The organism is Polyangium mundeleinium, assembly GCF_028369105.1.
In the GTDB taxonomy this organism is placed as follows: domain Bacteria; phylum Myxococcota_A; class Polyangia; order Polyangiales; family Polyangiaceae; genus Polyangium; species Polyangium mundeleinium.
This window is the reverse complement of the sequence record NZ_JAQNDO010000001.1, coordinates 10,726,867-10,842,209: the sequence shown is the minus strand read 5'-3', so window position 1 is coordinate 10,842,209 and position 115,343 is coordinate 10,726,867. Positions and strand designations below refer to the sequence as shown.

At 68.7% G+C, this 115,343-nt stretch carries 95 protein-coding genes and 3 pseudogenes (2 of these 98 only partly in view); 47 read left to right on the top strand and 51 right to left on the bottom strand.

Translation table 11 applies throughout. The features are described 5' to 3' along the window. On the bottom strand, window positions 1-630 hold the 5' portion of the coding sequence (locus tag POL67_RS42665; protein WP_271926900.1) for a helix-turn-helix domain-containing protein. The gene continues 753 nt to the left of window position 1, outside the view; only the first 630 of its 1,383 coding nucleotides appear in the window; it begins with the start codon at window positions 628-630; the stop codon falls past the left edge of the window. A gap of 41 nt (window positions 631-671) precedes the next feature. Further along, window positions 672-2,231, bottom strand: a complete 1,560-nt coding sequence (locus tag POL67_RS42660) for a sensor histidine kinase (protein WP_271926899.1) — start codon at window positions 2,229-2,231, stop codon at window positions 672-674. A gap of 296 nt (window positions 2,232-2,527) precedes the next feature. Between POL67_RS42660 and POL67_RS42655 the strand changes: the two genes are divergently transcribed. Next, window positions 2,528-4,018 carry an alkaline phosphatase family protein gene (locus POL67_RS42655; protein WP_271926898.1) on the top strand — a complete coding sequence of 497 codons (1,491 nt, stop codon included), beginning with the start codon at window positions 2,528-2,530 and terminating at the stop codon, window positions 4,016-4,018. Between the two features lie 9 nt (window positions 4,019-4,027). On the opposite strand, the gene POL67_RS42650 is transcribed toward POL67_RS42655, so the two are convergent. Then, window positions 4,028-4,801, bottom strand: coding sequence for a hypothetical protein (locus POL67_RS42650; protein WP_271926897.1), 774 nt, complete (start codon window positions 4,799-4,801; stop codon window positions 4,028-4,030). 495 nt (window positions 4,802-5,296) lie between these two features. Between POL67_RS42650 and POL67_RS42645 the strand changes: the two genes are divergently transcribed. Continuing rightward, window positions 5,297-6,532: an AAA family ATPase gene (locus tag POL67_RS42645; protein WP_271926896.1), complete on the top strand. Its 1,236-nt coding sequence runs from the start codon at window positions 5,297-5,299 to the stop codon at window positions 6,530-6,532. Further along, the gene (locus POL67_RS42640) at window positions 6,529-7,395 is read left to right on the top strand and encodes a DUF4435 domain-containing protein (RefSeq protein ID WP_271926895.1); all 867 of its coding nucleotides are present in this window, start codon (window positions 6,529-6,531) and stop codon (window positions 7,393-7,395) included. The genes POL67_RS42645 and POL67_RS42640 overlap by 4 nt, the downstream gene beginning before the upstream one ends. Here POL67_RS42640 and POL67_RS42635 read toward each other — a convergent pair whose 3' ends face one another. Further along, window positions 7,396-8,718 (bottom strand): hypothetical protein, encoded by a 1,323-nt coding sequence (locus POL67_RS42635; RefSeq protein WP_271926893.1) that lies wholly within the window; start codon window positions 8,716-8,718, stop codon window positions 7,396-7,398. A 147-nt stretch (window positions 8,719-8,865) separates the two neighbouring features. Here POL67_RS42635 and POL67_RS42630 point away from each other — a divergent pair, with 147 nt between their 5' ends. Then, the gene (locus tag POL67_RS42630) at window positions 8,866-11,670 is read left to right on the top strand and encodes a Kelch repeat-containing protein (RefSeq protein WP_271926891.1); all 2,805 of its coding nucleotides are present in this window, start codon (window positions 8,866-8,868) and stop codon (window positions 11,668-11,670) included. Between the two features lie 64 nt (window positions 11,671-11,734). On the opposite strand, the gene POL67_RS42625 is transcribed toward POL67_RS42630, so the two are convergent. The 7 genes from POL67_RS42625 to POL67_RS42595 form a co-directional block, all read right to left on the bottom strand. Beyond that, window positions 11,735-14,962 (bottom strand): DVUA0089 family protein, encoded by a 3,228-nt coding sequence (locus POL67_RS42625; RefSeq protein ID WP_271926889.1) that lies wholly within the window; start codon window positions 14,960-14,962, stop codon window positions 11,735-11,737. Between the two features lie 145 nt (window positions 14,963-15,107). Beyond that, window positions 15,108-15,920: an alpha/beta fold hydrolase gene (locus POL67_RS42620; RefSeq protein ID WP_271926887.1), complete on the bottom strand. Its 813-nt coding sequence runs from the start codon at window positions 15,918-15,920 to the stop codon at window positions 15,108-15,110. A gap of 42 nt (window positions 15,921-15,962) precedes the next feature. After that, a complete protein-coding gene (locus POL67_RS42615; protein ID WP_271926885.1) occupies window positions 15,963-17,456 on the bottom strand; it encodes an ATP-binding protein in 1,494 nt (497 codons plus the stop codon). Then, window positions 17,449-18,132, bottom strand: a complete 684-nt coding sequence (locus POL67_RS42610; protein WP_271926884.1) for a response regulator transcription factor — start codon at window positions 18,130-18,132, stop codon at window positions 17,449-17,451. Before POL67_RS42610 ends, POL67_RS42615 begins: the two co-directional genes overlap by 8 nt. Continuing rightward, window positions 18,129-18,812, bottom strand: a complete 684-nt coding sequence (locus POL67_RS42605) for a hypothetical protein (protein ID WP_271926882.1) — start codon at window positions 18,810-18,812, stop codon at window positions 18,129-18,131. The genes POL67_RS42610 and POL67_RS42605 overlap by 4 nt, the downstream gene beginning before the upstream one ends. Further along, window positions 18,809-19,585, bottom strand: a complete 777-nt coding sequence (locus POL67_RS42600) for a hypothetical protein (RefSeq protein ID WP_271926881.1) — start codon at window positions 19,583-19,585, stop codon at window positions 18,809-18,811. The genes POL67_RS42605 and POL67_RS42600 overlap by 4 nt, the downstream gene beginning before the upstream one ends. Next, window positions 19,582-20,283: a hypothetical protein gene (locus POL67_RS42595; protein WP_271926880.1), complete on the bottom strand. Its 702-nt coding sequence runs from the start codon at window positions 20,281-20,283 to the stop codon at window positions 19,582-19,584. Before POL67_RS42595 ends, POL67_RS42600 begins: the two co-directional genes overlap by 4 nt. Window positions 20,284-20,480: 197 nt before the next feature. On the opposite strand from POL67_RS42595, the gene POL67_RS42590 reads away from it, so the two are divergent. Both POL67_RS42590 and adhP read left to right on the top strand, forming a co-directional pair. Further along, window positions 20,481-21,527, top strand: coding sequence for an NAD-dependent epimerase/dehydratase family protein (locus POL67_RS42590; RefSeq protein WP_271926879.1), 1,047 nt, complete (start codon window positions 20,481-20,483; stop codon window positions 21,525-21,527). A gap of 158 nt (window positions 21,528-21,685) precedes the next feature. Further along, window positions 21,686-22,729, top strand: a complete 1,044-nt coding sequence (gene adhP / locus POL67_RS42585) for an alcohol dehydrogenase AdhP (protein ID WP_271926878.1) — start codon at window positions 21,686-21,688, stop codon at window positions 22,727-22,729. 1 nt (window position 22,730) lies between these two features. Here the strand turns inward: adhP and POL67_RS42580 are convergent, their stop codons facing one another. Beyond that, complete coding sequence (locus POL67_RS42580) at window positions 22,731-23,351, bottom strand: hypothetical protein (protein WP_271926877.1); 621 nt, start codon at window positions 23,349-23,351, stop codon at window positions 22,731-22,733. Window positions 23,352-23,414: 63 nt separating this feature from the next. Between POL67_RS42580 and POL67_RS42575 the strand changes: the two genes are divergently transcribed. From POL67_RS42575 to POL67_RS42560, 4 genes are all read left to right on the top strand, one after another. Beyond that, a complete protein-coding gene (locus tag POL67_RS42575; protein ID WP_271926876.1) occupies window positions 23,415-24,443 on the top strand; it encodes a MopE-related protein in 1,029 nt (342 codons plus the stop codon). A 50-nt stretch (window positions 24,444-24,493) separates the two neighbouring features. Further along, on the top strand, window positions 24,494-25,891 hold the full coding sequence (locus POL67_RS42570; protein WP_271926875.1) for a metallophosphoesterase family protein: 1,398 nt from the start codon (window positions 24,494-24,496) through the stop codon (window positions 25,889-25,891). Between the two features lie 16 nt (window positions 25,892-25,907). Further along, window positions 25,908-26,795 carry a hypothetical protein gene (locus tag POL67_RS42565; protein ID WP_271926873.1) on the top strand — a complete coding sequence of 296 codons (888 nt, stop codon included), beginning with the start codon at window positions 25,908-25,910 and terminating at the stop codon, window positions 26,793-26,795. A gap of 168 nt (window positions 26,796-26,963) precedes the next feature. Next, the gene (locus POL67_RS42560; RefSeq protein ID WP_271926872.1) at window positions 26,964-27,809 is read left to right on the top strand and encodes a proline and serine-rich protein 1 family protein; all 846 of its coding nucleotides are present in this window, start codon (window positions 26,964-26,966) and stop codon (window positions 27,807-27,809) included. Here POL67_RS42560 and POL67_RS42555 read toward each other — a convergent pair whose 3' ends face one another. Genes POL67_RS42555 through POL67_RS42545 form a run of 3 tightly spaced genes read right to left on the bottom strand, consistent with a single transcriptional unit; the run spans window position 27,810 to window position 31,150 of the window. Beyond that, window positions 27,810-28,799 (bottom strand): hypothetical protein, encoded by a 990-nt coding sequence (locus POL67_RS42555; protein WP_271926871.1) that lies wholly within the window; start codon window positions 28,797-28,799, stop codon window positions 27,810-27,812. After that, on the bottom strand, window positions 28,799-30,142 hold the full coding sequence (locus tag POL67_RS42550) for a serine/threonine-protein kinase (protein ID WP_271926869.1): 1,344 nt from the start codon (window positions 30,140-30,142) through the stop codon (window positions 28,799-28,801). Before POL67_RS42550 ends, POL67_RS42555 begins: the two co-directional genes overlap by 1 nt. Further along, window positions 30,143-31,150, bottom strand: coding sequence for a tetratricopeptide repeat protein (locus POL67_RS42545; protein WP_271926868.1), 1,008 nt, complete (start codon window positions 31,148-31,150; stop codon window positions 30,143-30,145). Window positions 31,151-31,214: 64 nt separating this feature from the next. On the opposite strand from POL67_RS42545, the gene POL67_RS42540 reads away from it, so the two are divergent. Then, window positions 31,215-32,042, top strand: a complete 828-nt coding sequence (locus POL67_RS42540) for a hypothetical protein (RefSeq protein WP_271926867.1) — start codon at window positions 31,215-31,217, stop codon at window positions 32,040-32,042. 34 nt (window positions 32,043-32,076) lie between these two features. Further along, window positions 32,077-32,631, top strand: coding sequence for an RNA polymerase sigma factor (locus POL67_RS42535; RefSeq protein WP_271926866.1), 555 nt, complete (start codon window positions 32,077-32,079; stop codon window positions 32,629-32,631). On the opposite strand, the gene POL67_RS42530 is transcribed toward POL67_RS42535, so the two are convergent. The 7 genes from POL67_RS42530 to POL67_RS42500 form a co-directional block, all read right to left on the bottom strand. Beyond that, window positions 32,591-33,187 carry a matrixin family metalloprotease gene (locus POL67_RS42530; protein WP_271926864.1) on the bottom strand — a complete coding sequence of 199 codons (597 nt, stop codon included), beginning with the start codon at window positions 33,185-33,187 and terminating at the stop codon, window positions 32,591-32,593. The genes POL67_RS42535 and POL67_RS42530 overlap by 41 nt on opposite strands. Window positions 33,188-33,401: 214 nt before the next feature. After that, entirely contained in the window at window positions 33,402-34,505 is a 1,104-nt protein-coding gene (locus tag POL67_RS42525) for a hypothetical protein (protein WP_271926862.1), read from the bottom strand. Window positions 34,506-34,637: 132 nt separating this feature from the next. Beyond that, the gene (locus tag POL67_RS42520) at window positions 34,638-35,978 is read right to left on the bottom strand and encodes a LamG domain-containing protein (RefSeq protein ID WP_271926861.1); all 1,341 of its coding nucleotides are present in this window, start codon (window positions 35,976-35,978) and stop codon (window positions 34,638-34,640) included. Beyond that, complete coding sequence (locus POL67_RS42515) at window positions 35,978-36,811, bottom strand: hypothetical protein (RefSeq protein ID WP_271926860.1); 834 nt, start codon at window positions 36,809-36,811, stop codon at window positions 35,978-35,980. The genes POL67_RS42520 and POL67_RS42515 overlap by 1 nt, the downstream gene beginning before the upstream one ends. After that, window positions 36,808-38,301 carry a serine/threonine protein kinase gene (locus tag POL67_RS42510; protein WP_271926859.1) on the bottom strand — a complete coding sequence of 498 codons (1,494 nt, stop codon included), beginning with the start codon at window positions 38,299-38,301 and terminating at the stop codon, window positions 36,808-36,810. Before POL67_RS42510 ends, POL67_RS42515 begins: the two co-directional genes overlap by 4 nt. 48 nt (window positions 38,302-38,349) lie before the next feature. Continuing rightward, entirely contained in the window at window positions 38,350-42,372 is a 4,023-nt protein-coding gene (locus tag POL67_RS42505; protein WP_271926857.1) for a DNA topoisomerase 3, read from the bottom strand. A gap of 84 nt (window positions 42,373-42,456) precedes the next feature. Further along, entirely contained in the window at window positions 42,457-42,843 is a 387-nt protein-coding gene (locus POL67_RS42500; protein WP_271926856.1) for a hypothetical protein, read from the bottom strand. Window positions 42,844-43,346: 503 nt separating this feature from the next. Here POL67_RS42500 and POL67_RS42495 point away from each other — a divergent pair. The 4 genes from POL67_RS42495 (at window position 43,347) to POL67_RS42480 (ending at window position 47,487) form a co-directional block, all read left to right on the top strand. Next, a complete protein-coding gene (locus POL67_RS42495; protein WP_271926854.1) occupies window positions 43,347-44,633 on the top strand; it encodes a styrene monooxygenase/indole monooxygenase family protein in 1,287 nt (428 codons plus the stop codon). A gap of 37 nt (window positions 44,634-44,670) precedes the next feature. Continuing rightward, window positions 44,671-45,387 carry a TVP38/TMEM64 family protein gene (locus POL67_RS42490; protein ID WP_271926852.1) on the top strand — a complete coding sequence of 239 codons (717 nt, stop codon included), beginning with the start codon at window positions 44,671-44,673 and terminating at the stop codon, window positions 45,385-45,387. Next, window positions 45,387-46,361, top strand: coding sequence for a hypothetical protein (locus POL67_RS42485; protein WP_271926851.1), 975 nt, complete (start codon window positions 45,387-45,389; stop codon window positions 46,359-46,361). The genes POL67_RS42490 and POL67_RS42485 overlap by 1 nt, the downstream gene beginning before the upstream one ends. Window positions 46,362-46,524: 163 nt before the next feature. Further along, window positions 46,525-47,487 carry an alpha/beta fold hydrolase gene (locus tag POL67_RS42480; protein WP_271926849.1) on the top strand — a complete coding sequence of 321 codons (963 nt, stop codon included), beginning with the start codon at window positions 46,525-46,527 and terminating at the stop codon, window positions 47,485-47,487. 10 nt (window positions 47,488-47,497) lie between these two features. On the opposite strand, the gene POL67_RS42475 is transcribed toward POL67_RS42480, so the two are convergent. Together POL67_RS42475 and POL67_RS42470 are read right to left on the bottom strand one after the other, a co-directional pair. After that, window positions 47,498-47,929, bottom strand: coding sequence for a VOC family protein (locus POL67_RS42475; RefSeq protein ID WP_271926848.1), 432 nt, complete (start codon window positions 47,927-47,929; stop codon window positions 47,498-47,500). Then, window positions 47,926-49,062 carry an alpha/beta hydrolase family protein gene (locus POL67_RS42470; protein ID WP_271926847.1) on the bottom strand — a complete coding sequence of 379 codons (1,137 nt, stop codon included), beginning with the start codon at window positions 49,060-49,062 and terminating at the stop codon, window positions 47,926-47,928. The genes POL67_RS42475 and POL67_RS42470 overlap by 4 nt, the downstream gene beginning before the upstream one ends. Window positions 49,063-49,249: 187 nt before the next feature. Between POL67_RS42470 and POL67_RS42465 the strand changes: the two genes are divergently transcribed. The 3 genes from POL67_RS42465 (at window position 49,250) to POL67_RS42455 (ending at window position 52,873) form a co-directional block, all read left to right on the top strand. After that, window positions 49,250-50,329 carry an alpha/beta hydrolase family protein gene (locus POL67_RS42465; RefSeq protein WP_271926846.1) on the top strand — a complete coding sequence of 360 codons (1,080 nt, stop codon included), beginning with the start codon at window positions 49,250-49,252 and terminating at the stop codon, window positions 50,327-50,329. Between the two features lie 106 nt (window positions 50,330-50,435). Beyond that, complete coding sequence (locus POL67_RS42460; protein ID WP_271926845.1) at window positions 50,436-51,071, top strand: hypothetical protein; 636 nt, start codon at window positions 50,436-50,438, stop codon at window positions 51,069-51,071. 176 nt (window positions 51,072-51,247) lie between these two features. Beyond that, a complete protein-coding gene (locus tag POL67_RS42455) occupies window positions 51,248-52,873 on the top strand; it encodes an ABC-F family ATP-binding cassette domain-containing protein (protein ID WP_271926844.1) in 1,626 nt (541 codons plus the stop codon). Window positions 52,874-52,876: 3 nt separating this feature from the next. Here the strand turns inward: POL67_RS42455 and POL67_RS42450 are convergent, their stop codons facing one another. From POL67_RS42450 to POL67_RS42425, 6 genes are all read right to left on the bottom strand, one after another. After that, window positions 52,877-53,245, bottom strand: a complete 369-nt coding sequence (locus POL67_RS42450; RefSeq protein WP_271926843.1) for a mannan-binding lectin — start codon at window positions 53,243-53,245, stop codon at window positions 52,877-52,879. Between the two features lie 207 nt (window positions 53,246-53,452). Continuing rightward, the gene (locus POL67_RS42445; protein WP_271926842.1) at window positions 53,453-55,495 is read right to left on the bottom strand and encodes a hypothetical protein; all 2,043 of its coding nucleotides are present in this window, start codon (window positions 55,493-55,495) and stop codon (window positions 53,453-53,455) included. Between the two features lie 154 nt (window positions 55,496-55,649). Continuing rightward, window positions 55,650-56,957 (bottom strand): aspartate aminotransferase family protein, encoded by a 1,308-nt coding sequence (locus tag POL67_RS42440; protein ID WP_271926841.1) that lies wholly within the window; start codon window positions 56,955-56,957, stop codon window positions 55,650-55,652. A 4-nt stretch (window positions 56,958-56,961) separates the two neighbouring features. Continuing rightward, complete coding sequence (locus POL67_RS42435) at window positions 56,962-57,549, bottom strand: Maf family protein (protein WP_271926840.1); 588 nt, start codon at window positions 57,547-57,549, stop codon at window positions 56,962-56,964. Next, a complete protein-coding gene (locus POL67_RS42430; RefSeq protein ID WP_271926838.1) occupies window positions 57,537-58,811 on the bottom strand; it encodes an STAS domain-containing protein in 1,275 nt (424 codons plus the stop codon). Before POL67_RS42430 ends, POL67_RS42435 begins: the two co-directional genes overlap by 13 nt. 123 nt (window positions 58,812-58,934) lie before the next feature. Then, on the bottom strand, window positions 58,935-60,332 hold the full coding sequence (locus POL67_RS42425) for an MATE family efflux transporter (RefSeq protein ID WP_271926836.1): 1,398 nt from the start codon (window positions 60,330-60,332) through the stop codon (window positions 58,935-58,937). A gap of 81 nt (window positions 60,333-60,413) precedes the next feature. On the opposite strand from POL67_RS42425, the gene POL67_RS42420 reads away from it, so the two are divergent. After that, entirely contained in the window at window positions 60,414-61,310 is an 897-nt protein-coding gene (locus tag POL67_RS42420) for an ATP-grasp domain-containing protein (RefSeq protein WP_271926835.1), read from the top strand. 71 nt (window positions 61,311-61,381) lie between these two features. Beyond that, on the top strand, window positions 61,382-62,374 hold the full coding sequence (locus tag POL67_RS42415; protein WP_271926834.1) for a PEGA domain-containing protein: 993 nt from the start codon (window positions 61,382-61,384) through the stop codon (window positions 62,372-62,374). Here POL67_RS42415 and POL67_RS42410 read toward each other — a convergent pair whose 3' ends face one another. Next, window positions 62,375-63,097, bottom strand: coding sequence for an MYXO-CTERM sorting domain-containing protein (locus tag POL67_RS42410; protein ID WP_271926833.1), 723 nt, complete (start codon window positions 63,095-63,097; stop codon window positions 62,375-62,377). 192 nt (window positions 63,098-63,289) lie between these two features. Here POL67_RS42410 and POL67_RS42405 point away from each other — a divergent pair, with 192 nt between their 5' ends. The 8 genes from POL67_RS42405 (at window position 63,290) to POL67_RS42370 (ending at window position 73,073) form a co-directional block, all read left to right on the top strand. Further along, the gene (locus POL67_RS42405) at window positions 63,290-65,017 is read left to right on the top strand and encodes a hypothetical protein (RefSeq protein WP_271926832.1); all 1,728 of its coding nucleotides are present in this window, start codon (window positions 63,290-63,292) and stop codon (window positions 65,015-65,017) included. A 50-nt stretch (window positions 65,018-65,067) separates the two neighbouring features. After that, on the top strand, window positions 65,068-66,366 hold the full coding sequence (locus POL67_RS42400) for a serine/threonine-protein kinase (protein ID WP_271926831.1): 1,299 nt from the start codon (window positions 65,068-65,070) through the stop codon (window positions 66,364-66,366). Between the two features lie 130 nt (window positions 66,367-66,496). Then, window positions 66,497-67,357: an MbnP family copper-binding protein gene (locus tag POL67_RS42395; protein ID WP_271926830.1), complete on the top strand. Its 861-nt coding sequence runs from the start codon at window positions 66,497-66,499 to the stop codon at window positions 67,355-67,357. 6 nt (window positions 67,358-67,363) lie between these two features. Then, window positions 67,364-67,882, top strand: a complete 519-nt coding sequence (locus POL67_RS42390) for a hypothetical protein (protein WP_271926829.1) — start codon at window positions 67,364-67,366, stop codon at window positions 67,880-67,882. Further along, window positions 67,879-69,000 carry a methanobactin export MATE transporter MbnM gene (locus POL67_RS42385; RefSeq protein ID WP_271926827.1) on the top strand — a complete coding sequence of 374 codons (1,122 nt, stop codon included), beginning with the start codon at window positions 67,879-67,881 and terminating at the stop codon, window positions 68,998-69,000. Before POL67_RS42390 ends, POL67_RS42385 begins: the two co-directional genes overlap by 4 nt. 98 nt (window positions 69,001-69,098) lie before the next feature. Beyond that, window positions 69,099-70,751 carry a sensor histidine kinase gene (locus POL67_RS42380; RefSeq protein ID WP_271926825.1) on the top strand — a complete coding sequence of 551 codons (1,653 nt, stop codon included), beginning with the start codon at window positions 69,099-69,101 and terminating at the stop codon, window positions 70,749-70,751. 59 nt (window positions 70,752-70,810) lie between these two features. Further along, the gene (locus tag POL67_RS42375; RefSeq protein WP_271926824.1) at window positions 70,811-72,106 is read left to right on the top strand and encodes a putative sensor domain DACNV-containing protein; all 1,296 of its coding nucleotides are present in this window, start codon (window positions 70,811-70,813) and stop codon (window positions 72,104-72,106) included. Window positions 72,107-72,185: 79 nt separating this feature from the next. Further along, on the top strand, window positions 72,186-73,073 hold the full coding sequence (locus POL67_RS42370; protein WP_271926823.1) for a mechanosensitive ion channel family protein: 888 nt from the start codon (window positions 72,186-72,188) through the stop codon (window positions 73,071-73,073). 6 nt (window positions 73,074-73,079) lie between these two features. Here the strand turns inward: POL67_RS42370 and POL67_RS42365 are convergent, their stop codons facing one another. Further along, window positions 73,080-73,889, bottom strand: a complete 810-nt coding sequence (locus POL67_RS42365; protein WP_271926822.1) for a leucine-rich repeat domain-containing protein — start codon at window positions 73,887-73,889, stop codon at window positions 73,080-73,082. 125 nt (window positions 73,890-74,014) lie between these two features. Between POL67_RS42365 and POL67_RS42360 the strand changes: the two genes are divergently transcribed. From POL67_RS42360 to POL67_RS53960, 6 genes are all read left to right on the top strand, one after another. Next, window positions 74,015-75,280, top strand: a complete 1,266-nt coding sequence (locus POL67_RS42360) for a hypothetical protein (RefSeq protein WP_271926821.1) — start codon at window positions 74,015-74,017, stop codon at window positions 75,278-75,280. 85 nt (window positions 75,281-75,365) lie between these two features. Then, window positions 75,366-75,665 carry a hypothetical protein gene (locus tag POL67_RS42355; protein WP_271931071.1) on the top strand — a complete coding sequence of 100 codons (300 nt, stop codon included), beginning with the start codon at window positions 75,366-75,368 and terminating at the stop codon, window positions 75,663-75,665. Beyond that, complete coding sequence (locus POL67_RS42350) at window positions 75,569-76,696, top strand: serine/threonine-protein kinase (RefSeq protein ID WP_271930996.1); 1,128 nt, start codon at window positions 75,569-75,571, stop codon at window positions 76,694-76,696. Before POL67_RS42355 ends, POL67_RS42350 begins: the two co-directional genes overlap by 97 nt. Beyond that, window positions 76,690-77,673 (top strand): tetratricopeptide repeat protein, encoded by a 984-nt coding sequence (locus POL67_RS42345; protein WP_271926819.1) that lies wholly within the window; start codon window positions 76,690-76,692, stop codon window positions 77,671-77,673. The genes POL67_RS42350 and POL67_RS42345 overlap by 7 nt, the downstream gene beginning before the upstream one ends. After that, window positions 77,673-78,980 carry a hypothetical protein gene (locus POL67_RS42340; protein ID WP_271926817.1) on the top strand — a complete coding sequence of 436 codons (1,308 nt, stop codon included), beginning with the start codon at window positions 77,673-77,675 and terminating at the stop codon, window positions 78,978-78,980. Before POL67_RS42345 ends, POL67_RS42340 begins: the two co-directional genes overlap by 1 nt. Before the next feature lie 48 nt (window positions 78,981-79,028). After that, window positions 79,029-80,642 (top strand): DUF8459 domain-containing protein, encoded by a 1,614-nt coding sequence (locus tag POL67_RS53960; protein ID WP_271926816.1) that lies wholly within the window; start codon window positions 79,029-79,031, stop codon window positions 80,640-80,642. Here POL67_RS53960 and POL67_RS42330 read toward each other — a convergent pair. The 3 genes from POL67_RS42330 to POL67_RS42320 all read right to left on the bottom strand — a co-directional run bounded on the left by POL67_RS42330 (window position 80,620) and on the right by POL67_RS42320 (window position 84,259). Next, on the bottom strand, window positions 80,620-81,987 hold the full coding sequence (locus POL67_RS42330) for an adenylate/guanylate cyclase domain-containing protein (RefSeq protein WP_271926815.1): 1,368 nt from the start codon (window positions 81,985-81,987) through the stop codon (window positions 80,620-80,622). The two genes, POL67_RS53960 and POL67_RS42330, sit on opposite strands and share 23 nt — an antisense overlap. A gap of 12 nt (window positions 81,988-81,999) precedes the next feature. Continuing rightward, window positions 82,000-83,328 (bottom strand): aminotransferase class III-fold pyridoxal phosphate-dependent enzyme, encoded by a 1,329-nt coding sequence (locus POL67_RS42325; protein ID WP_271926814.1) that lies wholly within the window; start codon window positions 83,326-83,328, stop codon window positions 82,000-82,002. 163 nt (window positions 83,329-83,491) lie between these two features. Next, entirely contained in the window at window positions 83,492-84,259 is a 768-nt protein-coding gene (locus POL67_RS42320; protein WP_271926812.1) for a hypothetical protein, read from the bottom strand. Between the two features lie 150 nt (window positions 84,260-84,409). On the opposite strand from POL67_RS42320, the gene POL67_RS42315 reads away from it, so the two are divergent. Further along, the gene (locus tag POL67_RS42315; RefSeq protein ID WP_271926811.1) at window positions 84,410-85,411 is read left to right on the top strand and encodes a hypothetical protein; all 1,002 of its coding nucleotides are present in this window, start codon (window positions 84,410-84,412) and stop codon (window positions 85,409-85,411) included. 64 nt (window positions 85,412-85,475) lie between these two features. Here POL67_RS42315 and POL67_RS54405 read toward each other — a convergent pair. Then, window positions 85,476-85,625: pseudogene (locus POL67_RS54405) on the bottom strand (DUF3011 domain-containing protein); the annotation flags it as partial. Between the two features lie 29 nt (window positions 85,626-85,654). Then, window positions 85,655-86,413 (bottom strand): helix-turn-helix domain-containing protein, encoded by a 759-nt coding sequence (locus POL67_RS42310; RefSeq protein WP_271926810.1) that lies wholly within the window; start codon window positions 86,411-86,413, stop codon window positions 85,655-85,657. A 110-nt stretch (window positions 86,414-86,523) separates the two neighbouring features. Here POL67_RS42310 and POL67_RS42305 point away from each other — a divergent pair, with 110 nt between their 5' ends. Continuing rightward, on the top strand, window positions 86,524-87,279 hold the full coding sequence (locus POL67_RS42305; RefSeq protein WP_271926809.1) for an SDR family oxidoreductase: 756 nt from the start codon (window positions 86,524-86,526) through the stop codon (window positions 87,277-87,279). Between the two features lie 111 nt (window positions 87,280-87,390). On the opposite strand, the gene POL67_RS53955 is transcribed toward POL67_RS42305, so the two are convergent. After that, window positions 87,391-88,287 carry an AraC family transcriptional regulator gene (locus tag POL67_RS53955; RefSeq protein WP_271926808.1) on the bottom strand — a complete coding sequence of 299 codons (897 nt, stop codon included), beginning with the start codon at window positions 88,285-88,287 and terminating at the stop codon, window positions 87,391-87,393. Window positions 88,288-88,396: 109 nt separating this feature from the next. On the opposite strand from POL67_RS53955, the gene POL67_RS42295 reads away from it, so the two are divergent. Continuing rightward, a complete protein-coding gene (locus tag POL67_RS42295; RefSeq protein WP_271926807.1) occupies window positions 88,397-89,134 on the top strand; it encodes an SDR family oxidoreductase in 738 nt (245 codons plus the stop codon). 21 nt (window positions 89,135-89,155) lie between these two features. Here the strand turns inward: POL67_RS42295 and POL67_RS42290 are convergent, their stop codons facing one another. Further along, the gene (locus POL67_RS42290) at window positions 89,156-89,941 is read right to left on the bottom strand and encodes a hypothetical protein (protein ID WP_271926805.1); all 786 of its coding nucleotides are present in this window, start codon (window positions 89,939-89,941) and stop codon (window positions 89,156-89,158) included. A 240-nt stretch (window positions 89,942-90,181) separates the two neighbouring features. On the opposite strand from POL67_RS42290, the gene POL67_RS42285 reads away from it, so the two are divergent. Next, a complete protein-coding gene (locus POL67_RS42285) occupies window positions 90,182-91,447 on the top strand; it encodes an amidohydrolase family protein (RefSeq protein WP_271926804.1) in 1,266 nt (421 codons plus the stop codon). A gap of 21 nt (window positions 91,448-91,468) precedes the next feature. Here POL67_RS42285 and POL67_RS42280 read toward each other — a convergent pair whose 3' ends face one another. Beyond that, window positions 91,469-92,941, bottom strand: coding sequence for a hypothetical protein (locus POL67_RS42280; protein WP_271926802.1), 1,473 nt, complete (start codon window positions 92,939-92,941; stop codon window positions 91,469-91,471). Between the two features lie 500 nt (window positions 92,942-93,441). Here POL67_RS42280 and POL67_RS42275 point away from each other — a divergent pair, with 500 nt between their 5' ends. Then, window positions 93,442-95,556 (top strand): ATP-binding protein, encoded by a 2,115-nt coding sequence (locus POL67_RS42275; protein ID WP_271926801.1) that lies wholly within the window; start codon window positions 93,442-93,444, stop codon window positions 95,554-95,556. 74 nt (window positions 95,557-95,630) lie between these two features. On the opposite strand, the gene POL67_RS42270 is transcribed toward POL67_RS42275, so the two are convergent. The 5 genes from POL67_RS42270 to POL67_RS42250 all read right to left on the bottom strand — a co-directional run bounded on the left by POL67_RS42270 (window position 95,631) and on the right by POL67_RS42250 (window position 102,955). Then, entirely contained in the window at window positions 95,631-96,713 is a 1,083-nt protein-coding gene (locus POL67_RS42270) for an NAD(P)/FAD-dependent oxidoreductase (protein WP_271926800.1), read from the bottom strand. Between the two features lie 13 nt (window positions 96,714-96,726). Next, window positions 96,727-98,574 carry a LodA/GoxA family CTQ-dependent oxidase gene (locus POL67_RS42265; RefSeq protein WP_271926799.1) on the bottom strand — a complete coding sequence of 616 codons (1,848 nt, stop codon included), beginning with the start codon at window positions 98,572-98,574 and terminating at the stop codon, window positions 96,727-96,729. Window positions 98,575-98,802: 228 nt separating this feature from the next. Next, window positions 98,803-100,308 (bottom strand): aldehyde dehydrogenase family protein, encoded by a 1,506-nt coding sequence (locus POL67_RS42260; protein ID WP_271926798.1) that lies wholly within the window; start codon window positions 100,306-100,308, stop codon window positions 98,803-98,805. Window positions 100,309-100,353: 45 nt separating this feature from the next. Further along, window positions 100,354-101,088 (bottom strand): SDR family oxidoreductase, encoded by a 735-nt coding sequence (locus POL67_RS42255; protein ID WP_271926797.1) that lies wholly within the window; start codon window positions 101,086-101,088, stop codon window positions 100,354-100,356. 313 nt (window positions 101,089-101,401) lie between these two features. Further along, window positions 101,402-102,955: a sensor histidine kinase gene (locus tag POL67_RS42250; protein WP_271926796.1), complete on the bottom strand. Its 1,554-nt coding sequence runs from the start codon at window positions 102,953-102,955 to the stop codon at window positions 101,402-101,404. A 136-nt stretch (window positions 102,956-103,091) separates the two neighbouring features. Here POL67_RS42250 and POL67_RS42245 point away from each other — a divergent pair, with 136 nt between their 5' ends. Continuing rightward, window positions 103,092-103,466, top strand: a complete 375-nt coding sequence (locus POL67_RS42245; protein ID WP_271926795.1) for a response regulator transcription factor — start codon at window positions 103,092-103,094, stop codon at window positions 103,464-103,466. A gap of 6 nt (window positions 103,467-103,472) precedes the next feature. Here the strand turns inward: POL67_RS42245 and POL67_RS42240 are convergent, their stop codons facing one another. Both POL67_RS42240 and POL67_RS42235 read right to left on the bottom strand, forming a co-directional pair. Beyond that, window positions 103,473-104,084 carry a response regulator transcription factor gene (locus tag POL67_RS42240; protein ID WP_271926794.1) on the bottom strand — a complete coding sequence of 204 codons (612 nt, stop codon included), beginning with the start codon at window positions 104,082-104,084 and terminating at the stop codon, window positions 103,473-103,475. A 191-nt stretch (window positions 104,085-104,275) separates the two neighbouring features. Beyond that, window positions 104,276-105,079: an alpha/beta fold hydrolase gene (locus POL67_RS42235; RefSeq protein WP_271926793.1), complete on the bottom strand. Its 804-nt coding sequence runs from the start codon at window positions 105,077-105,079 to the stop codon at window positions 104,276-104,278. Window positions 105,080-105,194: 115 nt separating this feature from the next. Here POL67_RS42235 and POL67_RS42230 point away from each other — a divergent pair, with 115 nt between their 5' ends. From POL67_RS42230 to POL67_RS42220, 3 genes are all read left to right on the top strand, one after another. Then, entirely contained in the window at window positions 105,195-106,073 is an 879-nt protein-coding gene (locus tag POL67_RS42230) for a hypothetical protein (protein WP_271926791.1), read from the top strand. A gap of 495 nt (window positions 106,074-106,568) precedes the next feature. Continuing rightward, entirely contained in the window at window positions 106,569-107,516 is a 948-nt protein-coding gene (locus POL67_RS42225; protein ID WP_271926789.1) for a glycerophosphodiester phosphodiesterase, read from the top strand. Between the two features lie 57 nt (window positions 107,517-107,573). After that, window positions 107,574-108,161 (top strand): hypothetical protein, encoded by a 588-nt coding sequence (locus tag POL67_RS42220; protein ID WP_271926788.1) that lies wholly within the window; start codon window positions 107,574-107,576, stop codon window positions 108,159-108,161. 29 nt (window positions 108,162-108,190) lie between these two features. On the opposite strand, the gene POL67_RS42215 is transcribed toward POL67_RS42220, so the two are convergent. Together POL67_RS42215 and POL67_RS42210 are read right to left on the bottom strand one after the other, a co-directional pair. Further along, complete coding sequence (locus POL67_RS42215; RefSeq protein WP_373372435.1) at window positions 108,191-108,484, bottom strand: transposase; 294 nt, start codon at window positions 108,482-108,484, stop codon at window positions 108,191-108,193. A 24-nt stretch (window positions 108,485-108,508) separates the two neighbouring features. Beyond that, a complete protein-coding gene (locus POL67_RS42210; RefSeq protein WP_271926786.1) occupies window positions 108,509-109,939 on the bottom strand; it encodes a WD40 repeat domain-containing protein in 1,431 nt (476 codons plus the stop codon). A gap of 740 nt (window positions 109,940-110,679) precedes the next feature. On the opposite strand from POL67_RS42210, the pseudogene POL67_RS42205 reads away from it, so the two are divergent. The 3 genes and pseudogenes from POL67_RS42205 to POL67_RS42195 form a co-directional block, all read left to right on the top strand. Further along, window positions 110,680-111,787: pseudogene (locus POL67_RS42205) on the top strand (IS1 family transposase). A gap of 314 nt (window positions 111,788-112,101) precedes the next feature. Then, the gene (locus POL67_RS42200; RefSeq protein WP_271926782.1) at window positions 112,102-112,989 is read left to right on the top strand and encodes a hypothetical protein; all 888 of its coding nucleotides are present in this window, start codon (window positions 112,102-112,104) and stop codon (window positions 112,987-112,989) included. A gap of 165 nt (window positions 112,990-113,154) precedes the next feature. Next, window positions 113,155-113,838: pseudogene (locus tag POL67_RS42195) on the top strand (transposase); the annotation flags it as partial. A 456-nt stretch (window positions 113,839-114,294) separates the two neighbouring features. Here POL67_RS42195 and POL67_RS42190 read toward each other — a convergent pair. Both POL67_RS42190 and POL67_RS42185 read right to left on the bottom strand, forming a co-directional pair. Further along, window positions 114,295-114,426, bottom strand: coding sequence for a hypothetical protein (locus POL67_RS42190; protein ID WP_271926780.1), 132 nt, complete (start codon window positions 114,424-114,426; stop codon window positions 114,295-114,297). Window positions 114,427-115,191: 765 nt separating this feature from the next. After that, window positions 115,192-115,343, bottom strand: partial view of a hypothetical protein gene (locus POL67_RS42185; RefSeq protein WP_271931070.1) — the end only. Its footprint extends 457 nt past the window's final position; 152 of the gene's 609 nt are visible here — the last part of the coding sequence; its start codon lies off the right edge, out of view; the stop codon is at window positions 115,192-115,194.

The window sequence follows — 115,343 nt, the reverse complement described above, 5'->3', positions numbered from 1 at the left end:
GCGAGCTCTCCACGGGCGTCTCCCTTCCTCGATGACATTGACGAGGATCGTGGGGCGTGGGACGCGTGTACAAGCTCCCTCTACGCTCCTGTCGACCTGGTCCTCCGACACCCACACGATCGCCACCCCCAGCGATTCCACGATTTTTCGCATCGATCGGATCGGCGACAACCCCAAACCCAGGTAGTCACGCACCATGCGGGCTCGATGATCGCCGGTATGGAGTTTCTGAGGATTGGGTCGATCGGGAATCGTGGGGAGGGTGGGGGGCGCGCGTCCGAGCAGATTCTCGACATCGGCGATGTCGCGTACGACCCGCTGGAACTCCCCGAGCGCCTGGTCGATCTCGGTGGTGAGCACGCTACGGATGTCGAGTGCCCGATCCGCGTGCGCTGCGCTGCGCAGGAGGAGCGTCATCGGCGCGGAGCCGACCTGGCCTTCGAGGAGATCATCGAGCCGAAGGCCGAACGCGCACGCTACCCGATCGAGCTGCGCAGCCGTCAGTCGCGTCCGACCTGCCTCAGCATCGCGAAGAATGTCAAGGTCGATCCGGGTCCATCTCGCCAGGTCATCGATGGAAAGACCGGCGGAACGGAGGGCTTCTCGGAGGATGTCCGTGGTCCGGCTCACCCCGAAATCCTAACACGAACCCCGTCCTCCTCGCAGGGGTTCTACACCCCGAGATTCCGGCCCGCCGCCGCGGCGCGCTCGTCTTCCCGCGCGACCACGCTCTTCGGCTCCGCCGCGCACGGCATCCACACGCGGAACGTCGTCCCTCGGCCGAGCGTGGACACGCACTCGATGCGGCCTTCGTGCGCGGTCACGATACGACGCACCGTGGCGAGGCCGATCCCCGTGCCCGGCGCGCGGACGCCGGGGACGCGGTAGAACGGCTCGAAGATGCGTTCCTTCGCGCCGTCGGGGATGCCGGGGCCCGTGTCCTCGACGGCGAGCTCGATGAAGCCCCCTTCCGCCTCTGCGGCGTGGATCGCGACGCGCCGCTCCTCGCGGCCTGCGATGTACTTGAGCGCGTTGCCGAGCAGGTTGAGCACGACCACGTGCAAGAGCTCGGGCGCGCAGGCGACACGCGTGTCCTCGACGTGGATCGTCACCTCGGCGCGCACCTCCGCGGCGGCGGACGCGAGCTCCTCCGCGACCTGCGCCACGACCTCCCGCACCGAGGCCTTCTGGCTCGTGTCGTCCGGGCGGCTCGACCGCGAGAACGCGAGCAGACCTTCGAGCACGGCGTTCGCCCGCGTCACCGAGCGTTCGAGCGAGGCCGCGATCCGCGCTGTCGCCTCCTTGTCCTCCGCGCGCCGGAGCCGCGGCGGCACGAGCGCGATCGGCGTGAGCAGGTTGCGCAGATCGTGGGCGATGCGGCCGGCGAACGCGTCGAGATCCTCGTTGACCTGCGAGAGCCGCGCGACGGTCTCCGCGAGATCCCGCCGCGCCTCTTCGGCCTCCGCGCGAGCGCGCTCCTCCCGCGCGAAGAGCGCGAGTTGCTCCTCGGCTGCGCGGTAGAGCCGGTGCATCGTGCGCGTCAGCAACACGCCGAGGCCCGCCGCGAGCAGCACCGCGCCACACGCGACGATCACGACGAGCCTCGACGCGCGTGTCGAGGCGCTTCGGGCGCTGTCGCGGGCCACTTCGAGGCGCGAGTCCACGAAGAGCGCGTAGTCGCCGATCGCCACGTCGAGCGCGCCGAGCTTGGGGACCACCTCGGCCCCGACCACGCGCCCCACGTCCTCGTGCGTGCCGCCCGCGCGATACAGCGCGAACGCCCGCGCGAGCGCCTCCTGGTGCGCCTTCTGCGCGGTCGCGACGCGCTCGAGCCGCGCGCGCTCGGCCGGGTCCTCCGCGCGCGCGAGCAGCGCGCCGAGCCGCGCTTCGAACGCTCGCCGCGCGGCATAACTCGCTTCGAGCATCTCGGGATCCCCGGTGAGCAGGTAGGCCCGGCCCTGCGCGGATTTCTCCATCGCGCCGCCGTGCAGCCGCTCCACTTCGAGCAGCTCCGCGCCGTAGATGTCCTCGACGCGGTCCTGGCTCGCGATCACCGATTGCAGGGCGAAGCTCGCCACGCCGCCGATGACGAGCGCGGCGAGGATGGCGACGAGGTACGCGCCGCCGATCGTCTGTTCGAGCTTGCGCCGCGCCATCACGCGCTCGGTCTCGTCGTCCCCCACGGAAGCGTTCGCGGCGGAGAGCATCCGCCGCATCGGATCGAACTTCATGGTCCACCGCCGCGTGGGGCCTGGCGGGGCGTGGTGGACGATCCAAAAAGTCCTGGAAAGAAAGGCAAGCGCGGCGCCTTTGCAGGAGGCCGCGGGAAGAGGCTGGCCGGCAAGAACACGAGTCGCGCGCTGAGCAGGGCCCGTACCACCCGCGGGTGCGCGGCCTCTGCCCACGCCCGCGCGTCCGGGGCGCGCGGAGGGCTCGCGAAAGACGCTTCGCGGGGGCGCTTTCGGCGCACATCGACGGGCGATTCGTCTATCGTGATTTTTGGCTTTTTTTATCGGTGAGGTCGATCATGTCCGGACGAATGGGTGACGATCATGCGGCCGCGCGCAGGCGTGTGCTGCTCGGTCTCGGCGCGGCGCTCTCGGCGGCCGCCGTGGGTTGCGGCGGCGCGGGTGCGACGACGGACGTCGCAGGCGGCGCGGGCGTCGGAGGCGCCGGCGGCGCGGGTGGCGCCGGCGGCGCGGGCGGAATGGGCGGCGCGGGTGGCGCGGGCGGCGGCGATCCGGGCGAAAGTTGCACGGATTCGGGTGGCCTTTCGCCCGAGGAGCTGCTCGCGCCGATCGACACGTTCGTGATCCTGATGATGGAGAATCGCTCGTTCGACCATTACCTCGGGAGCTTGCGCCTGGTCGAAGGCCGCGACGTGATCGGCCTCGACGGCACGGAAAAGAACCCGGCGCCGGACGGATCGTGGGTCCCCGTGTGGAAGCTCGACGATTTCACGCCCGAGGATCCGCCGCACAACTGGGATGCCGCGCATGCGCAGTGGAACAACGGCAAGAACGATGGGTTCGTCGGGGCCCACGCGGGATCGACCCAGGCGGACGTCATGGGATATCACATCCGGGAGCAGCTCCCGATCCTGTATGCGCTGGCCGACGCGCATGCCGTGTGCGAGCGATGGTTTGCCTCGGTCATGGGACCGACGTGGCCAAACCGGTTTTACCTGCACGGCGCGACGAGCAAGGGGCAAAAAGGGAACCTGCCCGTCCTCGGGTATGACAGCATCTTCAAGTACCTCGACGAAGCCAAGGTGAGCCACAAGGTCTATTACCACGACATCGCGTGGTGCTCGGGCGCGTATCTGAAGACGAGCGGGCTCGCCAAGATCGAGAAGTTCTTCGAGGACGCGGCGGCGGGCACTTTGCCGAACGTGGTCTTCCTCGACCCGCAGTTCTTCGGCGCGGGCGCGAATGACGACCACCCGGATCACGACATCCGGCTCGGGCAGGCGCTCCTCGCGAGCGTGTACACGGCGCTCGCCAAGAGCCCGCAATGGGGCCGGTGCATGTTCATCCTGACCTACGACGAGCACGGCGGCTTTTTCGACCACGTATCGCCGCCGACGACGGAGGACGACGAGGCCGACTTCCGGCAGCTCGGCTTCCGCGTGCCCTCCCTCGTGGCCGGCCCGTTCGCGCGGACGGGGTGCACGGTGGGCACGCAATTCGAGCACGTCTCCGTGATTCGCACCTTGTGCCGGAGGTTTGGTTTGCCGACGTGGAACAAGCGTATCGCCGCGGCGAACGATCTCTCGTCGTGCCTTCAGCCGGCGTATTTCGCGGACCCGCGGCCCCCGGTGGCGCTGCCGCCGGTGGACATCTCGATGGCCGATCTGAGGGCGCGCCGCGAGAACACGGAGGCGCATGCGGAGCTGCGGGAGGCGCTCGATCGAGGGCTCATCCCGGAGCACCTCGATCGGCGCGGGGAGGGGATGGAGATTGCGAAGCGGGTGCTCGAGGCGGGGGCGAAGCTCGGGGCGGTGCGAATCCGGGATTGATCGAAGGCGTCAGCCGGGCGCGCCGGAGGTCTCTTCGGCCGCCTGGCTGCGATCGCCGCGCGTGCCGTAGAGGTGCGTCAGCTCGAAGGCGGCGGCGAGGGCGGGTTGTTTCGTCTCGCGGGCCGCCGCGCGCGCGGCTTTGCGGGCGGAGCGGGCGAGCGTGACGATGATCCCGTCGAGCAGATCGAGCTGCTCGGTCGCGGCCACGGTGCTTTGCCCCTCGCGCTCCTTGGCGGTGGCGCGCAAGGTGCTCGCGGCTTTCCCGAGGCGCGCGACGGCATCCGGGCCGCCGCGGTCGTGCACGACGGCCGCGACGCCTTGCTGGTTCAAGGCATCGCGCAGGGTATCGAGCTGAATGGCGAGCTTTTCGGCGTCGTCCTGGGAGGCGCGTGTTTGATCGAGGGCGACCTCGATCGAATGGGCGGTCGCTTCGTCGCCCTTTTCTTCGAGCGTATTGCGGCCGGTATGGAGGATGCTGCGCGCGGTCTCGCGGACGCTTTTCCCGTCCTTCAGCGCAGCGACGAAACCCTTGTTCGTGAGCTTGCGCTGCCCTGCGGCCCCGGCGCGCCCGACGCCGGCCTCGATGAGCGCGCCGCGCGCCTCGGAGAGCCGCGCGCCGTCCGCGACATTGAATCCGTGGTGTTCGAGGGCGGGGGCGTATTTGTGGAGGGCTTCGAGGGTCTTGTTGGCCTGGTTCAGGGTATCGGTGGAGCCGAACTGCCGGCCGATGCGGAGATACTCTTGCCGGGCTTTGGGGGCGATGATGGCTGTGTCGAGCGGCATGGGGTGTCCTTTCCGTGAGAGGAAGGCGAGGCGTGATGTCGCGTGAGGACGGTAACGCATCCGGGCGTCACGGAAAGGACGGATTCGTGCTCTGGGACGCTGGGGAGCGTCTCGAAGTTGACGGAAGGTGTCTCGAAGCGGGACCAAGGCGTCCCGAAGGAGGTTCCGGGCGTCGAGGTAGGGCGAGGGGGGCGTCTCGGAGGAGGTTCGGGGCGTCGAGGCAGAGGCGAGGGGGCGCCTCGAAGGAGCTCCCGGGCGTCGAGGCAGAGGCGAGGGGGCGTCTCGAAGGAGCTCCCGGGCGTCGATGTACGGGGAAGGGGGCGTCTCGAAGGAGCTTCCGGGCGTCGAGGCAGAGGTGGAGGGAGGCGAGGCGAGAACGGGGGCGTGTCAAGGCAGAAGGGACGGGCGGCGAGGCAGGGGGGCGGGGAGGGGCGGCGAGCCGAAAGCGGCGCAAGGTAGCGGTTGGGGGATGATCCGGGTAGGCTGGCGTCCACCATGACGACCACCCCGCGGGTACGGCGGATCAAGGTGACGGGTCTGTTCGGAATCTTCGACCATGAGATTCCGCTCAATATGGATGAGCGGATCACGATCCTGCATGGGCCGAACGGGTATGGGAAGACGAAGATCCTGGGGATGGTGGATGCGCTCCTGGATGGCCCGTTCGATGGTCTGGCATCGGTGCCTTTCGAATCATTTGCGGTTGAGTTCGAAGGGGGCGGGATCCTCGAGGTGAGGCACATCCCTGTATCGGATGACCTCTATGAAGAATTCATGGCCATCGCGGGCCTCGTCGTAACTTACCGGCGATCCTCTGGAACGGAGCCGGAGGTCATGGAATGCGCCAACCTCGTTCCCACGTTTCCGTTGGGCGATATCGATGATTTGAGGGCGAAGGCGTCGCGTCAGGTACAGGAATGGATCGGTGAGAAGTGCGGTGAGGTGGGCACCTTATTGGTCAACACCCAACGCCTCCTTCACGAACATCGGCCCTCCCGGTACGAGCAACAGATCCTCCCAGCGGTTCTCGGGCATTCGCAGGCAATCGTGCAACGTATTCAGGAGAAACTCGCGACATACGCGGCGCATGCCCAGGAACTGGACAGCACGTTCCTCGATCGATTGTTTCAGCCGCAGAACGCGCTGTCCGTCGGTGAGGCGGAGGCCCGCTTGCAGCGTCTCGAAGAGAAACGAGCGCGGCTCATTCGCCTGGGGGTGCTCGAACCCGAGCGCGAAGCGCACAGGAAGCTCCCGCCACTCGATCCGTCGAAGCTCGACGTTCTCACGGTGTACCTCGATCACACGGAGAGCAAGCTCGAGGTGCTCGAAGACCTCACGCGACGGATCGATTTGCTCACGGCGGCCATCAACAGGCGCTTTGCCTACAAGCGTATGAGCATCTCGCGGGAAGACGGCCTCGTGTTCCACTCCTTGGTCGACGGGTCGGTCATCCCCCTGGAGAGCCTGTCTTCGGGCGAGCAGCACGAACTCGTCCTCCTCTCCACGTTGCTCTTTCATGTAGACCCTGGCGTACTCGTCCTCATCGACGAGCCCGAAATTTCTCTCCACCTCGCCTGGCAAAACGAATTCCTCGACGACCTCCTCCAGATCGGCAAGCTCGGGGGGTATGACGTACTCGTCGCCACCCACTCCCCGGCCATCATCAACGATCGCTGGGATTTGACTGTAGAATTGAAGGGGCCGGAACTGCCTGCCAAGGCCGCCGAATGAGCAACGCGATGCGCGATGCGATGGGCGGTGTCTACATCGCCAACAGCATCCGGATGCTGCGTTCTCATCACCGCGGGGCCTTCCTCGTCGTGGAGGGGGAGAGCGACAAGCGGTTCTTCGACTGGTTCATCGACAAGGACACATGCAAGATCGTCGTGGCCTACGGGCGCGACAAGGCGCTCGATGCGCTTCAACGCTTGCAGACGCCACCCCTGGGCGGCGTGCTCTTCATCCTCGACGCCGATTTCGACATCCTCGAAGGCCGAAGCCCTCCTTCCGTGAGCGTGGTTTTCACGGATACGCACGACCTCGAAACCATGCTCCTCGCCTCGCCGGCCTTCGAGAAGCTGCTTTTGCAGGTCGCGAAGGAGGAAAAGGTCGAGAGGTTCCGCGAGCAACATGGCGACCTGCGCGCGTGCCTCCTCCGATGCGGGAAACAGCTTGGTTACCTGCTCTGGCTCTCCCGAAGGGATGGGCTCAACCTACGATTCGAGGAGCTGAAGGTCGGCAGGTTCATCGATGAGAAGACGCTGCTTCTCGATCCGATGGAGATGGTCAAGGTCGTGGCAAATCACTCGAAGCGCCTGGACCTCAAAGGCGAGGCGCTCCTCGCCCGGCTGATGGCCATGCACGACGACGCCCACGATCCTTGGCATGTGTGCTGCGGGCACCACCTGACCGAGATCCTGGCGCTCGCCCTGCGCAAGGCATGGGCGACGAACGACAGAGGCGAGCTCGATGGGTCGATGGTCGAGCGGATGCTGATCCTCGCTTACGACGAGGGGCTTTTCGCTACCACGAAACTCTGCGCTTCTATCCGCACCTGGGAGTCGCTGCATCCCCCGTTCGTGGTGCTCCGCTGATCAAGGCACGATCGTCGCCGCCACATGGATCACATTCGCCACCCCCGGCACAGCCGCCACCTCTGCCTGCGCCCCCTTCACCCGCGCATGTTTCAGCGTCCCGCCCGTCGTATACACGATCTCCGCGTCGGCCCCTGACAAGCCCGCAAGCGCGACTGGCATGGAGGACGGGGTCTGCGGGACCTCGATCGTCGTGACCGCGCCCCACGCCCCGTCCTTTCCGCGCACGAAATAGATCCCGTCGTTCAGCACGCCGCGATACGCCACGACGAAATCCCCCGCGGCCGTCGCAGCCACCGCCGGCGAGAGCCCCGTCGTCGCCGTGCCCACGGTCTCCTCCGCGCTCCATGAATTCTGCGGGGTGACGAGCTTGACCATGCAGATCCGATTGTCGCCTTGCCGCACGTAGAAAATGCGCAGGTCCTGGTCGGCGTCGACGAGCGCGAAGGGGCGCAGCCAATTCGCGACGGTGGAGGTCGGCGCCTGGTTCGAAGGCGTCCACGCGCTCCCTGGGCCGCTCTTCGCGAGGGAATAAAGATGCCCGTCGTCGCCCGCATACACGGCGTACACCCCCGCCGCGCCGTCGCTCGCGAGGGCCGTCGCGCTCGGGCCGAAGGCCTGGAATTGCACCATGCCCGCGGGCAAAGGGCCGAACGGGCCAAAGGCGCCGCCCTCGTTTTGCGCGAAGTAATGCTTGTTGTCCGTGCCGAGGAACGTCATCAGCGTGGCCACGCCGAGCGGCGCAGCCGCCGGCCCATCCTGCGCGAATCCGAAGGTGCCCACCTTTTGCACGGCCCCGAAGCCCGCGGCCTTTGTCCACGTCGCCCAGAAGAGCTCGTTGTTTTCGGCCGCATTCGCGCTCTGGCGCCGCAGGACCGCGACCACGCCCTCCGCGCGGGGCGCGAGCCCGGCCGCGGAAAACTGGAGGTTGATCGAGCCCGTGGCCCAGCCAGCAGCCGGATCGTAATGGCCGGCCCCCGCCCCCGGGCCCGCGAGCACGAGCATCGTACCCGTGGGATTCCCGCCGCCGGCGCCGCCCATTCCGCCGGAGCCGCCCATTCCGCCGGAGCCGCCCATTCCGCCGGAGCCGCCCATACCGCCCGCGCCGCCCATTCCGCCGGACCCGCCGCTGCCGCCGGCACCGCCTGCGCCCATTCCGCCGCTGCCCGCGCCACCCGTGCCGGTGCTGCTGCTCGCGGACGACGAGGAGCTCCCCACGGCCAGCGAGGCGCCTGCCCCGGACGTGAAATCGGGCAGCTCGGAGCCTTGCGCGCAGCCGAAGAGGGGGACGAGCGCCGAGAGCGCGACGAGGCGGGGCAGCATGCGCCAGTTGTCGCTCGAATCCGCGCTGCGTCAAGATTTCGGATTCGAACCCGAGATGCCGGGCCGTCCGGGTCATGAAATGGGAGAAGATTCCGCCGCGGCCGCTTTCCCTTGACGGTCAAGGGGTTGACGCGGATATCGTCGCGCATGCGTACGACTTCTATCTTTCGTCACCTCGCCCCCGTTCTCCTCGTCGTGCCGCTCGCCGCGGCGCTCGGATGTAATGGCGTCGAGGCCCGGCCGAGCCGCGCCAAGGCGCACGGCCTCGGCGAGGCCGCCTCGGCGCTCACGGCGCCACGCTGGGACGTGGCCCCGCCCATGAACGTCGCCCGGAGCGGGCACACGGCGACACGCTTGTCCGATGGCAAGGTCCTGGTGGCCGGCGGAGGGAGCGCGACGACCGAGGTGTACGACCCCGCCACGAATGCATGGACGCTCGTCGCGCCCATGGCGACGGCGCGCTCGCGCCCGACCGCGACCCTGCTGCCGAGCGGGAAGGTGCTCGTGGCCGGCGGCGGCACCAACGCCGTCGAGATCTATGACCCCGTCACGAATACGTGGACGCCCGCCGCGCCGCTCCCCACGCCGCGCGAACATTCGACCGCGACGTTGCTGCCCGATGGCCGGATCCTCGCGGCCGGCGGCGAATCCAAAGGGTGGATCGTGAAGACGAGCGAGATCTACGATCCCGCCACGAATACGTGGACGGCCGCGGCGTCGATGGCGCAGGAGCGCTCCTACCACACGGCGACGCTCCTGCCGGACGGCAAGGTCCTTCTGGTGGGCGGGATGAACGACTTCGGCGACCCCATCGGCAGCGTGGAGCTCTACGATCCGGCCACGGACGCGTGGGCCCCCGCGGGCGCGGTCCAGAATCGCCAGACCCACACCGCGACGCTGCTCGGCAATGGCAAGGTGCTCGTCGCCGGCGGAACGACCAATTACTTCGGGGAGGGCTACATGGCCCCGAACCGCAGCGCGGAGCTCTACGATCCGGCGAGCAACGCCTGGTCGGTCGTGGCGCCGATGGGCGTCGCCCACGACCAGCACACGGCCACGCTGCTCGCCGATGGCCGGGTGCTGGTCGCAGGCGGCGGCGCGACCGTGGAGGTTTACGATCCGGCGACCGGGAAATGGTCGCTCGGCAAGTTCCTCCACACGAACCGGAGCGACCACACCACGACGGCGCTCGCGGACGGGCGTGTGCTCGTGGCCGGCGGCGGCAGCACGAGCGTCGAGGTGCTCACCTTCGCCCCCCAGGGCGAGGCTTGCCTCTTCGCGGGCGAATGCGCGAGCGGCTTTTGCGCCGACGGTGTCTGCTGCAATGCCGCGTGCGATGCGGGCGCGTGTGACGCGTGCGCGGTGAGCGCGGGCGCGTCGGCGAATGGCACGTGCACGCCGCTGAGCGGCGCCGTGTGCGGCAATGCCGACGGGTGCACGGCAAATGGCGTCTGCCAGGCGGGCGCGTGCGACGGGGCGATGCCGGTCGGCTGCCAGTTCGGGTGGACGCCGGCCGGGAGCATGCCCGTGCCTCGGCAAGCGGGCACGTGGGCCGAGCTCGCGGACGGCCGCGTGCTCGTGGCCGGAGGGCACGACAACAACTGGACCGATACCCTCTCCGCGAACCTCTACGATCCGTCGACGAACGCCTGGAGCGACGTCGCGCCGCTCTCGCACACGCGCCGCAACGCTGCGTCGATCCGGGTCTCGACCGGCGAGATCCTCGTCGTGGGCGGGGATGGGCCGTCGACGGCCGAGGTCTTCGATCCGGCGAGCCATACGTGGACGCTCACCGGCTCCATGGTCGCGCACCACGATGCGAGCGCCGCTCTCGTGCGGCTCCCCGACGAGCGTATCCTCGTCGTGGGCGGCGGGACGGAAGTCGCCGAGCTTTACGATCCGGCGACAAAAGCATGGACCGCGACGGGCGCGCTCTCCGTTGCGCGCGGGGGGGCCTCGGCGGTCCTCTTGCAAAACGGGAAGGTGCTGGTGAGCGGCGGCGCGGGTGATCCGGCGACGGCGGAGCTCTACGATCCGGCCACGGGGGCCTTCTCCCCGGCCGGGACGCTGACCTTCGCGCATTCCGGGCACAAGGCGACGCGGCTGCTCGACGGCCGCGTGCTCGTGGTGAGCGGCAACGGCGCCGATCGGTATGACCCCGCCACGAATGCGTGGACGCCGACGCAGGCGTTGCTCATGCCGCCCGCCGATTTCACGGCGACGCTGCTCGGCAATGGTCGGGTGCTGGTCACGGGCGCGCAGAACATCCCGCACGCGCAGGTCTACGATCCGGCGACGAACGACTGGACGGTGACCGGGCCCCTGGACGTCGCGCGCCGTCGTCACACGGCCGCGCTGCTCGGAAACGGCCTGGTGCTCATCGCGGGCGGCACGGAATGGGGAGGCGGCGACCAATGCGATCTCCGCAGCGCCGCGGTGTACAACCCCGCGACGAATGGCTGGTCGACGGTGGCGGCCATGGGCACGACCCGCCGGTTTCCGTCGGCTATGCAGCTCGATGGCAATCGTGTCCTGGTCTTCGGGGGGCTCCTGGGCGGTTGCTCGTCCGGCGACGGCGACCCTGAGGCCCACGGAAGCGCGGAGATTTACGAGGGCGGCGTGACCCCGGAGGGCAGCGGCGGAAGCGGAGGCGCGGGCGGAAGCGGAGGCGCGGGCGGCGCCGGTGGAATGGGCGGCGTAGGTGGTTCCGGCGGCGCGGGTGGAATGGGCGGCGCCGGCGGCAGCGGCGGCGGCGCCGGTGGAATGGGCGGCGCAGGTGGTTCTGGCGGTATGGGTGGTGTGAGCGGCACCGGCGGCGCCGGCGCCGCCGGCGGCGACGAGGTGCCGGGCGGTGGCTGCCGCGCCGCTGCCGGACCCGTGGAGAACAGCGGACGTGGACTCGCGGCCCTCGTGGCCCTGGGCGCCCTCTTCGGGCGCCGCCGCAAGCGCTGAAGCGTGAAGGAGGCCCCGCGATGTTCCGCTTCCGCGGGCCATCGCGGGGTCGCCGCGGGGAGGATTATCGGATGGTGATCGCGAGCTTGTAATCGAACACGGCGATGGGGTTGCCCGGCGTCGCCGAGAACGGCGAGGTTTGCACGAGCAGGTAGTACGTGCCGCCCGCGAGGTTTTTCGCGAAGGCGTGCGGCGGCGTCGCGCCGAGGCCGTCGATCGCCGAGCAATACCCACGACCGCCGTCGTCGTCCGCGCCGAGCTCCAAGCCCGTCGCATCGAAGAGCGTCAGGTAGCTATCGATGGGATCGGCCCCGTTCGCGCACGACTCCGCGGCCGTGCCCTCGATGATCTCGGCCCGGAGCGACTTGCCCGCCGGGACCGTGATCTCGAAGTAATCGTCATCGTCGAAGGCCATGTGCAAGCCCGTGATGACGGAGTCCCAGCCCGTCATCCCGGTCGCGTCGGCTTGCTGGTTGTTCGGCTCGTTCTCGGGGCCGTTATCCGCGAGCACCTTCGCCCGCAGCAGGTACGAGGCGATGGTCCCGTCCTTGTTCGTCTCCTCGACGCCGACGTAATACGTGCCCGCGGCGAGGTTCATCGTGAGCGCCGAGCAGGATCCCTCGCCGCTCACGTTGTCCGTCTCGAGGAGCAGCCCGGCCGCATCGTACAGGTTCAGCGTCGACGTGAAGCCGCAGCCGATGCCCGTGTCGTTCAGCGTCTCGAGCACGAGCGCCGCGTCCGACGCGAGGTCGATGCGGAAGAGGTCGACGTCGCCCGCCGCCGCGATCGAGCCCACCACGTTGGCGCTGCCCGTGAGCAGCAGGAAGAAGTCCGCCTGGGCCGTCGAGTTGTTCGGCTCGACCTCGCCCAACACCTCCAGCGCGCACGTGGCGGAGCAGCCGTCGCCGTCCATCAGGTTGCCGTCGTCGCAGGCCTCCGTGCCGTCGAGGTGGCCGTCGCCGCAGGTCGGGACGCGATCGCAGTTCGCCTCGCAGCCGGCGCCGCCGTCGCACTCCTCGCTGCCCTCGACCACGCCGTTGCCGCAGACGGACTCGACGGCCATTTCGAGCAGATAGCCCGGGATGACCGTGTCGTTCTCGAAGTCCTCGACCTTGACGAAATACGTGCCCGGGGCGAGGCGCCGCGCGCCCGCGTGCGTCTTGCCCGAGATGCGCGAGCAGATGTTGACGCCGCCGTCGTCCGCGTTCGCGAGCTCGGTCGTGCCGTCGGGGCCGTAGAGCGTGATCACGGTGTCGAGCGGCAGCGCGCACGAGCCGGGGCCATTCGCGTCGGACGTCTCCAGGCGGACGTCCGAGTACGCGCTCAGCGTGAAGCTGTGGAAGTCGATGTCGCTCCCCGGGTTGATCGCGCCGCTGACGATCGCGTACGGCGTGAAGGGGCCGTTCGCGGTCGCCGCGTCGTTGTTCGGCTCCGTCTCCGGCGTCGACTCCTTCAAGCACGAAGCGTCGCAGCCGTCGCCGGCCGTCGTGTTGCCGTCGTCGCACGTCTCGGGTGCGTCGATCTTGCCGTCGCCGCAGACCGCGATGCGCTCGCAGATCGCCGAGCAGCCCGCGCCACCGTCGCACTCCTCGGCGCCCTCGACCTTGCCGTTGCCGCAGGTCGCGTCGAGCGTGATGAGCAGGCGGTAGCCGGGGATCTCCGTGTTGTTGAGGTAGTCCTCGACCGAGACGAAATACGTGCCCGCCGGCAGGTGCCGGGCCGCGGCGTCGCCGGGCTTCTTCGAATCGATCTTGCCGCACGCGCCGAGGCCGCCGAGGTCACGCTCGAGCAGGACCGTGGTGCCGTCGGTGGCGTAGAGGCGGAGCAGCGTGTCGACGCCGACGCACGAGCCGGGGCCGTTCACGTCGAACGACTCGACCGTGAGGTCGCTCGTCTGGTCGAGCTTGATCGCGTAGAAGTCGACGTCCGTCGCCGGGATGATCGCGCCCTGGTAGAGCACGGGCGGGGCAAAGCCGTCCAACGCCTGCGCGCTCGTGTTGTTCGGCTCGGTCTCCATGAGGATCGACGTCTCGCAGGTCGCGCTGCACGTGTCGCCGTCCATCGTGTTGCCGTCGTCGCAGGTCTCGGGCGCGTCGACGAAGCCGTCGCCGCAGACCGGGACGCGGTCGCACGTCGCCGCGCAACCCGCGCCGCCGTCGCACTCCTCGGAGCCGCTCACGGTGCCGTCGCCGCAGAGCGCGTCGTACGTCACGACGAGCTTGTAGCCCGGGATCACCTTGTCGTTGCCGGCCTCCTCGACCTTCACGTAGTACGTGCCCGCCGGGACGTGCCGCAGCGCCGCGTTCGTCGTGCCGTCGAGGCGCGAGCACGCGTTCGTGCCGCCGTCGTCGTCCGAGGCGATCACCGTGGTGCCGTCGCTCGCGTAGAGCGTGACGAGCGTGTCGATGTTCAGGCAGCTCGTGGGGCCGTTCGCGTCGTAGGTCTCGACGTGCAGATCGGCCGTGGCGGGCACGGTGATCTGGTACCAATCGGCGTCACTGCCGGGGTTGATCGAGCCGCTGACCAGGACAGGCGCCGAGAACGGGCCGTTCGCCGTGGCGGTGCTGTTGTTCGGCTCGGTCTCCGGGAACGTGTCGACGACGCAGGTCGAGCTGCAGCCGTCGAGGTCCTTCGTGTTGCCGTCGTCGCACGCCTCGGTGCCGGCCAGGATGCCGTCGCCGCAGGTCGTGTTGCACGCGCTCGGCTGACCCGTGCAGGTCCAGCCGTTCTCCACGACGCACGCGCTGCAACCGTCCATGTCGGTCGCGTTGGCGTCGTCGCACGCCTCCGTGCCGACGACGATGCCGTCGCCGCATTCGCTGACGCACGCGCTGGGCGCGCCCGTGCACGTCCAGCCCGCTTCCTGCGCGCACGTGGCGTCGCAGCCGTCGTTGGCCAGGGTGTTGCCGTCGTCGCAGGTCTCGGCGCCGGTCAGGGCGCCGTCGCCGCAGACGTCCATCGAGCCGCCCATGCCGCCTTGGCCGCCCATGCCGCCCATGCCGCCGCCGCCTTGGCCGCCCATGCCGCCCATGCCGCCGCCGCCCATGCCGCCGCCGCCCATGCCGCCGCCGCCTTGGCCGCCTTCGCCGCCGACGCCTCCCTGGCCGCCGACGCCGCCTTCACCACCCATGCCGCCTGGGCCGCCGCCTTGGCCGCCTTGACCTCCGGACCCGCCTTCTCCTTGCGGAATCTGGCTCCGATCGACCGCTGCAATCAGCTCGCAGCCCATGGATCCGAACGATCCCAGGCCGAGCACGAGCGCCATTCCAAAGTGCCGCGTTAGCCTCGTCATGCGCGATTCTTCGCTCCCAACGGTTAGCGATGTCTCGCCCGACGCCTGCGCCGAGACGCATACCCGAGGGCCTCTGCAAGCGAAGAGCCCGGACACCTCAATGAATCAACGGGCCGGCGTCAAGCCTTCATTGGTCCGTCTTCCGTCACGCGAGCGTCGCGAGGAACGAGCGCACGGCGTCGTTGAAGGCCCGAGGCGCATCCATGTTCACGCAGTGGTTCGCGTCCGCGATCACCACGTCGACGCGACACGAGGGATCCCGCCGGGCCCACGCGGGCCCTTGTTTCGCGATCGATCCGGCGCGGCTCAGCGCCCCGCGCACGAGCACGAACGGCTTCGGGATGCGGGCGTCCGGCTCGTCACGCATGCAGCCGAGGACCGCCATCATCACGTCGAGCGTCTCGTGCTTTTCGAGGCGCGACATCGCGTCCTGGCAGTACCCACGCACGCTCTCCAAGGCCGAGATCGATTGCGCGCTATGTCGCAACAAGGCGCCGTACGGATAGAGCCGGAGCATTGCGGGCGTGAGCCACACGCCGAGGCGCTCCATCCAGGAGAGCGCCGCCGTGTTGCACGCGCAGTCCACGAGCACGAGCGCGCGCACGCGATCGGGGTGCCTCCGGACGAGCTCCTGCGCCAGGTTCCCTCCCATGCTCTGCCCCACGTGCACCGCCGGCGGCGCGCCGATCGCGTCGAGCAGCGCCACCATGTCGTCGATCACCGTCTCGACCGTGAAACGTGTCCCCATCGGTCGCGAGAGCCCGTGCCCGCGCACGTCCCAGAGGAGCACACGATGGTGCTCGGCGAGCGCTTCGACGTTGTCACGCCACATCCGGTGATCGAGCCCCGCGCCGTGGGTGAGCACGACGAGCGGACGCGTCGCGTCGCCGACGAGCCAGTAGTGAAGCGGACAGCCTTCTCGTTCGAGAACGCGCGGCTCCTGATCCTCGAACGTCATCCCATGCAAGGTAGAAGCTCCGCGCGGCGGAGAGGAGACACTTTACCGCCGGCAGGGAATCTCCAGCGTGAAGGTGACCCCGTGGCCGGGCCGATTGTCGACGATCACCCGCCCACCGTGCGCCTCCGCCACGCTCTTCACGATCGCGAGCCCGAGGCCCGTGCCGTCGCGATCCGCGTCCGTCGTGAAGAACCTGTCGAAGATACGCGGCAGGATCGCGGGCGGCACGCCGGGGCCGCGATCTTCCACGGAGATGCGGATCACGGCCTCGGGCGGACCACCCTCGACGCGGAGGCGCACCGGCTCGCCCGGCGGCGAGAATCGCACCGCATTGTCGAGCAGGTTCCCGAGCGCGGTCTCGACGTCCGTGGGCCGGCAGAACACGTCACGCACGCTCGCCGAGAATTCGAGGAGCACCGGCTGATCCGGGCCCGACGCGCGCTCCTTCGCGGCGAGCGCGAGCGCCGAGAGGTCACATGCGCGCATCGGCTCGGCCGAGGCCTCGATGCGCGAGAGCTGGAGCAGGCGCGAGACCAGCCGATCGAGCCGCTCGACGTCGAGCTCGATGTTCCGCAAAAAACGCACGCGCGCCTCGGGATCGTCGTGCGCGCCTTCCCCGAGCAGCTCCGCCGCGCCGCGGATCGAGGTGAGCGGCGACTTGAACTCGTGCGCCACGTCCGCCGCGAACTCCGAGATGTAGCGCATGCGCGCGTCGAGCCGCTCTTTCATCGCCGCGAACGATTCGCCGAGCTCGCGGATCTCGCCGCCGCCGCCGATCGGGACGACCACGTCCCGCTCGCCCATCGCGATGCGCTTGGCCGCGCGCGAGAGCCGGCCGAGCGGACGCGAGATGCTCCACGCGAGCACGAGCGTCACGAGGCCCGTGCCGAGGAGCGCGACGAGGAGCACACGCCCGAGGCCCGCGCGGATGCGGTAGAGCTCGAACAGGACAGGCTGCGTCGAGCGCGCGACGTACACGACGCCCGTCACCACGCCGCCCACGCGGATCGGCTCTGCGAGGAAGAGGATCACGCCCGGGTCGCGGTCGCGGATGCGCGTGCGTGTGGCCTTCTTGCCCGCGAGCGCCGAGCGCACCTCGAAGCGCTCCGCGAGCGCCGGCCACGCCTCGCCGTGCGCCGCGCGCACGTCGAGGGCCCGCCGCACGTCCCGCGGGCGCGGCAGCATCAACGGCGGCGGCGGCTCCGGCCCCTCGGGCGGCCCCTCCGCGTGCGAGTCGGCCCTCACCTCGCCGTCCTTGTCCACGAGCCGGATCCGCGTCCGCGTCCGCTGCGCCGCCGTCGCGAGGATCTTCTCGTGCTCCGGATCCCCGAGCGCGCGGCCCGCGCCGAGGTCTTGCTCGACGAAGGATCGTACGAGGACGGCCTGGTTCGACATGTCGCGCTCGAGCGCGTCGAGCAGCTCCCGCTCGTGGATCCGCGCGAATTCGAGCCCGATCGCGGGCACGAAGAGCGCGAGCAGGTTCACCGCGAGCAGCCGCATCCGGATGCGGCCGAGCAGCACGAGCAGCTTACGCACCGGCGACCTTGTATCCGACGCCGTGCACCGTCGCGATCGGGTCCTCGCCGCCGGCCGCGCGGAACTTCGCGCGGATCCTGCGGACGTGTGTGTCGATCGTGCGCTCGGTGATCAGGTTGTCGTAGCGGTAGGCGCGCGTCATGAGCTGGCTGCGCGAGAGGACGATCCCGGGGCGCTCGAGCAGCGCGCCGAGCAGGCCGAGCTCGGTCGCCGTGAGCGTGACGGGCGCGCCGTCGAGCCGCGCTTCGTGGCGCTCCACGTCGACCTCGATCCGGCCGTGCGTCAGCACCTTGCGCGCCGCCTCGCCCGGCGCTTCGAGCCTGCGGAACAAGGCCTTTACGCGCGCCACGAGTTCGCGGACCGAGAAGGGCTTCGTGAGGTAGTCGTCGCCGCCGAGGTCGAGCCCGAGCACGCGATCGATCTCGTCGCTGCGCGCCGACAGGAACAGGATCGGCACGCGGCTCTCGGTGCGGATGTGGCGGCACGCGGAGAGGCCGTCGACCTCGGGGAGCATCACGTCGAGGATCACGAGGTCCACGCCGCCCTTCGCGACGGCCTCGATCGCCTCGCGGCCGTCGGTCACGACGGAGACCTCGTAGCCCTCCTTGTGCAGCGCGTACTGCAAAACCTCCCGGATGCGCGCCTCGTCGTCGACGACCAGGATGTGCTTGCTCACGTCTCGATCGGCTCCTCGGCCCGGAGGCTCTCTTCAGCTTCGAGGGCAGCGCCGAGGCCCTCGACCCGCGCCTGCACCTCCGAGACGATACCACCGATGTCCGCCGCGGAGGATCCGCTGAAGCGCGCCACGGTGACCTGCGTGCGCAGCGCCTCGGCGAGCGCACAGAGCTCCTCCAGGGCGCGCGTGTCCCGGTCGCGCAGCGAAGACAGACGGCGGACGTTGTCGAGGTCGAGCCGCGCCGTCGCGAGCGCGCGGCTCGATCCCGAGGCGCGCTCGATCTCGCGCACGCGCGCCTCGGCCCGCGCCAGATCAAACGCGTCCTTGCGGAGGAGCGCTTCGAGCTCGGCATGCCGCTGCACGCGTCGCTCGACCTCCGCCTCGATCCGCGCCGCGGCCTCCGCCGGCAGCACGCTCGCGAGCGGCGTCCCCCGCGACGCCGCGACGGCCTCCCCGAGCGCCGTCTTCACCCGGGCGAGCGCGCTTTCCGCGGCGCCCTTCGGCACATCCACCGCGCGCTTCGCGGTCAGCGCGATCGGCGCCCAGAGCGGCCAGAGGGGCACGGCCAGCGCCGCCGACATCGCCGCGCGCGAGCCACCTGCGGGGGACGATCGGTAGATCGCCACCGCGCAGCAAATCCCCGCGACGAGGTAGAGCACCGACAGATCCCGCAGGCTCATTGCCCACCCTCCTCCTCGTTGTCCTCGTCCAGCACCTCACGCGACCGCGTGTTCTTGTTGCGCTCCCACGCATCGGACGCGGGGGCAGGCGGTGCGTCGATCCGATAAGGCCGGTCGCTGTAAATCGCGGCCGACGTCAGGCTCGTCAGCACGGCCTCGGCAAAACTGCCCTCGCGCTCCCGCAGGAACGGGATGTTCGTCGCGCGCGGCCGCACCAGGTATGGACGCAGGATCCACGCGGTTTGTCCGCCGACCGCGAAGAACACGCTGATGAACGCGATCGCCGTCGTGATGCGCCCTTTCCCATCGCCGAGTCCTCGCACGAGCAAGGACAGCGCCGCGAACCCGGCCACGGCGTACGCGCACGACGCCACGATCGCCGCCGTGTGGTAGCCCATGCCGAGATCGAGCATCAACCAGAGCGCGGGCGCGAACGCGAGCAGGACGAGCGACGATCGCCCCGCCGACGCGAGCGCGAGCGCCACGATCGATCGCATCGGCCAGGGCCTCCCGAGCACCGCAGCGAGCGCGTGGAACGCCGGCACCGAGAGCGCGAGCGTCGCGAGCACGGCGAGCGGCACCTTCGCGGCGCCGTAGAAGATCTGCGCGCCGCCGCGGAAGCTCCCGAGGACGCCGCCGAACGCGGCCGCGCCGAGCGCGATGGAGGCGAGCGAGGTCGCGGCGATGGCGCGCACCTCCGGGTCGTCGTCGCGGCAAGCGCGGGCGATGTCTCCGGGCGCGCGAAGCAAGCGGGCGAGGACGGTGGCGCTCACGGGGCACCTCCGAAGATCGGCAGCGTGCTCCACCAGACCCGCGCCGACAGCGCCGTCGCGAAGATCGCGAAGCCGGCGAGCGCGAACCCGCTCATCGTCCGAACGCCGGCGGAGGCGCGCCCGAGCGGCGTCCCGATCGCGCCGAGGAACGCGCGCAGCCCGAAGGCCCCGGCGAGGATCAGGCCGAGCCCCGCGGAGAACGCAGCGCCGATGCGCGAGCTCGACGTCGTCACGAAGAGGGCCATCGCAGGCGCGAGGCCGCCGAGCACGAGGCCCGTCGTCGCCGCCCCGCGCGCCGCGGCTTTCACCGCGGCCGGCGGATCGATCGGCGCATCGAAGAGCGTGAGCACGATGAACAGCGCGGGCACGCCGAGCCCTGCGACGGCGAGCGGCGCGAGCGGCACGGCGGCCGCGTGCTTCAGGATCGAAAGACCGCCGTCCCGCGTCCCGATCGAGAGCCCATACAACGCCGACAGCGCGAGCGCCGTGGCAAACCTCCGCGCGTCGTCGCGCAGCGCGCCCGGGGCGCCATCCGGCCCGACGCCGAGCAGCGACTTCGCGAACGACGGCGCGCCCTCGTCCGCGGGCATCTGCGGCGCGACGCGCGCCTCTTCGGGCGGATTCGGGGGCGTGACTTCCTGGGGTTCGGGCGGGGCGTCGCCCGCGAGGGCATCGACGTACGAGGCGTGGGCTTGCATCTTTCCTCCGGTGCTCGCGGCCGTAGCCGCGCCAGACCTCGTTTTCGTATCGTGCCGGTTTGGCGCTCCTCTGCCTTCCCCGCGGAAGAGTCGTGGAAGGAATGCGACGAAATTGTGGCAAGGTGGGTCAACCGTGATCCACCCCTGTTCCGCCGTTCCGTTGTATCGCCTTCGGCTTCGCTGCTAGAAGGGGGACCATGCACGTTCTCGTCATCGGCGGGACACGGTTCGTCGGGCCGCTCCTCGTGCACCGGCTGCTCGCGGGGGGGCACCAGGTGACCTTGTTCAATCGCGGGACCCTGCCGGATCCTTTCGGCGCGCGGATCGAGCGGCTCCAGGGTGATCGGACGACGGCGGACCTGTCGCGGGTCATGCAACACCGCCACTTCGACGCGGCGGTCGACTTCGCGGCCTACCGCTGGGAGGACACGCGCGGCGCTGTGGATGCGCTCGGCGGCCGCGTGGGGCACTACGTCTTCATCAGCACGGGCCAGGTCTACCTCGTGCGCGAGGGCGCCCCGCGACCTTCGCGCGAGATCGATTATGACGGCCCCGTGATGCCCCGCCCCGCGGACGAGGACGAGCTGGCGAACTGGGAGTACGGCACGGGCAAACGCGATTGCGAGGACGCGCTCGTCGACGCCTTCGAGAAATCGCGATTCCCTTCGACGCGGGTACGTATCCCCATCGTGAACGGCGAGCGCGACCATTATCGCCGGCTCGATCGTTACCTCCTCCGCCTCGTCGACGGTGGTCCTGTCATCGTCCCGGATGGCGGGACGCAGCCGGTTCGTCACGTGTATGGGGGCGAGGTCGCGCGGTTCCTCGTGGAAATCCTCGGCCGCGAGCCGACGTTCGGCAAAGCGTACAACGTCTGCCAAAAGGAGACGCCCTCCCTCCTGGAGCTGCTCGCGATGCTACGAGGAATGCTCGGATCCCGGGCCAAGCTCGCGCCCGTCGCGTCCGCGGACGTCCTCGCCGCGGGGCTCGACCTCCGCGCGGTCTCGCCGTTCAGCAGCAAATGGATGTCGATGCTGGATCCTTCGAAGGCGGAGGCCGAGCTCGGCTTCCGCCACGAGCCGTTCGCCACGTCCCTCGGCAAGATCGTCGCGAGCTTCCTCGCGTACGGGTATGCGACGCCGCCGGATGGGTATGAGCACCGGCCGAGGGAGATCGAGCTCGCCGAGCGCTGGCTCAAGGAGCGGGAGACCGTGCGGCCTCCGCCCACGATGCGCTTCGAGTAGATCGCCGCCCCGCGGAAACGCAGCATCTGCGCCGCCACGCAAGGCGCGCGCCTCCCCGGCCCGCTCGCTCTGCCCTCACGCCGAAACACAGGCGTTCATGGAGATGGCATGGCCCTTGCGGAGGGGTTGGCGCACCAGCCACCTGCACCTGGAGAGCGATGATGCAACGTACGATGAGGGCCGCGGTCGTTCGGGCGTTTGGACAGCCGCTTGTCATCGAGGAGGTCCCCGTTCCCGTGCCGAGCGCAGGCGAGGTCCTCGTTCGAATCGTGGCGAGCGGGGTTTGCCATACCGACCTCCACGCGGCGAACGGTGATTGGCCGGTCAAACCCGCGCTCCCGTTCATCCCCGGCCACGAGGGCGTCGGGTACGTGGCCGCGCTCGGCGCCGGCGTCACCACGCTGAAAGAGGGCGACCGCGTCGGCGTCCCCTGGCTCCACAACGCCTGCGGTGCTTGCGATCATTGCATCACCGGCTGGGAGACGTTGTGCCCGTCGCAGAAAAACACGGGTTATTCCGTCAACGGCGGCCACGCCGAGTACGTCGTCGCGCCTGCGGCGTACGTGGGACGGATTCCGGACGCGATCAGCTTCGTGGACGCTGCGCCGATCCTCTGCGCGGGCGTGACCAGCTACAAGGGCCTCAAGGAAACGGAGGCGCGCCCGGGGCAATGGGTCGTCATCTCGGGCATCGGCGGCCTCGGGCACCTCGCGATTCCTTATGCAAGGGCCATGGGCCTGCGCGTCGCGGCCGTGGACGTGGGCGCGGACAAACTCGACCTCGCCCGCGAACTCGGCGCCGAGGTGGTCGTCGACGCCCTCCACGCCGACCCGGCGGCCGAGGTCCAGCGGCAAATCGGCGGCGCGCACGGGGCGCTCGTCACGGCGGTCTCGCCGGGCGCCTTCCGCCAGGCCCTCGGGACCCTTCGTTCCGGCGGGACGTGTGTGTTCGTCGGCCTGCCGCCCGGCGATTTCCCGACGCCGATCTTCGACGTCGTGCTCAAGCGCCTCACGCTTCGTGGATCGATCGTGGGCACCCGTATGGACCTGAAGGAAGCGCTGGAGATTGCCGCGCACGATGGGATCAAGCCCACGACCGAGGTCCAGCCGCTCGAATCGATCAACAGCGTGTTCGCGCGTATGAATGAAGGGGCGATCCACGGACGCGTGGTGCTCGCCCTTGGTGAGGACGAAAAGCGGTAGGTCAGCGCTTCGCCGCGGAGGTGGCGCGACAGAAGACCGCAATGTCGGCGGACCGCGACGGCGGGCAAACGCGTGTCTTCGGCGGCCCGCCCGCGGGGCTCGTGGCCTCCGCCTCCCCGTGCGCGCGGCGCTGGGCCGGCGTCTCCGGCTCGATACGATCGCCGCGGTCGACCTTCTTGTCCCGCGTTCCTCCCGAGCCGTTGCCCATTCCGTTGAACCAGTTCGAGGGGACCGTGCTTGGATCAAGCGCCGGATAGAACATGGCCGCCGGTACGTCGTTCCCGTCGGGGTGGTCCACTTTGTACGCCTCGGCGCGTTCGCCGGGAGGAACCGCGCGCTCCGCGTCGTTCCGTAGCGGCCCTACCGTGCCCTCGTCGTAACGCCCGCTCACCTCGCGCTCGCCGCCTCGCTCTTCCGTGACCGTCTCCCCCGGCACGGCGGTCACGAGCAGCAGCGTCTGCGCCCGCGGGAGGTGATGCTCGATCGACGGCGCGTCGGCCGAATGCAGCGGCCCGAGCAGCGCCGCCCCGCCGAGAAACAGCACGTGCGCGGCCAGAGAAAAGCCGTGGCAGAGCACGGGGACGAGCGACTTCACAGAGGGGAGGGCGGGGCTGATGTCCATGCGTGGGCCTCGGGCGATCGGCTCCTCGCAGACAGTGCCGCGCGCCCCAGGTTCCCGGCATTCTTGCGGCCCCCCCACGATCCAGGCATCCTGCCGCTCCTGCTCATGCGTGTGTCCACCTTCGCCTTCGCCTTCGCCCTCGCCGTGCCCGCCCTGCTCCTCGCCTGCGGCGCTCGCAGCGATCCCACGGAATTCGATCTCGGGAGCGGCGGCGGCGGCACGGGCGGCGTGGGCGGTACGGGCGGTACGGGCGGCGGCCCTCCCGTCTGCACCGTCGAGCTTTGCAACGGTGTCGACGACGATTGCGACGGCGTGATCGACGAGGAGAGCCAGAACGCAGGCGCCGATTGCATCACGGACCTGCCGGGCATTTGCAAGGACGGCACCGTGGTCTGCACCGGAGGCGCGCTCGCGTGCGTGCAGGACCTGGACCCGAAGCCGGAAATCTGCGGAAACGGCATCGACGAGGATTGCAACGGCATCATCGACGACGCCTGCGCCAAGGGCAACGGCTGCAGCGACGGCACGCGCGAGGCGTTCGTCGACGAGCAGAATTTCCCGCTCATCGCCGCCTGCTCGGGCGGATGGAGCGTCCCGGGCGTCAGTTCTCTCCCGCAATGCAATCACCTCGCCGGCGACACGAGCCCGAATCCCAGCGGCGACGGCTGCAGCGCGGCCGACCTCTGCTCGCCCGGCTTCCACATCTGCAAGGGCTCGGACGACGTCGCCTCGCGCTCGCCCGGGGGCTGCTCCGGCGCGGACTACCCGCCGAACGTCTTTTTCGCCACCCGGCAGGGCTCGACCGGCTGCGGCATCTGCACGCTCGGCACCAACGAGGATCCCGACACCTGCAATGGTTGTAGCTGCGGCGAGAACTGCAAGACCACCGAGCTCACGGCGAACGACCTCTTCGGCTGCGGCACGCTCGGCGAGTTCCACGACCACTGCGGCGTCCTGAACGTCACCTCGAACAACAGTTGCGGCGCGCTGTTCTGGCCGTGGCAATGCGGGGACGGGGATCTCTGCGCCGAGGCGCACATCGTCACGAAGCCCGGCCCCGAGGGCGGCGGCGTGCTCTGCTGCGCGGATTGAGCGGGGCGGTGGGCCTTGACGTCCGCCCGCCGTCCGCGTTTCATGAGCACATGCCGTCGGGTGGACCGAGGCTCTGCGTACTCCACATCTCGGACCTGCATTTCTGCGCGACCGAGGCGCGCGGCCACTACTGGAACACCGAGGCCACCGAGCTCGCCGTCGCGCCCCACAACCGCCGGGGGCTTCTCGGCAGCCTGCTCTACGACCTCCGCAACGAGGGCCTCGCACCCGATCTCGTCGTCGTCTCCGGCGACCTGCTCGACCGCGGCAACGAGACCGGCATCGAGCCCGTCGTCGTGTTCCTGAAGGCCCTCGCCGAGGGCCTCGGGCTGCCGGTCTCGCGACTCGTGATCGCCCCGGGAAATCACGACGTCCTGCGCGGCGGTGATCCCGCGGGCCGGTACGTCCTGTACGACCGCATCCGCGGCGCGCTCTACGGCGACACGCGTCCGGCCTTCGCGGAGGGCACGCCGCCGCACCAGCGCGTCGATCATCACGTCTTCGAGGACCTCGACGTCGAGGTCGTCGCGTTCAACTCCTGCGAGGAGCTCGAAGCGAGCGCGCAGAAGGAGCACGGGTCGGTCGGCGTTGGCCAGCGCGACCATGCGGACGGGCTCCTCCGGCGCACGCGGACCAAGGGCCATTTCCGGATCGCGGTCGTCCATCACCACCTGGAGAGCCCGGCGGGCGTCGGGCGCACCGATTACAGCGTCATGACCGACGCGGGCGGCATGCGGCGCTGGCTCGCGCGCGAGCGATTCCAGCTCGCGCTCCACGGCCACCAGCACGTCGATTGGCATGACGTCCGCGAGCTCGACGGCTGGTTCCTCGCCATCGCCGCCGCGGCGAGCGCGGGCGTCGCCGAGTACGGCCGCAAGGAATGGGCGCTCCCCATTGCCTACCAGATCCTCGTCGTCGAGGGCCCGACCCGCGGGCGCCGCATTCGCCGCGAATACGATCCGCAAACCATGGAATGGGCCGATGCGGGCCGCGGCGAGGACACCCAGGCCCTCCGGTTCGGCCCCGCGGACGCGGCCGTCTCCTCGGGACCCGCGCGGGAAGCCAAGGTCCCTCCGCCGCCAGAGGAAGCTGCCCCGCCGAGCCTCACGCGCAAGGGCCGCATCGCCGTCAAGATCCAGCACCTCGAGCGCGCGATCGACTCGCACCGCAGCACGCTCCGTGTGCAGCTCGTGAGCCTCGGCGCCGCCGTGTTCCTCGCCGTCGCGCTTGCGGCCTACCTCTACCGCATGTTGCCGCCGGTCCTCTCGGTCTCGGGCGGCTTCGCGCTCCTCTTCGCGGGCTCGATTGGGCTGCCGATGCGTCTCGCGTCGTACCGCGAGTCGATCGACAGGCTTCATTTTTTGAAAGACGGCTATCAGCGTTGCGCGTCGCACCGCGACGACGAGCTCGTGCAGGTGCTCGACGAGCGATTCCAGCGGCTCATTTGAAGGACGAGCCATGACCATGGATGAAAAAGACAGGTTGGAAGCGGAGCTCTCGGCGCTCGAACATCGCGCGCGCTCGCGGCGCCAGCGGAGCATGCTCGTGACGCTCGTCCCGGTCCTCTTGACGGCGCTCATCGTCGTGTACTTCGCGATCGACATTGCCCAGAAGAACGTGGAGCTTTACGACACGCGCAAGGCCAGGGAGGAGCTCGACCAGAAGCTCAGCGAGGGGCAAGTCAAGCTCGACGAAGTCGAGAAATCACGAAAGAAGCTCGAAGAGGAGACCCGCCGCCTGGAGGATCGCAAAAAGGACCTCGAAGCATACCTGCGCAACCAGCGGGCGGAATTGTATCCTCTCGCTACCGCTGGGGCCGCAGCGGGGGCGCCCCGCACCACCGATGCCCCCGAGAGCGTCGTCCTGGCCGAGGAGGGCAAGGTCCCCGAGGGATTGCGTCCGACGCCGCGCGTGAAGGTGGTGCAGCGCCTCGGCGCGCGCGGCAGTGTCGTGCTCGATGTTCTCCTCTCGATCGACGTGCCCGAGGCGCAGAAGGAGATGATCAAGCGCGTCGTGTACGATCTGAACCCTGTCTTTTACATCGCGAAGAGCGAGCTCGTCGGCGGCGACGCGCCGTCGTTCGAGGCCGCGGTCACGGTCAACGCCTGCAAATCGACCGTCGTCGTGAAGATCGAGCTCCGCGACGGCTCCCGCATGGAGCTCGATCTCGACTGGTGCCGGGCCGAGGGATGGCCGCAGAAGAGAGCGGAAAAACAGGTCGTCGAGAAGCAGAGCCCGCAGGAAGTCGAACGGTTGCTCGGTGCGGGCTCGCAGCACCCGGTCCCGCAGATCGCGGCCCCGCCGGCCACGGGCCGCCCCAATGACCGGTTCGTCGAGGATCCGTACCGGTAGGACCCGTCCGGATCCTCTCCACGCGCTCCACGGTTTCGATGTTCCTCCGTTTTTCCCGCCAGACGATCGACGCGTCCACGACGAAATCGTCCAGCTGAGCGTGAATCGTCCGCGCCGTGCTGCGTCGAAAAGTCGCTGCCGACGTCATGGCTGCGTGGAGGATTCGAAATGAAGAAGTACGCGACGATCCTGGCATTGTGCGCCCCTCTGCTCGGGCCGGCGATGGAGGCACGAGCGGACGATGGGATCGGGGCGTCGTTTCAGGGGCAAATGCAGATGAGATTGCCCGCGCAAGTGCAATGGCAACCGCCCGTGCAGGTGCAATCGCCCGTCCAGACGGCTCCCCCGGCGGTGCGTCCTTATGGCCCGCGATCGGTCCCGCGCCCGCAATATGGGCCCTCCCCCACGCCGAGACGTTACGCGCACGCGTCCCCCGGCTACACCGAGCTCCGCATCGCGCCGGCCTTCGGCGGGATCGCCTGGATCTACGACGGCGACACCCTCGTCGGCTCGATCGAGGGGCGCCCCGGCGTCATGTTCGTCCCCGAGGGGCGCGCGTACGGCGTCGTCATGACCCGCGGCGATCGCAGGGTTTGGCAGGGCCAGGTCCAGGCCACGCCCGGCGTCGTCGCCCTCTCCCTCGACCGCTACGGCGCCCCGATCGTCGAGCGGATCCCGCCACCCCCTTCGCAAGGCGCCTATCCGCCGCCTTCGTTCGAGCTCGAACAGCCCTTGTCGGCCATTCAGTTCCGCACCTCGATTGCCGACCTGGAGGCCTTGCGGGACGACCGCAGCCGCCTCGCGTTCCTCGGTGAGGTCTTCGGGGCTCGCGCCGTCACCGTCGGGCAGGCGCACGATCTGATCGCTCGCTTCGCGTTCGAAGAATCGCGCCTCCGCGCGCTCGAGCTCCTCGCACCGAACCTCGTCGGCCGCGGCGACGCCTCGCGCCTGCTCGACGATTTCGTCTCCTACGAGGGCCGCGCCCGCGCCGCTGCCATTCTGCGCTTGCCGTGACTACCCGCAATGCCCGCTCGACGTCCCGTCGGGCGGCACGCACGCGAGCCCGAGGGTCGCACAATCAATCGTGACCTTCGCGCCCGCCACGCAGGCCGAGATCGACGTCCCGTTGCAGACGTCGATCCCGGGATCGAGCGGCGAGCACGCTTCTCCGGACCGCGCGCAACGTGCGCCCCCGTCCTCCGCGACGCAATTCGCGCCCATCGCCGCGCAATCGAACTCCGAGGCGAGCGAGCCGTCACAGACGCGCACCCGCGCCTCGTTCGGCGCGCAGGACGTCGCGCCCGGCTCGTCGCACGGAAACACCCCGTCCTCGGTCGCGCATTGCGCGTCCGCGCCTTCCGCGCCCTCCGGACAGGTGAGCCCCACCGTGTTGCAATCCTTCGCGACCTTCAGGTTCGACGCCGGATCACAACGCACGTACACCCCCGACGTGCAGCGCGGCGGCGCCGCGGTCTCGGGCAGGCACCCGCTGAGCGCGCATCGCCCCTCGCTCCCGAGCCCGAGCCGGCACTCGCTCCCGGCGCCCCAGTGCGGCGATACACAACGTTCGGCGTACCGGCTCGTGCAATCGACCAGCATCCCCTCGGACGCGCACGCGTCGCCCGCCACGCCCACGCAACGCGCGTCGTCCTCGGCGAGCGGCTCGACGAAGGCGCACGCGAGCGCCTCCGTGCACCCTTCGGCCTCGCTCACGCAACCGAGCAGGCTCGCCTGCGCCGAGAGCCCGAACCGGCTCGGCGGCAAGGGGCCCGCGAGCCACCCGAGGCACGTCGAGTACCGCGTCGCGCTCGCCGGCACGCCAATCGACCGCGCGAGGGCCTCGGAGAGCATCGGACAGCGGAAGACGAGGCTGCACGCCCGTGCGCCCTCCTCGATCGACAGGTATCCGGGCAGCGCGCTCGCCTGCGGGGGCACCGTGAGCCCATCGAACACGGTGCATCCGAGGAGCCCGAGGAAGAGCCAAGCCAAAACTTTTCCACGCATCACCGGCGATTGTCGCCGATCTCTCCCGCTTGATACGGATTCGCGTGCAGATCCCACCGCGACGCCGGTGCTTTCGGGTGCGCCGATCCCGCCGCCCCGCCCGAAGACGGCCTCGCCTCGGCCGTCGCTGCCGCCGGAACGGGCCCGCGCTCGCTCGGCGCCGCCTCGCCCGACGCGTTCCTCTCGACAATCCCCGCGGCATCCCGCGCCGACGCCACGCGCGCCTCCACACCCGCGTTCGCGCGTGCAGGGCTCGGCGCCGCCCGTCGCATCGCTTCGAGCGCGAGGAGGCCGCCTCCTGCGAGCGCCGCGGCCGAGGCCAGCATCAAGATCGTCCGCGACGACGAGCGCCGGCGTGGCGTGTTCTCCGCGGTATCGACCCTTGGTTGGTCCAGAAAAACACGCACCGCCTCCCGCCGCCGTTCGATCTCCGCTGCTCCGAGCCGCGCGAGGATCGCAGAGACCTCCCGCGCAGGCGCCGGCGGGAGTGCACGTTCGAGCGCCTCCGCGAACGCCGCGGCCGAGGCGAAGCGCTCCTCGGGATCACGGGAGAGCGCCGTTTCGAGCACCTCATCAATCGCAGGCGAGAGGCCCAGCGCCCCCTCCGAGAGCCGCGGGATCTCGTCTGCGAGCACGCCGATCAGCACGTCCGCCTCGTCGTGCCCGTTGAAGAGCCGCTCGCCCGTGATCGCCTCGTGCAACACCACGCCTGCGGCGAACACGTCCGCGCGCCGATCGAGCTCACGACGCCGGAGCTGCTCTGGCGCCATGTACGCGATCGTCCCCTTCATGATTCCGCTGCCCGTCTGCGTGATCCGCCGCGCTGCTTTGGCCACGCCGAAATCGATGAGCCGTGCGCGCCCGTCCGTGCCGACGAGCACGTTCCGCGGGCTCACGTCGCGGTGCACGATCTCGAGCGGCTCGCCGCGCAGATCCTTCGCTTCGTGCGCCGCGTCGAGCCCGGCCAGCACGTCGAGCAGGATCCGGCTCGCCACCGCGGGGGGAAGCCGCTCGCCCGCACGCCGGGCCGCATCGACCAGCGCGCCGAGCGAGAGCGACTCGACGTACGGCATCACGAGGCAAAGCTCGCCCGACGCATTCACTACGTCCTCCACCGGCACCACGTTCGGATGCCGCATCGACGCCGCGACGCGCGCCTCGTCGGCCAGCATGTCCCGGAGGTTCGGCTCCTTCAGCAGATGCGGATGCACGCGCTTCATCACGACGAGCCGTTCGAAGCCGACCTCGCCCGTCTTGCGCGCCAGGTACGTCGTCGCCATGCCCCCGGAGGCGAGCTCGCCGATCACCTCGTACGGACCGATCCGCTCGATCGATCGCGGCATTCAGAAGCTCCCCGTGGCCTCGACGAGCGCCGGGCCTCCGAGCACGGGCGGCACAAGCCCGATCTTCACGTCCCTCCCGCTGCGATCCACGAGCCAGATCGATCCGAGCGCGCCCGTGACCGCGCCGAGGCCAAGCGACACGCCGATCAACACGTTCGTGCGGAACTGTTTGTCCCGGCCGTCATAGAGTTTGTCCCAGGTCGGCGCCGCGTCGAAGTCAGAGAGCGCGGCCAGCGTGTCGACCCCCGACCACACGACGAGCCCCGCGCTCACGACCGTGGCCGCTCCACTCGCGACCAGCGCCGGCACGAGCCAAGGTTTTTCGGCGCGCGGCGAGGGTGCGGGTTTGGCCGGCGGGCGCGTGGTGTTCACGGCCGGCCGCGTCGGTTCTTTGGTGGATTCGTTTGGCGTCGAAGCAACACCCTCCGCGATGAGCGCTACGCTGCGCACGCTGCCTGCTTCGAGCGCCTCCGTCCGCTGCACCACGATCCCACGCACGCGCCCTTCGATCACGTGGGTTCCTGGGTGCACGTACACGCTGGTCCCTTCGAGCCGCTGATCATCGACCTGCACGTTCTCGGCCTCGGGCGCGAACACCTCGATCCGTCCGAGCCTCGTCGCGAGCTCGGCGAGCGCCTTGCCGGCTTCGTCACGATCCGGCGCGCCTTGCGGCGCCTCACGCAGATACCGCGCGTATCCGTTCGCCGCGCGCGCGATCTCGCCGGCCTTGTCCCATGATCGCGCCAGGTTCCAGAGCGGCGCCGGGTGCGGGGCTTTTCGGTACGCCTCCTCGAAGCGTTCGGCTGCTCTTGAAAAATCACCGGCTCGATACGCGCGTTCGCCCTCCTCGAATGCGCGCGTCGCGGCGGCGCGATCCTCGGCCGTGACCGCGTGGCCCTCGGCCCGCGCCGCCGCGATCCCGCCGCCCCCCGGCGTCGCGAGGAACGCGAGCGCGGACACGACGAGGCCGGCTCTTTTTCGAGAAACGGAGCGGGCGAGGAGATGCATTCCGCGATAGGATACCACGCCTTCCGAGCGCGCCGAGGCTCCCTCCGGCGCGGGGAGCAGGGGTATGACACATCTTGTCCTTCCCTCTCGAGCGACGTGTGCGTCCATCGTCGGGCTCCTCCTCGCGGCGGCCGCCTGCGGCCCTGCTACCGAGAGCGAGGACGAGAGCGTCGACGTCGAGCAGGCCCTCGACGCGTTCGACGTCTCGCAGAACGAAGCGGCGCTCGTCGTCGCTGCGATCGCGCGCCTCGATCCGAAGAACGCCAATCCCGACCTCGCCGCGGTGAAAGCGGCGGCGACGGCGGGCCTCGTCTTCCGCCCCGCAGATTGCGTCACGTCGACCCGAAAAGACAACACGGTAAACTACCTGCTCGCCGGTTGCGTCGGCCCGTTCAAGACGGGGAAACTCGACGGGACGCTCGACGTCGTCTTCTCGGTCGGCGCGACGGGCCTGCACGCGCTCGCGTCCGCGCGGGATTTGCGCGCTTCGCGGGCGATCCTCGACATCGACTCCGAGGGGTTTTTCTCCCTCGACCCGGACGGCGAGACGCGTCGCCTCGTGGTCGAGGCGAGCGGGGAGGGGCAGGGACCACGGGGGCATCGAATCGAGCGCGCGGGCGAGTACACGGTCACCTGGAATGCCACGGAGAAATGCGCCACGTTCGAAGGTGACTTCGAGACCCGCGCGGGCACGCGGGTGTTCCGCACCGCGGTGAGCGACTTCGCGCGTTGCGCGGGAGAATGCCCTGCGGCCGGCGGCGAGATTGTGCACGAGAAAAAGGATCTCGGCATCAGCATCCGTATCACGTTCGACGGCAGCGCTGTGGCTTCCTGGTCGAGCTCGCGTGGCAAAAGCGGGACGATCCCGCTATTCTGCGGTGCGGGAGCATGAACGAACGAGCGCCGCGGCGCGGAGGAGAAGACCAATGAGCGAGGCGGCAGAGGAGGGCGACGTTTCGCTCGTCGAGCGGGTCCTCGCGGGGGATCGGAGCGCGGCGGACGCGCTCGTGAAGGCGCATCAGGCCGGGATTTTGCGCCTCGTCCGCCGGTACGTCCGGCGCCCCGAGGACGCCGAGGACGTCGCGCAGCGGGCCTTCCTCAATGCGTTCGAGAAACTCGCCGATTTTCGACGCGAATCGAGCTTCCGCACCTGGCTTTATCGGATCGCGGTCCACGTCGCGCTGAACCACGTCCGTGGATCCTCGCGGGAAGGCCCGCTCGCCGACATGGATGATCTGCCCGCGTTCACGAACTCCCTCGAAACGAGCCGGCTCGTCGCGGCCGAGGTATGGGGCCGCGTCGCGCAGCGCCTCGAAGAGTTGCCCCCGAAGCAGCGCCTCGCCGTCGAGCTACGCCTCTTTCACGAGCTCAGCTTCCGCGAGATCGCGGTCCTCGCCGATTGCAGCGAGGACAGCGCCAAGGTGAACTTTCACCACGGCATCAAGCGTCTGCGGGGGCTGATCCCGGATCCGAACGCCTGAGCGCGCGGGCATTTCGCCGCCTTTTCCACGCGACGAATCCCGCGCCTATTGCGCCGATCGCTGCCGAAAAGACAAAGGCCCGCGGAGCCGACACGGACGAACCACCCCCGTTCGTCCGGACCGACGGTTCGTCCTGCCGCACCCATGCAGGCGCCGCATACACCGCGCACATCCCCGCCACGTCGTCCGGATCGAGCGCGCGCCTCGCCGCGTGTCCCGGCTTGAGCCCTGCGCGCATCACGGCCGACGTTTGTCCGCTGTGCGCGAGCCCCGCCGCGTGCCCGAGCTCGTGGAGCAGCACCGTCTCCAGATCGAGCGCATCCGCCGGCACGTTGTCCGCGTCGCTCCACCGCCGCGTCGCGTCGAGCTCGATCACCACGCGCCGGATCTCGCCCGTCCACTTGTCGCTTTCGACATCCGTATGCGCCGCGATCGCCGCGCCGTGACGCCACCCCGAAATCACGGCCCGCACCTCGATCGACGCGTCTTCCCCCGCATTCGCCTCGACAAACGAACCCCCGAGCGACCCGCAAAACACGCCCGACCACGTCGCCATCGCGCGGAGCAAGGCGCCGCGGCCCCCATCGGCAAAAACCGGCACAGGTGTGGCAAGACGCACCCGTGCCGGAAGTGAAGCAAAATGCAGGCGCGCGCCGTACTCGGATCGCCCGGTTTCGTAAGCCCCGGCTGGAGGCGTGAACGAAAGAGCTACGAGCACCCCGAGGGATGCCCGGACGAACACGAATACGGCGCGCGCCCGGCTCATACGTTCATTGGCCGATCGGATCGGCCGCGTCGGCCTCGGCCGTGTCGATGTCCATCGCGCCCGACTCCTCGAGCAACGCGTCGAGCTCCGGATCCGCGTCCTGCCCGTCCACGCTCACGTCGGCCTGATCCGGCGGCGCTTCCTCGGCGAAGCCGGCGCACATCGCGAGCATCCCCTCGTCCGGGTTCATCGCGTCGTTGTTCGGGTTGTCGTCCTTGTATGCCGTGCGCAGGCCGTCCTTGTCCCAGCATTCGTGCGCCGTGCCGAGAAGCTTCGCATTCGGACCGAGCGACGCCACGGCCGCCGCCGCGCGCCCGCCTTCGCCCGCCTTCCACAGGATCCGCAGGCCGATGGCCTCCTGGCCCGGCAAATCCGGGATGGCATCGCCCACGCCCACGGCCCGGAACCGGCCGCCCACGCCCACGAGCCGCACGAGGTCGGCGCCGTAGTTGACCTTCTGCATTTGCGGGTCGTCCCGACGAACCACGTTCACGTAGGCGATACGCCGTCCGCGCTTGTCGCCCTTGTGGTTCGCGAACCAGAAATGGATCGACCCGTCCGCGCCCGGGGCATTGTAGAGATCACTCACGTTCGTCAGGTTCACGTGGAACCGCCCGCCGCCCGTCTTCGGGCCCTTCTTCACGAAAATGCCCGTGAGCAGCGGCTTCTTCGCGCCGTCCGCGGCCTTGCCCTGCACCAGGTACCGCAGCCGATCCTGCGTCGTGCGCACGACGGAGAACGTGATCTCCACGCCCTGGATCGTCTTCACCCATTGCGCGTACGCGCGGCCGTCCGCCGTCGCGCCCTTGCGCGTGGGCTCGCCCTGGGCCGCCTCCTTGATGAAGCTCAGCACGGCAGCGATGTCGCCGCGCGCCTTGTCGCCCTGCTTCTGGCCTTCGGCGAGCAGCGTCGCCGGATCCCCGATCACCTCCGCCGCCGCGGCCGCGTCCTGGTCCTGCTGGATCAGATCGCCGAGGTCGACGATCTCTTCCTGGGCGATCGGATCGACCGACGCGTCGGGGTCGGGCTCATTGCCGCCGCCGCAGCCGGCGAGCGCCAGGGCCGAAGAAAGGACGAGGCTCGAGAGCGTGTAACGAAGCCATTTCATGCCGAGATCTCTCCCTTCGATCTCCCGCGCGTGGCGGAGGATCGTCATTCGAACGAGGGCGGGCGCGCGCCCCTCCGGCGCGTTTCACACCTCGTTCGCGCTTCTAGACACCCCGGCGGGCGAAAGGGAAAATCAGCGCTTCGCGTGGACCTTCACGGCGAAGAGCCCCGGGCCGTCGCCTTCGCGGTAGCCCTCGAAGCTCGCCTCGTACTGGAAGTAACGGGCCCTCGGCACGACGAGCTGCATGTCCGTGGGCGGGCCCAGCGTGCCCGTCGGATCGACGAACCAACCGTCGCTTCCGTCCGCGCCCACGAACGGCGGATCGCCGTCCGCGCAGGCCGGGTCGTTGCACGTTCGCACGCGGAGCGCGAGCCGCGCCCCGCCGCGCCGGTAGATCGACATTACCTCGTCCGGCTCGAGCGCGCGTTTCCAGATGGCGACCTCGTCGTAGGCCCCCTCGGCTTGGAAATCGCCTTCGGACAGCGCGCCGACGCTGAAGTCGTCGCCGGTCAGGAAGATGGGGGTGTTGAACGTGGTGCCGAGCGTCGCCTCGGCGAGCCCGTCGACGTAGAGCACGACCTGGGCCTGCGCGTGCCCCTTCTTGACGGCCGCGAGGTGATGCCATTGGCCGTCGTTGATCTGGCTCGCGCCGCAGAACGGGACACCATCGGTCGGATCATCGAAGTTGGACATGAAGGTGCCTGCGGCGCGGCCCTCGGGCGAGCCCTCGCCGCAAGGTCCGAAGTCGGCCGGCGCGCAGCCGAGCCAGAGGTGCGGGCCGCTGAACCCGGCGTCGACGCCGAGGAAGACCTTGTTCCCCGAGCAATTCGACTCCGTCTTGGCCCAGAGCGCCCAGGTGAAATCCCCCTGGTTGAAATCGTAATCCCCCGAGATCGTGTCGAGCGCGAGGTACGTATTGAGTTTGTCCGCGAGGCCCTGCCCGATCGGACCCTCCTCGAACGAGAGCGTCGTGCCCACGGGCGCGGTCACGACGGCGTTGCTCTTCTGGCCGGAGGTATCCATCGTCGCCGCCCCCGAGGTCAGCGCGCCAGCGCCGTCGAGGTGGAGCAGGAGGACGTTCGCGGACATGTCCATCGACCCCTCTGCGTATCCCACCTCCTTGCCGCGGGAATCCGGCAATGCCTTCAGGTACGGCCCGGCCGGGGTCCAGGTGAACGTGGTCCAGTCGACGGGCTCGCCCGCGTCGAAGACCCGCGAGCGGAACGCTCCGTCGATCGAGTTCGTCTTCAGGCGCAATCGCGCCGCCGCCCACTCCGTGTCCGTGAACGACCCGAGCGCGAATTCACCGTCGAACGCGTCGTCCACGAATTCGAGCGTCCCGTCCGGCAGCTCGACCGGCCCGGGCCCGCTCCCGCCCCCGCTCCCCGCCGAGAGCGCGTCGAGATCGACGAGGGCCGAGCAGCCCAGCGTGAAGGAGAGGGGGACGAGCGCTGCGAAAAGATGCGTCTTCATCAGAAGGTCCCTCGAAGGCCCACGAATCCGCCGCCGATCGTCGGCGCAAACTCCAGGCGGGGCATCGCGCTTTTTTGTTCGTCGCGCGGCTTCGAGGTGAAGTACACGACCGCCGCCGCCCCCAGGATCGCGAGCGACGCGGCGGCCGTGATATCGGCGGCGAGCAATTTCGTGCGGATCGGGTCCACGTCCGCGGCCGGGCAGTTCGGCGCGCACGACGCTTCGAGGTCCGATTTTGCCGAGAGCCCGAGGAGCCCGATCACGCCGGCCGCGCCGAGCCCGAGGAGCCCCACGCCGCCGATCACGATCGGCGCGATCGGCACGCCGCTCCCCTTCGCGTCGTCGGGCGAAGGCTCCGGCGCCTTCGGCTCCTTCTTGAACGACGCCTCGATCCGCACGAGTTTGTCCCCCTCGTGCACGATCACCTTTCGGGTCACGGGCTCCGCGCCGTCCCGCTCGAAGCGCAGCACGTGCTCGCCGGGATCCATCGGCATGGCCTTCCCGTCGAGCCGATCGCGCACGAGTTTGTCCCCCTCGAACACGCGCACGTCCGCCGTCTCATCGCCCTTCTCGTCACGCGCGACGATCACCACGGTCGGCAGGCTCTTCTCGATCTCGGTGAGCCACTCGGCGCAGTCGCCGCGCACCACGCGCGGGCAGGCGTTGTCCGAGCAGACGAGCGCCGCCTCGCGCGCCTGCGCGAGCTTGCCTTCCTTGCGCAGCGACTGCGTTTGCTCGTACGACGCGACGCACTCTTTTTTCGTCGTGGCAGAGGCGGGGGCCGCGAGCGGGATCGTCGCTGCGGCGAAGAAAACAAGGGCTCGGGTCTTCACAAACACTCCGGCTTGATGCGGCGGATCCCCTTGGCGTCGATGGTGTACGGCGGGCTGCAGCCCGCCGCTTGGGGCGCCGACTTTCCGCTCGTCGTCGTCGTGGTCGTCGCGCCCGTCGGCGCGCTCTTCGCCGTCGATCGTGGCGTCGCCGTCGTCGTCGCGACGGGCGCGCTCGTGCTCGCCGTCGTCGTCTCCGGGGGCGCGGGCGTGACCGTGGGCTCGGGCGGTTTTGCAGACGCGCTCGCCGTCGTCGCCGCGCTCGTGGGCGCGACCGGCTGGATCCCCGTCGCGCGCTCCTCGCGCCCTCGATCGAGCCAGAGCACGGCGGCGCCTCCGAGCGCGACGACCAGCACGGCGGCCGCGAGGATCACGACGGATCGAGGCAACGCCACGGCTTGCGGCGCATGGGGCACGGCGATCCCCGAGACCTGCGAGGAGCGCATCGCCGACGGCATGCTCGCCGCGTCCACGCTCCCGTCGTGCGACGCGAGCGGCGGCACGTCCGTGTCCGACAGCGACGCGTTCTCGATCACTTGCACCTCGCGCGCGCGCCGCGTGATCCCCTCGGGCGCCACCTGCGCGAGCCACTCCCCGACCTCCCACGCGGGGGCCGGCGGCACCGCGGCTTCGAGCGCCATCGCCATCTCTCGCGCGGTCTGGAAACGCTCGGCCGGATCGCGCGACAGCCCTCGCATCACCACGGCTTCGAGCGGGGGCGGCACCTCGACGCCGATCTGCTTCAGCGGCGGGATCTCGTTCATCGTCACCTGCGCGATGATCGCGAGCTCGCTGTCGCCGTTGAACAGCCTGCGCACGGCGAGCATCTCCCAGAGCACGATGGCCGCGGCGAACACGTCGACGCGCCGGTCCACGCGGCTGCCGTGCTTGATCTGCTCCGGCGCCATGTACGCGTATTTCCCTTTGAGCTCGCCCTCGCGTGTCACCTGGGCGCGGCCCATCGCCTTGGCCACGCCGAAATCGAGCACGCGCGCCGTGCCGTCGGCGCCGATGATCACGTTCTGCGGCGACACGTCGCGGTGCACGATCCCGAGCGGCTCACCGCGCTCGTCGATGGCCTCGTGCGCGGCGTGAAGCCCGTGCAGCACGCTCGTCATCACGCCCGATATGATCTTCAGCGCCGGCCGCTGCGACCCGTCGCGCTCCATGTTCCGGAGCACGCGCGCGAGGCTCTCGCCGTGCACGTAGTCCATCACGAGCAAGAGCTCGCCGCCCTCGGCGATCATGTCGAGGATCGGCACCACGTTCGGGTGCTTGATCCGCGCGGCCAGGCGCGCCTCGTCGAGGAACATCGCGCAGAACTCGGGGTTCTTCGCGAACTGCGGGTGCAGCCGCTTGATCGCGACGGTCCGCGCGAACCCTGACGGCCCGAGCAGGCGCCCGAAATGGACCGTGGCCATGCCTCCCGACGCGATCTCGCCGTAGAGGGCGTACCGACCGACCTTGCGCGCGCCCGCGTGCCCTCCTGTCATGAGGTCGTCGCCACTCTAACAGACCGCGCCCTTTTGCGGCCACATCTCTTACCCACCCTTCTTCTGCCGCGCCTTCCAGGCCCAGAACGCCTTCGAGCTCGCGCCGCGCTTCCCCTTCGACTTTCCGGTCCCGCGCGCCTTCTTCTTCGGCGCCTCGTCGAGCGTGACGAACCGCGTCGGCGCCTCGCCGCCGTGTGTTTGTCCTTCCTCGGTCAGCGACACCCGCTGGAACTCGATCCACTCCCCGCCCTTCTGGAACGAGTCCGACCGCACCTCGCAGATCCCTGCGCGCACGAGCCCGTTCACCAGGTGCTCGAACGACCGCCGATCGAGCGACTCGCCAAACGTCTCGCGATGCAGCCGCCCCATCGGCTGCCCGTCCTCGTCGGCGAGCGCGTCGAGGATCTTCTGGATCGCCGCCGTTTCGGCTCGACTCGGCTCGCGGAACTTCCTCCCGACGCACCCGTCGGGCGCGCACACGTCGCACACGCCGCAGGGGCTCCCGTCGTCCTCCTGGTCGCCGAAATGCCGGACCAGGTGCAGCATCCGGCACCCGTGCCCTTCGGCGTACCGGGCGATCTTGGCCAGGTCCTCCTGCTTGTGCTTCCGCTGCGCCACGTACTCGCCGAGGAAATCTTCGCTCCCCCGCCGGATCCCCCCGTCCGCGTCGACGATCGCGCCCCCGCTGATCCAGAGCTTTTCGAGCACCTTCTCGAACTTCTCCGGATCGGACTCCACCCGCGGGGCCAAGGCCTCCTTTGTCTGCGGCCGCGTCCCGAGCGCCGCGAACAGCGCCGAGAGCAGCGCCGGCTCCGGGTAATCGCGCTCGAAGAAAAACTCGTGCGTCCGTCGATCCGTGAACGAATGCATCAGGATCGCCCGCGACGGCAACCCATCCCGCCCAGCGCGCCCGATCTCCTGGTAATACGCCTCCACGCTCCCGGGCAGCGCCAGATGGACGACGGTCCGTACGTTCGATTTGTCCACCCCCATTCCGAACGCGATCGTCGCGACCACCACCTCGAGCTCCCCGCCCAGAAATGCCGACTGGATCCGGTCCCGCGTCCCCGTCTCCATTCCTGCGTGATACGCCGCCGCCCCCAGCTCCGAGAGCTCCCGCGCCGTCTCTTCCGCGTGTTTCCGTGTCGGCGCATAGACGATCGCCGGCCGCCGCTCCTTCGGCGCCAGAAGCTTCTTCACCGCGTCCGCCCTCGCCGAAGGCGAAAGCTCGACCACCTCGATCCCGATGTTGGTCCGCCGAAACCCGTGAATGAACCGCGCTGCATCCGAGAGCCCGAGCTCCCGCGCGATATCGTCCTGCACCATCGGCGTCGCCGTCGCTGTCAGCGCCACCACCGGCGCCGGCCGGAGCGAAGGCAACCGTTGCCCCAGCATCCGATACTCCGGCCGAAAATCATGCCCCCAGTGCGAAATACAATGCGCCTCATCCACCGCGACCAGCGTCGGCTTCCGCCGGGCCAGCATCTCGGGAAACCCCGGCACCCGCAACCGCTCCGGCGCCACGAACAAAAAGTCCAATCGTCCCGCCAAATACTCGGCACAAGCCGCCCGCGAGCTCAGCCGATCCCGCCCCGAATGAATCCGCTCCGCGGCAAACCCTTGCGCCCGGAGCTTCCCCACCTGATCTTCCATCAAAGCAATGAGGGGACTCACCACCAGCGTCGTCCCCCGTCGTGCAATCCCTGGCAACTGATAACAAAGCGACTTCCCGGCCCCCGTGGGCATCACCAAAAGCACATCCTGCCCCTCGGTCACGGCCCGACAAACCGCCTCCTGATAAGGCCGAAACCCAGGAAACCCAAATCGCTCCCTTAAAATCTCCCCCAGCGTCGCGCCCGCGCGAGCCTCCCGCCGCTCCGCCAGCGGCAACTCCGCCTGCCCATTCAAACCCCGCGCTTGTCCCATACCCTTCCCCACCCCCGCCGACGCAAACGCCGCCCCCACCTTGCTCGGCACCACCCCCGGATCCACCTTCCCCTTCTTCCCCACCCCCTCCTTCTCCTTGCGTGTGCTCTTCGCGCGAGCCGCCCGTGGTTCGAGGCCGGCGGGTGCCGTGGCTTTGGAGGGCCGGGGTGGTGGGTCCTGTTGTTTGAGGGCCTGCTTTGCGGGCCCGAGTTCGGGGGAACCGCCCCGGCCCTCCAAAGCCACGGCACCCGCCGGCCGATCATCCCCATCCTGCACCGCGCCCACCACATACTTCACATACGCTTCAATCCCCCGCATGAACGCCTTCAAATCACCCTCCCCACGCGACAACCTCGCCAAACGCGCCTCCCATTCCCCGGTCATCGCGGCGCTCTTCACATGCGGATGAACCGACCCCACCAGCAGAATCCCCTTGTCCGTCGCCGCCAGACTCTTCCCCATCCGGACCACGTATTCCCGCTTGATCAGCGTCTCGATGATCGCCGCTCGTGTCGCCGGCGTCCCGAGCCCCGTGTCCTTCATCGCGTCCGACAGCTCTTTCTCCTCCACCGTCTTTCCGGCCGTCTCCATCGCCGTCAAGAGCGTCGCCTCCGTGAACCGGTTCGGCGGCTTCGTCGTCTTTTTCTCTGCTTTGGCCCCCAGCACCCGCGCCGTTTTTCCTTCCGAAAGCCCCCGCGGCAGCTTTTGCGCCTCGGCCTCCTCCTCGGCCCCTTCCGCCTCGCCCTTCTTTCGTTTTTTCGGCCCCTCTTTTGTACCGGCCCCCCCGAGGTCCAGCACCTTCCAGCCCACTTGCTCGACCACGGTCCCCGCCGATCGGAATCGATCCACCGCTTCCGGCGACGTCACTTCTGTGATCACCGTCGTCGTTCGCTCGATCAGATCATCGTGCCACGCCGCGAGCAGCCTCCGGCAGACCAGGTCGTAAAGCTTTTGCTCCTCCGACGACAGCGATCCGCGCGCCGCCGTCGTCGTCGGCACGATCGCGTGGTGGTCCGTCACCTTCGTGTCGTCCACGAACCGCCGCCCGAGTGGCCTTTGCCCCGTCCCCGGCGCCAGAAGCCCCTGGTAGTTCCCCTCGATCGCTTTCACCACCGACGGCAGCGTCTGCGCCACGTCCGTCGACAGATGCCGGCTGTCCGTGCGTGGATAACTGATCAGCTTGTGCCGCTCGTAAAGCGTTTGCGCCAGGTCGAGCGTTCGTTGCGCGCTCCACCCGAACAGCCGGTTTGCGTGCCGCTGCAGCTCCGTCAGATCGTACAGCAATGGCGGCGGGATCCGACGCGTCTCCGCCGACACCTTCGTGATCAGCGCTCGCCCCGCGCTCACCCGCCGCGTGATCCGCCCCGCCTCTTCCCCGTCCGGCGGAAGCCGCCTCGGTTTTTCCGGGCCACCTGGTTTTTCCGGGACATCCAGCAGGATCCCCTCGTACCGCCCGTCCGGCCCGTCCGGCGCTCCTTCCGGCGCGAACGTCGCCCGCACCTCCAGGTAGTCTTCCGGCACGAACGCGCGGATCGCTTGTTCTCGCTCGACCACCATCGAGAGCGTCGGCGTCTGCACCCGCCCGACCGACAGATCGTGCCCGAGCGACAGCGAGTAGGCCCGTGACAGGTTCATCCCGACGAGCCAGTCGGCTCGGCTCCGCCCGCGCGCCGCGTCTGCCAGCGCGTCGTAGTCCCGCGCGTCCCGGAGCTTCCGGAAGCCCGTGCGGATCGCGTCCGCCGTCAGCGAGGAGATCCAGAGCCTCCGCACCGGCTTCTGGCTGCCCGCGGCGTCGTAGATGTAGCGGAAGATCAGCTCGCCTTCTCGCCCGGCGTCCGTCGCGCAGACCACCCACTCCACGTCCGCGCGGAGCAGGATCTTCTTCACCACGTCGAACTGCTTGCGCGTCTCCTCCAGCACCGTCAGCGGCCAGGTCGGCGGCAGCATCGGCAGCGTGCGCAGGTCCCAGCGCTTCCAGGCCGGGTCCATCTGGTGCGGCTGCGCCAGCGCCACGAGGTGACCGATCGCCCAGGTCACCACGTAACCGGCGCCTTCGAGCGCACCTTCGCTCGCCTTGTTCGCGCCGAGCACGTGGGCGATGTCCCGGGCCACGGACGGCTTTTCGGCGACGACGGCGATGGTCATGGGCAGCGGCCCCCGGCTCGGGGGCGGCGCATCATGACAAAGGGGGCGGGGATGGGCAATCCATGCCGCGACAGACCGTGCGCTTCAGGGCGCGACCGCTGCGCAACCTGACGCCGGCGGTTCGCCCGGGAACGACGCGTTCGTCTCCGCGCATACCGATGCGGGGGTCGTGGGCGGCAGCGGCGGCAGCGCCCAGTCGCAGGGTGCGTTCGCTCGGTGGCTCGGGTGTCGCGCCAGAATATCGCAGGCGAACTTCGTCGTGCGCCGGGCGTGCGCGAGCGCGTCCTCGACCGTGCGCAGCGTGCTCTCGCCATACGCGAGCTGCTTCTGATCTCGGGGCGGCGAACGCTCGAGCTCGCCACAGGCCCGGAATGCTTCGTACTCCATCAAGAATGCCGTCAGGGCCATCCGATCCACGATGCGGATCCAGTCCTCGTGCTCCTTCGGCGTCGCGCGGAGCAGCCGCTCCATGAGCTGGAGCTCCTTTGCGAGCGGCAGCCCCCGGCAACCTCGCCGCGGCGTCTCACCTAGGCGCTGTGCTCCGCGTGACAGCGTTTTCGTACTGCCTGTTCCTGGAGGATCCGGACATACAGCTCTGGCTTCCGCGAGCCACCGCTCGATCTGTGAGGGCGTGGTTTTTGCGTTTTCCTGATCGAGGGAGGTGAGCCAATCGGTGGCGGTGCCGAGCGACGGGCCTTCTGGCGGAGGTGTCGTGGCTCGTGCCGGTGCGCATCCGACGAGCAGGCATGCGAGGACACATGCGATCGAGCGGATCCGCGTGGAATTCGTGCGCACCATGTCCGTGTACGTACACCTCCTGTGGCGTGTCCTTGGGCAGACGTCAGCAATCGCCCGACGTTTTGGACGATGGACCGCCGTCGTGGACGGGTATATTGTGCGTTCCTGACAGCCATGTTTGGGGGCGCGTCACGGTTCGCTCGCGACGCAGCCATCCAGCGTAGGAAGGGGCTTCGATGAGCAGCATTGGCATCGTGGGAGCCGGCATCGCGGGGTTGCAGCTCGGATTGTACCTCCGGAGCCGCGGCATCCCCTGCACCCTTTATACCGACCGATCGAGCGACGAGATCCGATCCTCGCGCCTGCCGAGCACCGCGGCGCTGCTCGGGTCGACGCGCGCGCGGGATCGCGAGCTCGGCACCAACCATTGGGATGACCTTCCGTTCGGATGTTTTCACGTCGACGTGCGCGTCAAAGGATTGCCCGAGCTCTCCTTGCGGGGCCGGGTGGATCCTCCTGCGCTTTTCATCGACATGCGCCTCTACCTCCCTCGGCTGCTCGAAGATTTCGAGGCGCGCGGCGGCCGCGTGATCCGCTCGGGCGTCCTCCATACGTCGAACCTCGCGCGCCTCGGCGACGCGCACGACCTCGTCGTCGTGGCGAGCGGCCGCGGCGAGCTCGGCACCGCCTTCCCGCGCGACTACCATCGTTCTCCCTGGCTCGAACCCCAGCGCCGGCTCTTCGCGGGCCTCTTTCGGGGCATCGATTTTCCGCAGGAGCTCGGCCTGCTCTTTCAGATCGTCCCGGGGCACGGCGAGATCTTCGAGAGCCAGCTCCTCACGGCGGAGGGGCCCGTCAGTTGCCTCCTGTTCGAGGCCATCCCCGGTGGCGCGCTCGACGCCCTCACGCGTGTTCCCTGCGACGACGATCCGCACGTGGTCGAGCGCCTCGTGCTCGATTTGCTGGAAGCGAACGCGCCGAGCGCCTATGCCCGCGTCGATCGGCAGACGTTTCACTTGACGAGCCCGCGCGATTGCATGCAGGCCGCGATCGTCCCGACGGCGCGGCGCGCGTATGTCGAGCTTGGCGAGGGCCGTTATGCCGTCGCGGTCGGGGATGCCTTCGCGACGCACGATCCCGTACTCTGGCAGGGCGCGAACGCGGCCTCGCGCGGGGCGTGGGCGCTCGGCGAGTCGATCGTCCAGACCCTCATCGCGGGACGTCCGTTCGATCGTCGCTTCTGCGAGGGCGTGGACGAGCGGCTCTGGTCCCTCGTCGGCCCTTCGATGGAGTGGACGAACGCCTTCCTCTCGCCGCCGCCGCCGCACACGATGGCGATCTTCTCGGCGGCGTCGCGGGACCAGCGCATCGCGGACGCGTTTGCCTCGAACTTCGACAACCCTGCCTTGCAATGGCGGATCTTCCGCGGCCCCGAGGGCGTCGACGCGTTCCTCGAGGGGTTCCGGCGCGCGAAGACCCCGCGGAGCTCGGGCGCGGTCACGGTGGCTCCGGCCTCTGCGTAGCCCTCCTGCCGCCTGCGTGTGGTAGGGTGCGCGCCCGATGCGGCGCCGCCTCGCACGAGTCCTCCTGCTCCTCGGGCTGCTCGCCCTCCCGCTCGTGCTCCTGCGCTTGCCGGCCGTGCGTAACGCGCTCGTCTCGCTCGTCGGGTACATGCGCGAGGCGGGCGCGGCCGGCGCCCTCCTCTTCCTCGGCGTCGAGGTCCTCGCCCTCGCGATCACCACGCCCCTATGGGTCATGTCGGGCCTCGCGGGGTACGCGTACGGCTTCAGCAAGGGGATGTTGATCGCGTGGCCGGGCGTCACCCTCGGCGTTTGCCTCTGCTTCCTCTTCGGCCGCGCCTCGATCGGCAAGCTCCTTTCGCAGCGCGCGGGCGAGGCCCATTTCTGGCGCGCCGTCGAGCGCGCCGTCCGCGCCGACGGCTTCAAGATCACCTTCCTCCTGCGCGTCACCTTCGCCCTCCCGCAGAACATCGGGACGTACATGCTCTCGGCGACGCCGCTCTCGCTGCGTGAATTCGCGGCGGGCTCGTTCCTCGGCCTCTTGCCGGCCACGCTGTTTCACGTCTACGTCGGCGCGAGCGTGGAGAGCGCGGCCGCGTTGCTCTCGGGCGAGGCCAAGGCGCCCGGGTCGCTCGGCTGGATCACGCTCGTGCTCGGGTTCGTCGTGACGCTCGGCGCGCTCGTCGTCACCTCGCGGATCGCGCGCCGCTCCCTGGACAAAGCGCTCGCTGCGCCTTCGCAGGCGGCGGAGCCTTGATGGCGGCCCGGAAAAACACCTTCGACGACAAACTCGCTCGTATTCGCGCGCTCGCCCACGCCGAGCCGCCGGCCGCCGCCGCGCCCGATCTCGGACGACTCCTCGCCGATCCGAATCCCTTCCTCGTGGGCGAGGCGGCGAAGGTCGCCGCCGATCTCGAGCTTCGCGCGCTCGCGCCCGATCTCGCCGCGGCCTTCGATCGGCTCCTCGGCATGCCTGCGATGTCGGATCGCGGCTGCCACGCGAAAGAAAAGGTCCTGGAGGCGCTGATCACACTCGAAGCGGACGTGTGGGACACGTATCGAAAGGGCCTCCGGTACGTGCAGATCGAGGTCACCGTGGGCCCGCCCGTCGATACGGCGGGGCTCGTCCGCGGCCTCTCGGCGCATGCGCTCGTCCGCACGAATTTTCCGCGCGCCGCGCTCGAAGTGACCCCGCTCCTGTTCGATGCAACGCCCGAGGCCCGCGTCGCCGCGGCCGAAGCGCTCCGGGACACGTGCGAGGTCGTCTGCGCGGCCGTGCTTCATACACGCGTCCTCGTGGGGGACCCCGAGCCCGACGTGCTCGGCGCGTGTTATCGAGGAATGCTCGCGCTCGAACCACGCCAGTATTTGCCCGTCGTCGCGGCTGCGCTCGAAGCCGGGGTCGAGATCGCGGCGCTCGCGCTCGGCGAGTCGCGCTTGCCGGAAGCGCTTCTGGTGCTGAAGGAGGCCCTCGTGCACGCGAACGCGGAGATGGAGAAGACCGTGCTCCTCGGCGTGGCCCTGCTCCGCACCGACGAGGCCTTGACGTATTTGCTGGAGCTCCTCGCCGAGGCCCCGGAGAGCCGCGCGATTCACGTGATCCAGGCGCTCTCGCTCCACCGGCACGACACGCGGCTCGTGTCGCGGGTCAGCGAGATCGTCTCCGCCCGCAAATCACGAAAGCTCGCGCGTGTTTTCGCGGAGCGGTTTGGCCCAAACGAAGACGGATGAGACCGTCATAGTGATCCGCAGGCTGGATCACGGGCCGCGTATCACGCTTCGCTCCATGACGCCTCGGTGCAAACCATGTTTTGCATCGCGACGTTTTCGCGGCGAAAAAGTGACGAAATCGTGGACAGAGGGGCGTGCGTGGCTTTATTCTACAACTTCGCCCATGACGTCCGCCACTTGCCGCAGCCATCGCCGTTCGTTCCGGGGGGGCAACGTGTTCTGGGAGGAGTGGGCTCCGCACGGAGGGCCCGCCCACGAGCGTCAAAGGCCCGCCGTCCTGGTGCACGGCCTCGCAGATACCTCTCGGACCTGGAACAAGATCGCCCCGGCACTCGCGCGGGATCGGCGGCTTTATGCCCTCGATCTGCCGGGGCACGGGCAGTCGAGCCGGTACGACGCGTCGTATGACGTCTCCTGGTACGCGAGCCTCGTCGTCGAATGGATTCGTTCGCTGGGGCTGTCGGATTTCGACCTGATTGGCCATTCCCTCGGCGGCGGCATCGCAATGCATGTGCTGCTCGAACAGCCGGGGCGCGTGCATCGCCTGGCGCTCGTCGCCGCCGGGGGGCTCGGCCTCGAGGTCGCCGCGCCGCTGCGCCTCGCCTCTTCGACGGGCCTGCTCGACCTCGCGGCGCCGGTGCTCATGGGCCTCGGCACGAACGCAGGCGTGCGCGTGCTCGGCGGCAATTTCGATGAAGCGGAGCGCAGGCACCTCGTGGAGATGAATGGCCGCCCGGGCACGGCGCGCGCCCTCTTCCGGACGCTGCGCAATGCCGTCGATTTGCGGGGGCAACGCGAGCACCTGCTCGACCACGCCCACCGGCTGCGCGAGCTGCCGCCGCTCGCGGTGTACTGGGGCGATCGGGATCCGGTGATTCCCGTCAAGCACGCGGAGACCGTGCACCATTACGTCGACGGCGCCATCGTGCGGCGTTTCCCGAACGTCGGCCATTATCCGCACCGCGAGGCCGTGCCGGAGATCCTCTCCGAGCTCTTCCGTTTCCTCGACGAACCCCAGCGCTCGCCGCGGCTGCGCCCGGGGGCGTGTCCTCCGCGCGCGCCCGAGGAGGCGCGCCCCTCGCTCTGGCGCAGGCTCGCGGGGGCGCGGCTCGCCGAGGTCGAGTGACGCCGCTCCCTCACGACTTCGTGGCGATCGCGTCGTAGCCCTGTTCGGAAAACTGGAGCAGGCAGAGCCCGTGCCCGAACGGATCGGCGAGCAGGACGATCCGGCCCCAGGCGTGCGCGCCGACGTCTCCTTCCCGAACCGCCCCGGCGGCCTCGGCCCGCGCGAGCGCGCCGTCGAGGTCCTCCACCACGAAATCGAGGTGGATTGGCGTCCAGTGGCGGGCATACGACCGCGGCGAGGCCGATCCGGGAAAGGGAGGGCGGTCCGCCTGCTTCACGAGCAGATAGATCGCTGCATTCGCGCCCACGAGCTCCACGCCGGCGTCGCCGAAGCGGCGGCCGATGCGGAGATCGAAGGCGCCCGTGTAAAAGCGTATCGCGCGGTCGAGGTCGTCGACGTCGATGTTGACGAGCAGGGTGGTCATGGGTTTGTCGCCGCTCATGGAAGCACGGTTCTCTGCTGGCTGGAAAGCCATGAGAGCCCCGCGTTGTAGATCACGTCGTGCCCGCCCTGAAAAACCACCACCGTCGCGCGTTCGCTCGTGCGTTCGAAGACCACCTTCGCCTTCGCGGCCTCGTAGAGCGGGCGCGCCTCCGGGGCGCCGAGGGTCTCCGGGATGCTGCGCGTCTTGGTGATTCGCCCGATGTCCTCCACGGGCACCCGATCCGCGGGCGCCGCGAGGTCATTAAAAGCGCGCAGGGCGTGATCCGGGGGGACGAGCTGGTCCCAGATCCCCACGCCGAGATACACGTTCACGCGTCCGCGCGCGGCTTGGAGGTGGGAGCGTGGGCTCCGCCGGCGGCATTCGTCCGCGGCGGGCGTGCCCGGCCGGGGCGCGCCGCCGCAGGCTGCGGCGACCTCGTGTGCATAATGGCGATCGGGCTGGTTCGAGCGCAGCCAACCGTACCAGTCCACGAGGTCGTAAATGGGCACCCAGGACACGACGCCGGCCCATATCTCCGGGTGCCGGCCCGCGAGCACGAGCGACGTCATCGCGCTGCCGGAATACCCGACGAGATAGATCCGCGTCGGATCCACGCGGGCGCGCCGCTTCGCGTAGTCGATCGCGTCGAGCACGTCCCTCTGCGCGAGCTCGGAGGCCGTCGACGCGGGGGACCGGTAGGGCCCGCGGTGATCGGGGTGGATGAGCACCCAGCCGTTCCGTTCGGCGAAGATCCCGTACGGGATGCCGATGCTCTGCAGGTAATTCTCGCTCCAGCTATGGAGCGCCACGAGCAGCGGACGCGGCTCGGGCCGGCCCGGATCGTAAAACAGCGCGCGCTGCTTGCTCCCGTCGAGGGACGAGCCGATCTCGACCTCCTCGATCCGCGGGATGCGCGCTTGCCATACCGACAAATCCTGCGCGCCGAACGGGAACGGTCCGCCGGCCGCACGTGGAAACTCCGGAATCAACGAAAGCGGTTCTCGCGTGCGCTCGCCTGGCGTGGGCGCCGGCCGAGGCGCGGACATCTGCGGAGGTACGTGGGGCTCCGCGTGCGCGGTGGGTGTTTCCCGACACCCGGAGACGAGGATCCCCGCGAGGAGCACCAGCATGGAAACGATGGGGCTCGGCATTGCACCCTTCCTGCGCGGCCTCGCGCGTCTGGATACGTTCGTCCCGTGCCCGTGGGGAACGCAATCGCTGTGCCTCATTGCGTCGTTCTCGATGCGCGGACGGGCGGACGCAGCATACGCAATTCATGCGGGATGCATGGCCTCGGCTGGGTGGAGCCGCTATACCCGCGCTCCGAGAGACGACCGCATGAATCGTATCCAGAATCGTGTTCGGTTCCTTGCCCTGGTGGCGCTCGTGGCGCTTTTTTCGATCACGGAGGGGCCCGCGCGCGCCGAGGGCGTGAAGCGCGTGGAGCCCGTGTTCACGCTCGCCTCCCGATTTCCAGGCGGCGAGGGCGCCTCGGGCCTCGGGGCGTGGAAGGAGCGTGTCCCCGGAATCGAGGCCGTGACGCTCCCCTCGTCGGCCGACGGCGCGGCGCAGCGGGCCATGTTCTTCGATTCGGGCGCGGCTGGCAAGCGGCCCCTCCTCGTGGTCTTGCATAGCTGGAGCACCGACTGGCGGCAGAACATCGGCATCCCGTATGCCATGTTCGCCGCGCAAAACGACTGGGTCTTCGTGCACCCCGATTTTCGGGGGCCGTACCTCCGGCCCGAGGCCGCCGCCTCGGACCTCGCCGCGCAGGACATCCTCGACGCCATTGCCTACGCGAAGCAGCGCGGCCACGTCGACGAGACGCGGATCTATCTCGCGGGCTTTTCCGGCGGCGGAATGACCGCGCTCGCGATGGCGGGGCGGCACCCGGACCTTTGGGCGGGCGTCGTCGCGTGGGCGCCGGTCTACGACATCCCCGACTGGTACGTGTACAACCGGAAGCACGCCCCCAAGCGGCATTATGCGCGCTTCATCGAGGGCGTGTGCGGCGGCGCGCCGCGCCCGGACACACGCGCATTCCGCGAGTGCTCCCGTCGCAGCCCGAGCGCGCTCCTCGCAAAGGCGAAGCAGGCTTTCGTGCCGGTCTACGTGGCCACGGGCATCCGCGACGACATCGTGCCCCCGCGGCATTCGATCTCCGCCTTCAATGACCTCGCCGATCCGGCCGATCGCGTGGGGGACGACGTGCTCGCCAAGCTCCTCGCCCCCACGGCGACGCGGCGTGTATCGACTTCCTCCTCCAATGATCTTTACGAGCGCGCCGGCGCCCCGTCGTACCTCACGCGCACCTCTGGCAGCGCCACGCTCGTGCTCTTCGAGGGCGGGCACGACGTCGTCTTCGACGCGGGCCTCGCCTGGCTCCGCGACAAGCGCCGCACGGCGAAGACCCCCTGAGTCGCGCCTCGCGCAAAGAATTGCCGTTGTGATGGGGCGGGAAAGCCTGTAGAAGCCGAACCCGGGCGACGCGGTGCTCGCGTAGGACCCATGGAGGAGCTTCTACATGATTCATTCCCGCTTTGGTTTTGCTTCGATCCTTGGATTGGTCCTTGCGTGCGCGGCCGCCTCTGCATGCGGTGACGACAACAGCGGCAGCGGAGGCGCGGGCGGCAATGCAGGCGCGGGCGGCAGCGGCGGCAGCGGCGGCAGCGGCGGCAGCGGCGGCACCGGTGGCAGCGGCGGCACCGGCGGCGCGGACCTCGTCATGACCGACGCCGATTTCGATTGTATCCTCGATTGGGAGAAGGTCCGCTCCTTCCGCATCACGAACAAGCTCGGCAACCTCGACGCCACGCTCGCCGCGGCCAATGCCCCCGGCACGACGGATTACCCCGTGGGGACCGTGATCCAGCTCATCCCGACCGAGGCGATGGTCAAGCGCGCGCCGGGCTTCGCCGCGGAGTCGGGCGACTGGGAGTTTTTCTTCCTGGAAGTCTCGGAGATGGGCACGAAGATCGTGAAGCGCGGCGTCACGGACGTCGTGAACCAGTTCAACGGCAATTGCCTCGATTGCCACGCGAAGGCCATGCCCGAGTTCGATTTCATCTGCGAGAAGGGCCACGGCTGCGATCCGCTGCCCATCGGCGACGACGTCATCCAGATGACGCAGAACGGGGACCCGCGCTGCCCGATGCCCTGATCGCCGATTGCATCGACGCGAGGACATCCACATCGGCAGGCGAAGAATGCCGCCGTGCCTGGAAGCCGAGCGTGCCGCGCCGCGCGTGAGCCGCACGCCGTTCCTCCATCCTCCGGACGACGGCGTGTTTTTTTCGGATGCGTTAGGGCCCGCGGTCCGCTAAGTAGGCGCCCCGCATGATCCGGCTCGACTCCATTGGCAAGCGCCACGGCAAGCAGATCCTCTTCGTCGAGGCCTCTGCCGCCGTCAACCGCGGCGAGAAGATAGGCCTCGTCGGCCCGAACGGCTCGGGCAAGACCACGCTCTTTCGCTTGATCACCCGCGAGGAGGCGCCGGACGAGGGGCAGATCGCCATCGATCGTGGCGTCACGGTGGGGTATTTCCGGCAAGACGTCGGCGAGATGAAAGGCAAGAGCATCGTCGCCGAGACGATGGACGGCGTCGGCCCCGTCTCCGAGATCGCGGCTGAGCTCGCCGAGCTCGAAGCGGCGCTCGCCGATCCGGACCGGGCCGACGAGATGGAAGATCTGCTCGAACGATACGGGCAGGCCCAGGCGAAATGGAGCGAGCTCGACGGGTATGCGCTCGACGCGCGGGCGCGGGAGATCCTCGCGGGCCTCGGCTTCTCGAACGAGCTCATGGATCGCGACGTCGGCACGCTCTCCGGCGGCTGGAAGATGCGCGTGGCGCTGGCCCGGATCCTCCTGCTCCGCCCCGACGTGCTCCTGCTCGACGAGCCGACGAACCACCTCGACATCGAGTCGATCATCTGGCTCGAAGGCTTTTTGAAGTCCTACGAAGGCGCGCTCGTCATCACCGCCCACGACCGGGCGTTCATGAACCGGATCTGCACGAAGATCCTGGAGATCGACGGCGGCGAGCTCACCACGTTCACGGGCAATTACGATTTCTACGAGCGGCAGCGCGCGATCGCCGCCGAGCAGGCCGAGGCGCAATACGAGCGCCAGCAAGCGATGCTCGCCAAGGAGATGCGCTTCATCGAGCGGTTCAAGACCCACGCGGCGAAGGCGGCGCAGGTCCAGAGCCGCGTGAAGAAGCTCGACAAGATCGACAAGCTGGAGCCGCCGAAGAAGAGCAAGCGGCCGCAGATGTTCGATTTCCGCGCGCCGCCCCGCTCGGGCGAGGACGTCGCGAAGCTCGACGGCGTGGTGAAGCGTTACGGGAGCCGCACGGTCTACGACGGGCTCGATTTCCTGGTCCGCCGGCGCGAGCGGTGGTGCGTGATGGGCGTCAACGGCGCGGGCAAGTCCACGCTGCTCAAGATGATCGCCGGCGACCTCTCGCCCGACGCGGGGGGCGCCTCGCTCGGGGCGAGCGTGAAGCTCGGGTATTTCGCACAGCACGCGATGGACGTGCTCGATCCGGAGCTCACGGTGGTCGGCACGCTCATCCATTCCTTCCCCGATGCCTCGCTCGGCACGCTGCGCACGCTGGCGGGCTGCTTCGGCTTCTCGGGCGACGACGTGGACAAACCCGTCCGTGTGCTCTCCGGCGGGGAGAAGGCGCGGCTCGTATTGGCGCGGATGCTCTATGATCCGCCGAATTTCCTGGTCCTCGACGAGCCGACGAACCACCTCGACATCGCGACGAAAGAGATGCTGGTGGAGGCGCTCTCGAACTTCGAGGGGACGATGCTGTTCGTCTCCCACGATCGCCATTTCCTCGCGCAGCTCTCGAACCGCGTGCTCGAATTGACCCCGGAGGGCGTGCACAAGTACGGCGGCGGCTACCTCGAATACGTGGCCACGAGCGGGCACGAGGCGCCGGGGCTCCGGCGGTAGCGGCTAGCTCGCCGGGGGCGGCGGGTTGCAGCCGCAGACCGACATCTGGCCCCACACGGTGGTCGTCCACTGGCCGCTCCAGGTCACGCGGCTGAGCTGGCTCGGACATTTCGTCTGCGCGTCGTCGTTGTTCCAGATCGGCCCGACCGGCACGTCGACTCCCTGGACCGTGCCGCAGACCGACATTTGATTTGGCACGGTGGTCGTCCACTGCCCGTTCCATTGCAGGCCGCTACAGACGGCCGGGCATTTGTTCTGCGCGTCGGCGTTGTTCCAGATGGGGCCCGCGTTGACGTCGAACGCCATGGCCGTACGGAGGAACAAGAGCCCACCAGCGATTGCAAAGAGACTGGTCACGAGCGGCTTTTTCATGATTCACGACTCCCCTTCGCTGTCGGCAATTTGTGTTGAAACCGTCGTCCATCCGCGCTGAATCGAGCGGCGCACGGCTCTGCAACGCACCTTGTGCTGGCCGACATGACGTCAATCCGTCGACCAGGTTCTGCAGGGCGCCCTCCCGGCGAGAGATCGCGACAATGAGGAGGAAGCTGCGACGTCCGTGCCGCTTCTGACGGGATGTCAATGCCTGGGCGGCGGCCGGAGCGCCAGATAGACGGTGCTCCAGAGCTGCAGCGCGTTGGATTCGTCCACGTGGCCGCGCGCCTGGCCAAACGGGAGAAGCACGGCCTTGCCGCCCGCAGGCTCCCAGCTCCACAGCTCCTCGGCGCGTCGCGCGTGGGTGGCCTCGATGCCCTCCCACAACACGCGCTCGGCCAGGACGAGGGCTTCGCGCGTGGCGGCTGGGAGATCCTTGCGTGCGAGCTGCCGGGAAAGACCCGCGGCCATCGCGGCTTGTTGCCACGACCAGACCACGGTCCCGTGGTAATCGGCGCGCGTGAACATCGAGGCGAGGGCAGGATCACCCGCATACGCTGGATTCGAGACCAGCATGCCGACGTCCGTGTGAAGCCCGGCCGGGAAGGGGCGCAGGAGCTCGCCGGCCACGAGGGTGAGAAGCTCGGGCGAGGGTTCGTCGAAGAGCAGGACGAACGCCGTGTCCGAATGCATCACCGGGATCGGTTGGCCCGCGGCGTCGAGCGCGAGGGCGAGGAAGCGAATCGGGGCGTCGATGGATGCGACGGCGGCGGTGCTGTCGAGACCCACCGAGGTCGCGTATTCGCGGACGCGCGCACGCGCCGTCGCCGCGGGGATCTCCAGCCTGAAATGGCGCTCAACCCCTTTCCATGCGTCGGCATAGGCCCGCGCCTCACCGGCCGCGGCGGGGTCCGGGCCGAGGAGGTCGCTCGCGAAGAGGCGCGCGGCGGCGCGCAGCGCAGCGGGGACGAGGGCCACGTTGACGTCGAACGGAATGTCCCCGCCGCCGAGGCCTTGCTCCGAATCGCGCCAATTGCCCACGCGAAGGCCCGGCTTCAGCGCGACCAGCGTCCCCGGGCCCGGGTGCGCCGCATAAGGGGCCGCGCGCGTGAGCACCAGCGCGAGGTTTTTCCGGAGCGCGTCGCGATAAAGCATCCCCGAAGGCGTCTTGCGGGCGAGGAATCCTCGGGCGCGCGCGCTCCCCGCGGGCATGTCGAGCAGGTACGCGGCGGCCATGGGGGCGAGGAGAAAGTCGTCGTCGATCATCTTGTAATCGAGGACGGGCGCGCGTAGATCCGCGGGCCGCGGGGTCGCCCTTGCGTGAAGCCACACCGCGTATTCGCCGATGGCCTCCTCGTGCGCGACATCGCCGTCCGGGGCGAGCCGATCGAGCACCGAGCCGAGCCCCGCCTCGATGGCAGGGGCTTCGAGGGCGGGCAGGAGCATGTGCAGCGCGAGCAGCGTGTCGCGTCCGAAATACGTCAAGAAGCGCCAGGAGCCGGCGAGGAGCTTCTCGCGGTACGTGAGGAAGGCGAGGGCCTTTCGCGCCTGCGTATCGTTTGCCGCCTGCGCATCGAGGAGCTCCTCGACCGGAAACGGCGCGAGCGGCGGCTCGTCGTGGAGGGCCGTGATGAGGAAGTGAATTTCGCCGCTGGGTCCGGCGTGCAAGACAATATCGTTGTTATCGAGCGTGAGGGTGGACCCTTCCATGGGCTCGATGCGGAGCTCGATGCGTCGGCCGTCCAGCATCGTGCGCCGCAGGGTGAGGGGCGGTCCGGGATCCACGACGTGCGCGAGCGAGGGCGCCCCAGGACCGAGGCCTCCGGCCATGTCGTCGCGCAGGAATCGGATCCCGGCCAAGAGGGCGTGGTCGACACGCAACGCGGGCGCGCGGGCGGCGAGATGCGCCGTGACGCCACGCATTCCATCGGGCTGCTCGACGCCTTCGAGCGTGGTGGAAGGCGCGAGGTCGAACGCCGCAGGCTGCGCGAGAGGCGCGAAGCCGACGACGAGGCCGGCATTGCCCGCGGGAAACGCCACGAGGAGGCGGGGGGCGGCGCCGGAGGTCGTGAGGAGGTGCGCCGCGACCGTGCCGCGGCGATAGAAGTGGTTGGCAATGGATCCAGACATGATGTCGAAGCGCAGAAGCTCGGGGGCAGGGGACGGAGCGGTGTGCCGTGGTGGCGCGACGTCCGTGCGGCGATCTGCATAGCTGCTGCCCGTGCACGCGGCGAGCGCCAAGATCACGCCCGTTAAAATGCGGAATCCGTGAGATCGCTGAAGGTGTGGCGTGCGCGGCATACGCATGGTCTCCCCCACCGCGGGAGAATGCAAGGAAGGCGCCGCCGTCGCTGCCCTTTCCGTCGCAGCAGCCTTTTCCGAAAACTTCGGAGCGCGCCCCCTACACGAGCTCCGCGAGCGAATCGATCTCCTCGCGCAGCGCCGTCACGAATGCGTCGATCTCGGCCTCCGAGATATCGAGCCGCGGCTGGAGCCGCAGCGTGTTCCAGCGGTGCCCGCACACGAAGCAGTAGTAGCCCCGCTTGTACATGCGGTGGCAAACGAGCAGGCCGATCGGCGAATGCCCGTGGAGCTCGGCCATGCCGAAATGCTCGAACGAGAGCCATGGGTGGTCCGTCGCCGTGAGCTCCACGCCCGCGATGAGCCCCGCGCCGCGCACCTCCACGACGAGCGGCGAGCCCGCGAGCCCGCGCCCGAGCGCCGCCTGAAAATGGTCGCCGCGCGCCTTGGCCACGGCGAGGACCTCGGGCGAAAGAAGATCGAGCATCGCGAGCGCCGCGACGCAGGACATCGCATTGCCGCCGAACGTCACGTTGTGCGCCTCCGCCGTGGCCATGTCCTTGCCATAGGCGCGCAAAAAGGTGTCCTTGCGCGTGAGCATGGCCGAGCACGGCAAGAGGCCGCCGCCGAGCGCCTTCGCCAGCACGATCACGTCCGGGCGGCGCGGCCAGGTCGACGTCCCGAGGAATCGACCGAGCCGGCCGAGGCCCGTCTGCACCTCGTCCGCCACGAGCAAGGTCCCGTGCGCCTCCGTGAGCTCGCACAGGGCCGCAATGTATCGCTCCGACAAAGGGAACACCCCTCCTTCGAGCTGGATCGGCTCCACGATGATCGCGGCCACGTCCTCGGATGCGAGCGCGCGCGAGAGCGCGTCCACGTCCTCGCGCGGGACGGGCGCGACGTCGGGGAGGTGGGGCGCGAAGGGATCCCGGAACATCCCCGGGTTCATGAGCGCGCAGCTCCCCATCGTGGTGCCGTGGTAGGCGCCGAGCAACGAAAGCACGCGCGGGCGCCCGGTGGCGGCGCGCGCGAGCTTCATCGCCGCCTCCACCGCGTCGCTGCCCGACATCCCGAAAAAAGCGTTGTCGTAGCCCGTCCGCTCGAAGAGCGCGCGCCCGAGCCGCCCCGCGTACGGATTGACCCGCGACGGATACCAGGACGGCGCGTCGGTCGCGAGCCAATCCCGCACCGCGTCCGCCACGGCCTCGACGCGGTGCCCGAGGGATTGCGTGCCGTGCAAATCCTCGATGAGCTGCCCGTCCTCGTCGACGAGTCGTCCGTCTCGTGTTCCCGCAATTCGGTGCGGCTCGCCCGTCATGAGCACCCGCGCGGCGACGAGCGGATTGACGAACCGACGAAAATCCTCGATGCCTCTCCGCAGGATCTCGGCGTGATCCATCGTGGCCATTTCGTCACCTCGCGAGATCGAGCGGCTCGATCCCGGCTTCGCGCAGGAGGCGGCAGAGCGAGAGCAAGGAGAGCCCCACGATGGCCGACTCGTCCCCGCCGCGCACGGATTCGAAGAGCCCAATGCCACGTTTTTCGAAGAGATACCCGCCCGCGCTGCCCACCGGGTCGTCGAGCGTGACGTAACGATCGATCAAGGCCGCCGAGAGCGGGCGCATCGTGAGCTCGACGGTGACCGTCTCGCCGAGCATCCGGCCCTCGGAGGCCGACCAGAGCACCACGGCCGTGTGCAGCATGTGCGTGCGGCCGGAGAGCTCGGCGAGCTGCGCGCGGCAATCCTCCTGGCTCTCGGCTTTTCGCAGGATGCGGCCGTCGAACTCGGGCACCTGATCGGCGCCGATGACCCACGCGCCCGGCGTGGCTTCGAGGCTCTTCGCTTTGCCCTCGGCGAACGCGCGGGCCACATCCCGCGGCGCCATGCCCTCGGGCGGGATCTCCTCGAAGTGGGGCGCGCGGGCTTCGTAGGGGAGGCCGAGGCGGTCGAGCAGCGCGCGGCGGAAGCGAGACGTGGATGCGAGGATCAACCGGTCCATCGCCGCGGAGCATACCCCTGGCCTTCGGCCCCGCGAAGCGCGCGCGCGACTCCGTCCTGGAGCGTGCTGCACGTGACGAGGCCGAGGTTGCCGAAGTTCGCGTCGAGGGCGAGCAGCGTCTGCGCGACGGGCCCGCGGATGCCCGTCAGGAACACCCGCGCGCCGAGCAGCGCCGCCGCGCGGGCGGCCCGCAGGATGCCGTGCGCCACGTGCGAGTCGACGTCGTTCACGCCCGTGATGTCGACGATCGCCACCCGCGCGCCCCGCTTCGAGATGCCTTCGAGCAACGTCTCGAGCATCTGCTCGGCGCGCTGCTCGCTCAGCGCGCCCACGAGCGGCATCACGATCACGCCCGGCGCGATGGGCAAGAGCGGCGTCGAGAGCGCGCGGATCGCCGCCGCCTGCGAGGCGATGAGCTCCTCCTGGAGCTGCATCTGGAGCTGCATGCGCGCCTCCTCCGCCGCGACGAGCGGGCCCTTGTCGCGCAGCAACATGAAGCGCGCGGTGATCCGATCGCCCGTGGCGCGCGCGTCGAACGCCGTCACATCCGCGTTGTACAAGCCGCCGTCTGCGCGCCGCATGCGGATCTCGCCGCGCCCGCGCCCCGTCCGATCCACCGACTCGTGCAGCCTCGCGAACGCTTCTCGCTGATCGTCCTCGACGAACGACGCGAGCATGCGGCCCGGGATGTTCTCGCCGAACGTCTGCTTGAAGGCCGCGTTCGCGTAGAGCACGCCCTCGCTGCGCAGCGTGAGCGCCACCGGATCGGGCGAAGCGTCGACGAACTTCCGGAAGAGCCGATCGCCTGCGACCTCCTGCTCCGAAGCGCCGTGGTAACACGCGTCGAGCTCCGCGTGGACTGCGCCGAACGCGTCCATCAACCGAAGCGCGCCTTCGCGGGCTCCGGGGACGCCGCGGGCGAAGGCTTCGAGCGTGACCTCCAGATAGTCTTTCCGAACCGCCTCGACGGTCTGGAGCACGAGCGCGCTGCCCCGGTCCAGGGTGATCTGACTCTCGCACCAGCCGCGCGCCCGGGCGCGCAGATCGGTGAAATCAGGCGCCACGAGCGCGTGCGCATACGCGAGCGCGTCCGCTCCGATCGCGTCCACGAGGGCATCCCGGGGCAGCTCGTCGAGAAAGGGGAGGAACGCCCGCGTCCGTTCGATGGCGCGATCAATCAGGACGTCCTTTTGCGCGAGCAACGCGGCGTGGAAGAGAGCGAGGGGGTGTTCTTCCGAGGGGCGTCGGGTCTCTGCGCTCATACCCGCATGGGACAAGCGAAAATCGTGCGCGGGCCGAGGACACGAGATCCAAGGCTGAGGAGCGCGTGCGCCTTTCGAATTTGCGACGCGCCCCCGCCGCGCCTTTCATTCGTGCACGGCTCTTCAGATGGCCGGTAGCTCTGTCCCTGCGAGATCGAGCTTGCGCCACGCGCCGCTCCGGAAGCGCAAGAACAGCACGAAGGCCATGATCGCGATGTACCCCGTCAGCCAAAAGACGACCCACCCGATGCCGCCGCCGAGCACTCGTACGGAGATGAACGAGCCCGGCACGAAGACACACCACGCCACGATCCCGCGGACCCACGCGGTGAAGGCCGTATCTCCCGCGGCGCGCAGCGCCTCGGCGAGTGTCATCACCGTCGCGTCGAACATCTGCCACGTGATCGAGAGCGTGAGGAGCTGCGCCGTGATGTCGAGGAAGGCCTCGCGCTCGGCCCCGGGCGGCGCGAAGGGGAGCATGCAGTACCGCGCGAACACGAGGTAGACGAGACCCACGAAGCCCATCCAGCCACACGCCACGAGGGCCGTGAGCTTCACTGTCTTCGGCACTTGATCCAGGTTCTTCGCGCCGATCGCTTGCCCCACGAGGATCGCCCCCGCGCTCGTCAGGCCGAACGCGGGCATCGCCGCGACCTGGTTCACCTCCATCGAGGCCATGAACCCGGCGAGCGTGGTCGTGCCGAGCCCGTTGATCACGAGATTGATGAACAAGGAGAACGCGCCGAACTCGACGAACCAGTTGAGCCCCGAGGGGATGCCAAATCGCAACATGCGCACGAGCTCGGCGAACCGGAGCTGCGCCTTGACCCGGCGGGCGCTCGGGTGCTCGCCGACGCCGGCGAGGAAACACCCGAGGAGCACGAGGAAGGCGGTCAACGTCGCGAGCGCGCTCCCCAGCGCCGAGCCGACCACGCCGAGCGCGGGCGCGCCGAGGTGCCCCGAGATGAACACCCAGTTCAGCGCGACGTTGAGCACCATGCACAGGACCTGCGTGGCCATGGGCAGGCGCGGGTTGCCGAGCCCGCCGTAATAGTTGCCGAGCGCCTCGAGCCCGATCGCCGCGCCGCCCGTGCAGAGACGGACGGTGAGCCATTGCTGCATGAGCGTCGCGACGGCGGGTGTGTAGCCAATTGCCGCGACGGCGCGCGGCATGACGAGGACGCCCGCGAAATAGAGGATCTGCGCCATCGCGGCCACGGCGAGTCCATAAAACCCGTACCGGCGCGCCCCGGCGTGATCGCCGCGGCCGTAGAGCTGCGAGGCGAAGCTCGACACGATGAAGACCACCCCCATCGGCAGGATGAAGAAGGCCATCAAGTTGAGCCCGCCCGTGGTCGTGGCGGCGAGGCTGTCCTGCCCGAGGTGCGAGACCATGGCGGCGTCGGACACGCTCACCACGACCTGCGCCGAGCGCGAGATGATGATCGGCCACGCGAGATTGAGGAGCTTCCGAAGCGAGGCGGGGTGCTCGACGGGCACGATGTGCGCAGCGTCTGCCATGGGGGCGCCGAGGATGACACCGGACGGGGTGCCGCGCCCGCGCCGCTCGCCTCGCGGCCGGCTTTGAGGCAAGAAGGCGACATGAACCGACCCCGCTTGGCGATCGCCACGTGCGCCCGTCTGCCGAAGCTCGACGTCGACGACGCGCGGCTTTGCGAGGCCCTCGAAGCGCGAGGGATCTCTTACCGTTGCTTCGTGTGGGATGATCCGTCCGCGCCCTGGGACGAGGCCGATCTCGCGCTGCTTCGTAACCCGTGGGATTACTGGGACGGGCCCGGCCGCAGGGAGGCGTTTGTCGCGTGGGCCGAGCGGACCCACGCGCGCGTGCCGCTCTGGAACGGTCCCGACGTCATCCGCGAAAACACGCACAAGTCCTACCTGCGCTCGCTCGAAGCGGCCGGCGTGTCCGTGATCCCGACGCTCTGGCTCGCGCGGTGCGAAGGCGCCGTCGGCCTCGCAGCGCGCATCACGTCGCGTGGTTGGTCCGAGGTCGTGATCAAGCCGGCGGTCTCGGCGGGCTCGGTGGGCGCGCTGCGGATCGACGCGCGGACGAACCCGAACGAGGCGGAGGCGCACGCGGCGTCGCTCACGGCGTCCGGCGAGGTGATGGTGCAGCCGTACCTGCGCTCGATCGAATCGGAGGGGGAGCTCAGCGTCGTGTTCTTCGACGGCGAGGCGAGCCACGCGGTCCGGAAGGTGCCGTGCGCCGGCGACTTCCGCTCGCAGCCAGAGTTTCAGAGCCGCGTCTCGGCGGCGCCGATCGAGGCCGAGGCGCTCGCCGTCGCCCGCGCCGCCTTCGCGGCCGTGGGCAAACCGCTGCTCTATGCCCGGGTCGATCTCGTGCGCAGCGATGACGGCGCGCTCCAGCTCATCGAGCTCGAGCTGACCGAGCCGAGCCTGTATTTCCGCTGGAGCGAGGGCGCTGCGGAGCGGCTCGTCGACGCGATCGTTTCGAGGTTCGAAACGCCGCTCGGGTGAGGGGAGCCTCTTCCCACCTCGCGCCCCCCGCGTATTCTGTTGCGAGCGCCGCAAGCGCGGAGGATCGTCCCGTGCGTTCACCTCGCCAAAAAGCCCTGCGAACCACGCTCGTCATCGCGCTGTCCACCGCGGTCTCCCTCTCGCCGTCGATGCTGCGCGCCGATCCCCAGGCCCAAGGCGCAACCCCCGCAGACGATCCGCAGGCGCGCGCCGCCGAGCGCAAGAAGGCCGGCGATCAGGCGATGGAGCTGCTCCGGTACGAGGACGCGCTCGCCGCGTACGGCGAGGCCTACGCGATCACGAAGAACCCGGCGCTGCTCTACAACATGGGCCGCGCGCTCGAAGCGCTGAACCGTTTTCCCGAGGCGCTCGAGAAGCTCACGGCCTTCGACGCCGCGGCGCCGCCCGACCTCAAGGCGCGCGTGCCGCGGCTGCCCACGCTTATCGCCGAGCTGCGCCAGCGCGTCTCCACGCTCGACATCCAGACGAACGTCGAGGGCGCGCGGATCGTCGTGCGAAACGTGGTCGTCGGGAAATCGCCGCTCGCCGCGCCACTGAAGCTCGTCGCGGGGCCGGCCGAGATCGAGATCGACGCGGAGGGATATTTCGGCGCGAAGAAGACGGTCACGCTCGAAGGAGGCGCCGAGCAAACCGTGCGGTTCGACCTCTACTCCCGCGCCACCACGGGCGTGCTCACGGTGCGCGCGTCGGCGCCGTCGGCCGAGGTGCTCGTCGACGGCAAGCGGATCGGCGTCGCGCCCGTCGACGTCAACGTCGCCAAAGGCACGCACCGCATCACCGTGCGCCACCCGGATTTCCGTGTGTACGAGACCTCGGCCCTGGTCCCGGCCGGCGGCTACAAGGCGGTGACGGCGACGCTGGAGGGGAAGTCGGTCGTGACGCGCTGGTGGTTCTGGACGGGACTCGGCGCGGTTGCGGCGGCGGGCGCCGCGGTCACGGTCGCGGCGTTCACGGAGCGGGCGCCGCATACGGGCACGATCGCACCCGGGCAGCTCACGACCGAGGCGGTCGGGGGCGGGGGCGCGGCGTTGTTTCGGTTCTAATCAGCGACGGCGCTGCGTCGTCTTGCGGGTTCGTCCGAGGAGCGCGAGCGTGGCCATCACGAGCGCGGCGGCGCCTCCGAGGGGCGAGGTCTCCGTGAGGCGACAGCCGCAGCCAGTATCGTGAATCGGCGGATAGGGATCCCCGCCTGCGCCGCCGCTGCCGCCTGCGCCGCCGCTGCCGCCTGCGCCGCCGCTGCCGCCGCCGCCCGCGCCACCGCTGCCGCTGCCGCTACCGCCCGCGCCTCCGCTTGCGCTGCTGCTGCTGCTGCTCGACGCGGCTCCGCCGGAGCACACGCCATCCAGGCATGCCATTCCGCCGCCGCATTCCGTTCCGTCGGACTTGACCACCACCTCGCAACCCGTGTCGCCACACAGATCGATTTTGCAAGGATCGTTGTTCAGGCACGATTTCGGTGGGGTCGCGGGGTCGACGCAGGTGCCCGCGGCGTCGCAGAGCGAGGCGGAGACGAACGAAAGCGCGTCGTCGCAGTACGCCTTCTTGCAAACCGTCTCTGCCTTTGCCGGCCCGCAACTCCCGTCCTCGCCGCCTCCTTTGGCCGCGGCCGTACAGGCCTCGCAGAGACCGTTGCAAGCCGTGTCGCAGCAGACGCCGCCGACGCAAAAGCCCGACGCACACTCCTCGGGAAAGCCGCAAGGATCCGCGCCGCGGGCCGGCGTGGTGGCGGCGAGCAGCGCGAGGCCAGCGGCGATGGGGAAGGTCAATCCTCGGGACCTGGGACGATAAGGAGACATCATCGGCCGATGATACGATCCTCGCCGCGATTTGTTCCATCACGATTACGATCCAGGATATCGTGAACCTCTATGGTCAAGCATTCCGGGCAACTTTGCGCGGGGCTCACCGCTCTGCTTTTCGCGGCTCCTCTCGGCTGCCTCGAACCGACCGAGGCTTTCGTGGAAATCTCGACGAATAGCTCCTGTGGTGACCTCGACAGCACGGGCGTCACGGCTGGGCTCCTCGGCGAGATCGAGACCCGCCCGTACGGTACGACCACGTCCCTCTGCGAAACCAGCGGCGAAATCGGGACGATCGTGCTCCTCCCGCCCGAGGGTGAGCGGGAGGCGCCTTTTGCTTTCAAGGTCGTCGGCAGCCTCGGCGCGTCCGTCGACGCGGCTTGTGTCGCGCCCGCCTACGGACCGGGCTGCATCGTGGCGCGCCGGGCGATGCGATTCGTGTCTCACAATTCCTTCCGGGTCCCCGTGCGCTTGAGCCAGGCATGCGCCGGCGTGCTTTGCCCCGAGGCCCAGACCTGCGTCGACGGCACGTGCCAGAGCGCCACGGTCGATCCCATCGACTGCGAAAACGACGCCGAATGCGGCCCCGAGGCGGGCATTCCGCCCGCGTGGCAAAAGAAGCTCGGCGGCCCCGGCTTTCAGATGGCGCGCCACCTCGCTTTGGGCGACGACGGCACCCTCGTCGTCACCGGTCATTTCGACGGCACGATCAACCTCGGCGGCAAAGATTTGACGTCCAAGGGAGGAACCGACATCTACATTGCCTCGTACGCCCAGGGAGGCCATCACCGCTGGTCGGCCTCGTTTGGCGGATCGCTCGACGAAGACGTGACCCGGGCAGCGATCGACGGCAAGGGCGCCATGTACGTCATCGCCCAGTTCCAGGAGACCGTCGATTTCGGCGGCGGCCCGCTCGTCAACGCCGGCGGGCGGGACGTCGCCATCCTCAAGTTCACGAACTGGGGCAAACTCGAATGGTCGGTCCGCTTCGGTGGCACCCTCACGGACGTTCCGACTGCAATCGCCGTGGGCGCGGACGGAACCATCTACGTGGTCGGCGGATTCAGCGGGACCGCGGCGATCGGGAGCAAGACGCTCACGGCTGTCGGCGAAAGCGATCTTTTCGCGCTGAGCCTCACGCCCTCCGGCTCGGTCCGCTGGGCGAAGTCGCTCGGCGGGCCTGGCAACGACAGCGCAACCGGCGCCGGCGTGGACGCGGCAGGAAACGTCTATGTCGCCGGTTATTTCGAGGGCACGGTGGATTTCGGCCTGCCCATGCCGGCGATGCCCATCAAGGCCACGGGCTCCGACGCGTTCGTCACGAGCTTCGACGCGGAGGGCGGCCTGCGCTGGATACAGACCCTCAGCGGGGCCGCGACCGATCGCGTCCAGGATCTCGCGGTGCGAGGCGACCGCGTCGCGTTCGCCGGCCGGATCACGAACGACACCCGGATCGACGGCCAGGTGTTCGATGTCGCCGAGGAGCCGGGGATCGTCGGGGCCTTCGACACGAGCGGAAAGCTCGCATGGGCGAAGCGCTTCGGCGGCAACGTTGACGGCGTCGGGGAGAATGTGGCCATCGCCGCGGACGAATCCGTCGTGGTCAGCGGCGAGATCTCCCTCGGCTCGGCGTTCGGCGCGAGCGCGCCCGCCACGGCGCTGGGCACCGACCACGCGTTCGTCGCGATCCTCGAGCGCGACGGCAAACCTCGATGGGGAAAGGTCTTCCCGAGCTCGGACAAAGCGTTCGCCACGGGCGTCGCGGCCCCGGCGCACGGCTTTGCGCTGCTCGCGGGCTGGTTCCTGGGTGAGCTCGACGTCGGCGCGGAGAAGCTGAAATCCGAGGGCGCTGCGGATGGCTTCCTCCTGCGCGTGGCCCCGCCGTAGCCGAGATCCCTCTGGCCATTTGCGGCCGGCCGGGGGTACTCTCGTTTGTCGTGCCCGAGAGCAATGCCGAAATTCTGCCCTCGCCTGGGGATGTCCTCGCGGACAAGTACACGGTCGTCCGTGCGCTCGGGCGAGGCGGCATGGGCGTCGTCCTCGAAGCCGAGCACCAGCGCCTCGGCCAGCGCGTCGCGCTGAAGCTGCTCTTGCCGGAGATCCGCTCGATGGGCGAGATCACGGCGCGCTTCGAGCGCGAGGCGCGGGCCGTCGCGCGGCTCCAGGGGCCGCACGTCGCGCGCATCCTCGACGTCGACGCGCTCTCGGACGGCAGCCCCTTCATGGTGATGGAGCTCTTGCGCGGGCGGGAGCTCGGCGACGAGCTCGACGAACGCACGAAGATCCCTTTCCGCGAGGCCGTTGGATACATCCTCCAGGCGTGCGCGGCGATGGCCGAGGCGCACCGGATGGGCATCGTCCACCGCGACCTCAAGCCGGCGAACCTCTTTCTCTGCGAGACGGGCGCCCACCGCACGGTGAAGGTCCTCGATTTCGGCATCTCGAAGCTCACGGGCGACATCAATGCGTCGATGACCACGACGGCGTCCGCGTTCGGCACGCCGCTCTACATGTCCCCCGAGCAGGTGCGCTCCGTGAAGAACGTCGACGCGCGCGCCGACATCTGGTCGCTCGGCGTGGTGCTCTACGAATTGCTCTCCGGCGAGCTGCCGTTCACCCACGAGAGCGCGACCGGCATCCTCGCCGCCATTCTGACGGAAAAACCCGTCCCCATCGGCAAACGTTGCCCGGAGATTCCGCGCCCGCTCGCCGACGCCGTGATGCGGGCGCTCGAGAAAAACCCCGAGGACCGTTTCTCCGATGTCCGCGAGTTTGCCGCGGCGATCGCGCCGTACGGGCCTCCGCGCGAGGATCCGACGCTGGCCGCGGTCGCGCTCGAGCTCAAAGGGGTTGGAAAGCCCCGATCTCGCGGAAAGCGGCGGATTCTGCTCCTCGCGGTCGCGGCCGTGCTCGTGTTCGGAGCGACGGGCGCGATCGTCGTGTTGCCATCGTCCTCGACGACGAACACGCCGTCGCCGGTGGTTCCGGTCGCCGAACCGGCCACGCCGGCGAACCCGTCGCCCTCGCGGTCGGGCGTGCCGCAGGTCTCGCCGATGGGCACGGTACTTCCGCCGATGCAGGATACGCCGCCGACGGCCGCGCCCTCCGCGACGGCGGCGCCGCCGCCCTTGCGAAAGCCTTCGGCGGAGCCGAAAGCGACGGCGCCGGCGGTGAAGACAGCGCCCCCGACGACAGCGCCTCCGGCGACGACGGTGCCGGATGTGAAGTATCTGTGATTCGAGGGGGATCGACGCCGTTCCGCGGGAGCGAGGGATCCGCGGCGCGGGCTGCACATCGCGGTGCGACAACATGTCGCGTTCCCATCCCACTTCAGCCGCATAAACTCCCGGCTCGAAGAGGTGATTCATGCATCGACTCCCGATCCGCCGCGCCGCGCTCGGCGTGATCTCTTTCGTGGCGTTGACCGCTTGTGGCGGCGAGGCGGACGAGAGCCCGCAGACGGTCGCGCTCCAGTTCGCCGCCAAAGTGGGCAACGAGCCCTTCGCGTGCGCCACCACGTTCGAGGGCCTCGGCACCACGAAATCCACGGTGAGCCCGCTCGATTTCCGGATGTACGTGCATGATGTGCGCCTCCTCCGTGCCGACGGGGCGGAGGTGCCGCTCGCGCTGGAGCAGGACGGACGCTGGCAGCGCGACAACATCGCATTCCTGGATTTCGAAGATGGGACGGCGACTTGCGCGACGGGCAGCCCCGAGAAACGCACCGAGATCGTCGGTGACGTCGCGCCCGGCGAATACGTCGGCGTCGTCTTCGACGTCGGCCTGCCGCCGGAGCTGAACCACCTCGACGCGGCCACGGCGCCGGCGCCGCTCAACATTCCGGGGATGTGGTGGTCGTGGAAAGGAGGCTACAAGTTCGTGCGGCTCGAACTTCGCACGACGGCGAACCCCACGTACTTCTTCCACCTCGGCTCCACGTCGTGCGAGGGGACCGTCAAGGACGGCTTCTCCTGCGCGGCGTCGAACCACGCGGAGATTCGCCTCGATGGATTCGATCCGGCCACGAAGACCATCGTGTTCGACGTCGCCTCGTTTTATGCCGGCTCGGATCTCGATCTCCAGATCGATCCCATGGCGGATAGCATCTCGGGCTGCATGTCGTTCGCAGGGGATCCCGAATGCCCGCCGGTCTTCGAGGCGCTCGGCATGCCCTTCGAGGGACAGACGTCGGGCAGCGGCAAGCAGACCGCGTTCCGGGTGGAGTGAGGCGACGTGAAAGCGCGTATCGCATCGATCTGGTTTGCTGGTTTGCTCCTCGTGCCGCTCGCCGCGTGTGGCCCCGCGGACGAGGATCCCGAAGATGTCCCCGTTCCCGGGGATCCGCAGTTCGTCCGGGATCCGGCGCTCGATGTGGACAACATCAGCGCCCACGGGGAGGCGCGGAGCCACAACATGGGCCTGAACTGCATGAACTGCCACCAGGCGCACGGCCCGGGGAAAGGGCGCTTCACGGCCGCCGGCACAGCGATCGGACCGGCGGGCGTGCCTCTCGCCGGCGGAACCGTGGAGCTGCGCACGGCGCCGAATGGCCAAGGCGATCTCGTGATTGCGGTCGAGATCGACGACAACGGCAACTTCTTCACCACCGAGCCATTGCCTTTCCCGGACGAATCGCTCTTCCCGTTCGTCCGGGCGCCTGGGGCCGGCGGCACGGCGTTCATGCCATTTCCCACCATCTCCGGAGCTTGCAACGTATGTCACGTGGGGGCGCAACGCGTGCGCGTGGAGTGAGGTCGGGTCTCGTCGCGGCGCTCCTGGTGGCGTCCTGCGGAGGGGAGCCGGAGGCGCCGCCGCCGCCGAGCTACGACTTCGGTTTGCCTCCCGGCTTTGCCGACCCTTGGGTCCCTCCCGACAACCCCATGAGCGCGGAGAAGGTCGCGCTCGGACGAAGGCTCTTCTTCGACGCGCGGCTCTCCGGCAATGGGACGATGTCGTGCTCGTCGTGCCACGATCGGGCGAAGGGATTCGCGGATGGGAAAGCCAAGCCCACGGGCTCCACGGGCGACCTCGTGCCGCGGAACGCGATGGGATTGGCCAACGTCGCCTGGTTCCCGCAGCTCACCTGGGGCAATCCCACGCTGACGACGCTCGAAGCGCAGGCCCTCGTGCCCTTGTTCGGCGAGGTCCCCGTGGAGCTCGGGGTCACGGGCAACGAGGCGATCGTTCTCGGTCGATTGAAAGAGGACGGCGACTACGTCAAAGCCTTCGCGGCTGCGTTCCCGGAGGAAGCGGCGCCGATCGGCTTCGCGAACATCGCGAAGGCCCTTGCTTCCTACGAGCGAACGCTCTTTTCGGGCCGTGCGCCGTACGACCAGTACACGTATGGCGGCAAGGCGGACGCGATGACCGAATCCGCTCTCCGGGGAATGGATCTGTTCTTCTCCGAGCGCATGGAGTGTTACCATTGCCATAGCGGCGTGAATTTCACGACCGCCTACAGGAACGCCGACACGAAGCACCAGGAGATGGACTTCCACAACACGGGGCTCTACAACCTCGGCGCGGACGGCGCGTATCCGCCCGGCGGGGAAGGGTTGTTCGAGTTCACCGGGGATCCCCGCGACAAGGGAAAGTTCCGGGTCCCCTCCCTGCGGAATGTGGAGCTGACGGCGCCCTACATGCACGATGGCAGCATCGCGACGCTCGAAGACGTGGTGGAGCACTATGCCGCAGGCGGACGCACCCTCCCCGACGGGCCCTTCGCGGGCATCGGCAATCAAAACCCGAACAAGAATCCGCTCGTGAAGGGGTTCGTCATCACGGCGGAGGAGAAGGCGGATCTCATTGCTTTCATGAAGAGCTTCACCGATACGGACTTCGTCAGCGAAGGTGATCCTCCGCTACCCTGAAGTGCCTCGCTCGGACGTGGGGGCGCCCGCGCGAGCGGGCTCGGCAGCGAACGTCCTCGCACGACATATGCTATCTGTGTCGCGCTGGAGGGGGGGTCGTGTCGACGATCAAGCACATCATCGAGGCGCAGGGCGACCGTATCCTCGAACGGTGGGCCGAGGAAGCGCAGAAAACGGCGTCCGCGCGTGGGCTTTCGCGGCCCGAGTTGATGAACATCATGCCGCTGTACCTCGCGGCCCTCGTCGAGCCGGATGGGCATACGCCGAGCGGCCGCCAGCTCGAGCTCGTGGAGAGCCACGTCGCTTCCCGCCTCCGCCACGGCTTCGATCTCGCCGAGCTCCAGAGCGAGTTCACGCTTCTCGGCCGCTGCATCTTCCAGGCGTGGGCGGCTGTGCCGCCCGAGGAGCGGTGCGACGCGCTGGAGGTCGACAGGATTCTCGAGGTCGTGCATGCGTCGGCGGTGCTCGTGTCCGACATGTTCGTCCGGCACCTCCTCGACGACGCGCAGTCGGAGAAGCGGTTTTTCCGGCTGATACGGCAGGCGTTCACGGGCGAACCGTCCGACGCGCTCCGCAGGTCCCCGACCCTGGCCGAGCGGCTCGACGCCGCCATGCCGATCGTCATGGAGGCGCTCAGGGCCGCGACGGCGGCCATCCTGCTTCGCGAGCCCAGGACCGAAAAGCTCGTGATGACCGCATCCGCGGGGCTCGCCGACGAGCGCCTCACGCGTTACGCCCGCTCGCTCACGCCCTCCTCGTTTGCCGGGAAGATCGCGTCGCGCGAGGAGACGACGACCCTCCTCGACGCCGAGACGACCGAGCTCGACGTGACCGACAAACTCCGCCATAGCGGCATCCATGCGCTCCTCGGGGTCCGCATCCCCCTTCAGCACAGGCTCCTCGGCGTGATGTACGTCGGCATGCGCGAGCAGCGGCCTTTCTCCGCGCGGGAAAAGCGGCGCATCGAGGCGATCGCCGAGCACCTCGCGCTCCTCATCGAGAACGTGGAACTCTACAACATGCTGGAGGATCGAATCAAGGCGCTGCACGAAGAGCAGCGGATGCGGGACGTCCTCTCGTCGATCCTCGTGCACGACCTCCGCGGCCCCCTCTCTGCAGCGCGCGTGGCCGCGCAAATGGCGGACCGCTCGACCGAAGACCCCAGGTCCAAACGCTGGATGTCGACCGTCCTCCGGAGCCTGGACCGCAGCGAGCGCATGGTGAGCGACCTGCTCGACGCGCAGCGCGTCCAGGCTGGCGAGCGCCTCTCGATTACACGCGAACGCTGCGATATCCTCGATATCGTGCGAGACGTCGTGGCCGAGCTCTCCCAGCAGCACGGCGATCGTTTCGTCGTCGTCCCGCCCGAAGGGCCCACGACGGGGTGTTTTGGTTGTGAGGAGCTCCGGCGAGCCTTCTGGAACCTCGCGTTGAATGCGCTCAAATACGGATCGGCGGACCCGGTGCGTTTCACGGTGCGATCGCTGCCGGACCGCGTCGAGGTGGAGGTCCACAACGAGGGCCCGCCGATCCCCGCGGCCGAGCATGCCACGCTGTTCGAGCCCTTCACCCGCGCACGCCACGAGCGCGCGTCGCCGGGCGGCTGGGGGCTCGGGCTCGCCGTCGTCCGCGGCGTCGCGGAGGCCCACGGCGGGAGCGTCGACGTCGTGAGCGCCCCCGAGCGCGGGACGTCGTTCACGATGCGGCTCCCGTTCGACGGCGAGGGATCTCGGCGACCGGCCGCACGCTGAGGCGGCCGTCGCGGCGCGTGCCCCCTTGGGAGGACGTCCCGCGGGCCTTACGATCGATTGTGCTGCATTCCTATCCACCCCAGCTCGCCAGGCTCGTGCGTGAGCGATGGGATGAGGTGGCAGCGGTCGGGAGTTCACGGCTCCCGGGGCAGGAGGCGCTCGAGGAGCTTCTCTCGATCTGTTATCAGGCGAGCCTGCTCCGCGAGGAGGAGCGGCCGGTCACGTTCCGCTTGATCCTCGGGGACGCCGAGGGGTATCCGGCCGAAGCCGGCCCACCCTGGGGGCTGCACCGCCTGGTGTTCACGCACGCCCGCTCGCTCGACGCGCACGAGCTGCGGCGGCTGTCGCCGGCCATCAAATACCACCGCGCGCTCATCGGCGTGCGCGAGGACGGCCGTGGCGGATTCGAGATATGGGGCATCCTGCATTCGGGTCCCCGCTGGCTCCACGCGGCGCAAGGCGGGCGGGGCTCGTGGTCGAGCCTGCCGCCGTGGGCGCTCGTCATTCGCGCGTCGGGACCGGGGCAACTCGCGGTGGCGAGGGGGTCGATCACGCTGGGCGAGCTGCAGGGCGGCAGGCTCATGGGGCCGGCGATGGACGTCTTCGAGGCGCGCTGGCTCTCCGAGGGATTCGAGGAGGTGCACGCCGAGCTCGCGGCGCTGCACGAGGAGGCCCGGCCCCTCGCGCGCGTCCCCGGCGCGGAGCTCGATCCGGAAGTGACGCGGCTCATCACCTGGCAAATGCTGAAGCGCCTCATCACCACGATTCGCCGGGCGCACCACGGCGGCACGCTGGTCATCCTGCCGCCGGGCGAGGTGGGCGCGACGGCGGGCCTGCTCCGCATCAAATACGAGTTTTGCGAGGGAGAGCCGCGGCGTCGTTATCGCACGTTGATCCTCGCGACCATGGACGCGCTCGCCGGGCGCAGCAAGACGTGGGCCCCGCCCTCGGCGTCGGTCGGCTGGGACATCTACGAGTCCAGCACCGACCCGCACCTCGTGAGCCTCGACGAAGCCGTCTCCGAGCTCTCGACCCTGATCGCGGGCCTCGCGGACGTGGATGGAGCCGTCGTATTGACGAGGCGCCTCGAGCTGCTCGGGTTCGGCTGCGAGATCGGCGGGGATTTGTCCGAGGTGCCGTCGGTGAGGCGGGCGCTGGACATCGAAGGGACGCGTTTTTCGCTCGAGCCGACGGAGACCGTCGGGACGAGGCACCGCTCTGCCTATCGCCTTTGCCAGCACATCCACGGCGCGCTCGTGATCGTCGTCTCCCAGGACGGCTGGGTCCGCTTCGTCACATGGAAGGAGGGCGGCGTGATGTACTGGGACCACGCGGTGACGTCGGGGGACGTGTAGCCACCCGCGCGCGAGAGAGCACACCCCCTCCTCCGGAGCGCGTTGACGTTCCCGCGGCCGCGGTGCGACCATCGCCACCATGCAGGAAACGATGAACCACGTCAGCGCGACCCTCACGAGCCTGAAGACCACGCTCGTCGAATTCGGGGTGCGGTACGGGTTTCAGATCCTCGGCGCGTCCCTCATCGTCCTCGTCGGGCTCAAGGCTGCGGGATACCTCACCCGCATGCTCGACACGTGGCTCGAAAAGAAGACCACGATCGACGTCGCGCTCCGGAGCCTCATCGTCCGCCTGCTTCGGTTCGTCGTCGTGGGCGCCACGATCGTCATCGCCGCGGAGAAGATCGGCGTCCCCGTCGCCTCGCTCATCGCCGGCCTCGGCGTCGCCGGCGTCGGCATTGGCCTCGCGATGCAGGGCGTGCTCTCGAACCTCATCGCGGGCATGACCATCTTTTTCCTCAAGCCCTTCAGGGTAGGCGAATACATCGACGTCCTCAAGGAGCACGGCGAGGTCGTCGACATCACGTTGTTCTCGACCACCCTGCGCCACACCGATCAATCGCTGATCGTCATCCCGAACCGCCAGATCGCCGGGGAAATCCTGCATAACTACGGGATGAAGCGCCAGCTCGACATCGAGATCGGCATTGCGTATGCCTCCGATATCGGCAAAGCGATCGACGTCGCGACGGAGACCGTCCTCGCCGACCCGCGCGTCCTGAAAGAGCCCGCGCCGCTCGTCGGCATTCGCAAGGTCGGCGATTCCGCGCTCACGGTCTCCGTGCGCCCGTGGGTGCCCGTCCCCGAGTACGAGCAGACGCTCCTCGGCCTTTATCGCGCGATCTTCGAGGCGTATCGCGAGCGGGGCATCGACGTGCCCCACCCGCAGCGCGAGATCCGCGTGGTCCACGCGGAGACCGGCACGACGCGTGCTGCCCTCGGCGCGCCGGTCGTCAAGGTCAATTAGAGCCGCTCACTCGTCGTGCACCTTGAGCCCCGGGATCCCTAGCATCACGGCCTGACCGCTCACGGCCGAGCCTGCGATGTGCAGGTTCTTCAGGCTCTTGAGCTCCTTCAGCGGCGCGAGATCGGTCACGCGCGTGCGCTTCATCTGCAGCATCTCGAGCTTCGTCAGCTTGGAGAGCGGCGTCAGATCCGTCACCTCGGTCTCGTCGATCTGCAGCTCCGTCAAGCTCGTCAACCCTGAGAGCGGCGTGAGATCTTTGACCGGCGTCCGGCCGATATCGAGCCGATCGAGCTTCGCGAGGCCCGCGAGCGGCGTGAGGTCTTTGACCTGCGTGGCCGCGATGCGCAGCGACTCGATCGTCGTGAGCGTCTTCAGCGGGCTGAGATCGTCGATCTTCCCCGGCGGCAGGTAGAGGCCCTTCACCGACGTGAACAGCGGGAAGATGCACGGGTCGAGCTCGTCGAGCTTCGCCTCGGTCAGGTTCAGCGTCTTCGCTTTGCCGAGGTCCGCCTTCGTCAACGCGCCCTCGGGCTTCTGCGCCTGCACGCGCACGACCGCCTCGAACTTCGGATCCGCGAACGTGATGCCCGCGTCCTTCGAGCACACGACGTCCTTTTTCTTCGGCGGCGGCGCAGGCTCCGCGGCGCTCGGCGTGGGCGCGGGCGTGGGCGCTTGTGCCGGTGCGGCGGAGGCGACAGGCGCGGCGCTCGGCTTCGGGGCCGCGGCGTCGGGCTTCTTTTCGTCGCATCCGACGAGCGACGTGAGGGCGATCGAGAGGGCGAAACCCGCGAGGGGCGCGATCGTTCGGGGCAGCATCGGCGCGGATGGTACAAGGGCCGTACGCGGAGGGGTAGACCCTTGGCTTCGCGGGACGAACGCGTCGTTGCGCGGCGTCTCGAACCCCCGTACCATCCGGTCTCCCGCGAACCGCGAGGGAGCCCTTGACCGCCGCACGACTCGACTTCGGCAACACGCTGAGCGAATTGGCGCTCGCCCCGACGTACAGGGCGTTCGAGTGTTTTCGCGAGGTGCGCGTCCCGCAGGGCCTCGCGGAGGTCTCGCACGAAAACCTCCTCGCCGCGCTCACCTCGGCCGTCGCGGTCACGGCGAAGCGGCTCGGCCTGAAGCCCCGCGACGTCGAGGCGATCCTCCCGTGGGCCGGCTACATGGGCCAGCTCCAGCAGCTCGAGCGCGCGCGTGTCGAAGCGCAGAGCGTCTTTGATCAGTACGCCGTCTCCGTCGGAGGCCTGCTCACGGGCCTCGCGGGCGCCACGATGGAGGTCGATCCCAAGCGCAAGAGCGCCGCGCAGACGCTCACGAACGTCGCGCGCCGTTTCTCGCGCGAGCGCGCGCTCGTGGGCCCGCTGAAGGTGCTCGCGGCCGAGCTCGAGGCCTGGGAAGAGGCCATGGAGAAGGCCGGAGAGCTCATCGATCGGAGCCGGCTCGTCCATCGGCACCTGCAACGGCGGCAGCTCTTTCGTGTCTCGCTCGTGTTCTTGATCTTCGCCATCTGCTCGGTCGCGGGCGCCTTCATGATCCGCGAGCGCCGCATCGCCGCCGCACGTCAGAAGCTCGACGCGCGCATCACGGCCGCGACCGACCCGTGCGCGATCACGGACATCGACGAGGAAGAGAAGCGCCACGCGCTGCCCGAGCATTTCGCGCGGATCGACGAGAAGAAAAAGGTCTGCGAAGAGCGGCGGGCGCGTGAGCGGTACGAGGCCTCGTGCGACGCGCTCGCGAAGGCGGTCGAGTCGGGCAAGCTCTCCGCGGAGGACAAGGCGACCGCGAAGGGCGCCGCCGAGAAGCTCGAGCGCGCCGCGGAGGGGAAGCTCGTCGTCGCGGACCTCCTGGCCAAAGAGTCCGAGATGCCGTGCGGCGACACGAAGGCGAAGGGCCGCATCTGGCTCGCGTACGCGCGCGGCGCGGCGCGCTCCACGGCGGCGTGGGCCGACGTGCCGGAGATCTCCGAGGACCTCAAAAAGGCCCTCGCCTCGAAGGAGCTCGAAAAGGAGACGGCCTACAAAGAGGGCATCGCGCCGGACGCCGAAGAGGTCGCGTCGCGCGCGATCAAGGGCGACGCCGTGGCCATGGAGCGCGCCGAGAAGCTCTGCAACGGTCGTGCGGCCTACGGACTCGAGGTCGGCAAGAAGTGCCAGCGGTTCCTTCAGATTCTCGAAGGGCTCGCAAAGCAAAAGAAGAAGTGAGCCCGGCGCCCGTCGTGAGCCCGGCGCCCGTGAAAAGCCGGCGCTCAGCTTGACAGCCTCGCGGCGAGACGGTTCGATCAGCACGATGGAGCACGTGGCCGAGGACGTCTTCCAGCGAGCCCGGGCGCGCGTGGGCCAGGTCTTGCGCGGCAAGTGGCGGCTCGACCACCTGCTCGGCGTCGGCGGCACCGCGTGTGTTTACGCGGCGACGCACCGAAACGGCAAGCGCGGCGCGGTGAAGCTCCTCCGCTCCGAGTCGCGACCGACGAGGAAGCGCGCCATCGCTTCCTGCGCGAAGGCTACGTCGCAAACCGCATCGAGCATCCGGGCGCGGTCGCCGTGCTCGACGACGACAGCGCGGAGGACGGCACGGTCTTCCTCGTGATGGAGCTCCTCGAAGGGCAGAACCTCGAAGAGCGCGGGCGCTCGCGGCCCGGCGGACGCCTGCATCCGTCCGAGGTTGCGTTTGTCGCGGAGCGCTTGCTCGACGTCCTCGCGGCCGCGCACGACAAGGGCATCGTGCATCGGGACATGAAGCCCGAGAACGTGTTTTTGACGCGCGCGGGCGCCGTGAAGATCCTCGATTTCGGCATCGCGCGCATGCGGGACAACGCGGCCGGCGGGGGCGCGGGTCGGGCCACGGAGGTCGGCAGCATCATGGGCACGCCGGCCTTCATGCCGCCCGAGCAGGCGCTCGGGCACACGGCCGAGATCGACGCGCGCACCGATCTTTGGGCGCTCGGCGCCGTCATGTTTTACGCGCTCTCCGGCAAGCTCGTCCACGAGGCCGAGACCGTGAACAAGGTCCTGCTCGCGGCGATGACACGGCAAGCGCCGCCGATCGGCTCGATCGTGCCCGGCCTCCCGCCTGCCTTCTGCGAGGTCGTCGATCGCGCGCTCGCCTTCGATCGCCAGCGCCGCTGGCCCGACGCGCGCACGATGCAGCGCGCCCTCCAGGCGGCGATGCAGCACATGCCGCCGGCGCCGCCGATCACGATGGGGCCTGCGACCGGCGGCGCGCAGGGGCCAGGCGCGGCGCGACTCACGAGCTCGCCGTTCTCGCGCGACGCGTCCACGTCGCCGCTGCCCTCCCGCAAAGCCCTCCTCGTCGGCCTCTCGCTCGCGGCGGCCCTCGTGCTCGGCGGCGTCGGGTTTTTCCTCGTCCGCGTCCGCGGGGTGACGACGACCTCCACGGAGACCACCGCGCCCGCCGCCGTGCCCGTGCCTGCACCTTCCGCGGCCCTCGCGCCGCCTGCATCCGCGGCGACGCTCGCCGCCGCGCCCACGCCTGCGCCCTCGGCGAGCGCCGCGCCGAAGGTGACGGCGGGGACACGCGCCCTGCCCACTGCGACATCACAGAAGAGCACGAAGCCACCCCAACAAGGCGGCTCGAAGGACATCTTCAGCGAATGGTGACCTCGAAGAACGACCGTTCGACCTGGGAGCCGCGCAGGCTGCGCGCCGTGGGGATCGGCGCGGCCCTTCTCGTGTCCTTGCTCGCGCGCCCTGCGGCCGCCGACAAGACCGACGACGACGCGCAGCGCGCCGAGGAGCTCTTCAAGGAGGCGCGCGCGGCCATCGACAGGAACGATTACGCCGCGGCGTGCCCCAAGTTCGAGGAGAGCCTCGCGCTCGTCCGCCGCGCCGGCACCCTCTTCAACCTCGCGCAATGCGAGGAGCACGAGGGGCGCCTCGTCACGGCGATGCGTTATTACAAGGAAGGCATCGTCGTCCTCGACCCCGGCGACCCGCGCCTCGCGCCCTCGAAGAAGAAGCTCGCGGAGATCGAGCCGCGCATCCCGTTCCTCACGATCAAGCCCAAGACGGAGCTGCCGAAGGACACCCGTGTCACCATCGACGGCAAGGAGGCCGAGGGCGTCGGCGTCGCGGTGCCCGTGAATCCGGGCAAACGCACGATTGCCGTGCTCGCGCCCAAGCGCACGGAGGAGAAATACGTCGTCGAGATCGGCGAGGCGGAGCAGGTGGAGCTGCTCGTCAGCGCGGGCAAGGTCATCGTCGAGCCGCCGCGGCTCACGCCCGCGGAGCTCTTGAGCATCCGGCAGCGGCGCATCGCGGCGGTCTCGTTGCTTGGCGTCGGGGCGCTCGGGTTCGTCGCCGCGGGCATCACGGGCGGGCTCGTGGTCTCGACGTATAACGAAGTCGAAAAGAACTGCGTGAGCGGGCGCTGCGCCACGAAAGGCGCATATGAAGCGGCCCAGACCGGGCAAACGCTGCTCGTCGTGAACACCGTCGCGTGGGGCGTGGGGATCGCCGGGGCGGGCGCCGGGGCGGTGCTCTACCTGCTGACCAACAAGAAGCAGGCGGAAAAGACCGGGCCGACGCAGTCCCTGCTCGTGGGGCCGGGCTTCGTCGGGGTACGAGGGAGCTTTTGATGTCCTCCACGAACACGCCCCGCGCGCTGCGCGCCATTCTCGCCTCGGCCCTCGTCGCCCTCGTCGGAGGCGGGTGCATCGCGCTCGGATATGATTTCGACCGGCTGCCGCCGATCCCGTGCAACAGAGCCGAGGACTGCCCCGGCGAGGACACGTTCTGCGGCACGCGGGCGTGCGCGGAGGGCGCGTGTACGATCGTGGACGTGCAACCCGCGGGGGTGAAGCCCGTCGGCCAGCCGCTCGGGGATTGCCAGGATGTCACGTGCGACGGCGCGGGGCACGCCATCTCGAAGCCAGCACCGGAACAGCTCCCCACGGACGGGAGCGAATGCAACGCAGGCCAGTGCGTCGAGGGGACGCCGCTCCTCGTCCCCGTGGAGCAGGGCAAGTCTTGCGGCAAGGATCTCGCGCTCACGTGTGACGGGCGCGGGGCCTGCATGGGTTGCACGATGCCCAGCCAATGCGGAGACGACGGACCGTGCGTGAAATGGGCGTGTACGGACGGGGCGTGCATACGAGCCTACGTGCCGGCGGGCATGGTCGTCGCGGACACGGTGGTGGGCGATTGCATGGCCGAGGCCTGCGACGGCGCGGGCAACCTCGACCAGGTCCCATCTCCGGCCGACGCGGCCGACGACGGGGACTCCTGCACCGACGACATCTGTACGGGCGCAGGCACCGAGCACGCGAACGCGGCGAACGGCACCGCGTGCGGGGTCGGCTGTCAATCGTGCACGGAGGGTGTTTGCGGCGATTGCAGTCCCGGGTTCGTTTGCGAGGGCATGGCCTGCGTCTCGGTGGGTGAGCAGCCCGTGGGGGCGGTGTGCACGACGAGCTCCGATTGCGGGACTGGCTTTTGCGTCCAAGGGGTCTGTTGCGAGAGCGCTTGTGACGACAAGTGCATGGGGTGCGTCAAGACGGCGACCGGAATGCCGAACGGCGTATGCGCGCCGGCCCTCGACGGCAACAATCCGGGCGGTCGGTGCGCGGGCGCGGACACCTGCGTGGGTGGGGTGTGCCGGTGCGAGAACAACGTCCAGGATGGGAACGAGCTCAAGGTCGACTGCGGCGGAAGCTGCTCGCCGTGCAAGGGTACGTGGGTCTGCAATGGGGATGCGGGGTGCGGCGAGCCTATTGAGAAATCTTGCGGGCTCGTCTGCATCAACTGCGACGACAACACGGAGGCGTGTTTTCAGACCCAGAACCAGGAATGCTTCATCGGAGAGCAGCCGAAGTCGTTCACCGGCGGCTCGGTCTACAAGTTCCCAACTGATTATTGCAAGCGCATGACGTGCATCTGCCAGTAATCGCCCGTTGCACTTGACCTTGCCGGCCCGCCGGCCGAAGCTTGCCACGTGCCCCCGTTCCGTCCGCTTCGAGGCGTCTTCCTCGCGCTGATGTGCCTGGCGCTGCCGATCGGCGCCCACGCCGCGCCCGATGCTGCGGTGCTGGCGCCCGAGGCCGCTCCCGCTCCCGCCGCCGCTTCCGCTTCCGCTCCCGCCGCCGCTTCCGCCTCCGCCTCCGCCACCACCTCCGCCGCTCCTCCCATCGCCGAAGGCGTCCCCGTCCGCCTCCGCGATGCGCGCCTCTTCTCCCTCCGTGTCCCCCGCGCGGGCGAATCTCCCGAGGAGCGCGCGCGCGCCGCTTCGATGGCCCTCCGCGCCGCCGCCGAGAGCGGTGAAGAGGCCGCCGTACGTGTCGAGCCGCGCGGCGACGAAGCCGCCGTCCTCGTGGGTACTCGAACGATCGTCACCTTCGGTCCCGCGGACGCCGCGGCCTCCGGCCAGGCCAGCGTGACCGCGCTCGCCGAGGACGTCGCCGGCCGCGTCCGGATCGCGCTCGCCAAGGAGCAATCGCGAAGCGCCGCGCTCCTCACCTTGCTCTCCGTCGCGCTCGTCGTCCTCTCGGGCATGGTCGCCCTCTTCTTCGCCCGCAAGATCGGCCAGATCGCCGACCGCGCGCGCGCCTTCCTGGAGGAGCACCCCGAGCGGATCCCGGCCATTCGCCTGCAATCGATCGAGGTCGTCCGGCCGGAGTCCTTCCGCGCCGCCATGCTCATCGCCACGAAGGCCGGGCGTGTCCTCTTTCGGCTCGGCATTGCTTATGGCTGGGTCCTCATCGGCCTCTCGCTCTTCGAGCCCACGCGCGGGTATGCCGAGCGCCTCAGCGGCTTCGTCTTCGGACCCCTTTATTCGCTCCTCGCGCGCCTCATCGGCTCGCTCCCCTTGCTCGTCGTCGCGGTCATCGCCGCGATCGCCCTCATCGTCCTCGTCCGCTTCATTGGCCTCTTTTTCGAGGGCGTCGCGCGTGGTCAAACCACCCTCGATTGGCTCCCGGCCGACCTCGCCGCGCCGACGAGCATCCTCGTCCGGGCTTCCGTCGTCATCGGGTTTTTCCTCGTCGCCGCCCCGCTCGTCCTCGGCAATGACGACGGCGCCCTCGTGCGCGCCGGGACGGCCGTGATTGCGGCGCTCGCGCTCTCCACCACGCCCGTCGCGGCCAGCGCCGCCGTGGGGATCGTCGTCGTGTACGGCCGTCGCTTGTCGGTCGGGGATCACGCCGAAATCGGCGGACGCGCGGGCAGGGTGCGCGCCGTCTCGCTCCTCGAAGTCGAGCTCGAAGGGGAGGACGGGACCTTTCGGATCCCGCACCTTTATTCGCTCGTAAGGCCCACGCGCCTCCTCGGCGTCGAGCCGCCCGTTTCGGTCGAGGTCACGCTCGAAAAGGCGGCCCTCGACGACGAGGCGCGCGAGCTCTTGCGCGAGGCGGCGGGCGCGGTGGGCAGCCGGCCGCGCGTCGAGCTCGTGCGGCTCGACGCCGAGGGCGCTTGTTATCGGGTCACCGCGCATCGCGCCGGCGTGGCCGCCGCGAGCGAGCTCGTGGTCATCCTCGCCGAGGCGCTCTCCGCCGCGGAGATCCCGCTCGGGCGGGCCGGCCTGCGGATCGTCAAGCCAAACGAAAGATCCTGACGGGCTCCTTGCGACCGCGTACGTGCAGCGGCGCCGTCGCCGCCGCCTCGGGCAAATCGAGCCCGCACGCCTCGAACACCCGCGCCGTCACGAGGATCTGCGAGCCGAGCTCCTTGTTCAGCCCCTCGACACGCGAGGCCACGTTCACCACGTCGCCAATGACGGTATATTCTTTTCGCTCCGACGAACCCACGTTCCCGATGAGCGCCCTGCCCGACGCGATGCCGATGCCGACCCGTGTCGCCGGGATCGCACCGTCGGCGACCAGCGCTTCGAGCCTCGATACAATCTCCAGCGCCGCCTCGATCGCGTTCTTGCAATCGTTGTCGCCCCGCAGCGGCGCGCCGAACACGGCCATGAAGCCGTCGCCGAGGAACTTGTTCACGATGCCGTGATGCGCGTTGACGCTCTCGATCATGAAATCGAAGAGAGCGTTCAGGTACCCCACGACCTCCTCCGGGCTCTTTCGCTCCGCGAACGCCGTGAAATTGCGGACGTCGAGGAACATCACGCACACCTCGCGCAGCTCGCTCCGGACGTCCGCCTTTTGCGCGAGCAGCCGCTCCACCACCGCGGGCGAGACGTGTTGCCCGAACACGCTCAGGATCCGGCTGCGGTCTTCGAGCGACTCCAGCGTCCGCCGAAAGCCCTTCTCCAGCCGCCGCGCCACGAACCCCGCGGCCACGCCGCTCCCGAGCAGGATGAGCGCTTTTCCAAGGTGATGCGCCGCCGACGCGAGCGGACTTCCCGCCTTCGCCGTCGCGCCCTGGAGCGTGAAAAACGCGAGCAGCGCATACTCGGCCGCGGCCACGATTCCCGAGAAGATGCAGAGCTTCGGATCGAGCCGCAGCGTCGAGAGCAGGATGAACACGAAATAGACGAACGCCGGCGGCAAGAGCAGCGCCTCGAACGGCTCGACGATCGACATGTAATAGACGATCGCCAGCGTCGGCAGGCTCGTCTCCACGAGCGTGTCGATATAACGCCGCGCTGCGGGTGGCTTCTTGCGGCTCTGGATGAGCTTCTCGATCCCGCGCAGCGCGACGAGCTCGTACGCGGCGAATCCGCCGAGCAAGAGGCCCACGCGCACGCGGTCGAGGCGGCTGTGGAAAAACTCGGCCATCGCGCCGGGGTACGACGCCGAGAGCGCGAGGAACGCGATGAGCGCGCCGCCGAACGCCCCCGCGAGGAGCTGCGCCCGGAAGCGCTCGCTGATGAGGATCTCGCGCGCGAGGTTATCGCTGATCGTCCTCCGGGCGAGGCCCTCGGCCGGGGGAACGGCGAGGGCGCCTCGTCCGGAGGCGAGGGAGCGTGGAGCCTCGGTCGGGGGCGCGAGATCCGTCATCCAGGTCGAGAGCTACGCGACCTTTTCGTCGGCGATCGTGAGCGCGGCGTCGAGCGCGGCGATGCCCTCGTCGAGCTCCTCCTCCGTCACGATGAGCGGCGGCGCGATCACGAGGTGGCTCACCCACGCGAGCACGGTGACTCCGCGCTTCGTCATTTCGGCGGCGACCGCGTCGATGACGAGCGGCCTGCGCGCCGCCTTGTCCTGCGGCGTGTTGAGCGGCTCCTTCGTCGTACGGTCCTTGACGAGCTCGACGGCCCAGAAGAGCCCGAGGCCACGCACGTCGCCGATCGACGGGTGCTTCGCGGCGAGCGCCTTGAGCTTCTGCCCGAGCAGCTCGCCCATCTTGGCCGAGCGCTCGATGAGGTCGAGCCGCTTGTACTCGTTGATCGCCGCGATCGCGGGCGCGAGCGTGAGCGGGTGCGCCTCGTAGGTATGGCCGTGCGCGAAGTAGTTGTCGTCGAAGAAATCGGCGATCGCGCGGCTCGTCGCGACCACGCCGAGCGGCATCGCGGCGTTCGTCACGCCCTTCGCCGTCGTCAGGATGTCGGGCGTCACGCCCCAATGCTCCACGGCGAACCACTTGCCCGTGCGGCCCCAGCCCGTCATCACCTCGTCCGCGATGAGGAGCACGCCGCGCTTCTTCGCGTGCTCGGCGAGCTTCGGCAGGTAGTCCGGGGGCGGCACGAGCACGCCGTTCGTCCCGACGATGGGCTCGACGATGATCGCGGCCACGTTCTCCTCGTGGTCGATCATGTACGCGAGGTAATCGGCGCAGGCCGTGCCGCACGTCCCCTGCTTTTGCTGGAGCGGGCAACGATAACAATTCGCCTCGGGCCCGAATATCACGCCCGGGATCTTCCCGGTCGGCTCCACGAACCAGCGGCGCAGGTCACCGGTCGCGGCGATCGAGCCCGCGGTCGAGCCGTGGTACGAGGTGTAGCGGGCGATGATCTTGTGTTTGCCCGTGTAGAGCCGGGCGATCTTGATGGCGGCCTCGTTCGCCTCGGTGCCGGAGGTGGCGAAGAAGAACTTGTCGAGCCCCTTCGGCATCACCTCGAGCATCTTCTGCGCGGCCTTCGCGCGGACATCACACGTGTACGAGGGGCCGATGAACGCGAGCTCCTTCGCCTGCGCGCAAATGGCGTCGATGACCGCCTGGTTCTGGTGGCCCAGGTTCGAGCAGACGAGCTGCGACGAGAAATCGAGGTATCGTTTGCCAGAGGCGTCCCAGAAATGGCAGCCCTCGGCCTTCGTGACGTGCAGGGGCTTCCAGCCGCGCTGCGCGCGCCAAGTGCCGTAGGTATACCTCGCTGTGAGCTCGGAGATGTCGTCGGTCATGACCGCGCATCCTAGGACATCGCCGCGCGCTACGGAACGACGGTTTTCGCCTCCCCCCGGCCCCTCTCCCTGGCGGGGGAGGGGAGACGAGGAAATGTGTCCGACGCCCCCCTTCCGGAGGGAGAGAGGTCGGGCGTGAGGTGAGGACGGTGCGAGGGGACGCTCAGGGCATCTTGACGACGTGGAACGTCTGCACGAAGCCCGGCTTCGAGGGCGTGCCGAACACGCCGAGCAGCTTCGAGTCCGGCACGATGTAGATCGCCTTCAGCGCCGAGATGTCGAGCTTGCCGCCGACGGCCGTGAACGCGACGGCCTTTTTTTCCCCCTCCTTCACGCCCTCGATCTTGCCCTTCGACCACTTGAGCTTCATCGAGAGGCTCGACACGTCGAGCTCGTCGCGGTTGTCCGGCCAGCCGATGCTGCGGATCGCCACGAACCCGCCCTCTTCGAGCTTCGCCGCGAGCTTCGGCAGGACCTCCGCGACCTTCTCGTCGAGGTGCTCCTCGCACTCGCCGGGCTGACAGATGCGCATCGGATCGCGGCTCTGCCCGTCCTCTCCGTAGAAGTGGATGTCGAGGCTCCCGGTCGACTCCGTGCGCTTCTCCATCGGCACGACGAAGAGCTTCTTCGACGCGGACCAGCCGATGCGCCGGCCGCCGCCCTTGATGATCTCCTTCGCGAGCGACTCCGACTCGCTCAGCGCCTTCGCCTCGGCGGGCTTGCGCTCGGGCGCTTTCGCCTCGGCGGCGGGCGTTTCGCCCTCGGGCTTCGCCTCGGCGGCGGGCGTCTCCTCTGCGGGCTTCGTCTCCGCGGGGGCGGCCTCTTTCGCGGCGTTTGCGTCGCCGCCTTCGGGCGTTTCGGGTTCCTTCGCCGGGCCGCAGGCCGGCAAGAGAGCGAGCACGAAGGTGAGGGCGGCGAGGGTGCGAACCATGGGGGAGACCTCCTGGGGGTTTGGGGCGCAGGACGCCGCAGGCGATCCGAACCCCCGAACGTTGACGGACGTGGTGCGAGGAAACTACTCCAGGCCGGGCCCGCGCGGAAAACCTTTTCCAGCGCGCGGAGGCCGGTACACTCGCGCATCATGCAAAACCACTCACGTTCTTTCTCTTTGCCTCGCACCACGACCGGGCTCGCCCTTCGGCTCTCGGCGCTCTTGCTGCTCGCCGTGCCGCTCGGCGCATGCGGGGACGACGGCCCGGCGCCTCCTGGGCCGATCCCGCTCGACGCGCTGCGTGACGAGCTCGCGCTGGCGACGTGCGAGCAACACGTGCGGTGCGGGCTTTCGCCGGACAAGGCGACGTGCGAGGCGACGCAAGGCGACGCGCAGTCGACGCTCCAGCTCTTGACGGACGCGGTGCTCGGGCGCGTGACGTACGACCCGGCGGCGGGGCGCACGTGCGTCGAGGCGGTCCGCGCGTACGCGTGCGACACGCGCGCTTCGGCGCTGAAGGGCGCCTCCGACGCGTGCGCGGGGATGTTCGTCGGCACGGTGCCCGCGGGCGACGCGTGCCTGCTCGCGGAGGAGTGCGCGGGCGACAGCTTCTGCGACACGTCGATGTGCACGGGCGGCGGCGTGTGTTGCCTCGGCGCGTGCACGAAGCGGCCGGCGCCGGTGGCGGTGGGCGGCGACTGCACGACGAACCCGTGCGTCGAATCGGCCTACTGCGATCAAGCCGAAATGCCGTTCACGTGCAAGGCGCGCAAGGGCAACGGCGACGCATGCGACGGGGTCGACCAATGCAAGGACGGGATGCGCTGCGACGTCGGCGGCAACCCGCAGACCTGTTACCTGCTGCAAAACCGCGGCGGCCAGTGCAACCCTTCGCTCGAGCAGGGCGCGTGCTTCCGGTTCGACGACTACTGCCACCCGACGGACCGCAAATGCGTGCAGCTCCCGAAGGACGGGGAGCCGTGCACGATGGACAACGAATGCCTGCAATATGCATTCTGCGACAACGGCACGTGCAAGCGGCTGGCGATCGAGGGCGAGGCGTGCACGGATGACGGAAACTGCCTCGGCACGCTCCGGTGCAACGAGATGGTGTGCGCAACGCGGCCTTCGAATGAGGTTTGTGCGTTCTGAGAGAGGGTGACGGCGGAGAAGGGATGCCTGTGGGGGGGGGCGGCCCGTGTTCGGCGGCGAACCGTCACGCACCGTCACGGATCAATGCGGTTCGGTGCCGGTCCGACGCACCGTGATTTCGAAACACGGCGCGGCAGCCTTTGTCGACCCATATCGAGGATCCACCGAATCCCCAGGAATGATCCCGATGGCAGGAAGATCGCGAGTACCTGTGCTCGAGGGCGTTCGGCTGCGAGTCGCGCCCTACACGCCGCGCGCGTACTGACCGGGCGTCGTACCAACGATGCGCCGGAAATGTCGGTTCAGTTGGCTCTGATCGTAGAGGCCGACCTGGGGTGCGATGTTGCTCGGCTTCACGCCGGCCGCGAGCAGCTCTTTCGCGCGCATGATCCGTAGCCGCGTGAGGTACGCGTGTGGCGGCATGCCGACCTGCGCGCGAAACGCACGGCATAGATGAAATTTATCGAGGCCGGCGTGCGCCTCGAGATCGTCGAGCGTCACCGACTCGGCAAGCCGCTCGCGGAGGAGCTCGATCGCGCGGCGCACCGGCCGCGTGTGCTCGCACTTCGCATGGCCGACAGTCGCGAACGCTTCGATCGCCTCGGCAACGGCGATCTCGAGCGTGAGCCGATCCGCGCCAGCGTGCACCGCGTCGTGGAGGCGTTGGAACGCCGCGCCGCGCTCGTCACCGGCCGCGAGCTGCGGATGGACGCGAATCTTGCCGGTCACGCTCTCCACGGTGGGCGCCGGGAACGTGATGATCTGGACCGTGCTCGGGCCTTCGCGCGAGACATCGCGGTGGACATCGCCCGGTTGCTGGATCTGCAACGAGCCCGGGCCGATCTTCCACACCTTGCCGCCACTCCACCACTCCGAGCGCCCGGTCTCGACGCGGGCGATCGCGTACGTCTCCTTCATTCCGGCGTAAAGCTCGTCGGTCGACCAGCGCACGGCGCGCAGGCCGGGCACGGAGACTGCGAGGACGTGGGTACGAATGGCCACGCCCTCATCCTACGACCGGCGCATGCCGGCGGCTTGGACATTCTTGGCGGCCCGACCGACTTGCCAAGAACCACCAAGGCAGCGCGCGCGGCGATCGCTAGAACGGGGTCATGCAGAACATGCCCGTCGCCCTGGTCACTGGGGCCAACAAAGGAATCGGTCACGAGATCGCGAAGCAGCTCGCGGCGCGCGGCTACACCGTGCTCGTCGGTGCGCGCGACCTCGCGCGCGGCGAGGACTCCGCGAAACGGATCACCGGCGAAACGCGAGCGGTCGCGCTCGACGTCACGAACGAAGGCTCGATCGCCGCTGCCGCTTCGCGGATACGTCGCGAGTTCGGCCGGCTCGACGTCCTCGTCAACAACGCCGGCATCGCCAAAGGCGGAGCGCAGACCGCGGCCATGCTCGCCGACATCGCCCAAAGTGGGGCGCCGAGCGTGGCCACGCTCGCCGACGTCCGCGCCGTGTTCGAGACAAACGTGTTCGGTGTGATCGCCGTGACCCAGGCGATGCTTCCGCTCCTGCGCGAAGCGCCGGCCGGGCGGATCGTCAACGTGTCGAGCCGCGTCGGCTCGATGACCACGATCAGCGACCCCGCCTATCCACACCGCGGCATCGGTGGCGTCGCGTATGGCCCGTCGAAGAGCGCCCTCAACGCGGTGACGATCGCGTTCGCGCAGGAGCTCGCCGACACTGCGATCAAGGTCAATGCGGCCTGCCCCGGCTACACCGCGACCGATCTCAACAACCACAGTGGGCCCCGCAGCGTCGTCGAAGCGGCGCGCGAACCGGTGCGGCTCGCGCTGCTCGGTCCCGACGGACCCACCGGCACGTTCTCGAACGACGCCGGCCCGATTCCTTGGTGAGGTCGCGCGCGCGCTGGCTTGCGGTGACGTTATCGACAGCGTCGAAGGACGAGCAGCCCACGTGGCCGAGGAACCTCATGGTCGCTCGCGGGATCGGGATGGGGCTCGGTGCTAGCCCGCACGCGCATAATGGCTCGGAGGTTGTCCCACGTATCGGCTGAATGCAGTGCTGAAGGTGCTCGCCGAGCCATACCCGACGCGCTCGGCGACCTCGGCGATTCCGAGCTCGTGGCGGCGGAGCAGATCCCTTGCGACGGCCATTCGCCAGGCGAGCAGATATTCCATCGGCGGCAGGCCCACGGTGCGGGTAAAACGCTCGAAGAACGCCGAGCGCGAGAGCGCCGCCGTCTTCGCGAGCTGTGCCACCGTCCATGAGCGCGTGAGCTGACCGTGCATTTTGCGTATCGCTGGCGCGAGCCGCGCATCGGAAAGCCCGCGCAGGAGCCCCGGCGGCGCGTCGTCGCCCGATGTCGATCGCAATGCTTCGATGAGCAGCACCTCCACGAGCCGCGTGAGCACGAGGTCGCGCCCCGATCTCTGCTCGTTCGATTCATCGCCGACGAGCCGCACCAATATCGACAGCCGCTCGACACCACGCACGTGCACCAGCGCCGGCAGGAGCGACACCATCAGCGCTGCGTCAGGCGAGTCGAAGACGAAATAACCGCCGAGCAGCCGCGCGTCGGGGCGTCCGCCACGCGTGCCATGGTGGACTTCATCCGTCGGCGAGGGCGTGACCTTGGGGTCGATACGCTCCGGCGTCACCGGTTCGAAGCCCGACAGCGTGAAACCCGGCGTCGCCGGCAGGAGGACGAAGTCATTCGCCTCGAGCGTGAGGGCAGGCTGACCGTCGACGGCGAGGAGGCAGCGGCCTTCGAGCACGACACAGAAGCTCGGCTGGCCAAACTCCGCGTAGCGAACCCCCCAGCGACCGGCGCCGCTGATGCGCTTCGAGAACACGGCGCGTGGCTGAAGCAGCGCGATGACTTCCGAGAGAGGGTCGTTCACGTCCGGACTCTAGCAAATGAAACATGGACTCTCCATGGTAGATCGTCCGGCGTGCCGCGACTACGTTACCCCCCATGAACGCCGCGCGCTGCGGCAAAGGAGTCGAGCGATGAAAACGGTGCTCATCACGGGTTGCTCTTCTGGGTATGGTCTCGAGACCGCGCGCCATTTCCACGCGCAGGGCTGGAACGTGGTCGCCACCATGCGAACGCCGCGCGAGGACGTTCTCCCCCGATCGGACCGGCTGCGCGTGGTCGCGCTCGATGTGACGAAGCCCGAGCGTATCGCCGCTGCGCTCGAAGCGAGTGGGCCCATCGACGTGCTCGTCAACAACGCGGGCATCGGGCTCCTGGGCGCCTTCGAGGCCACGCCGATGGCCACGGTGCGCGACATCTTCGAGACCAACACCTTCGGCGTGATGGCGATGACGCAGGCTGTGCTGCCCCAATTCCGCGCGCGCAAGTCGGGCGTGATCGTGAACGTGACGTCGAGCGTGACGCTCGCGCCCATGCCGCTGGTGGCCGTGTACACGGCGAGCAAGATGGCCATCGAGGGGTTCACCGCGTCGCTCGCATTCGAACTCGAAGCATTCAATGTACGGGTGAAGCTGGTCGAGCCTGGCTATTGCCCGAACACGAGCTTCACGAGCAACGGGGGGGCCCGCATGACAGGGCTGATCCCCGAGGCGTACGCGCCTTTTGCAGAGCGCATTTTCGCGGCTTTCGGGCAGACGACTGTCGTGACGCGCGAGTCCGACGTGGCCGAGGGGGTATGGCGTGCCGCGAACGACGCGACGGCAACCCTCCGTTTTCCGGCTGGCCCTGACGCGGTGGCGCTGGTCTCCTGAGACCAAAGAAGCCGCGGGTCGTCAGCGTGTCGTCTCTTTCCCGGCAAGACCCCGGCGATCGGCCGGCGCGGGGCTCGCGAGCGGCGCGTCGAAGAAATGAGCCATCCAGCGGAGCAGATCCTCCTCGGGCGCCGAGGGCATGACTTCCATGCGGACGTGCCAGAGATGCGCGCCGTCCTCGATGAAGCGCTCGTACAGCTCGCCCCGCTCGCAGCCTTTCTCGACGTACGCCCATTCCACGATGCGCCGGCCCTTCTCGTCCTGAAATGCGGCGACACGGTCGAACCACCTCACGAAGCTGTCGTCCTCCATCTCGTCGGTGATGTCCTCGCCGTTCGCGTCGAACGACTTGGCCGCATAACGAAACAGGCTTTGCCCCTCCGGCCGCGCGGCCGGGTGGTCGAACACCTGGACGTCGACCGAGATGTATTCGTGGTCGTCGTATTCGAACTTCATCACGAGATCGGCAGGCGCCTCGACCTCGACCTCGTCCTCGCCGTCGTCCGCGGCGCCGTCGGCGACCTTTTTCGCGACAGGGACGGCGTGGAAGCCCGGCGGCGGCTGGAGCGCCCGGTAGCCCTTGCCCCAGCCTTCCGACGCACGCGCGGCCGCCGTGGCTCGTTGCCGCGCGGCTTCGTCGGGCCCAGGCGGGGCCACGGCGGAACCCGAGCCACGACAACCAGGCGGATGCACGGCGGCGCGGTTGCCGCCCTCCGGGGCCGATGGATCGAGCGGGGCCGCGGGCGGCGCGGCGCCGCAGGCGAGGAGGAGGACGGACAGGACGGGGAGCAGGCGCAGGCTTCGCACGCCCGAACATCGTCCGGGCCTCCCGGAGTGTGACGGTGCGTCTGTCATGACGACGTCACGGGGGCCGTCATCGCCGCGTGACAGTTGTTGCACGCCCGCGACAGCTTGCGCGGGGCGCCTCTTGTCTGCGAGCCTCGTGAAGCCCGGAAGGCGATCGCCCGGATCGGTACGGTCCTTGCTGCTCCGGGCCGTGGTCGCCTGAGCTTTCCCATGTGGAAAACAGCCTTTCGAAGATCCTCGTTGGCCCTCGCCCTCCTTGCGACAGCCCATTGCGGCCCGGAAAAGGAGAACCCCCCCGGCGGCACCGGCGGCGCTGTATGCACGAGCAGCGACAAGGTCCTTCGGCTGGGCAAGCTCGTCCACCCCGAGGATGGCACGGTCCTCGACAAGGCGATCGTCGTGATCCACGAGGATCGGATCACCTACGTCGGCACGGATGAAAAGCAGATTCCGTGCGGGGCCAGCGTCATCGATTGGACGGCGTACACCGGTCTCCCCGGCCTTGTCGATGCCCATGTCCACTTCACCTACCAGACGGACCAGGCGCCGGGCACGCTTCCGTGGACCCGTGCCCCCTGGCTGATGAACAACAACGCCTACAAACTCCTGGACCTCGCCCGCGGCGCCGCGCTGGCGACGCTCAAGACCGGCGTCACCACCGCGATCGACAAGGGAGGCGCCGACTACATCCTGAACCCCCTGCGCGCCGAGATCCTGTCCGGCAAGACGCCGGGACCGCGGATGTACAACTCCATCGGCGGGATCTCCAATCACAAGCACCCGGGCGCGTTCACCACCGATACCTTGAAGGGCTGGGTGCAGCTCCAGGTGCTGCGCGGCGCCGACCTCGTGAAAGTATGGGCCGATCAGTGCAGCGACCAGACGCTCGACTGCGTGCCGATGTTCACGTTCGACGAGCTCAAGCTGCTGGTCGACACGTCCCACCAGGAAGGGCTGCCCATCGCGATCCACGCGTACCACCAGGACACGGCCAGCCTCGCCATCATGGCCGGCCCGGACTCGATCGAGCACCCGGAGGGCCTCGATGCGGTGGACTGCGGCACCATGATCGACAAGGGGACGATCTACGTGCCGACCATCGATCACAACCGGTATTACAAGGACAACCTCGTGTTCTTCGGCTACGCCCCCGAGCTTTCGGCGAAGTTCGACGCGTACATCCAGAAGAACCTCGAAAGCGCGACCCTGGCGCACCTGATGGGCGTGAAGCTCGCGATGGGCTCGGACGCCGTGTTCACCGGATTCGGTCAGAATACGCAGGAGCTCGCCTGGTTCGTGAAGGCCGGGATGACCCCGCTCGAAGCGCTCCGCGCCGCCACCCTCCATGGAGCCGAGAGCATCGGCGCCGAGCACGAGGTCGGAAAGGTCGCGGTGGGCTACTATGCCGATATCATCGCGGTCGAGGGCGACCCGCTGACGGACATCAACGTCGTCCTCAAAGGGGTCCGCAAGGTGATGATGGGCGGGCGGGTCGCGGAATTCTGACGAGGCCCGCCCCGGGAGGCTTCAGGGGCAGGGGCCTGCGTACGGGTAACCATTCGCATTCGCGCACGAGGCCGCCTTCGACGACGACAGCGCGGCGAACGTGATGTCGGCGCAGCCGTTGACGTTGCCGGTGTTGTAGACGTAGGTCCCGACCGTGCCCGTGACGATGTTGTAGCCGGGGAAGGCCGCCTGCCCGCATTGCACGGCCTCGCTCAGCGAGTTGGCAAAGAACGCGTTGCTCTGGAGCAGGCAGCCCCAGTAATTTTCGATACCCACGGTGAAGTACTGCGCCTGCGACTCGGCCGGCTGCCCCGAGCAGGTCGGCACGGGGCACGCGCCGCAGTCTTGCTGACACGAACCGCACGTCTCGCCATTGTCGCAAACGCCGTTGCCGCAGCACTTGCCGCAGTCGGACGGGCATGTGCTGCACGACTCGCCGACGCTGGGGTTGCATACACCGTTGCCACAGCAACCGCCGCAATCTTGCGAGCAACTGCCACACGTCTCGGAGCCATTGCAGAGCCCGTCGCCGCACTTGCAGTCGGACGGGCAGCTCGACGGCGTCTCGTCGCTGTTGCACGCGCCGTCGCCGCAGCCGGTCACCCTGCACTCACCGAACCACTTGCGACACAGGCCGTGCGTGCTGCCGTCGGGGAAGCACACGTTCCCGTAGCCATGGTTGTAAATCGCGTGTTCCGTGAACTTCGTCTTCCGCGCGCCGCCGTCGTCGGACAGCTTGCACTCGACCGAGCGCCCGTCGGGCAGCGTCGCCTCGCCGAACCAGCGCCGGCATATGCCCGCGGCGCCGCCCGGCACGCACGCCTGCTTGCCCCCCGGCGAGAACACCGCGTCCGACGGGCCCGCCATGTCGGTCTCGCCGTCATTGAAGACATTGAAGAGCACCGGCGTGTGGCTCGGATCGGTGGTTTGGCAGCGGCCGAACCACTTGCGGCAGGTGCCGCCCGGGGTGCCGTCGGGCACGCACGCCCGGCCCGAGCCGCTCTCGAGGTAAATCGCCTGCGACGGCCCGACCATGTCGGCGTAGCCGTCGTTGAACACGAAGCACTCGACGCCCTGCCCCGTCGGCAGCGTCGCGCACTGGCCCGGTACACCCGCCGCGCCGCACGCCTGCCCATAGGGGCACGAGCCGCCGGTGCAGATACCGCCGCAGCCGTCGGGCGCCCCGCACGCCTGGCCCGAGCACTGGGGCGTACACCCACACTGGGCGTACACGCCGCCGCCGCCGCAGGTCGTGCCTGCCGGGCAGGAGCCGCTGGCACACTTGCCGCCGCAGCCGTTGGAGGCTCCGCACACCTTGCCCGCACACTTGGGCGTGCAGGTCGGGGGGGGAGGGTCGCCGGGTTCGCACGTTTCGCAGGTGGCGGCAGCGCTGTACGAGTCGACGTTTTCTTCCAGCGAAGCGTCTTCGGGCGCAGTGCCGCACGCGCCGGCGACGAGCGCGCCCGCGACCAAGGCCACCGCGACGCCGAGCACGCCCCGGTGTGAGCCCCTCCGGGGACCGGGAGAACGCGAGCCGAGGGGTCCCGCTGCGTGCAGCGGATCCCCGCCCACGATGCCATCCGAAGGCGCGACCGATTTGCGAGCCGTCCCGAAGAGGGCCGAAAGCAGCGAGAAGGAACGCTTGGAATCGATGTGCGGTTTCATACGTGCAAGCTCCCCGAGAGGCCATGCGCCGCGACGTCGTAGGTCTCGGCGGGCCAAGTCGAACGGGAGCTTGGGACCGGGGGCGTGACGGGAGCGTGACAGGACGCGGTGAGCAGATTTTCGTCGCGCTTCCGCGCCGATAGCTCGGTCCCTCCCGGAAGCGCGCAGGGGGACCACGAGCCGTTGCCCGACACCGACCTGTATCGCCGATTGCTGCTCGATGGTGGCGGCATGACCCAAGGTGGGGCATGACGCGGTGGGACCGCATCCTTATCGCCCCGCCTCCCGTCGAGCGATGGCGCTGGAGGCCTCCGAGGTGACAGCGCCACGTGCACGCGCAGGGCAACTCCACAAAAGGGATCATCGACTGGCATCTCTCCGTGCTGGGAGAGGTCCGACTCGTCGGTCCCAACGGCCCGGCGCGGTTCGAAAAGAAGGCGTTCGGGCTCCTTGCCTACCTGGCGGTCGAGGGGGCGACGCCGAAGTCGAGGCTCGCCGGACTGTTCTGGTCCGACTCGCCCGAGGCGACGGCGCGGGCCAACCTGCGACAGCTCCTCCGGCGGCTGAAGGTGGCGACCGGCGACGTGCTCGTGAGCGGCGCAGATCCGCTGGCTCTGGCGGCCTCCGTGGACGCGGACGTGAGCGCGCTGCGAGGCGCGCGCCGCACGGAGCTCGCGGCGCGCGCCACCGAGCTGCCTTTGGGCCGGCTGCTCGGTCAGCTCGCGTTCGACGACGCACCGCTGTTCGACGAGTGGCTGCACAGCGCGCGAGCGAACGTGGACGCCGCGCGACGTCAGGCGATCACCGCCGCGATCGACGAGCACGAGCGAAGCGGTCGTCTCGCCGACGCGCTCGCGCTCGCCGCGCGCGCCGTGGAGCTCGAACCGCGTTCGGAGGACGCGCACCGGCAGCGGATGCGCCTGCTCTATGCCGCGGGAGATCGTGGCGAAGCGCTCGCGGTCTTCCAGCGCCTGCGCGCGATGCTGGATCGGGAGCTCGGGATCGAGCCATCACGCGCCACGACCGAGCTCGCCCGCGAGATCGCGCGCTCTGTCGAGCAACGCGGGCCGAGGTCCGCGCCGTCGGCGCGCGTGATCCCGCTCTCCGTGCTCCGGCCTCCGGCGCTCGTGGGCCGCGAGGAGGTGTGGGCGCGGATGGAGGCGGCTTGGGCCGCCGGCCAGGCCATCATCATCGGCGGCCCGCCGGGCATCGGGAAGAGCCGCCTCATGCACGACTTCCTCAACGCGGTGGCGAAGCCGTTCTTCTTCTCGGGCCGCCCCGGCGACCGCGCCGTGCCTTACGGGACGCACGCACGCGTGTACAGCGAAATGCTGGCGAAGATTGACGCGGCGAAGCTCGCTCCCTGGGCGCGCGCCGAGCTCGCGCGGCTCGTGCCGGCGCTGGGGCAGGCGCCGGGGCCGATGGAGAGCGAGGCGGACAAGATACGCATGCTCCAGGCCAAGATCGAAGCGCATCGCCTCGCGGCGCGCGAAGGCTACGACGCGTTTGGCGTCGACGACATCCAGTTCGTGGACGCCGCGACCGCGGAAGCCGGGCAGTATGTGATGGCGCAGCTCTTCCAGGACCCGACGGTGAAGCTTCGCGCCGTGCTCTGTTATCGCGCGGGCGAGCTGCCCGAGGCGATCATGGCGTCCATCCGCGAGGGCGTGGCGTTTGGCCTGGGGATCCACATCGAGCTCGATCCGCTCCCCCCGGCCGGCGTGCGGCAGCTCCTCGGGAGCCTCGACGTGCCCGGCATCGCCGACATGGCCGACTCGATCGCGAGCTACGCGGGCGGCAATCCGCTCTTCGTGCTCGAGACCGTGAAGCACGTGATCGCGTCGGGCACGCTCTCGCGCGCCGAAGTCGCGCGCATGCCCCCCGGCCGCATCGGCGTGGTCCTCGAAGGCACGCTCTCGCGCTTGTCGGAGCCGGCGTTGCAGATGGCCCGCGTGCTCGCGCTGCTCGGCTCGAATTTCACGCTCGCGAGCGCGTCGGCCGCGCTCGAGGCCAGCGCCGCTGCCACCGCCGCTTGCTGGGCGGAGCTCACGGCCGCGCACGTCGTGCATGGCATGGGCTTCAGCCACGATCTCATCGGGGAAACCGTCCTCGCGACGCTCCCGCGCCCCGTCGAGGTGCTCCTGCGCCGCCGGCTGGCGGTGGCGCTCGAAGCGCTGGGCGCAGACCCTGCCCTCGTGGCCGAGCAGTGGCGCGGCGCAGGCGAACCTTGCATGGTGGGTCGAAAGCTGATGGATGCGGCGACGTCGTCCCGCGGCGTCTTCTTGCCGCGCGAGGCCGCGGTCTTCTACGAGCGCGCCGCCGAGGCGTTCCGCGAGGGCGGCGACGTGGTCGCGGCGAACGAGGTGGGGAAGATGCGCGATCGGCTCCTCCAGCGGGCCGGGGCCGCCGTCGATCCCGCGGGGCCGAGGTCGCCGGCTCCGTGACCGCCGAGGATCCCTGCGCGTGATTCCGGCCGGTGGCGCCCGGCTCGAAGCCTCTCCCCCCGGTGCGCCCTGCCTCAGCGTGCGTGGCGCGCGTGCCAGTAGGGCGCGTCGAGCCAGCGCTGCTCGCTACGGTAGATGTGCAGGGCCTCGCGGCGGTAGTCATCGAAGGCGCGCGTGAGGCGCGTGGCGTAGGCGGGCAGGGCGGAAGCGTCGCCGCGCCAGTCAGCGACGAGCGCGGCAGCGGCGTCCACGCCTGTGCGCAGCGCGAGCGTCAGCCCGTGCGCGGAGATGGGATCGTAGCAGAGCGCGGCGTCGCCGACGGCCACCCAACCGGGGCCTTGCGGATGCGCGAGGCGGGCGCTCCCGGCGTCGACGAAGCGCGGGGCACCTTCGAGGCGCGCGCGGTGACCCTCGAGGCGGTGCCGGGTATGGGTCGAAGCATCGAGCAGCGCGCCGAGGCCTTCGGGCGTGCGCGCGCTCGGCGCGTGGTGCAGCGCGGCATCGGTGAAGAGCGCGAGGGCGAAGCGCCCCCCGGGGATGGGCGCCGAGTACCAGAACCCCTCGCGCACAGCCTCGATCAGCGTAAACGTCTCCTCGATGGGCCGAGCCGCGCGCGCGAAGGCGACGAGCGCCACCTGCTCCCACGCGACCAGGCGCGTCGCGCCCTGGCTGCGAGCGAAGGACGCTGCCCGTCCCGACGCGTCGACCACGTAACGCGCGGCGACTACCCGGCTATCGGCATTCGCCGCCGCGCGCCATACACCGCCCTCCAATTGCCATCCCCGCGGCGCGTCCTCCTCGAAGAGGCGTGCGCCCACCTCGATGGCCCGCTCCCGCAGCATGGCCTCGAAGCGCGCGCGGTCGATATGGAAGCCGTGCCCGCGTGGATCGCGAAGGAAGTCGTGCCATGCAAGCGCGGCGCTCCCCCACGCGGAGGCATTCGCGTGGCAGGGCAGGTGCCCGTCCGCACGGAAGCGCTCCCAAACCCCAAGCTGCGCAAGCAGGGACGGCGCCCCGGGCGAGAGGCTCTCGCCGATGCGCTCGCGGGCCTGCGCGCGTCCGAAGACTGCCACGCGCAGGCCCGCGCCGGCGAGCGCGATGGCCGACGCACTCCCCGCCGGCCCCGCGCCAATGACGACGACATCCGCCTCGATCAAGCGCCCGGCCTTGCTAGTCCTCGGACGACCAGATCGGCGCAAGCGCCGTTGCGGTCGGCTGGTCGTGCTCGATCTGCCGGCCCGTCTCCACCCAGACCTCGCGGGGCAGGAGGCCGCCTGGTCCGGGTTTTGGCTCGACGATGCCAACGAGCGCCCATTCGCGGATGAACTTGTTGATCGCGTCCTTCGAGGGATAGATCTGCGGTGGGAACGTCGGCCGCATGGGGTAGCGGATCCCGCGCAGCCACTTCACACGCTGCTCGAAGGCGAAGACCCGCTCCTTCTCGCGGGGGGAGGTGTCTGGATCGATGAGCTGCTCGTACTGCTTCTCGCTGAGCACGTCGTTCGGCACGCGCGCGGGCCAGAACGTCGGCAGGTAATCGTCGACGTAGGGCACGTAGGCCGAAAGGCACGAGGAGGTGTCGGTCTGCCACGGTGTTGCCATCCAGCGGGTGATGTCGCCCGCCGTCGAGCCGTCGAGCGGCCCGTCTTTCCCTAGCGCGATCGAGGAGATGAGCTGCGGGCCCCAGTCGGGCTCTGGATTGGCGCGCCGTTTGATGCGGAACGGCTCCACGTAAAGGATCTTGTTGCGCATCGGCCAGGTGAACTCCGCGCCGGGGTGGAAGGGCCCGCCGAGCACCTCGTCCAGCACGGCACGGTCGATGCCCCGGACTTGTTCGGCCGCGCTAAGGCTCTCCCAGGCCGGCGGGACCGCGGGCGGCCCGTCGGCCTCGAAATGGCCCTCGGCCCATTGCTCGAGCCACCTGTATTGCGTCGGTAGGATGGCCATCCACTCGCGCGGGCTCGCCGGCTTCGTGGCGTTGCCCGTCATCGCATCCCCGTAATAGCCGGGGAGCGCGGCCGGCTCGGGGTGGTCATAACTCGCATTCCTGAACCAGTCGAAGATGCGCGTGCGGAGCGAGCGCGACGTGTCCGAGGGGTCGTTCAGGCGCGCGACGAGCACGGGATCGGTGAAATCGCTCGGCGTGCCGAAGCCGAAATCGCGCGCGAAGCCTGCGTTCACCCACTGGGTCAGCGAGAACCGGCGAAGCAAGGGGTAGATGTGCTCGGAGAACTTCGGGCGCTGGGGCATGCGCGCCGGCTCCATCTCGGTTGCGACCTGGAAGAGCAGGTCCCAGCCGGTGACGATGCCCTGCAGGCCCGGAGCGTAGTCCGGCGGCCCGACGACCACCCAGGCGCCTTTCGCCGTATAGGTCTTGCCGTTGTATTCGATCGACGCGTCGACCGGCCCGTCGGAGGTGTCGTCGTGCCAGCCGGTGTTGTTGGCAAAGGTGGTCGCGGGCTTGTTGTCGACGCTCGCCGCCTCACCGCGCCCGCCGAGGAAGACCAGGCGCCCTGCGGCGTCGGTGCGCAGCTCGCCGAGGTATACCGATTTACCGAAGAAGCGGCCATGAAACGTGAGGGAGGCGTCGTCGCCGCTCGAATTCACATCCTTGCCTGAGATGGTGACGGGGGGCGGCGTGATGGCGAGGCTCGCGCGCTCGGGGCCCTTCACGGTCGGGTTGCGCAGCGTGCTCGCAAGGCCTTGCGACTCGAGGATGTCGAGCGCCTGATCGAAGTTGAACCACGCCGCCTTTTTGTTCGCGACCTCGACCTTCCAGGTGATGCGCGCGTCGTCGGCGGTGATCTCCTTGACGACGTTGCCGTTCGCATCGAGGCCATAGACGCGGAAGCGCGCGGCTTGGCGCTTGATGCAGCCGCTCGCGTCGCGGTAGGCGTCCGCGCGCGGCACGCCGGGCTGCTCGGGGCCGAAGAAATACGCGTCGGCGCTGTTACCAACGCGCGCCACGCCGATCGACGGATAGATGGCGAACTGGGTGATCTCCTGGCGCTCGATCATGAGGTCCTCCTCGGAAACAAACCGCCATCATCGTCGGCGACCGACCGGGTGAGCGTCAACCGGCATCGGGATGGAGGCCTACGTTTTTGGGGGGTCGTGTCCGACGAGCGCTCCACGACGGTGACGCGACGCCCCGGCAACGTGCAGCTTCGCCGAACCTCTCGGCCGGCGGGCCGGCGACCGCATCCCGCGCGGCGGTGTCGGGCAGCGGCGTCCGATCGGCAGCCGTTACGGCGAGGCGTGGGCGATCGTGGCCGTCGGAAACTCGACCGGAACCGCGATCGTCTTCGTCTCCAGATACTCTTCGAAGCCTTCGAGCCCCATCTCGCGGCCGATGCCCGATTGCTTGTAGCCGCCGAAGGGAGCGTTGGGAGAGAAGAAGAACGCCCCGTTCACGTTCATGGAACCCGTGCGGATACGGCGGGCCACCTTCATGGCTCGTTCGGGAGACGCCGAGATCACCGACCCGGAAAGGCCGTAGATCGAGTCGTTCGCGATACGGATTGCGTCTTCATCATCTTCGAAGGGGATGACGACGAGGACGGGACCGAAGATCTCTTCTTGCGCGATCGTCATCGTGTTCTCGACGTCGGCGAAGAGAGTGGGCTCGACGTAGTAGCCTTTCGCGAAGCGCTGAGGTTTGCCCCCGCCCACCACGAGCCGCGCCCCCTCGGCCTTTCCCTTCTCGATGTAGGCGAGGACTCGCTCACGCTGTGCGGCGTTGATCATCGGCCCCATGATGTTTTTCATGTCGGTCGGGTCGCCGTAGGGCACGTTGCGATAGATCGACTCCAGAATGGCGATGGCCTCGTCGTAACGCGAGCGCGGAACGAGAAGCCGCGTATTCAGCACGCAGCCCTGGCCGGCGTTCGCGCACACGAAGCTGGCGCCGATCAGAGCTTGAGAGAAATCCGCATCGTCGAGGATGATCATCGCGGACTTACCGCCGAGCTCGAGCAGCGTCCTCTTGATGGTTTTCGCGGCGCTCTCCATGACGCGACGTCCCGTGGCCGTCGACCCCGTGAACGAGACGACGTCCACACGAGGGTCGGCGGTGAGCATGGCGCCGAGCGATCCGTCGGCCGACGACGTCAGCACGTTGAACGCCCCCGGCGGCAGGTCCGGGCACTGCGCGGCGACGCGCCCCAGCATCGTCGCCGCCCACGGCGTGTCGTGAGCGGCCTTGAGCACGACCGTGCAGCCGGCCGCCAGCGCGGGAATGGTCTTCTGCAGGTTCGTTTGCACCGGCGCATTCCAAGGGGTGATGGCCACCACCACGCCAGCGGCCTCCTTGCACACCAGGCGACGCGCGGCGCCTCCCATGGGCGAGCCCAGGTCCTCGAGCTCGCGCTCGAACGGATAGGTGGCCAGGAGCCGGAGCGAGTAGTCGATGTCCGCGACCGAGCTGTCGAGCATCGGTCCGTGCGTGAAGGCGATCGGGCATCCGCTCTCGGCGACGATCTGACGCCGCCACTCGTCGGACGCGGCCTTGAGGCCATCACGAAGCTGGATCAGCGCTCGGATGCGCCGCGCCTTGTTGGTCGACCAATCCGACGCGTCAAAGCAGCGACGAGCGGCGGCGAGCGCGCGATCGGCATCGGCCAAGGAAGCCGCGGCCACGACCCCCGCGATCTCTTCGGTCGCGGGATTGACGACGTCGTAGGTTCGCCCCCCCTCCGCGTCGACCAACGCGCCATTGATGAAGAGCCGACGTTCCGCATTCAGGTTTTCCATGGTTCGTATCTCACTTTGTCGAGTTGTCTCTTTCGATTGCGATCGCTAGACGAGCGCCAAAGCGTCCGCGCCCGCCGGAAAGCGGAGTTGACTGGAAACGTCGTTCGCGGCTCTCCACACCGCGTCGGCCACGTCCGATGGAGTGGTCACCGCGGGCGGATTCGCGAAGCCTGCGAAGATGGGTTCGGCGAACGCGGCGTAGGCCGCGGGAATCAGGTCCGCGACCGGGATGTCCGTGTTCTGAGCGAAATTCGTGGACGGGCCGTATCCGGGTTCAACGAGCTTGGCGCGCACGTTGAATGCTTGAAGCTCCAGCGCGAGCGACCCCGTGAAACCTTCGATGGCCATCTTGCTGGCGGTGTAGGCCGACGTGAGCGGCATCGGGGTGAGCGTCACGCTGGAGGTCACGTTCACGACCACACCCGACTTGCGCGCGCGGAATTGCGGGATAACGGCCTGCGTCATTGCCATCACGCCGAACGTGTTCGTCTCGAAGATCTTGCGGACGTGCGACATCGGCGTCGCCTCGAACGCGCCGACGACGCCGATGCCGGCGTTGTTGACGAGCGCGTCGAGGGGTCCACTCGCGTCGATTGCGTTCGCGATGCTCGCCGCGCTCGTCACGTCCAGCGCGAGGACGCGCATACGCTCCGAACGCGGAAAGAGATCTTCGCGGGGGGTTCGCATCGTCGCGATGACCCGCCACCCGCGCTCGTGAAAGCAGCGCGCCGTCTCGAGCCCGTACCCAGACGAGCAACCCGTGATCAATACCGTCTTCATGCTCATGCTCCGTTTCCGACGTGGTTTGGAAGTGGACGACCCATGCGGGTCGCGTCACGTCATGCGTCACGCTGCGGCTCCGTCGTGGTGCTCGCAGCGGTTCGCGAGAACTGTCATCCATTCGCAATCGTCCAGAGTGTCGAGCGAGATTCGCCGTCGCGGGTGCGCGGGTGCACCCACGGCTCTTGCGTGCAAGCTCGTCGGGAACGACGCTGATTGGTGCGCTTAACCTATCGGCCGAGACGCGCCTCTTCCACCCTCTCTTGGTAGGGTATGGCGCGTCTCGTCGTGCGCGCCTCCGCGCGAGAGGAGTTTAAAGGCGAGGCAGGACCAGATGCACGGCCATGCCGAACGGCTGCATGGGCTCCGCCCAGATGCGGCCTCCGTGGGCCAACACGATCTTGCGCGTGATCGTCAGACCGAAGCCGAGCCCATCCACCTTCGTCGTGAACAACGGCTCGAACAGCTTCGCTTGCTGCGCGGGGGAGATCGGATCTCCGACGTCCACGATCGAAACCCGCACGCCGTCGCCGTCGACCGCGCTGCGAAGCGTGAGGAGTCGCTCGCGACCCACCACGAGTTTGAGCACGTCGATGGCGTTTCGGATGAGATTGAAGATGGCCTGCTGCAGCTGCGTGACGTCACCGTCGACCTCCGGGACGTCCTCCAGCTCCCCCTGCGTTCGAATGCGCGCCCGGTCGAGCTCCACGCGCGTCATGGCCAGCACGTCGCGCAACAGGTCGTTGATTCGAACGCGGCTCCGTTGAAGGTCGCTGCCCCTCACGAGCGACCTCAGACCGTTCATCACGGCCACGACACGGTGGACGTCCCGGACTGCGCCTTCCGCGGCCTCCCTCGCCTCGTCGAGCTCCGGAGGCGAGTGGGCGAGCCAGCGCAGGCTGGCCTCGGCGCTCGCCGCGATCGCGGTGAGCGGCTGATTGATTTCGTGAATGATGGAACCCGCGAGCTCCCCGAGCGACGCGAGACGAAGCGCGTTTTCGAGCTCGGACTGCTGCCGGCGGAGGGCCGCCTCGGTCTCCCGCCGTTCCGTCACGTCGGTGAGCACGCCGTAGTAGTAGAGGTCGCCGTGGTGATCGCGGTCCACGTCACCCATGCACTGGAGCCGGCGAATCTGCCCATCGAGAACGACCCGATACTCGAAGTTCATGGGCAGCAGGTTGGCGACGCTCGTGGTGAGTTCGTCCACCGTGCGTTGTCGGTCTTCGGGGATGATCTTCTCGGCCCACACCTCGAAATCGACCACCGCGAGCGTCGGATCCAGACCGAAGAGCTTGTAGCACTCGAGCGAAGCGAACGACTGCCGCGTGCGGGTGTTGTACCGGAAGTCTCCCATCCTCCCGACCTGCTGATGCTTCACGAGCATGCTCGTGGTCTCGCGGAGCACGGTCTCGGCATCGAGCCGTGCGCGTCGCTCACGCTCGAGCATGGCGCCGAGGCGTGCTCTCTCATGAGCGGCAGCAAATCGCTCGATGAGCGGCAAGAGTGCGGCCAGCGTTTCGTTTCCCACAGAACGGCCGTGCTCGAAGACGACCTGCAACACCCCGATCGGCCCGAGTTGGTGGCGCAGCGGAATCAGGAGCTGCTCACCGACCTCGCCTGCCGTCGCGAGCCGCAGGGCCTCGCTCCCGTTCCACACGAGCTCGAGGAGCTCACGCGGGAGCTCTCCGTCGACGCGTTCCTTCGCCATCGCGGGTGGCTCGGGCGCTGCGAGGTACACGGCCCCACCGAATGCGTTCGCTTGGTCCAGAGCGCGCTCGAGCAGTTCCTCGGCCAGGCGAGCGACTTCCGCTTCGGGTGGCGTCCGAAACTCCGCGAACGAACTAAGCGCGATGCGCTCGAGAATCATGGTCGCCTCCCCTTACCAACCCTACCTTGGTGGGGTGGAGCTGCAGCGACGGATCGCGTAGCCTGCACCAGGTGGTGGCCTCGCACGCACAGCCCGTGCCGACGTTAGCACGCTCGAACGTGAGGAATACGTGCGCGTGTCTGCCCGCGAACTGATTGCCGTCGTCGACGACGATCCTGGAATCCTGAAGTCTCTCAGCAGCCTGTTGAGGTCTGTCGGCTTCCGCGTCGCGACGTTCGGGAGCGCCGAAGCCTTCCTCGCGAGTGCGGAGCGAGACGAGGCTCGATGCCTGATTCTCGACCTGGAAATGGACGGAATGGGCGGGCTCGCGCTCTTGGCGCAGCTCGGAAAGCCACTCACGATTCCGACGGTCGTGCTCACGGCGCGGCAGAACGAAGAGCTGCGGACCCGCGCCCTCGACGCCGGGGCGCACGCCTTCCTGCTGAAGCCGCCCGTGGCGGCCGTGCTCTTCGACACGATCGCCGAGGCGGTCGCGCGCGCCACGCCCTAGCGGCATTCAGCGTCCCAGCCGGGCGGACATGCGCACGAGCTCGGCCACGGACCCCGCCTTCATCTTGCGCATCACGTGACCGCGCTGCTCCTTGACCGTGAACTCCGCGGTGCCGAACTCCGCCGCGATCTGCTTGTTGAGCAGTCCATCGACGACACGCGCCATCACTTCGCGCTCACGTGGCGTGAGCGCTTCGTATCGCCCACGCAACTCCAAGAGCTCCTGCCGACGGGCGCGTGCGTGCCTGTCCCGCTCGATGGCGGTCGCGACCACGGCCGCGAGCTCGTCCGCGACGAACGGCTTGGTCAGAAAATCGTCGGCGCCCGCCTTGATGGCTCGCACCGTGGTCGGAATGTCCCCCCGTCCCGTGAGGAAGACGATGGGGAGCGGTCGATCCTGCGCCAGGAGCTGACGCTGAAGCTCGAGCCCATCGATGCCGGGGAGTTGCAGGTCCAGCAACAGGCAGGATGCATGATCCTCCAACTTGGCCCTGAGAAACTGGTCCGCGTCTTCGAAGAGGGCGACGCGGTACCCGAGAGAACGGAGCAACGTGGAGAGCCCCGCACGGACGCTCGCGTCGTCGTCGACGACGTAGACCGTCGCGTCGTCTCGACTCACGTGGCACCGCCGCGGTCGCCCTGGTTGCGCATGCGATCCCAGGGAAGGTCGGCTTCCCCGAGGCGCGCTCCCCGTAGCGAGACGAACGTCATGCCCCGAGAGCGTACCGCGACGACGCGACGTCGTCCATTCTCGGTCGTCCAGGATCCATTCGCGATCGTCCAAACCAACGACGGATCGAGATCCGCGAACTACCCCTGACTCAGCTCACGCAAGAACGACAGGACCACCTCTCCCAGGCGCTCGGGTTGTTCAAATGGAAGGCCGTGGCCGGCGTCCTGTACCTGTTCGATTCGTACGCGTGGGTTGAGACGCCGCAGTTCCGTTGCCATCTCGAGCGTGACGACGGGGCTGCTGTCACCCATGACGAGCAGGCTCGGGACGTCCATCGCGCGCACCACGTCGCGATACGCGGGGTTGGGCGGCGTGAGAACGTCGAACGCGCTCATGCGGGTCTTCCGTCTCGCCTCGGCTTGAAGCTCGACGATCTCGGGCGAGCGACGCGGGTGTCGGGCTCGGGCCTGCGCAACGAGGTCAGACTTCTGGAAACCGAGGGCCTGGCGGTGTTGATCGGCGACGTCGCTGTCGCGCACCTCGCGTTGGCGCTCGGGGCTCAAGAACGTCGGGTCGACCAGGATGAGGCCGCGGAGGACCCCCGCCCCTCGACTCGCCACGACCGCGGCGGTCATGCCGCCCATCGAGTGGCCAAGCAGAACCGGACGGGAGAGCCCGAGGCCGCGGATGAGGCCTACGACGTCGCTCGCGTGATCGTCGTACCGGTATCCGTGGTGCGGCGCGCTCGAACCGCCGTGCCCTCTGGCGTCGGGCATGACGACGTCGAATTCACCTTCGAGCGCCCGCGCCAGGGGAGTCCAGCAGGCGCCGCTCCCCATCAATCCATGGAGCAGAACGACGGGAACCTTGGCGCCTCCCGTTCGGAGGTAGTGGATGTGGATGCCGTTCGTTTCGCAGACTTCACGGATCCAGGTCGTCATGGGACGGTCCCTGCCTGCCGCAGCTTCGCACGTGGGAGGAAGGGGTTCAGGTCTACGCCAACAGGACGCGGGTGCGCGAGCCGTTTCTCTCTGGCACGCTGTGGGCATGCGGACGATGGCAGCAGCGCTCGGCGTGGCCCTCTGCGCGTGCGGCGGAGCGCCCGCGGTGCCGCGGGAGACGGTCGATCCCGCGAGGGATCCCGCGGTCGCGTCGGTGCAAACGGCAGGCGTCGAGGGGGTGCGGCGCCGGATGTCGTGGCTCTACGCGGACGACACCGTGCTCTACCGCGGGACGATCGACGCGCGGAACGACCTCGGCGCGAGCCCCGACCGGGAGGACGAGGGGGTCTCGGGCTCGATGGTGGGCCGCCTCGATCGCAATCCGACCGCGTCGGTGCTGGGTCCGGCGGTGGCGATCCGTCTGGTGCGCGACGGCGACGATCGCGGCGCGCTGCTCCTGTGGCAGCCGGCGAGCGACGCGACGATCACCGGGCTCGTCGGCCCGTTCGGACGCACGGACGGCGTGGGCCTCGACGGAACGCGCTGCACGGGCTGCGTGACGCCGTTCGCCGCGGCGCCGCCGTCGATCCGCGTGGGCGCCGCGGCGACGGGCGCGTGGGGCGACGGCACCACGGCGCACGCGTGGGCGCGGGGAGAGCTCGCGCGGATCCCACGGGGTGATCTGCGAGCGCCGGAGCTCGCGGCGCTGATCGAGACCGAGACGGGCATCAAGGCCGAGGCGAACGACGGCGCCGTGTCGCTCCCGATCGATGGCGTGCTGTCGCGCGAGCTCGCGCTCGATCCCCCACCGGCCGAGGGCCACACGGCCTGCGCCGAGACGCGCGCGTGGACCGCGGTGGGCAGGATCGCGCTGCCCGACCTGACGGTACGGGTGACGGACGTCGAGCTGGGCCCCTCGCGCGCAGCGTGCTGCGTCCCGGAGCACGTGCCGTGCAGCGGGCCGAGGTGCATGCCGGTGCCGGGGCGTTCCTGAATTTTGCGGCAACGGTCGTTCCACCCCCTTCGACATCGGGGTCGGCGAGCCCGTGATCGGAGTGCTGCCCCTTCGATATCGGGGTCAGCGAGCCCGTGATCGGAGTCCCCCCTCTTCGACATCGGAGTCGGCGAGCCCGTGATCGGAGTCCCCCCTCTTCGATATCGGAGTCGGCGAGCCCGTGATCGGAGTCCCCCCTCTTCGACATCGGAGTCGGCGAGCCCGTGATCGGAGTGCCCCCTCTTCGACATCGGAGTCGGCGAGCCCGTGATCGGAGTCCCCCCTCTTTGATATCGGAGTCGGCGAGTCCGTGATCGGAGTCCACCCTCTTCGACATCGGAGTCGGCGAGCCCGTGATCGGAGTGCACCCTCTTCGACATCGGAGTCGGCGAGCCCGTGATCGGAGTCCACCCCCTTCGACGCCACCCAAGGCCGCGCGCGAATCCTCCCCTGCCGCAAGCGGACATGCGATGCTCCTTCCCGGGAGGGCAACCCATGTCCACGAAGGTCCAGCATCCCGTCTTCGCGCCGAAGGCCACACCGCTCGTCTTCGGGCACCGCGGCACCCCGCTCTTGCATCAGGAAAACTCGATGGCCGGCTTTCGCCGGGCCGCCGCGATGGGCATCGCCGGCGTCGAGTTCGACGTCTTCCTCACCCGGGACGAGCGCGTCGTCGTCTTCCACGACGCCGACACCGAGCGCCTGACCGGCGTGAAGGGGCGCATCCAGGAGATGACATGGGACGAGATCGCAAACCTCCGCCTGCAGAAGCGCGTCGCCATGGGGAAGAATGCGCGCGGCGAAGAGGTCGTGATCGATTTTCCCACCGAGGAGCCCATTCCGCTCCTCGAAGAGGTCCTCGCCGAGCTTTCGGGCCGGCTCTTGATGGATATCGAGCTCAAGCCCGAGCTCCCGAGCTTCGGCGAGCGGCACGTCGGCGCGCACGTCGCCGAGGTCGTCCGGCGCGCCGGCGCCGAGGCGCGCGTCGTGGTCACGTCCTTCGACTTCTGGAAGCTCGGCGCGGTCGAGAAGGCCCACGCCGCGCTGCATACGGGCATCGCCTACGACGACAACTTCCTCGACGGGACCGAGCCCTTCCTCCGCTCCCTGCCCGAGCTACGCGCCGAGATCGGGCGCGCGCCGGGCAACCAGAACCCGGAGATGCTCATCCATGCCCTGATGGAAGCGAATCCCGTCGGCTGGGCCTTCGGCTCGACCGTGGTGAACGCCGAGCACACACTCATCGATTCGAATACGGTGAAGCGCTTCCACGACCGCCACATGGCCGTCGGCGCGTATACGATGTTCCCGCTCGACACGTCGTCCGTGAAACATCCGCTCCCCGAGCCGGAGGAGATCGAGCGGATCCGGACGCTCGTGGCGTACGGGGTCGATTGGTTCGAGACGGATGATCCCGAGAAGCTCCAGGCGCTGCTCGGCTGAGCGCCGCACGCCACGGCCTTGACGCCGGCCGTGTGGTTCGATAGGCCGGATCTCCCCATGAAAACCAAACTCTTCCTGCTCGCTCTCCCGCTCGCGTTGGGCCTCTCGACGCGCGAGGCCGACGCCTCGATGTATCCGCCCAGCTATCCGACCTGTGGCATCGTCGACAGCGTCGATACCGGGCCCTTCGAGATCCTCCGGAACAGCGTGGATCTTTATGATGCCCACGCCCTGCTCACGGTCGCCTACCGCGGATACCTCCGCGACATGTATCCGGACAACGAGATCAACATCTACGTCCAGCTCAACGGCAACGACGCGTTCCTTCCGGCGAGCGCCGGGACGAATGACGACGCCTACGTGGTGCTCGATTCGGGCCCGCGCAATTGCGTCTGGTGCAGCAACGGCGGATACGGTGGGTATTCGGTTTGCGACGGGCTCACGTTCCCGCCCTATTCCAGCGGGCAATGGGTCTGCGGCGACATGACGCCCACCGAGGCGAACCTCTTTTACTGGGCGTTCAACCAGAATGGCGCGCAGAACGCGTGGGACATCCAGGTCGCGGCCGAATCCCACGGCAACTGGGATAGCAACTGGGGCTGGAACTACGCGGCCCGCCTGGAGCCGCGCTTGACCTGTTTCTAGAGCGCCGAACAGTTCGATCCACCCATGAATTACGCGGCCTTGGCCAGGCCGCTGTGACGCAGAATCGTCTCCAGGTTCAGCACGACGGCGTGGCGCCGCAGATCGAAGAGGTTCTTGCGTAGGCCTCGGAAACGCGCTCGCGGCCCCTGTTTGGACGCAAGGTGGGCGAGGCGGTGCTCCACGCCTACGCGCTGCCGAAGGGCTTCGCGCCCTTTGGTCGTCCCGACGAGCCTGCGGAATCGCTGCTGCTTCTGCTCGTCCGGCGCGATCCGCACGGTCCGCCCCGCGTCATTCCTGGCTCTCGCGACGTCGCTCGGCCCGATTGAACGGCCTCGCGCGATTGCATGTCAGTCCGGTAGCAATGCCAGCAGGTCGTTGATGCCGGCGAGGATCGTCCGGGGGCTGAGCGTCCCGGCGACCCGCTCTCCGAGGCCGTCGCGGTCGCTGTCGACGCCGAGAATGGTTTGCCCCACTCCCGGGTCACTTTCGACGCCGAGGTAACCCTCGACGACCAGATCGGCCCCGAGGAAGACCTGCACGGGATGCGATTTACAATAGGGCGACGGCTTCGTGAGATCGTGCTGCCAGAGGCGCCCGCGAAGGTCCCATCGAAGGCGGGGGAGATAAACGGACACATTTTTCTCATGGTCCGCCCGGACGACCAGCGTCGTGATGATCGAATCGGCGCGGGCGTCACCTTCGGCCCGCTCGAGAGAGCCGTCCTCGTGCACCCGTAACCAGAGCCCCGGTCGTTTCTGCAATCGCAAGGTGAGCGGTTTTCCTTGGCGAGAGCGCGTGGCGATGTGCGGCGTCGCCATGCTCGATTCGATCAAGGAATCGCCGAGGTCGTGGACGACCAGGTCACCATTCGAAGCCCCTACCGCGAGGAGGCCATCGTCCGGTGACACACTCAGGCAAGAAAGGGTCGCCTCTGGCGCCTCGAATGGCAGCATCCCGAGCGCTCGCCCGCTGCGAAGCGAATGAAACATCACGCCACCTTTGCCGACGCTCGCAATCCAGCGCTGGCTCCGGGCCATCGTCAGCAGCGGTTTGTTGCCATAGGGATGTCCCAAGATCTCCGTGCCCCATACATGCATGTCGGAATCGAGGTTCCACTTGTAGATGCGCGGCCGGATCGGATCGTCATCACGGTTGAGCATGGATTGCACGACCACGGCACATCGCTCGGGAGAGAGCATGAGGCCCTCCCCGAGGGCCACGTCCCTGTCGCCATGAAACCGCGCGATCTCCGTGCCCGTCCGCGTGTCGAAGCCCACGAGATCCCACTCGAAAAAGCACCACAGCTCCTGGCCATCACGGGCGAGCGACAAGCTGCATTCGGGCTCGAAGCAATGAATGTCGCGGAGGAGCGGCTTCGGGGACTCACCGGGGAGCCACGACCAGACGACGGTGTTGTCGCCGCCGAAGCCCGCCCAGTACACCCCGCCGGCCGGAGACACGCAAAGCGCCCGGGGACGGAGCATCTGGTGCGCACGCGCGAGCTCGTTGCCGCTTTCGAGCTCGTACACACGCGCGACCCCATCGTCGAACGTGGCAGCCAGCCGGTCCCCGGTCGGGAACAGGCGAGCCTTGTTGACGCCCTTCGCGATGTCGAGCTTCGATACCGTCCGCGCGGCTTCGACGTCCCACACGCGTACGGTGGGATCGTTCGCGGCCACCGAGACGAGCCGGGACCCGTCTCGGGAAAAGTCCGCGGCGAGAATACTCGTGGAATGGCTGATGAGCTTCGTGCCCGGCCTGTGAAGGTGCTTCTTCATCGAAATCGCGAGGGATTGGGGACGCACCCGTCCCTCGCGTCAAGTCCAAACTGCGGATCCGACGCTGCCCGTCGCGCCGCCGCCTCAGGTGCTCGCGATCTCCTTCGGCGTAGCTCGACGAGTGCTTGCGCGAGGGGGCTCGACAAGCACCTTCTGGTATGATCCACTGCACGCGGCTCGCCCAGCCGACGGAGTGGATCCCTGTGTCGACGACCGTACCCCGCTGGACCCTGAGCACGATTATCACTGCGGAGGAGCAGGAGATGCTGGACCGACTTGGCAAACGCCGTCGGCTGTTCGCTTTCCTGCGGCTTCACGGCGTGGAGCTGTTCGACGAGGCCTTCCAGGCCGAGCTCGCCGGGATGTATCGCGATACCGGGGAAGGCAAAGTGCCCGTGCCACCCGCGCTCGTGTGCATGGTAGTGTCCCAGCTAGGACGCTCGCGCCCGATGTTAGGACACTCTGACGCACGCGTTCTCCGGAGCACCGGGATTTCGACGGCTCGCGTTATCGCACCTGAACACGCGCCGCGGACGGCGTTTGTCCGATCCCCGCTTGGCACGCTTGACCCCTGCAAACCGCCTCGATTCTCCTCGGGCAAACCCTGCACGGTAGGACAACTCATGTCCTAGCCGATCGCGAGAATCGTAGAAACAGCGGCGATTCCTGATAGAATGGTCTCATCACTTGATGCCCCGATGGGTCGCATCGACGCGACGCCGGGGCGGGATGAGGGGACCATGGGAGCGCCTCTTGCGCCCGAGAAGCGGCTTGCCGTTCTCGCGGCTTCTCTGCGATGGGAACAGCATTCGAGCGGTTGAGCGGATGACCGGCGTGCATCGCGACACGGTCATGCGGCTCGGCCTCGCCTGGGGAGAGGGCGCGCAGAACCTTCACAACCGTCTCGCGCGTGACCTTCGGTGCTCGCTCATCCAGGTGGACGAGGTGTGGAGCTTCGTCCAGAAAAAGCAGGCTCGCGTGACTGCGGAGGATTCCCCGGACGTCGGGGAGGCGTACACGTTCACGGCCTTGGACGCGACAAGCCGCTTCGTGATCGGGTGGTACGTTGGCAAGCGAAACGAGGAGAGCGCGCGAGCCTTCATGAACGACGTCCGCGCTCGGCTCTGCGTCATGCCAGCGATGACCTCGGACGGGTTCGCGCCGTACGTGAACGCGATCGGCTCTGCCTTCGGTCCGGGCATCGATTACGCGATGAAGAACTACTCCCGCAAGGGACGGCGCGACGATGATCATCGATACGAGCCCCCGCGCGACCCGTTCATCACGAAAAAGACGGTCTTCGGCGCCCCCGACGTGGAGCACGCGAGCACGGCCTACGTCGAGCGGAACAACGGCACGATGCGCCATCACATGGGCCGCATGCGGCGGCTCTGCCAGGCGTTCAGCAAGCGCCTAGCGAGTCACCGCGCCGCGGTCGCCCTGGGCTACGTCCACTACAACTTCTGCCACGTCGTGAAGACGCTCCGCGTGACGCCTGCGATGCAGCTCGGGATCGCCGATTCCGTGTGGAGTTTGGCAGAACTCGACGCGGTCTTGATGACGTCGGGCCCGTGCGAGCCGCCCGCGAAGCAGCCCTTGGTCCCGAGGGTTCCGGAGACGACGCACCGCGAGCTACCCGGGGGACGTGGCTTCTTGCGCGTGGTGGGCGGGGGCAAGACCGCGCCCGAGTCGCCTAAGCCCGTGACACCCCCGCCCGTGCCCGTTGCAGCGCCTGTCGCGTCTGTGGTGGACAAGAACGGGCAGCTTGACCTGCTCTCGTACCAGCCACCATGGCGCCCAATGGTCCAGCTCTCCCTATTCGACCCGCCCCCGCGATCGTCGACGTAACCAGATGTTGGACGGACAGATGACCGAGCGCTGGTGGGATGTTGAGCGTGACGACCAGGGCGCGGCGACGCCCATCCGCTTCCGCTTCGATAAAGAACCGGCCGCGTACCGACGTTCCTCGCTCCTCCTTGCGTTCTCCGGATCCGGTAGCAACGGAGATCAACGCTCCTTGACGTGAGGCGAGCCTCCAACGACAGACGCCCGCCAGTGCGGGCGGGCTCCCTCCGTGCTAACCTGATGCCGTAGTCATGGCGCGAAATACTGCGATACTCCTCGGGTGCCTGTGCGCGATCGGCTGCGCGTCCGAGGTGAATGTGGGCGATGAGCCGTGCAGCTCGCTGGCAGAGCTCGCACAACACCCACCCGCCGACGTCCTCGCGGCGGATTGGCAGGCCGCGATCTCGCAGGTGGAGAGGCGGCTTCAGGCCGTCGACACCCGGTACGACCGGCTCGATCTGCGAATCTATCGGGGGACTGCACACGCGAAAGACAACTATCCGTATCCCCCGGCATGGCCAAGCAACGAGTTCAAGGTCGATGCGATCGCTCTGCTCGAGCATCTTGTGCCCGGCGACGGCGACATCACACGTGACGTGTGGGTTCTACGCGTGTTCGACGTCGTAGATCGCTTATACATCGAGCTTCAGCAGCTACCCGACGAGCCCTCGACCACGTACGCGAGCAACGTTTCCTCGTTCGGAGGAGGGGGCACAATGACCGCGGCGTGCACGGATTGCTTCCCACAGCTGAGCGAATTCCACGGTACATCCGCGCCCATCATGGCCGAGGCGACGTTCACAGGGTCGTGGGCGACGGGGGCCAAGCAAGTCGTAGACGTGCAGTTGGATCTCGTTGCCGTCGATGAGGCCGAAGTCGGGCTCTTGCCAGTGTGGCTGTCGAATTTCTACACCACGGACAAGCGCGGCGACGAAATCAGTTACGCTCAGAGCGACTTCGTCGACGGCGAGATCGTATTGCCAGGCGGGTTGCTCTCGGAGTCCCACCCGGTCCCGGCCGGGGTCAACTACGACGCATGTGCCCGATCGGTCGCATACTCGGCGACGGCGTACATCAGCGAAGATTGTCCCGAGAGATATGGCGCGCGGGACTTCCAGCTCCACGCACCGAAACTCTGCTGTTGGCACGAGTGTTACGATTGCCCGGAGCGGTTTTGCCTCGATCCGGACAAGTACGACTTCTAACCGACGGGAGTCGGGCCCGGTCTCGAGGAGAGCAACGCGGCGAAGCATCGCGTCAGCTTCGAGGATACGTCGACCGGTTTCGGCCATCATCGACGACCTGGACCATCTCCGCGAAATCAACCCGTGGATCGCCGTTAGGACACTTTCGCCCCCATTAGGACACTACCCGCCTTCGCTCAGGGTACCCTGCCGAGCTTTCGTCAGCGGCTGATTCGTCATGACATGGATCTCCGTCTCCTCGAGCGCACCGTCGAGCTCGTCAAGAAGACGAAAGCCTTCGACTGGAAACAGTTGCCGAAGACGCTACGATTGGGAGTCGATTCGCGGCCGCTGGTGGGCGCCGGGCGCGTCGAGGACACCTTCAACTTGCTCGGTCACGCCGCGGCCAAGTTCATCGCGCAGCTCCGCAAGCAAGACCTGGATCCGGAGCCGCCGGACGGCGGTAAGCCGCGCATCCGCAAAGGAGTCGCCGAGGATCGCCGCGTTTCCATCGAGGACCCCGATATACGTCACGGGCGCAAGAGCAAGAGCAAGCGCTTCAATGGCTACAAGCAGCATATCGCCACCGATCTCGACACCGACCTGATCGTGGCGTGCGCCGTCACGCCAGCAAACCGCCCCGAGGGAGAAGGCGCGGTCGACCTGCAAGGAGACCTCGCGCGCTCCCCGCGGCAAGAGGCCATCGGCGAGGTATTCGTCGATCGAGCGTACGTGAACAGCGAGCTCGTCGAAGCCTCGATGGAGAATGGCGCGACGGTCTTCTGCAAGCCGTGGAACGCGACGAACGGCGAGCTTTTCAAGAAGGCCGATTTCAAGCTGAATTTCCGCCTCCGGATCATCACGTGCCCGGCACCTGGCCAAGGCCGCGTAATTCATGGGTGGATCGAACTGTTCGGCGCTCTAGTTGCTGAACGAGCAAGTCCTTCATTCGCTTCTCGATGCGTAGTGTTTTTAGTAGCTCTTGGTCCTCGCCTCGCACGTTGCACCAGCCACCCGCAGAAGGGGGGACGCCCCACTGGACGCCCACCACCGAACACATCCTGGCAGAGGCCTTGCACCGCGGCGAACTCGCGCAGTTTCGGGCCCGGGGGCCTACTCATCTGACGGCGTCTTTGGCCATCGTGATCAAGACGCGGGCCGCATCGCGCAACCGCTCGGGTCCTTCCGAGACCGGCGCGCCATCCAGGGGTTCGCATGCCCAGCACTGTCCCTCTTCCTTGCGGACGCGCCGGAGCGTTCCGATCGCTCGTCCTCGCAGCTCGACCCGATAGCCGAAGGCGATCCCGCGGAACCTCATGAGGCGGCTCACACGGGAACCCGCAGCTCGATGTGGGTGACACCCTCGCGGAGGATCTCCGCCATCGGGTCCCCCGTTCTAGCCTGCACCAGCGTCACGACGCCCTGCTCTTCGAGACGGATGAGCGCCGGAAGGATCATGCGCTCGTACGGAAGGTGCGGGAGCTTCTCGCAGTACACTTCTCCATCCGGCGGCCCACGTCAACAGCACACCGACGCCGGGACGGTCGTCGAGGTTCACGGGCCCGAGCTGCGAGGAGGCGGTGCACGTCGTGCCCAACGTTCCCCTCCTGCAGTGGGTGTTGTCGCTGCCGTGTCCGGCGAGGCTGCCCATGCCTTCGGCTGTGCCGCACCCGAAACACGCGGCGGAAAGCATCCCGCTCGATCTGCATCATGACGACCAGGACAGCGACGAGAGCTTTGACGTACACCAGCGGGACTTACCCTGTCAACGCCACCGATTCGACAGCCACTCGACAGTCGACTCGACATATTGGCTGTCGAATCGACTGTCAATCGATACAACCTGCAATCGTCCTTCTTTGGGCGAATCGTGGTTGCATGACCACGAGCGAAGCCATGCACATCCTCCCCGCGCGCAATTCTTTCGAGCACCGCCGCGCAGCCGCGCAGATCCGGGTGGGCTCCATCCTGCCGAGGGGCTACCGGATCGTGAGCCTCCGCGGATCCGGCGGGTTCGGCTCGTTTTTCCAGGGCCTGGATCGCGAAGGACGCGCCGTGGGCATCAAGCTGCCCCGCGGAGGGCAGCTTTGGCCTGCTCGCGGCGTCTGCGGCGCTGCTCGGTGCGGCGAGGAGGCGGCGCTCGAAAAAGAGCTGACCGTCGTCGACGCCGCGCGCTCGCGTCTGCCTTCGCGAGCGCGTCAACCCGATCGCTTCATTCGAGGTTCACAGGCAGGTATGGGCGAGGCAATCCTGACCGGCGGGGCAGGGATAACTCGGCCCGCACACGATCGGATCGAGGCACCCAGGGATCGGCGCGTTGCACGTCCACGGCTCGACGCAATCCGCGATGGTCTTTTGCTGCACGTCCGAAGCCT

Coding starts and splice junctions, on each gene's coding strand:
- POL67_RS42660 (WP_271926899.1), bottom strand. CDS start 2,231: ATGAAGTTCGATCCGATGCGGCGGATGCTCTCCGCCGCGAACGCTTCC.
- POL67_RS42655 (WP_271926898.1), top strand. CDS start 2,528: ATGTCCGGACGAATGGGTGACGATCATGCGGCCGCGCGCAGGCGTGTG.
- POL67_RS42650 (WP_271926897.1), bottom strand. CDS start 4,801: ATGCCGCTCGACACAGCCATCATCGCCCCCAAAGCCCGGCAAGAGTAT.
- POL67_RS42645 (WP_271926896.1), top strand. CDS start 5,297: ATGACGACCACCCCGCGGGTACGGCGGATCAAGGTGACGGGTCTGTTC.
- POL67_RS42640 (WP_271926895.1), top strand. CDS start 6,529: ATGAGCAACGCGATGCGCGATGCGATGGGCGGTGTCTACATCGCCAAC.
- POL67_RS42635 (WP_271926893.1), bottom strand. CDS start 8,718: ATGCTGCCCCGCCTCGTCGCGCTCTCGGCGCTCGTCCCCCTCTTCGGC.
- POL67_RS42630 (WP_271926891.1), top strand. CDS start 8,866: ATGCGTACGACTTCTATCTTTCGTCACCTCGCCCCCGTTCTCCTCGTC.
- POL67_RS42625 (WP_271926889.1), bottom strand. CDS start 14,962: ATGACGAGGCTAACGCGGCACTTTGGAATGGCGCTCGTGCTCGGCCTG.
- POL67_RS42620 (WP_271926887.1), bottom strand. CDS start 15,920: ATGACGTTCGAGGATCAGGAGCCGCGCGTTCTCGAACGAGAAGGCTGT.
- POL67_RS42605 (WP_271926882.1), bottom strand. CDS start 18,812: ATGAGCCTGCGGGATCTGTCGGTGCTCTACCTCGTCGCGGGGATTTGC.
- POL67_RS42595 (WP_271926880.1), bottom strand. CDS start 20,283: ATGCAAGCCCACGCCTCGTACGTCGATGCCCTCGCGGGCGACGCCCCG.
- POL67_RS42590 (WP_271926879.1), top strand. CDS start 20,481: ATGCACGTTCTCGTCATCGGCGGGACACGGTTCGTCGGGCCGCTCCTC.
- adhP (WP_271926878.1), top strand. CDS start 21,686: ATGATGCAACGTACGATGAGGGCCGCGGTCGTTCGGGCGTTTGGACAG.
- POL67_RS42580 (WP_271926877.1), bottom strand. CDS start 23,351: ATGGACATCAGCCCCGCCCTCCCCTCTGTGAAGTCGCTCGTCCCCGTG.
- POL67_RS42570 (WP_271926875.1), top strand. CDS start 24,494: ATGCCGTCGGGTGGACCGAGGCTCTGCGTACTCCACATCTCGGACCTG.
- POL67_RS42565 (WP_271926873.1), top strand. CDS start 25,908: ATGGATGAAAAAGACAGGTTGGAAGCGGAGCTCTCGGCGCTCGAACAT.
- POL67_RS42560 (WP_271926872.1), top strand. CDS start 26,964: ATGAAGAAGTACGCGACGATCCTGGCATTGTGCGCCCCTCTGCTCGGG.
- POL67_RS42555 (WP_271926871.1), bottom strand. CDS start 28,799: ATGCGTGGAAAAGTTTTGGCTTGGCTCTTCCTCGGGCTCCTCGGATGC.
- POL67_RS42550 (WP_271926869.1), bottom strand. CDS start 30,142: ATGCCGCGATCGATCGAGCGGATCGGTCCGTACGAGGTGATCGGCGAG.
- POL67_RS42545 (WP_271926868.1), bottom strand. CDS start 31,150: ATGCATCTCCTCGCCCGCTCCGTTTCTCGAAAAAGAGCCGGCCTCGTC.
- POL67_RS42540 (WP_271926867.1), top strand. CDS start 31,215: ATGACACATCTTGTCCTTCCCTCTCGAGCGACGTGTGCGTCCATCGTC.
- POL67_RS42535 (WP_271926866.1), top strand. CDS start 32,077: ATGAGCGAGGCGGCAGAGGAGGGCGACGTTTCGCTCGTCGAGCGGGTC.
- POL67_RS42530 (WP_271926864.1), bottom strand. CDS start 33,187: ATGGCGACGTGGTCGGGCGTGTTTTGCGGGTCGCTCGGGGGTTCGTTT.
- POL67_RS42525 (WP_271926862.1), bottom strand. CDS start 34,505: ATGAAATGGCTTCGTTACACGCTCTCGAGCCTCGTCCTTTCTTCGGCC.
- POL67_RS42520 (WP_271926861.1), bottom strand. CDS start 35,978: ATGAAGACGCATCTTTTCGCAGCGCTCGTCCCCCTCTCCTTCACGCTG.
- POL67_RS42510 (WP_271926859.1), bottom strand. CDS start 38,301: ATGACAGGAGGGCACGCGGGCGCGCGCAAGGTCGGTCGGTACGCCCTC.
- POL67_RS42505 (WP_271926857.1), bottom strand. CDS start 42,372: ATGACCATCGCCGTCGTCGCCGAAAAGCCGTCCGTGGCCCGGGACATC.
- POL67_RS42500 (WP_271926856.1), bottom strand. CDS start 42,843: ATGGAGCGGCTGCTCCGCGCGACGCCGAAGGAGCACGAGGACTGGATC.
- POL67_RS42495 (WP_271926854.1), top strand. CDS start 43,347: ATGAGCAGCATTGGCATCGTGGGAGCCGGCATCGCGGGGTTGCAGCTC.
- POL67_RS42490 (WP_271926852.1), top strand. CDS start 44,671: ATGCGGCGCCGCCTCGCACGAGTCCTCCTGCTCCTCGGGCTGCTCGCC.
- POL67_RS42485 (WP_271926851.1), top strand. CDS start 45,387: ATGGCGGCCCGGAAAAACACCTTCGACGACAAACTCGCTCGTATTCGC.
- POL67_RS42480 (WP_271926849.1), top strand. CDS start 46,525: ATGACGTCCGCCACTTGCCGCAGCCATCGCCGTTCGTTCCGGGGGGGC.
- POL67_RS42475 (WP_271926848.1), bottom strand. CDS start 47,929: ATGAGCGGCGACAAACCCATGACCACCCTGCTCGTCAACATCGACGTC.
- POL67_RS42470 (WP_271926847.1), bottom strand. CDS start 49,062: ATGCCGAGCCCCATCGTTTCCATGCTGGTGCTCCTCGCGGGGATCCTC.
- POL67_RS42465 (WP_271926846.1), top strand. CDS start 49,250: ATGAATCGTATCCAGAATCGTGTTCGGTTCCTTGCCCTGGTGGCGCTC.
- POL67_RS42460 (WP_271926845.1), top strand. CDS start 50,436: ATGATTCATTCCCGCTTTGGTTTTGCTTCGATCCTTGGATTGGTCCTT.
- POL67_RS42455 (WP_271926844.1), top strand. CDS start 51,248: ATGATCCGGCTCGACTCCATTGGCAAGCGCCACGGCAAGCAGATCCTC.
- POL67_RS42450 (WP_271926843.1), bottom strand. CDS start 53,245: ATGAAAAAGCCGCTCGTGACCAGTCTCTTTGCAATCGCTGGTGGGCTC.
- POL67_RS42440 (WP_271926841.1), bottom strand. CDS start 56,957: ATGGCCACGATGGATCACGCCGAGATCCTGCGGAGAGGCATCGAGGAT.
- POL67_RS42435 (WP_271926840.1), bottom strand. CDS start 57,549: ATGGACCGGTTGATCCTCGCATCCACGTCTCGCTTCCGCCGCGCGCTG.
- POL67_RS42430 (WP_271926838.1), bottom strand. CDS start 58,811: ATGAGCGCAGAGACCCGACGCCCCTCGGAAGAACACCCCCTCGCTCTC.
- POL67_RS42425 (WP_271926836.1), bottom strand. CDS start 60,332: ATGGCAGACGCTGCGCACATCGTGCCCGTCGAGCACCCCGCCTCGCTT.
- POL67_RS42420 (WP_271926835.1), top strand. CDS start 60,414: ATGAACCGACCCCGCTTGGCGATCGCCACGTGCGCCCGTCTGCCGAAG.
- POL67_RS42395 (WP_271926830.1), top strand. CDS start 66,497: ATGCATCGACTCCCGATCCGCCGCGCCGCGCTCGGCGTGATCTCTTTC.
- POL67_RS42370 (WP_271926823.1), top strand. CDS start 72,186: ATGCAGGAAACGATGAACCACGTCAGCGCGACCCTCACGAGCCTGAAG.
- POL67_RS42365 (WP_271926822.1), bottom strand. CDS start 73,889: ATGCTGCCCCGAACGATCGCGCCCCTCGCGGGTTTCGCCCTCTCGATC.
- POL67_RS42355 (WP_271931071.1), top strand. CDS start 75,366: ATGGAGCACGTGGCCGAGGACGTCTTCCAGCGAGCCCGGGCGCGCGTG.
- POL67_RS42345 (WP_271926819.1), top strand. CDS start 76,690: ATGGTGACCTCGAAGAACGACCGTTCGACCTGGGAGCCGCGCAGGCTG.
- POL67_RS42340 (WP_271926817.1), top strand. CDS start 77,673: ATGTCCTCCACGAACACGCCCCGCGCGCTGCGCGCCATTCTCGCCTCG.
- POL67_RS42330 (WP_271926815.1), bottom strand. CDS start 81,987: ATGACGGATCTCGCGCCCCCGACCGAGGCTCCACGCTCCCTCGCCTCC.
- POL67_RS42325 (WP_271926814.1), bottom strand. CDS start 83,328: ATGACCGACGACATCTCCGAGCTCACAGCGAGGTATACCTACGGCACT.
- POL67_RS42320 (WP_271926812.1), bottom strand. CDS start 84,259: ATGGTTCGCACCCTCGCCGCCCTCACCTTCGTGCTCGCTCTCTTGCCG.
- POL67_RS42315 (WP_271926811.1), top strand. CDS start 84,410: ATGCAAAACCACTCACGTTCTTTCTCTTTGCCTCGCACCACGACCGGG.
- POL67_RS42305 (WP_271926809.1), top strand. CDS start 86,524: ATGCAGAACATGCCCGTCGCCCTGGTCACTGGGGCCAACAAAGGAATC.
- POL67_RS42295 (WP_271926807.1), top strand. CDS start 88,397: ATGAAAACGGTGCTCATCACGGGTTGCTCTTCTGGGTATGGTCTCGAG.
- POL67_RS42265 (WP_271926799.1), bottom strand. CDS start 98,574: ATGATCGAGCGCCAGGAGATCACCCAGTTCGCCATCTATCCGTCGATC.
- POL67_RS42260 (WP_271926798.1), bottom strand. CDS start 100,308: ATGGAAAACCTGAATGCGGAACGTCGGCTCTTCATCAATGGCGCGTTG.
- POL67_RS42255 (WP_271926797.1), bottom strand. CDS start 101,088: ATGAAGACGGTATTGATCACGGGTTGCTCGTCTGGGTACGGGCTCGAG.
- POL67_RS42250 (WP_271926796.1), bottom strand. CDS start 102,955: ATGATTCTCGAGCGCATCGCGCTTAGTTCGTTCGCGGAGTTTCGGACG.
- POL67_RS42235 (WP_271926793.1), bottom strand. CDS start 105,079: ATGACGACCTGGATCCGTGAAGTCTGCGAAACGAACGGCATCCACATC.
- POL67_RS42230 (WP_271926791.1), top strand. CDS start 105,195: ATGGCAGCAGCGCTCGGCGTGGCCCTCTGCGCGTGCGGCGGAGCGCCC.
- POL67_RS42225 (WP_271926789.1), top strand. CDS start 106,569: ATGTCCACGAAGGTCCAGCATCCCGTCTTCGCGCCGAAGGCCACACCG.
- POL67_RS42220 (WP_271926788.1), top strand. CDS start 107,574: ATGAAAACCAAACTCTTCCTGCTCGCTCTCCCGCTCGCGTTGGGCCTC.
- POL67_RS42210 (WP_271926786.1), bottom strand. CDS start 109,939: ATGAAGAAGCACCTTCACAGGCCGGGCACGAAGCTCATCAGCCATTCC.
- POL67_RS42190 (WP_271926780.1), bottom strand. CDS start 114,426: ATGATCCTTCCGGCGCTCATCCGTCTCGAAGAGCAGGGCGTCGTGACG.